Annotated in this window: 97 protein-coding genes, 3 pseudogenes and 2 riboswitches (2 of these 102 running past the window's edge); of the genes and pseudogenes, 43 read left to right on the forward strand and 57 right to left on the reverse strand. The window is 72.8% G+C overall.

All coding sequences use genetic code 11. The annotated features are described in order from the left end of the window. A protein-coding gene (locus IEY78_RS08715; protein WP_189097030.1) for an ROK family protein crosses the window boundary here: on the reverse strand, positions 1–522 show its 5' end (the start). Its footprint begins 699 nt before the window's first position; only the first 522 of its 1,221 coding nucleotides appear in the window; the start codon lies at positions 520–522; its stop codon lies beyond the left edge, outside the window. A gap of 17 nt (positions 523–539) precedes the next feature. On the opposite strand from IEY78_RS08715, the gene IEY78_RS08720 reads away from it, so the two are divergent. Next, entirely contained in the window at positions 540–1,784 is a 1,245-nt protein-coding gene (locus tag IEY78_RS08720) for an MFS transporter (protein WP_229699793.1), read from the forward strand. A 284-nt stretch (positions 1,785–2,068) separates the two neighbouring features. Further along, positions 2,069–2,821 carry a maleylpyruvate isomerase family mycothiol-dependent enzyme gene (locus IEY78_RS08725; protein ID WP_189097031.1) on the forward strand — a complete coding sequence of 251 codons (753 nt, stop codon included), beginning with the start codon at positions 2,069–2,071 and terminating at the stop codon, positions 2,819–2,821. 382 nt (positions 2,822–3,203) lie between these two features. Here IEY78_RS08725 and IEY78_RS08730 read toward each other — a convergent pair whose 3' ends face one another. Beyond that, entirely contained in the window at positions 3,204–4,409 is a 1,206-nt protein-coding gene (locus IEY78_RS08730; protein WP_189097032.1) for a geranylgeranyl reductase family protein, read from the reverse strand. A 178-nt stretch (positions 4,410–4,587) separates the two neighbouring features. Between IEY78_RS08730 and IEY78_RS08735 the strand changes: the two genes are divergently transcribed. Beyond that, positions 4,588–5,949, forward strand: coding sequence for a dipeptidase (locus tag IEY78_RS08735; protein WP_189097033.1), 1,362 nt, complete (start codon positions 4,588–4,590; stop codon positions 5,947–5,949). Between the two features lie 104 nt (positions 5,950–6,053). Here IEY78_RS08735 and IEY78_RS08740 read toward each other — a convergent pair whose 3' ends face one another. After that, positions 6,054–7,088: an NUDIX hydrolase gene (locus tag IEY78_RS08740; protein WP_189097034.1), complete on the reverse strand. Its 1,035-nt coding sequence runs from the start codon at positions 7,086–7,088 to the stop codon at positions 6,054–6,056. A 1,247-nt stretch (positions 7,089–8,335) separates the two neighbouring features. Between IEY78_RS08740 and IEY78_RS08745 the strand changes: the two genes are divergently transcribed. Beyond that, the gene (locus IEY78_RS08745) at positions 8,336–10,399 is read left to right on the forward strand and encodes an NPCBM/NEW2 domain-containing protein (RefSeq protein ID WP_189097035.1); all 2,064 of its coding nucleotides are present in this window, start codon (positions 8,336–8,338) and stop codon (positions 10,397–10,399) included. A 93-nt stretch (positions 10,400–10,492) separates the two neighbouring features. On the opposite strand, the gene IEY78_RS08750 is transcribed toward IEY78_RS08745, so the two are convergent. Continuing rightward, positions 10,493–11,476 carry an ROK family protein gene (locus tag IEY78_RS08750; RefSeq protein WP_189097036.1) on the reverse strand — a complete coding sequence of 328 codons (984 nt, stop codon included), beginning with the start codon at positions 11,474–11,476 and terminating at the stop codon, positions 10,493–10,495. Positions 11,477–11,618: 142 nt separating this feature from the next. Here IEY78_RS08750 and IEY78_RS08755 point away from each other — a divergent pair, with 142 nt between their 5' ends. Next, entirely contained in the window at positions 11,619–12,659 is a 1,041-nt protein-coding gene (locus tag IEY78_RS08755; protein ID WP_189097037.1) for a LacI family DNA-binding transcriptional regulator, read from the forward strand. A gap of 70 nt (positions 12,660–12,729) precedes the next feature. Here IEY78_RS08755 and IEY78_RS08760 read toward each other — a convergent pair whose 3' ends face one another. Next, on the reverse strand, positions 12,730–14,016 hold the full coding sequence (locus IEY78_RS08760; RefSeq protein ID WP_189097038.1) for a DUF6986 family protein: 1,287 nt from the start codon (positions 14,014–14,016) through the stop codon (positions 12,730–12,732). 193 nt (positions 14,017–14,209) lie between these two features. On the opposite strand from IEY78_RS08760, the gene IEY78_RS08765 reads away from it, so the two are divergent. Continuing rightward, a complete protein-coding gene (locus IEY78_RS08765) occupies positions 14,210–14,728 on the forward strand; it encodes a DinB family protein (protein ID WP_189097039.1) in 519 nt (172 codons plus the stop codon). A 101-nt stretch (positions 14,729–14,829) separates the two neighbouring features. Here the strand turns inward: IEY78_RS08765 and IEY78_RS08770 are convergent, their stop codons facing one another. The 4 genes from IEY78_RS08770 to IEY78_RS08785 all read right to left on the reverse strand — a co-directional run bounded on the left by IEY78_RS08770 (position 14,830) and on the right by IEY78_RS08785 (position 17,942). Further along, positions 14,830–15,792: an electron transfer flavoprotein subunit alpha/FixB family protein gene (locus IEY78_RS08770; RefSeq protein WP_189097040.1), complete on the reverse strand. Its 963-nt coding sequence runs from the start codon at positions 15,790–15,792 to the stop codon at positions 14,830–14,832. Positions 15,793–15,841: 49 nt separating this feature from the next. Further along, on the reverse strand, positions 15,842–16,627 hold the full coding sequence (locus IEY78_RS08775; RefSeq protein WP_189097041.1) for an electron transfer flavoprotein subunit beta/FixA family protein: 786 nt from the start codon (positions 16,625–16,627) through the stop codon (positions 15,842–15,844). A gap of 212 nt (positions 16,628–16,839) precedes the next feature. Further along, positions 16,840–17,346 carry a flavin reductase family protein gene (locus tag IEY78_RS08780; protein ID WP_189097042.1) on the reverse strand — a complete coding sequence of 169 codons (507 nt, stop codon included), beginning with the start codon at positions 17,344–17,346 and terminating at the stop codon, positions 16,840–16,842. Positions 17,347–17,570: 224 nt separating this feature from the next. Further along, entirely contained in the window at positions 17,571–17,942 is a 372-nt protein-coding gene (locus IEY78_RS08785; protein WP_189097043.1) for a TlpA family protein disulfide reductase, read from the reverse strand. Between the two features lie 306 nt (positions 17,943–18,248). Here IEY78_RS08785 and IEY78_RS08790 point away from each other — a divergent pair, with 306 nt between their 5' ends. Continuing rightward, positions 18,249–18,965 (forward strand): lysophospholipid acyltransferase family protein, encoded by a 717-nt coding sequence (locus tag IEY78_RS08790; RefSeq protein WP_189097044.1) that lies wholly within the window; start codon positions 18,249–18,251, stop codon positions 18,963–18,965. A 36-nt stretch (positions 18,966–19,001) separates the two neighbouring features. On the opposite strand, the gene IEY78_RS08795 is transcribed toward IEY78_RS08790, so the two are convergent. The 5 genes from IEY78_RS08795 to IEY78_RS08815 form a co-directional block, all read right to left on the reverse strand. Beyond that, positions 19,002–19,733, reverse strand: a complete 732-nt coding sequence (locus IEY78_RS08795; protein ID WP_373294094.1) for a B3/B4 domain-containing protein — start codon at positions 19,731–19,733, stop codon at positions 19,002–19,004. Between the two features lie 12 nt (positions 19,734–19,745). Further along, positions 19,746–20,324, reverse strand: a complete 579-nt coding sequence (locus IEY78_RS08800; protein WP_189097045.1) for a transglutaminase domain-containing protein — start codon at positions 20,322–20,324, stop codon at positions 19,746–19,748. Between the two features lie 84 nt (positions 20,325–20,408). Continuing rightward, a complete protein-coding gene (locus IEY78_RS08805) occupies positions 20,409–21,497 on the reverse strand; it encodes a threonine aldolase family protein (RefSeq protein ID WP_189097046.1) in 1,089 nt (362 codons plus the stop codon). After that, positions 21,476–22,237 carry an SDR family NAD(P)-dependent oxidoreductase gene (locus IEY78_RS08810; RefSeq protein ID WP_189097149.1) on the reverse strand — a complete coding sequence of 254 codons (762 nt, stop codon included), beginning with the start codon at positions 22,235–22,237 and terminating at the stop codon, positions 21,476–21,478. Before IEY78_RS08810 ends, IEY78_RS08805 begins: the two co-directional genes overlap by 22 nt. Before the next feature lie 59 nt (positions 22,238–22,296). Continuing rightward, on the reverse strand, positions 22,297–23,694 hold the full coding sequence (locus tag IEY78_RS08815; RefSeq protein ID WP_189097047.1) for a DUF6421 family protein: 1,398 nt from the start codon (positions 23,692–23,694) through the stop codon (positions 22,297–22,299). Between the two features lie 613 nt (positions 23,695–24,307). Between IEY78_RS08815 and IEY78_RS08820 the strand changes: the two genes are divergently transcribed. From IEY78_RS08820 to IEY78_RS08835, 4 genes are all read left to right on the forward strand, one after another. Continuing rightward, on the forward strand, positions 24,308–24,991 hold the full coding sequence (locus IEY78_RS08820; protein ID WP_189097048.1) for a glycerophosphodiester phosphodiesterase: 684 nt from the start codon (positions 24,308–24,310) through the stop codon (positions 24,989–24,991). A gap of 153 nt (positions 24,992–25,144) precedes the next feature. Further along, on the forward strand, positions 25,145–26,026 hold the full coding sequence (locus tag IEY78_RS08825) for an ABC transporter substrate-binding protein (RefSeq protein ID WP_189097049.1): 882 nt from the start codon (positions 25,145–25,147) through the stop codon (positions 26,024–26,026). Positions 26,027–26,040: 14 nt separating this feature from the next. After that, a complete protein-coding gene (locus IEY78_RS08830; RefSeq protein ID WP_189097050.1) occupies positions 26,041–26,925 on the forward strand; it encodes an amino acid ABC transporter permease in 885 nt (294 codons plus the stop codon). Then, the gene (locus IEY78_RS08835) at positions 26,922–27,734 is read left to right on the forward strand and encodes an amino acid ABC transporter ATP-binding protein (protein WP_189097051.1); all 813 of its coding nucleotides are present in this window, start codon (positions 26,922–26,924) and stop codon (positions 27,732–27,734) included. Before IEY78_RS08830 ends, IEY78_RS08835 begins: the two co-directional genes overlap by 4 nt. A 21-nt stretch (positions 27,735–27,755) precedes the next feature. Here the strand turns inward: IEY78_RS08835 and IEY78_RS08840 are convergent, their stop codons facing one another. Then, complete coding sequence (locus IEY78_RS08840; RefSeq protein ID WP_189097052.1) at positions 27,756–28,289, reverse strand: GNAT family N-acetyltransferase; 534 nt, start codon at positions 28,287–28,289, stop codon at positions 27,756–27,758. 139 nt (positions 28,290–28,428) lie between these two features. On the opposite strand from IEY78_RS08840, the gene IEY78_RS08845 reads away from it, so the two are divergent. Beyond that, on the forward strand, positions 28,429–28,815 hold the full coding sequence (locus IEY78_RS08845) for a VOC family protein (RefSeq protein WP_189097053.1): 387 nt from the start codon (positions 28,429–28,431) through the stop codon (positions 28,813–28,815). Between the two features lie 46 nt (positions 28,816–28,861). Here IEY78_RS08845 and IEY78_RS08850 read toward each other — a convergent pair whose 3' ends face one another. Continuing rightward, positions 28,862–29,227, reverse strand: a complete 366-nt coding sequence (locus IEY78_RS08850; RefSeq protein ID WP_189097054.1) for an iron chaperone — start codon at positions 29,225–29,227, stop codon at positions 28,862–28,864. Between the two features lie 199 nt (positions 29,228–29,426). Between IEY78_RS08850 and IEY78_RS08855 the strand changes: the two genes are divergently transcribed. The 4 genes from IEY78_RS08855 (at position 29,427) to IEY78_RS08870 (ending at position 32,592) form a co-directional block, all read left to right on the forward strand. Next, the gene (locus tag IEY78_RS08855; protein ID WP_189097055.1) at positions 29,427–30,026 is read left to right on the forward strand and encodes a DUF5134 domain-containing protein; all 600 of its coding nucleotides are present in this window, start codon (positions 29,427–29,429) and stop codon (positions 30,024–30,026) included. Between the two features lie 138 nt (positions 30,027–30,164). Then, positions 30,165–31,100, forward strand: coding sequence for a M56 family metallopeptidase (locus IEY78_RS08860; protein WP_189097056.1), 936 nt, complete (start codon positions 30,165–30,167; stop codon positions 31,098–31,100). A 41-nt stretch (positions 31,101–31,141) separates the two neighbouring features. Continuing rightward, positions 31,142–31,891, forward strand: a complete 750-nt coding sequence (locus IEY78_RS08865) for a phosphatase PAP2 family protein (RefSeq protein WP_189097057.1) — start codon at positions 31,142–31,144, stop codon at positions 31,889–31,891. Then, positions 31,888–32,592: an HAD family hydrolase gene (locus IEY78_RS08870; RefSeq protein ID WP_229699795.1), complete on the forward strand. Its 705-nt coding sequence runs from the start codon at positions 31,888–31,890 to the stop codon at positions 32,590–32,592. The genes IEY78_RS08865 and IEY78_RS08870 overlap by 4 nt, the downstream gene beginning before the upstream one ends. Positions 32,593–32,712: 120 nt before the next feature. On the opposite strand, the gene IEY78_RS08875 is transcribed toward IEY78_RS08870, so the two are convergent. After that, on the reverse strand, positions 32,713–34,932 hold the full coding sequence (locus IEY78_RS08875) for an NADP-dependent isocitrate dehydrogenase (RefSeq protein WP_189097059.1): 2,220 nt from the start codon (positions 34,930–34,932) through the stop codon (positions 32,713–32,715). A gap of 262 nt (positions 34,933–35,194) precedes the next feature. Then, a complete protein-coding gene (locus IEY78_RS08880; RefSeq protein WP_189097060.1) occupies positions 35,195–35,755 on the reverse strand; it encodes an Rv1352/Rv1906c domain-containing protein in 561 nt (186 codons plus the stop codon). 385 nt (positions 35,756–36,140) lie between these two features. On the opposite strand from IEY78_RS08880, the gene IEY78_RS08885 reads away from it, so the two are divergent. Beyond that, the gene (locus IEY78_RS08885; RefSeq protein WP_189097061.1) at positions 36,141–36,800 is read left to right on the forward strand and encodes a fasciclin domain-containing protein; all 660 of its coding nucleotides are present in this window, start codon (positions 36,141–36,143) and stop codon (positions 36,798–36,800) included. Between the two features lie 95 nt (positions 36,801–36,895). Here IEY78_RS08885 and IEY78_RS08890 read toward each other — a convergent pair whose 3' ends face one another. From IEY78_RS08890 to IEY78_RS08925, 8 genes are all read right to left on the reverse strand, one after another. Beyond that, positions 36,896–38,080: an amidohydrolase family protein gene (locus IEY78_RS08890; RefSeq protein WP_189097062.1), complete on the reverse strand. Its 1,185-nt coding sequence runs from the start codon at positions 38,078–38,080 to the stop codon at positions 36,896–36,898. Continuing rightward, positions 38,055–39,188: an MAB_1171c family putative transporter gene (locus IEY78_RS08895; protein WP_189097063.1), complete on the reverse strand. Its 1,134-nt coding sequence runs from the start codon at positions 39,186–39,188 to the stop codon at positions 38,055–38,057. Before IEY78_RS08895 ends, IEY78_RS08890 begins: the two co-directional genes overlap by 26 nt. 23 nt (positions 39,189–39,211) lie before the next feature. Further along, positions 39,212–39,748: a hypothetical protein gene (locus IEY78_RS08900; RefSeq protein ID WP_229699796.1), complete on the reverse strand. Its 537-nt coding sequence runs from the start codon at positions 39,746–39,748 to the stop codon at positions 39,212–39,214. After that, positions 39,745–40,215 carry a hypothetical protein gene (locus IEY78_RS08905; protein WP_229699797.1) on the reverse strand — a complete coding sequence of 157 codons (471 nt, stop codon included), beginning with the start codon at positions 40,213–40,215 and terminating at the stop codon, positions 39,745–39,747. Before IEY78_RS08905 ends, IEY78_RS08900 begins: the two co-directional genes overlap by 4 nt. 281 nt (positions 40,216–40,496) lie before the next feature. Next, positions 40,497–42,074, reverse strand: a complete 1,578-nt coding sequence (locus IEY78_RS08910) for a molybdopterin-dependent oxidoreductase (RefSeq protein ID WP_189097064.1) — start codon at positions 42,072–42,074, stop codon at positions 40,497–40,499. Positions 42,075–42,143: 69 nt separating this feature from the next. Beyond that, entirely contained in the window at positions 42,144–42,629 is a 486-nt protein-coding gene (locus IEY78_RS08915) for a peroxiredoxin (protein WP_189097065.1), read from the reverse strand. Between the two features lie 92 nt (positions 42,630–42,721). Next, the gene (locus IEY78_RS08920; protein WP_189097066.1) at positions 42,722–43,219 is read right to left on the reverse strand and encodes a hypothetical protein; all 498 of its coding nucleotides are present in this window, start codon (positions 43,217–43,219) and stop codon (positions 42,722–42,724) included. Further along, positions 43,216–44,646 (reverse strand): molybdopterin-dependent oxidoreductase, encoded by a 1,431-nt coding sequence (locus IEY78_RS08925; protein ID WP_189097067.1) that lies wholly within the window; start codon positions 44,644–44,646, stop codon positions 43,216–43,218. Before IEY78_RS08925 ends, IEY78_RS08920 begins: the two co-directional genes overlap by 4 nt. A gap of 396 nt (positions 44,647–45,042) precedes the next feature. On the opposite strand from IEY78_RS08925, the gene IEY78_RS08930 reads away from it, so the two are divergent. Together IEY78_RS08930 and metE are read left to right on the forward strand one after the other, a co-directional pair. Continuing rightward, a complete protein-coding gene (locus IEY78_RS08930; protein WP_189097068.1) occupies positions 45,043–45,732 on the forward strand; it encodes a DUF4142 domain-containing protein in 690 nt (229 codons plus the stop codon). Positions 45,733–45,866: 134 nt separating this feature from the next. After that, positions 45,867–46,084, forward strand: a riboswitch (cobalamin riboswitch). 161 nt (positions 46,085–46,245) lie between these two features. Further along, positions 46,246–48,570, forward strand: a complete 2,325-nt coding sequence (gene metE, locus IEY78_RS08935) for a 5-methyltetrahydropteroyltriglutamate--homocysteine S-methyltransferase (RefSeq protein ID WP_189097069.1) — start codon at positions 46,246–46,248, stop codon at positions 48,568–48,570. Between the two features lie 116 nt (positions 48,571–48,686). On the opposite strand, the pseudogene IEY78_RS35285 reads toward metE, so the two are convergent. Beyond that, positions 48,687–49,743: pseudogene (locus IEY78_RS35285) on the reverse strand (helix-turn-helix transcriptional regulator). Between the two features lie 92 nt (positions 49,744–49,835). Between IEY78_RS35285 and IEY78_RS08945 the strand changes: the two are divergent. Beyond that, positions 49,836–50,234 carry a VOC family protein gene (locus IEY78_RS08945; protein WP_189097070.1) on the forward strand — a complete coding sequence of 133 codons (399 nt, stop codon included), beginning with the start codon at positions 49,836–49,838 and terminating at the stop codon, positions 50,232–50,234. A 48-nt stretch (positions 50,235–50,282) separates the two neighbouring features. Here the strand turns inward: IEY78_RS08945 and thiI are convergent, their stop codons facing one another. Then, complete coding sequence (gene thiI / locus IEY78_RS08950; protein WP_229699798.1) at positions 50,283–51,599, reverse strand: tRNA uracil 4-sulfurtransferase ThiI; 1,317 nt, start codon at positions 51,597–51,599, stop codon at positions 50,283–50,285. A gap of 366 nt (positions 51,600–51,965) precedes the next feature. Between thiI and tsaD the strand changes: the two genes are divergently transcribed. Then, positions 51,966–53,036 (forward strand): tRNA (adenosine(37)-N6)-threonylcarbamoyltransferase complex transferase subunit TsaD, encoded by a 1,071-nt coding sequence (gene tsaD, locus IEY78_RS08955; RefSeq protein WP_189097072.1) that lies wholly within the window; start codon positions 51,966–51,968, stop codon positions 53,034–53,036. Positions 53,037–53,075: 39 nt separating this feature from the next. On the opposite strand, the gene asnB is transcribed toward tsaD, so the two are convergent. The 3 genes from asnB to IEY78_RS08970 all read right to left on the reverse strand — a co-directional run bounded on the left by asnB (position 53,076) and on the right by IEY78_RS08970 (position 57,623). Next, a complete protein-coding gene (gene asnB / locus IEY78_RS08960) occupies positions 53,076–54,902 on the reverse strand; it encodes an asparagine synthase (glutamine-hydrolyzing) (RefSeq protein WP_189097073.1) in 1,827 nt (608 codons plus the stop codon). 15 nt (positions 54,903–54,917) lie between these two features. After that, a complete protein-coding gene (locus tag IEY78_RS34800) occupies positions 54,918–56,288 on the reverse strand; it encodes an MFS transporter (protein ID WP_268240259.1) in 1,371 nt (456 codons plus the stop codon). A gap of 225 nt (positions 56,289–56,513) precedes the next feature. Next, a complete protein-coding gene (locus IEY78_RS08970; RefSeq protein ID WP_189097075.1) occupies positions 56,514–57,623 on the reverse strand; it encodes a PP2C family protein-serine/threonine phosphatase in 1,110 nt (369 codons plus the stop codon). 295 nt (positions 57,624–57,918) lie between these two features. Here IEY78_RS08970 and IEY78_RS08975 point away from each other — a divergent pair, with 295 nt between their 5' ends. After that, the gene (locus IEY78_RS08975) at positions 57,919–58,554 is read left to right on the forward strand and encodes an HNH endonuclease family protein (RefSeq protein ID WP_189097076.1); all 636 of its coding nucleotides are present in this window, start codon (positions 57,919–57,921) and stop codon (positions 58,552–58,554) included. A 171-nt stretch (positions 58,555–58,725) separates the two neighbouring features. Here IEY78_RS08975 and IEY78_RS08980 read toward each other — a convergent pair whose 3' ends face one another. Beyond that, positions 58,726–59,466, reverse strand: coding sequence for an FG-GAP repeat domain-containing protein (locus tag IEY78_RS08980; RefSeq protein ID WP_189097077.1), 741 nt, complete (start codon positions 59,464–59,466; stop codon positions 58,726–58,728). Between the two features lie 125 nt (positions 59,467–59,591). Further along, complete coding sequence (gene manD / locus IEY78_RS08985; RefSeq protein ID WP_189097078.1) at positions 59,592–60,806, reverse strand: D-mannonate dehydratase ManD; 1,215 nt, start codon at positions 60,804–60,806, stop codon at positions 59,592–59,594. A gap of 192 nt (positions 60,807–60,998) precedes the next feature. Between manD and IEY78_RS08990 the strand changes: the two genes are divergently transcribed. Beyond that, positions 60,999–61,895, forward strand: a complete 897-nt coding sequence (locus IEY78_RS08990) for an IclR family transcriptional regulator (protein WP_189097079.1) — start codon at positions 60,999–61,001, stop codon at positions 61,893–61,895. Between the two features lie 3 nt (positions 61,896–61,898). Here the strand turns inward: IEY78_RS08990 and IEY78_RS08995 are convergent, their stop codons facing one another. Next, on the reverse strand, positions 61,899–62,840 hold the full coding sequence (locus IEY78_RS08995; protein WP_373294097.1) for a LysR family transcriptional regulator: 942 nt from the start codon (positions 62,838–62,840) through the stop codon (positions 61,899–61,901). 54 nt (positions 62,841–62,894) lie between these two features. On the opposite strand from IEY78_RS08995, the gene IEY78_RS09000 reads away from it, so the two are divergent. After that, on the forward strand, positions 62,895–64,337 hold the full coding sequence (locus IEY78_RS09000) for an MFS transporter (protein ID WP_189097081.1): 1,443 nt from the start codon (positions 62,895–62,897) through the stop codon (positions 64,335–64,337). A 217-nt stretch (positions 64,338–64,554) separates the two neighbouring features. After that, entirely contained in the window at positions 64,555–65,736 is a 1,182-nt protein-coding gene (locus IEY78_RS09005) for an FAD-dependent oxidoreductase (protein WP_229699799.1), read from the forward strand. A 496-nt stretch (positions 65,737–66,232) separates the two neighbouring features. On the opposite strand, the gene rph is transcribed toward IEY78_RS09005, so the two are convergent. Together rph and IEY78_RS09015 are read right to left on the reverse strand one after the other, a co-directional pair. Then, complete coding sequence (gene rph, locus IEY78_RS09010; RefSeq protein WP_189097082.1) at positions 66,233–68,857, reverse strand: rifamycin-inactivating phosphotransferase; 2,625 nt, start codon at positions 68,855–68,857, stop codon at positions 66,233–66,235. A gap of 304 nt (positions 68,858–69,161) precedes the next feature. Next, complete coding sequence (locus IEY78_RS09015; RefSeq protein WP_189097083.1) at positions 69,162–70,337, reverse strand: epoxide hydrolase family protein; 1,176 nt, start codon at positions 70,335–70,337, stop codon at positions 69,162–69,164. Positions 70,338–70,425: 88 nt separating this feature from the next. Here IEY78_RS09015 and IEY78_RS09020 point away from each other — a divergent pair, with 88 nt between their 5' ends. Both IEY78_RS09020 and IEY78_RS09025 read left to right on the forward strand, forming a co-directional pair. Continuing rightward, a complete protein-coding gene (locus IEY78_RS09020) occupies positions 70,426–71,001 on the forward strand; it encodes a CGNR zinc finger domain-containing protein (RefSeq protein ID WP_189097153.1) in 576 nt (191 codons plus the stop codon). Between the two features lie 22 nt (positions 71,002–71,023). Beyond that, positions 71,024–71,719 (forward strand): alpha/beta fold hydrolase, encoded by a 696-nt coding sequence (locus IEY78_RS09025; RefSeq protein WP_189097084.1) that lies wholly within the window; start codon positions 71,024–71,026, stop codon positions 71,717–71,719. Between the two features lie 76 nt (positions 71,720–71,795). On the opposite strand, the pseudogene IEY78_RS09030 reads toward IEY78_RS09025, so the two are convergent. Both IEY78_RS09030 and IEY78_RS09035 read right to left on the reverse strand, forming a co-directional pair. After that, positions 71,796–71,984: pseudogene (locus IEY78_RS09030) on the reverse strand (hypothetical protein); the annotation flags it as partial. Positions 71,985–72,028: 44 nt separating this feature from the next. Continuing rightward, positions 72,029–73,354 (reverse strand): erythromycin esterase family protein, encoded by a 1,326-nt coding sequence (locus IEY78_RS09035; RefSeq protein ID WP_189097086.1) that lies wholly within the window; start codon positions 73,352–73,354, stop codon positions 72,029–72,031. Between the two features lie 61 nt (positions 73,355–73,415). On the opposite strand from IEY78_RS09035, the gene IEY78_RS09040 reads away from it, so the two are divergent. The 3 genes from IEY78_RS09040 to IEY78_RS34260 all read left to right on the forward strand — a co-directional run bounded on the left by IEY78_RS09040 (position 73,416) and on the right by IEY78_RS34260 (position 74,937). Then, the gene (locus tag IEY78_RS09040) at positions 73,416–74,000 is read left to right on the forward strand and encodes a helix-turn-helix domain-containing protein (protein WP_189097087.1); all 585 of its coding nucleotides are present in this window, start codon (positions 73,416–73,418) and stop codon (positions 73,998–74,000) included. A gap of 283 nt (positions 74,001–74,283) precedes the next feature. Next, positions 74,284–74,703 carry a hypothetical protein gene (locus tag IEY78_RS34255; RefSeq protein WP_229699800.1) on the forward strand — a complete coding sequence of 140 codons (420 nt, stop codon included), beginning with the start codon at positions 74,284–74,286 and terminating at the stop codon, positions 74,701–74,703. An 18-nt stretch (positions 74,704–74,721) separates the two neighbouring features. After that, on the forward strand, positions 74,722–74,937 hold the full coding sequence (locus IEY78_RS34260) for a hypothetical protein (RefSeq protein WP_229699801.1): 216 nt from the start codon (positions 74,722–74,724) through the stop codon (positions 74,935–74,937). 267 nt (positions 74,938–75,204) lie between these two features. Here the strand turns inward: IEY78_RS34260 and IEY78_RS09050 are convergent, their stop codons facing one another. Further along, positions 75,205–76,602, reverse strand: a complete 1,398-nt coding sequence (locus IEY78_RS09050; protein ID WP_189097088.1) for a C39 family peptidase — start codon at positions 76,600–76,602, stop codon at positions 75,205–75,207. 188 nt (positions 76,603–76,790) lie between these two features. On the opposite strand from IEY78_RS09050, the gene IEY78_RS09055 reads away from it, so the two are divergent. Beyond that, on the forward strand, positions 76,791–77,375 hold the full coding sequence (locus IEY78_RS09055; protein ID WP_189097089.1) for a uridine kinase family protein: 585 nt from the start codon (positions 76,791–76,793) through the stop codon (positions 77,373–77,375). A gap of 474 nt (positions 77,376–77,849) precedes the next feature. Continuing rightward, positions 77,850–79,742, forward strand: a complete 1,893-nt coding sequence (locus IEY78_RS09060) for an AAA family ATPase (RefSeq protein WP_189097090.1) — start codon at positions 77,850–77,852, stop codon at positions 79,740–79,742. Between the two features lie 94 nt (positions 79,743–79,836). Here IEY78_RS09060 and IEY78_RS09065 read toward each other — a convergent pair whose 3' ends face one another. From IEY78_RS09065 to ribD, 10 genes are all read right to left on the reverse strand, one after another. Next, positions 79,837–80,967 (reverse strand): hemolysin family protein, encoded by a 1,131-nt coding sequence (locus tag IEY78_RS09065; RefSeq protein ID WP_189097091.1) that lies wholly within the window; start codon positions 80,965–80,967, stop codon positions 79,837–79,839. Further along, positions 80,964–82,337 carry a hemolysin family protein gene (locus IEY78_RS09070; protein WP_189097092.1) on the reverse strand — a complete coding sequence of 458 codons (1,374 nt, stop codon included), beginning with the start codon at positions 82,335–82,337 and terminating at the stop codon, positions 80,964–80,966. The genes IEY78_RS09065 and IEY78_RS09070 overlap by 4 nt, the downstream gene beginning before the upstream one ends. Positions 82,338–82,511: 174 nt before the next feature. Continuing rightward, positions 82,512–82,964: a PH domain-containing protein gene (locus IEY78_RS09075; RefSeq protein WP_189097093.1), complete on the reverse strand. Its 453-nt coding sequence runs from the start codon at positions 82,962–82,964 to the stop codon at positions 82,512–82,514. A 68-nt stretch (positions 82,965–83,032) separates the two neighbouring features. Next, on the reverse strand, positions 83,033–83,881 hold the full coding sequence (hisG, locus tag IEY78_RS09080) for an ATP phosphoribosyltransferase (protein WP_189097094.1): 849 nt from the start codon (positions 83,879–83,881) through the stop codon (positions 83,033–83,035). A 51-nt stretch (positions 83,882–83,932) separates the two neighbouring features. Then, positions 83,933–84,205 carry a phosphoribosyl-ATP diphosphatase gene (locus tag IEY78_RS09085; RefSeq protein ID WP_189097095.1) on the reverse strand — a complete coding sequence of 91 codons (273 nt, stop codon included), beginning with the start codon at positions 84,203–84,205 and terminating at the stop codon, positions 83,933–83,935. Between the two features lie 72 nt (positions 84,206–84,277). After that, entirely contained in the window at positions 84,278–84,763 is a 486-nt protein-coding gene (gene ribH / locus IEY78_RS09090; RefSeq protein WP_189097096.1) for a 6,7-dimethyl-8-ribityllumazine synthase, read from the reverse strand. Between the two features lie 53 nt (positions 84,764–84,816). Beyond that, on the reverse strand, positions 84,817–86,208 hold the full coding sequence (locus tag IEY78_RS09095; RefSeq protein ID WP_373294098.1) for a bifunctional 3,4-dihydroxy-2-butanone-4-phosphate synthase/GTP cyclohydrolase II: 1,392 nt from the start codon (positions 86,206–86,208) through the stop codon (positions 84,817–84,819). Further along, complete coding sequence (locus tag IEY78_RS09100; protein ID WP_189097097.1) at positions 86,205–86,858, reverse strand: nicotinamide mononucleotide transporter family protein; 654 nt, start codon at positions 86,856–86,858, stop codon at positions 86,205–86,207. Before IEY78_RS09100 ends, IEY78_RS09095 begins: the two co-directional genes overlap by 4 nt. Next, positions 86,855–87,499: a riboflavin synthase gene (locus IEY78_RS09105; protein WP_189097098.1), complete on the reverse strand. Its 645-nt coding sequence runs from the start codon at positions 87,497–87,499 to the stop codon at positions 86,855–86,857. The genes IEY78_RS09100 and IEY78_RS09105 overlap by 4 nt, the downstream gene beginning before the upstream one ends. Position 87,500: 1 nt before the next feature. Further along, positions 87,501–88,646 (reverse strand): bifunctional diaminohydroxyphosphoribosylaminopyrimidine deaminase/5-amino-6-(5-phosphoribosylamino)uracil reductase RibD, encoded by a 1,146-nt coding sequence (ribD, locus tag IEY78_RS09110; protein ID WP_189097099.1) that lies wholly within the window; start codon positions 88,644–88,646, stop codon positions 87,501–87,503. 135 nt (positions 88,647–88,781) lie between these two features. After that, positions 88,782–88,912: riboswitch (FMN riboswitch) on the reverse strand. A 173-nt stretch (positions 88,913–89,085) separates the two neighbouring features. Here ribD and IEY78_RS09115 point away from each other — a divergent pair. Together IEY78_RS09115 and IEY78_RS09120 are read left to right on the forward strand one after the other, a co-directional pair. After that, positions 89,086–89,874, forward strand: coding sequence for an SDR family oxidoreductase (locus IEY78_RS09115; protein ID WP_189097100.1), 789 nt, complete (start codon positions 89,086–89,088; stop codon positions 89,872–89,874). Between the two features lie 52 nt (positions 89,875–89,926). Further along, positions 89,927–91,153, forward strand: a pseudogene (locus tag IEY78_RS09120) (MFS transporter). Positions 91,154–91,234: 81 nt separating this feature from the next. Here IEY78_RS09120 and IEY78_RS09125 read toward each other — a convergent pair. Further along, positions 91,235–91,723, reverse strand: coding sequence for an acyl-CoA thioesterase (locus tag IEY78_RS09125; protein WP_189097101.1), 489 nt, complete (start codon positions 91,721–91,723; stop codon positions 91,235–91,237). A 329-nt stretch (positions 91,724–92,052) separates the two neighbouring features. On the opposite strand from IEY78_RS09125, the gene IEY78_RS09130 reads away from it, so the two are divergent. The 4 genes from IEY78_RS09130 (at position 92,053) to IEY78_RS09145 (ending at position 96,295) form a co-directional block, all read left to right on the forward strand. Then, positions 92,053–92,430 (forward strand): SH3 domain-containing protein, encoded by a 378-nt coding sequence (locus tag IEY78_RS09130; RefSeq protein WP_189097102.1) that lies wholly within the window; start codon positions 92,053–92,055, stop codon positions 92,428–92,430. Between the two features lie 126 nt (positions 92,431–92,556). Beyond that, positions 92,557–93,576, forward strand: coding sequence for a phage baseplate protein (locus IEY78_RS09135; protein WP_189097103.1), 1,020 nt, complete (start codon positions 92,557–92,559; stop codon positions 93,574–93,576). A 155-nt stretch (positions 93,577–93,731) separates the two neighbouring features. Continuing rightward, positions 93,732–94,667 carry a helix-turn-helix domain-containing protein gene (locus tag IEY78_RS09140; RefSeq protein ID WP_189097104.1) on the forward strand — a complete coding sequence of 312 codons (936 nt, stop codon included), beginning with the start codon at positions 93,732–93,734 and terminating at the stop codon, positions 94,665–94,667. A 182-nt stretch (positions 94,668–94,849) separates the two neighbouring features. Then, positions 94,850–96,295 (forward strand): MFS transporter, encoded by a 1,446-nt coding sequence (locus tag IEY78_RS09145; protein ID WP_373294099.1) that lies wholly within the window; start codon positions 94,850–94,852, stop codon positions 96,293–96,295. A 19-nt stretch (positions 96,296–96,314) separates the two neighbouring features. Here IEY78_RS09145 and IEY78_RS09150 read toward each other — a convergent pair whose 3' ends face one another. Then, a complete protein-coding gene (locus tag IEY78_RS09150; protein WP_189097105.1) occupies positions 96,315–99,146 on the reverse strand; it encodes an AAA family ATPase in 2,832 nt (943 codons plus the stop codon). A 167-nt stretch (positions 99,147–99,313) separates the two neighbouring features. On the opposite strand from IEY78_RS09150, the gene IEY78_RS09155 reads away from it, so the two are divergent. From IEY78_RS09155 to IEY78_RS09165, 3 genes are all read left to right on the forward strand, one after another. Further along, positions 99,314–102,220 carry an AAA family ATPase gene (locus tag IEY78_RS09155; protein ID WP_189097106.1) on the forward strand — a complete coding sequence of 969 codons (2,907 nt, stop codon included), beginning with the start codon at positions 99,314–99,316 and terminating at the stop codon, positions 102,218–102,220. Between the two features lie 326 nt (positions 102,221–102,546). Continuing rightward, the gene (locus IEY78_RS09160; protein WP_189097107.1) at positions 102,547–103,188 is read left to right on the forward strand and encodes a helix-turn-helix transcriptional regulator; all 642 of its coding nucleotides are present in this window, start codon (positions 102,547–102,549) and stop codon (positions 103,186–103,188) included. A gap of 200 nt (positions 103,189–103,388) precedes the next feature. Then, positions 103,389–104,375, forward strand: coding sequence for an MBL fold metallo-hydrolase (locus IEY78_RS09165; protein ID WP_189097108.1), 987 nt, complete (start codon positions 103,389–103,391; stop codon positions 104,373–104,375). Here IEY78_RS09165 and IEY78_RS09170 read toward each other — a convergent pair. After that, positions 104,342–105,730: a uracil-xanthine permease family protein gene (locus IEY78_RS09170; RefSeq protein ID WP_189097109.1), complete on the reverse strand. Its 1,389-nt coding sequence runs from the start codon at positions 105,728–105,730 to the stop codon at positions 104,342–104,344. The genes IEY78_RS09165 and IEY78_RS09170 overlap by 34 nt on opposite strands. 375 nt (positions 105,731–106,105) lie before the next feature. Between IEY78_RS09170 and IEY78_RS09175 the strand changes: the two genes are divergently transcribed. Both IEY78_RS09175 and IEY78_RS09180 read left to right on the forward strand, forming a co-directional pair. Further along, positions 106,106–106,741: a DUF5995 family protein gene (locus tag IEY78_RS09175; RefSeq protein ID WP_189097155.1), complete on the forward strand. Its 636-nt coding sequence runs from the start codon at positions 106,106–106,108 to the stop codon at positions 106,739–106,741. Positions 106,742–106,837: 96 nt separating this feature from the next. Further along, entirely contained in the window at positions 106,838–107,767 is a 930-nt protein-coding gene (locus IEY78_RS09180; protein WP_189097110.1) for an LLM class F420-dependent oxidoreductase, read from the forward strand. Between the two features lie 82 nt (positions 107,768–107,849). Here the strand turns inward: IEY78_RS09180 and IEY78_RS09185 are convergent, their stop codons facing one another. The 5 genes from IEY78_RS09185 to IEY78_RS09205 all read right to left on the reverse strand — a co-directional run. Continuing rightward, positions 107,850–109,550 carry a flavin monoamine oxidase family protein gene (locus tag IEY78_RS09185; RefSeq protein ID WP_189097111.1) on the reverse strand — a complete coding sequence of 567 codons (1,701 nt, stop codon included), beginning with the start codon at positions 109,548–109,550 and terminating at the stop codon, positions 107,850–107,852. Between the two features lie 124 nt (positions 109,551–109,674). Next, on the reverse strand, positions 109,675–110,490 hold the full coding sequence (locus IEY78_RS09190; protein ID WP_189097112.1) for a carbon-nitrogen hydrolase family protein: 816 nt from the start codon (positions 110,488–110,490) through the stop codon (positions 109,675–109,677). Between the two features lie 242 nt (positions 110,491–110,732). After that, positions 110,733–111,188, reverse strand: coding sequence for an Lrp/AsnC family transcriptional regulator (locus tag IEY78_RS09195; protein ID WP_189097113.1), 456 nt, complete (start codon positions 111,186–111,188; stop codon positions 110,733–110,735). 10 nt (positions 111,189–111,198) lie between these two features. After that, complete coding sequence (locus IEY78_RS09200; protein ID WP_189097114.1) at positions 111,199–112,674, reverse strand: amino acid permease; 1,476 nt, start codon at positions 112,672–112,674, stop codon at positions 111,199–111,201. A 374-nt stretch (positions 112,675–113,048) separates the two neighbouring features. Further along, positions 113,049–113,658: the end of a GuaB1 family IMP dehydrogenase-related protein gene (locus IEY78_RS09205; protein ID WP_189097115.1), read on the reverse strand. 854 nt of this gene lie beyond the right edge of the window; the window shows 610 of its 1,464 coding nt (coding positions 855–1,464); its start codon lies off the right edge, out of view; the stop codon is at positions 113,049–113,051.

The raw sequence follows: 113,658 nt of genomic DNA on the forward strand, positions 1-113,658 counted from the left end.
GGCGCCCGCGGGCCAGGCGAGGTGCAGCGGGTTGAGGGCCTCGCCGTCCGGTTCGGCGACCGCGGAGGGCACCGCGAGACCGGCGCCGAGGCAGCGCCGTCCGGTCTCGCGCAGCAGCTCCGCACCGGCCCCGACGGCGTCGGCGAGCACGTGCGCCGGGTCGGCGGGGATGGTGCCGCAGCCGGTCGAGGTCGCCACGATGCGGCCCCCGAGGGCGACCAGCGCGACCCGGAACCCGTCGGCGTGGATCTGCGCGGCGAGCACGACGGGTCCGCGCTCGGCGACGAACAGCCGGTGGGAGGGGCGTCCTTGGGAGCCTGCCGAGGCGGTCGGCCGGGAGTCGACGGTGATCAGGCCGAGCGCTTCGAGCTCGGCGGCCACCGCCCCCGCGGTGGCGCGGGTCACGCCGAGTTCGGAGGTCAGGACGGCGCGGGTGGGCGCGCGTCCGGTGTGTACAAGCTCCAGTGCGGGGCCGAGTGCGCCACGGCCCCGCTCCAACCTGGTTGTCCGAGTCTGGGTCACCCCTCTATTCTGACTTTGTGCCGACACTAAACAAAATACGGGCCGCCCTGACCCCGCACCGCGGCCCGTTCCCCACCGATCCGCACCTCACCCCGCTCCGCGTCGCCCTCACCGCGTTCTTCGCCATGGACGGCTTCCTCTTCGCCGGCTGGGTCGTCCGGATCCCCGCGATCAAGGCGCAGACGGGCGCCGGGGCCGGGACCCTCGGACTCGCGCTGCTCGGCGTGTCGGCCGGCGCGGTCGCCTTCATGATGCTCACCGGGCGGCTGTGCCGGCGGTTCGGCAGCCACACCGTGACCACCGCCTCCGCGGCCGCCCTCGCGCTGAGCATCGTGCTGCCGCCGCTGACCCACTCGGCCACCGCGCTGGGCCTGGTCCTGCTGGTCTTCGGCGCCGCCTACGGCTCCCTCAACGTCGCGATGAACAGCGCGGCGGTCGACCTCATCGGCGCCCTGCGGCGCCCGGTGATGCCCAGCTTCCACGCCGCCTTCAGCCTCGGCGGCATGCTCGGCGCCGGGCTCGGCGGGCTGGTCGCGGGCAGCCTGTCCCCCACCGTCCACCTCGTGCTCCTCGCCGTGCTCGGACTGCTGGTGACGGCCGTCGCGGGACGCGCGCTGCACGTCCACCCGGCTCCGGTCGTCCCCGAGCGGCGCCCGGCGGCCGCGGAGAGCCGGCCGTCGGGCGGACGCGCGGGGCTGCGCCTGGTCGTCGTCTTCGGGCTGATCGCCCTGTGCACCGCCTACGGCGAGGGCGCGATGGCCGACTGGGGCGCACTGCACCTCACCCAGGATCTGGCCGCCGGCCCCGGGACGGCCGCCGCCGGCTACGCCGTCTTCGCGCTGGCGATGACCGTCGGACGGCTCTCCGGGACCGCTCTCGTCCAACGCTTCGGCGCGGCCCGGGCGCTGATCGCGGGCGGGGCCACGGCTACCGCGGGCATGCTGCTGGGGGCGCTCGCCCCCACCGTCTGGGCGGCCGGTGCCGGCTTCGCCGTCGCGGGCCTGGGCCTGGCCAACATCTTCCCCATCGCCATCGCCCGGGCCGGCGAGAGCGGCGGCGCGGACGGCGTCGCCGTGGCCTCGACCGTCGGCTACGGCGGCATGCTGCTCGGCCCGCCCGCCATCGGCTTCCTCGCGGAGGCCACGAGCCTGCCCCTCGCCCTGACCACGGTCGCCCTGCTCGCGGCGGTCGCGGCCGGCATCGCCTACCTCACCCGCGGGGCGCACCACGCCGGAACCGGGAGCGGAACCGGAAGCCGGTGAGGCGGGTGGAGGCGCGAGGGGACGCGCTCCGCCGTGCATCGTCGCGTGGCGTGGCGTGCTGCGGCGTGGCGAGGCATGGCTCGTCGTGTGGCGTGCGGGGGGGCGGTGGGGCGCCTCGTCGCACGGTGTCCCGATCCCAGCCGAACTCCGGGTGGTTGAGTCCGCAATGACCGCTTCTGCGCTGGTCAGAGCGGGTGGCGGTGGGTAATGGATCATGGCGCAGGCCGGCCGGGAACGGGACCCGCGCGGGTCCGTTGTCAGTGCCGGCTGGCACACTCTGGGGCATGGAGATCACCGAGTTCGTCGAAACGCTGCGACTGGACGGAGGCCTGCTCGCCGATGCCGCCGAGGAGGCGGGTCCCGATGCCCGGATTCCGGCCTGCCCCGAGTGGCAGATGCGGGATCTGGTCAGTCATATCGGGCGGGTCCACCGCTGGGCGACGGAGTTCGTGACCCAGGGGAAGGACCAGCCGGGCTCCTTCCCGGAGGCCCCCGATCTGCCCGACGGCGAGCTCGTCGGCTGGCTGCGCGAGGGCCATCACCAGCTCGTCCTGGCCCTGCACTCCGCCCCGCAGGACCTGGCGGCCTGGACGTTTCTGCCCGCCCCGTCCCCCCTGGCGTTCTGGGCGCGCCGCCAGGCACACGAGACCTCGGTGCACCGCGCCGACGCCCAGCAGGCGCTCGGCGCGTCCCTCACCCCGCTGCCGTCCGCCTTCGCCGCCGACGGCATCGACGAGATCCTGACGGGCTTTCACGCCGGCGACCGCAGCAAGCTCCGCACGGACCTCCCCCGCTCGCTGCGACTGCGCGCGACGGACTCCCCCGGCGCCGAATGGACCGTCCAGCTCTCCGACGCCCCGCCGCGCACAACGCGCACGATCGAGGGCCCCGAGGCCGCAAAGCCGGTGGACTGCACGATCGAGGGCCCGGCCGAGGAGCTGTACCTCGCCCTGTGGAACCGTCTGCCGTGGGACGCACTGAAGATCACCGGCGACGAGACCCTGCCGCAGCTGTGGCGGGAGCGCGGAAGCATCTGAGGAGGGGGCCCGGGGGGCGGGCGTCCGGGGGCGGGGCGTCCGGTCACGGGAACACGTCCCGCTGCCCGGCTGCCCCACTGGCTCGCCCCTCTCCCCGGGAACGCCGTCCCTCCCGGTCAGCCCGGCCAGCTGGGTCGCACCAAACCCGAACTCACAGGCCAGGACGACCAGTTGGGGCCCACCCTCAGGCGCCCGGCTTCATGCAGGGTGCCGCCGACATGGGCTTGAGTCCACGCGAGAGCATCGCCGCGCCCACGTCGGCCGTGCGTTCCCTACACGGTCGCTCTGGACCACACCCGGCCCTGATGGCGTCAGCCCGGCGCCGCGGACGGCCGTACTCCCGGGGGGGGGTACGGCCCGCCCGAAGGCCCCCGTCCGCCGCTCACCCCCGGTCCATCGCCTCCAGCGCCCGCCGGGCCACCGGGCGGGTGCGGACGATCTCGGCCAGGGTGGTGTTGCCGCGGGTGATCTTCGCGAAGGTGTGCCAGGCGGGGCGGAAGCCCGTGATCGCGGCGTGCAGCAGGCCGGGGCGGCGGGTGAAGACCTGGAGCATCCGGCGCCCCACGCCCATCTCCACACCGAGGCCCGCCTTGATGGCGAAGGCGTAATTGAGGGCCTGGCGGCGGGCGTCCACCGCGTCGTGCGCCTCGGAGACCCGTACCGCCCACTCCCCCGCGAGCCGCCCGGACCGCAGCGCGAAGGAGATGCCCTCGCGGGTCCACGGCTCCAGCAGCCCGGCGGCGTCCCCGCACACCAGCACCCGGCCGCGGGACAGCGGGGAGTCATCGGCGCGGCAGCGCGTCAGATGCCCCGAGGAGATGCTCGGCTCGAAGCCGGCCAGGCCCAGCCGGCCGATGAAGTCCTCCAGATAGCGCTTGGTCGCCGCGCCCTCGCCGCGGGCCGAGATGACACCGACGGTGAGGGTGTCGCCCTTGGGGAACACCCAGCCGTAGCTGCCGGGGATCGGTCCCCAGTCGATGAGCACCCGGCCCGCCCAGTCCTCGGCGACCGGCGGCGGCACCGGAATCTCCGCCTCCAGGCCCAGGTCGACCTCGTCGACCTTGACCCCGACATGGCCTCCTATACGGCCCGCGCTGCCGTCCGCGCCGACCACCGCACGGGCCAGCACCACCTCACCGTCGCCCAGCACCAGCGCGACGGTCCGCCGGTCCGGCACCTCGGCGCCGTGCTGCTCCACCCGGGCGACCGAGACACCGGTGCGGACCGTGGCGCCCGCGTCCTTGGCCGACTCGACGAGCCGGGCGTCGAACTCGGGGCGGTTGATCAGCCCGAAGAGCATGTTCTTGGAACGTCGGGTGCGCGTCAGCCGGCCGTTCAGCGAGAACGTCACCGCGTGCACCCGGTCCCGCAGCGGCAGCTCGAAGCCGGGCGGCAGCGAGTCCCGCGAGGGGCCGATGATGCCGCCGCCACAGGTCTTGTAGCGCGGCAGATCCGCCTTCTCCAGGAGCAGCACCCGGCGTCCCGTGCACGCCGCGGCATGCGCGGCCGAGGCGCCCGCAGGCCCCGCGCCCACCACCACGACGTCCCACACCTGCTCGTTGTCCTCCGTTGTCCGCTCGCTGCTCACCTGTGCTTCTGCTCCCGTTCGATGGCTGGCTGGGCGTACCGCCCGCATCCTACGGGCCCCTGTTGGACGTGGGGCCTGTGGGAAGATCGGGGGCACTGATGTCCGTACGTCCGGTCCGTCCGGCTCACGAGGCCGACACGGCCCGTACGCACAACGCCGCGCCCACAAGGAGCGTTCCATGTCTGACCGTCCGCTCGCACAGACCGTCGCCGCACTGCAGCCGCGCGCCAGGACAGAACTGGCCGAATTGGTGGCCTTCAAGTCGGTCGCGGACCCGGCCCAGTTCCCCCGGAGCGAGTGCGAGGCGGCCGCCCGGTGGATCACCGATGCGCTGCGGGCGGACGGCTTCCAGGACGTGGCGCTGCTGGACACCCCCGACGGGACCCAGTCCGTCTACGGCTTCCTGCCCGGCCCGGCCGGCGCCCCGACGGTCCTGCTGTACGCGCACTACGACGTGCAGCCGCCGCTGGACGAGGACGCCTGGCTCTCCCCGCCGTTCGAGCTGACCGAGCGCGACGGCCGCTGGTACGGCCGCGGCGCCGCCGACTGCAAGGGCGGCCTGATCATGCATCTGACGGCGCTGCGCGCGCTGAAGGAGCACGGCGGGGTGCCGGTCAACGTCAAGGTGATCGTGGAGGGTTCCGAGGAGCAGGGCACCGGCGGTCTGGAGCGCTACGCCGAGGCCCACCCCGAGCTGCTGGCCGCCGACGCCATCGTGATCGGCGACGCCGGCAACTTCCGGGTCGGCCTGCCGACGGTGACCGCCACGCTGCGCGGGATGACCCTGGTGCGCGTCCGGGTCGACACCCTGGAGGGCAATCTGCACTCCGGCCAGTTCGGCGGCGCGGCCCCCGACGCGCTGGCGGCGCTGATCCGGATCCTGGACTCGCTGCGCGCCGAGGACGGTTCGACGACGGTGCAGGGCCTGGCCGCGGACGCCACCTGGGACGGCCTGGAGTACCCGGAAGCCGAATTCCGCAAGGACGCCAAGGTCCTGGACGGCGTCGGGCTGCTCGGCGGCGGCACGGTCGCGGACCGGATCTGGTCCCGCCCGGCCGTCACCGTGCTGGGCATCGACTGCCCGCCCGTGGTCGGCGCCACGCCCTCGGTGCAGGCGGGCGCGCGGGCCCTGGTGAGCCTGCGGGTGCCGCCGGGCACGGACGCGGTCGAGGCGACGAAGCTGCTGACCGCGCATCTGGAGGGCGCCGCCCCGTGGGGTGCGCGGGTCGCCGTCGAACAGGTCGGGCAGGGGCAGGCGTTCCGCGCGGACACCGGCAGCCCGGCGTACGCGTCGATGGCCGCGGCGCTGCGCGAGGCGTACGACGGCGAGGAGATGCAGACCGCCGGAATGGGCGGCTCCATCCCGCTGTGCAACACCCTGGCCGGTCTCTACCCGGACGCGGAGATCCTGCTGATCGGCCTGAGCGAGCCGGAGGCGCAGATCCACGCGGTCAACGAGAGCGTCTCGCCGCAGGAACTGGAGCGGCTCTCCCTGGCGGAGGCGCTGTTCCTGGGGCAATACGCGAAGAGCCGCGGCTGAGGTCCTGATACGCGGCGCCCGTCCCTCCCCGCGGGCTCACCGGGAGGGACGGGCGCCGCGGCCGGCCGGGATGCCCGGTGGCGCCCGGTCGTTGCGGCGGGTGGTCAGCCGACGGGGACGCCCGCCTCCAGGTGGAGCGGACAGCCCTGTTCGCGGGCGCGCAGCGCCCAGCGCAGCCGGTTCCAGCGCACCGGCGGCAGCATCTTCTCGGCCTCGGTCTCGGTGACGAAGCGCCAGTCGCGCAGTTCGGAGCCGGGCAGCAGCAGCTTGCCGATCCGGTCGTCGGTCAGCGTGCCGCCGTCGAAGAGCAGCCGCATTCCGCCGAAACCTGGCGGTTTGGGGGCTTCCCAGTCCAGCACGAGCAGCCGGAGCGCGCCGGGCAGTTCGATGCCGAGTTCCTCGGCGACCTCCCGCACCCCGGCGCGTGCGGGGGCCTCGCCGCGTTCCACGACGCCCCCGGGGAACTCCCAGCCGGCCTTGTAGGTCGGGTCGACGAGCAGCACGCGGTCCTGGTCGTCGAAGAGCAGCACCCCGGCCGCGAGCGTCTCGGCGGTCGGTTCGGGGGTCTGCACGATGTCGCAGGCACCGGCGCCGGTCCGGACGGCCTCGGCGACCTGCTCGGCGGTCTGCCGGGGCGTGAGCCGACCGGTGTCGACGACATGGGCGTCGCCCCGCAGCCAGGGCAGCGCGTCGGCGTAGGGGCCCAGGTGGGCCAGGCTCCACCGGCGCGTCGACGCGGCGGCCCTGGCGTCCTCGGAGGCCTTCTCGCGCTCTGCTATTCGGTCCCGCAGGATCGTTTCCTCCGCGTGCACGAGCACATGCCGTACGGGAATCCGGCGGGCGGCGAGGGCCCCGAAGATCTCGTCGCGATACTCCTGCCGCAGCAGCGTCATCGGCGTGATCAGCGGACCCGGCACTTCGGTGAGCAGTGCCGCGGCGGTGTCCACGACCATGCGCCGCCAGGCCGGCAGATCCTGATAGTCGCTGATCCCCTCGAACCGCTTGGCCGGCAGCATCAACCGCAGTCCGCTGCCCAGGAGTTCGGGGTCGTAGAGCGTGCTTCCGGGAAGCAGGTCGAGCAATTCTTGAGCCGCAGTGGTCTTGCCCGCACCGAACGTGCCGTTCAGCCAGACGATCACGGTTTCCCCTCTTCCCTAGACCCAGGTGAGTTGCCCGGAACACCCTGCCACGGAAAGTCCGGGGACAGGGGCCGCGCACAGGACCGGGAACGTAGCGCATTCGACCAACGGCGCGGCCAGGGAGACTTCGCGCACCCATGGACGAGCCGATCGCGAAATGCATCGCGCGGAGGATACCGGTCACCGATCCCCGCCGCGAAGCCCCCGGCAAACAAGCGCTCCCCAGCCCCTCCAGAACCGAAACCCTCCCCCGCGGACCGGATTCCCGGGCCCCGGCGGCCGACCCGTCCCGCATATGACGGCGGCCCATGGGCGGTCGACGGCCGCTTCCGCACGGTCCGCCGGCACGTGCCCGCCCCGGCCCCGGGCGGGAAAGGGAATGCCTCGGGAGCGGAGCGGAAATTCCGGCTTCAGCGGGAAGGCAATGGGCGTCAGCGCACGGCGATATGAGGTGGTTCCAGGGCGGCTTGGGGGACATTCGGAGGCGATTTGGGGGCGCCATCGGAGGAATAGCGGCCGGTAATGAACTCGGGGCGAAGGAAGCCGCGATTTCGCCAACGCCGTGCAGCGACGGCAGCCACCGGGAGGAATTCACCGTCCTTCCGGAGCAGTTACCGGAAGGCGGTTGGTGGACGCACGGAAGGTATACAGAGGGAGAGTGACCTGCCGGTATTGCATCCGGAACGTCCACTCCGCGGCGGATGCCGAACGCCGGGCATTCCGCGTGTGGAGTGTGCACCACCGTCACCGGAATGCGGACGGGGAGGCGGATACGGGGGGACGGTATGGCGGCGGATATGGAGGTGAGTTCACAGGTGAGCCGCCGGGCAGCGGAACTCCTCCACGCCACCGACCGCGAAAGGCGGCGCGCGGGGGCAGGACCCCGGGAACGGTGCAACGGGCGATCGGGCCGGGCGCAGAATGCCCGGACCGGCGTGGGTGCCGGAGTGAGTGCCGGAGTTGGCGCAGACCTGTCGGCGGCGGGGGAAGGGCGCGCGGGCGGCCCACGAGCCGACCCGGCCCCCACGGACCGAACGCCCCGGGTCACCCTCCGACCAAACCAAACAGAACCAAACGCGAATGGCGCGATCCTGCCCCGAACTCCCCGCAAATGCCGGCGGTTTGCCCATCACAGAGGAAACCCAGCCACCCCTCTTCCAACAGACTCCAACAAGCTCTACCGTAAACACCCCTCAGCGATCGGTCGCGACCCCACCCACCTCTCGCGAAGACGGAGGACGCGAAGCATGCGCGTTCATATCCGCACCACCCACCGGCGAGGTCACCGAAGAATCGTCGGAGCGCTGTCCGCCGCGCTGCTGTGCACGGCAGGGGTGACCGCCCTGCCCGCCGCGGCCCGCACCCCCGACGCCGCGGCCCCCGGCACCGCCTCCACCAGCGACACCCCCGCGCCCCGGCTCCCCGGCGGGCTCGCCAAGACGCCCCCGATGGGCTTCAACAACTGGAACTCCACAGGGTGCCGGGCGGAGTTCAACGAGGAGATGGTCAAGGGCATCGCCGACCTCTTCGTCCGCAAGGGCCTGAAGGACGCCGGCTATCAGTACGTCAATCTCGACGACTGCTGGGCGCTGCCCACCCGCGACGGGAACGGCAAGCTGGTGCCCGACCCGCACCGTTTCCCGCACGGCATCAAGGCGGTGGCCGACTATGTGCACTCCAAGGGCCTGAAGTTCGGCATCTACACGAGCGCCGGCATCAAAACCTGCAACCCGGCCGGATTTCCCGGCGGGCTGGGGCACGAGACCTCCGACGCCCAGCAGTTCGCCGCCTGGGGCGTGGACTACCTCAAGTACGACAACTGCAATAACCTCGGCGTGGACGCCGAGCAGCGGTACCGCACCATGCGCGACGCGCTGAAGGCCACCGGGCGGCCCATCGTCTACAGCATCTGCGAATGGGGCGAGAACAAGCCCTGGGAGTGGGCGTCGGACGTAGGGCATCTGTGGCGCACCACCGGCGACATCAGTGACTCCTGGGCGAGCATGCTCGGGATCGCCAAGCAGAATCTGCCGCTCGCCCCGCACGCCGGGCCCGGGCACTGGAACGACCCGGACATGCTGGAAGTCGGCAACGGCGGGATGACGGACACCGAGTACCGCAGCCACTTCTCGCTGTGGTCGATGATGGCCGCCCCGCTGCTGATCGGCTCCGATCTGCGCAGGGCGACCCCGGAGACGTTCGCGATCCTGTCCAACAACGACGTCATCGCCGTCGACCAGGACGCGCTGGGCGAACCGGCCACGGTGCTGGCGTCGGATTCCGGCCGCTGGACGCTGGTCAGGCAACTCGCCGGCGGGGACCGGGCGGTGGCGCTGTTCAACGAGTCCGACCAGCCGCAGCGGATCTCCACCACCGCCGCGGACGCGGGCCTGCCATCAGCTGCCGGCTACCGGCTGCGCGACCTGTGGCAGCACCGGGACACCCACACCACGGGAACCGTCTCCGCGACCGTGCCGGCACACGGCACCGTCGTCTACCGGGTCTCCGCCGACCCGCGCTGGGCCAACTACCCGCCGGCCGTCGAGACCGGACTCGACCACACCCCGCTGATCGAGGACGGCACCGCCGCCGACCTCCGCTCGACCGTGCGCAATCTGGGCGGCACCCCCGCCACGCAGCTCACCGTGGCGTTCGAGGCCCCGCACGGCTGGCACGTCGAGGCCGTCTCGCCGGCGACGTCGCCTGCGCTGCCCGGCGGGAAGACGCTCACCACCCGCTGGAAGATCACCGCGCCGGCCGGCACCACGCCCGGCGCCTACGAGCTGCCGCTCACCGCCCGCTACCGCTCACCCCGCGGCGAGCGGATCAGCACCACGCTGCCCGGCACCGCCCATGTCGTGGTGCCACCGCCGTCCGGGACCTCGTACGCCGCCGAACTCCCCTGGCTCACCGCGGACAACGGCTGGGGCCCGGTGGAGCGGAACACCAGCGTCGGGGAGCGCGAGGCGGGCGACGGCAGACCGATCAGCGTCGGCGGCACCGGCTTCGCGCACGGCCTGGGCACGCACGCCGCCAGCGCGGTGACCTTCTACACGGGCGGGCGGTGCTCGGCCTTCCACGCCCGGGCCGGTGTCGACGACGAGGCCGGTGACCGGGGCTCGGTGAGCTTCGAGGTCTGGGCCGACGGCAAGCGGGTCGCCCGGACCGCCACGGTGACCGGCGCGCAGGCCGCCACCGACGTCAGCGCCGCGCTCACCGGCGCGCAGACCGTCCGCCTCGTCGTCACGGACGCAGGAGACGGAATCGACTACGACCACGCGGACTGGGCGGACGCCGAGTTCAGCTGCTGACAGGCGAGTTGACGCGGAGGGCGCCCGGCACGGAGCGGGCCCCCACCGTGCGGTCCGGCCCAACAGGCCGGACCCCACGCCCCGTTCGCCCCGTCACCTCTTGGACACTTCGGGGCGCGGTACGGCCGTCGGCGCGAAGGCTTCGAGGCGGGACTGCTGGGCGGCGGCCGCGGCGGCCCCCACCACACCGGCGTCCGTGCCCATCTGGGCGGGGACGACCGTCAGCCCGGAGACGAACGACAACGTCGCGTAGTCGCGCAGGGCCGCCCGCAAGGGAGCGAAGAGGACTTCCCCCGCGCCCGCGACTCCCCCGCCGATGACGGCGATATCGATCTCGACGAGCGTGGCGGTGGCGGCGATCCCGGCGGCCAGCGCCCGGGCGGCCCGCTCGAAGGAACGCACGGCAATGGGGTCCCCGGTGCGCGCGGCGGCGGCGACGGCTGCCGCGCTGGCGTCGCCGCCGGGGCCCGGCATCCAGCCCTGGGCCAGCGCCCGCCGGGCGATGTGGGGGCCGCTGGCGATCCGCTCCACACAGCCCCGGGCGCCGCACGGGCAGGGGTCGCCGTCGAGGTCGACGCTGATGTGGCCGATGTGCCCGGCGTTGCCCGTGGGGCCCGGGTGCAGCCGGCCGTTGAGCACGAGTCCGCCGCCGACCCCGGTGGAGACCACCATGCACAGCGCGTTGGCGTGGCCGCGGGCGGCGCCCTGCCAGTGCTCGGCCGCGGTCATCGCCACGCCGTCGCCGACCAGCACGACCGGACGCTCCCCGACGAGCGCCCGCACCCCGGCGACGAGCGGGAAGTCGCGCCAGCCGGGGATGTTGACCGGGCTGACGGTGCCGGCTGCGGCGTTCACCGGGCCCGCGCTGCCGATGCCGACGGCCGCCACCCGGGCCCAGTCCGGCGCCGCGGCCAGCTCACCGACCACCTCGGCCACCGCACGCATCACGGTGGCCCCGTCCTTGTCGGCGGGGGTGGGCCGGGCGGCCCGTGCGAGCAGCGTGCCGCGGCCGTCCACCAGAGCGCCGGCGATCTTGGTACCGCCAATGTCCAGCGCTGCGCTGAGGTCCGTCTGCATCGGTGATGAATCTCCTGGTGGGCCCGGGAACCGGGGATATCGGCCCGGCGTGAGAACGCCAGTCTTCCGTTGATTGACAACGTTGTCTAGAGGCTATGCTCGACGCCATACCTCGACGCCGAGAGAAACAGGACCGCACACCGTGACCGACACCGCGCGGGGCACGTCCCGCCGCTATGGCACCCGGCCCACGATGAAGGATGTCGCGGCACGCGCCGGCGTCGGCCTCAAGACGGTCTCGCGTGTGGTCAACGGCGAACCCGGCGTCACTCCGGACACCGAACGACGCGTCCAGGAAGCCATCACCTCCCTGGGCTTCCGCCGTAACGACTCCGCCCGGATTCTACGCAAGGGCCGTACGGCCAGCATCGGCCTGGTGCTGGAGGACCTCGCCGACCCGTTCTACGGACCGCTCAACCGCGCCGTCGAGGAGGTCGCGCGCCGCCACGGCGCACTGCTGATCAACGGCTCCAGCGCCGAGGACCCCGCCCGTGAGCAGGAGTTGGTGCTGGCGCTGTGCGCACGGCGGGTGGACGGACTGGTCATCATCCCGGCCGGCGACGACCACCGCTATCTGGAGCCGGAGATCACGGCCGGGATAGCGACGGTGTTCGTGGACCGCCCGGCCGGCCGGATCGAGGCGGACGCCGTGCTCTCCGACAACTTCGGCGGCGCCCGGGACGCGGTCGCCCATCTCATCGCGCACGGCCACCGCCGGATCGGCTTCATCGGCGACCAGCCGCGGATCCACACCGCACGGGAGCGACTGCGCGGCTATCACTCCGCGATGGCCGCGGCCGGACTCCCCGTCGACGATTCCTGGGTGTCGCTCGGCTCCACCGCGCCCGACCGGGTGCGCGCCGCCACCACCACGATGCTGGATGCGCCCACACCGGTCACCGCGGTGTTCGCGGGCAACAACCGGGTCACCGTCACCGCCGTCCGGGTGCTCCGCGAACGCCCGCGCCCGGTGGCGCTGGTGGGCTTCGACGACTTCGAGCTGGCCGATCTCGTCCGGCCCGCGATCACGGTCGTCGCCCAGGACCCGGCACACATGGGCCGCACGGCCGCCGGGCTGCTCTTCCGCCGCCTCGACGGCATCGAGGACCCGCCGCGCAGCACGGAGATCCCGACCCGTCTGATCGCCCGCGGCTCGGGCGAGATCCCGCCGTCGGAGAGCTGAACTCCCGCTTCGCGCCGCGGTCGACGCTCGCCCGGGAAGCCGCCACCGCGAGCGCCGCGCCCGGCTGACGCTACGTCATAGCGGTCGTCGGCCGGCCCGCGAGGGCGTCCAGGTCGGCGCGGGTCAGCCCGGTCAGGCGGGCGACCTCGCCAGGGTCCACCGCGCCGCAGTCCAGGCCGCGCAGCAGATAGCCGCTGAGGGCCTTGGCGGTGGCGGGCTCGTCCATCACGTCGCCGCCCGCCTTGGCGACATACGCCGCCAGCCGGGCCGCGGCCTGCTCCAGGCCCTCGCGGTAGAAGGCGTAGACCGCCGCGTAACGGGTGGGCAGATGGCCGGGGTGCATGTCCCAGCCCTGGTAGTAGGCCCGGGCGAGGGAGCGGCGGACCAGCTTGTAGTGCAGCCGCCAGGCGTCGTGGACCCGCTCCGTCGGGCCGACCGGCAGCACGTTCGTCGAGCCGTCGGAGAGGCGGACGCCGGTGCCCGCGGCGGCGACCTGCATCACGGCCTTGGCGTGGTCGGCCACCGGGTGGTCGAGGGACTGGTGGGCCGCGCTGACCCCGCAGGAGGCGCTGTAGTCGAAGGTGCCGTAGTGGAGCGAGGTGGCACGGCCCTCGGCGGCCTCGATCATGCGGGCGACGGTGGCGCGGCCGTCGGCCCCCAGGATCGACTGGGTGGTCTCGATCTGGATCTCGAAGCCGATCCGGCCGCTCGCCAAACCGTGCGTCTGCTCGAAGGCCTCCAGCAGGCGGACCATGGCGGTGACCTGCTCGGCGTAGGTGACCTTGGGAAGGGTCAGCAGCAGGCCGTCGGGCAGGCCGCCGGCCCGCACGAGGCCGGTGAGGAAGATGTCCAGGGTGCGGATGCCGCGGTCGCGGACGGCGGCCTCCATGCACTTCATCCGGATGCCCGTGTACGGGGGCGCGGTGCCCTCGCGGTGCGCGGCGGAGACCAGGGCGGCGGCGCGGGCCGCGGCCTCGTCCTCCTCGGCGTCCGGGCGGGAGCCGTAGCCGTCCTCGAAGTCGATGCGCAGGTCCTCGACCGGCTCGCGGGTCAGCTTGGCGCGGACCCGGTCGTACACCTCGGCGGCGAGCGTGTCGGGGAGACCGAGGACGGCGGCGAGCGCACCGGCGTCCGGGGCGTGCGCGTCGAGGGCGGCGAGCGCCTGGTCGCCCCAGGAGCGCGCGGTCCCGGCAGTGAGGGCGTCGCCGGGGACATAGACCGTGTGGACCGGCTGCCGGGTGCCGGGGTCGCCCGGGTAGCGCCGTGCCAGATCCGCGTCCACCTCGGCGAGGGCGGCGCCGATGCCCTCCCGTACGGTGTCCGCGAGGCTCGTCGCCACGGTCTCCTGCTGCCCCATTCGGTACCCTCCCGGTGCATCCGCCCGACACGCGAGCGCTTTCCGCTCAATGGAATCAACAATCCGTATAGCGAAGCTATCGGTGCCGGTTCTGCGGGGTCAACACCCCTCGCCCGGGACACCGCAGGCCACGGGCCCCGTGCGGCCCGAAAACCCGTGGCCCCCGGGGGCACGCCCCGACAGAATCGGCGGCATGACGTGGATCGCACCCTCCATCGAGCGCAGAGACTTCCCCGCCGCGGCCGGCGAGCGGGAGATGCTCCAGCGCTGGCTCGACTTCCACCGCGACACCCTGCTCACCAAGTGCGCCGGACTCACCGCCGAACAGCTCGCCGAGGCGAGCAGCCCGCCCTCCAACCTCACGCTGCTCGGGCTGGTACGCCATCTGACCGATGTCGAACGCACCTGGTTCCGCCGGCGCTTCGCCGCTGAGGACATCGGGGACCACTACATGACCGAGGAGAACCCCGACGCCGATTTCGACGACCTCGACCCGGCCACCGCCGAGCGCACCTTCGCCACCTTCCGCGCCGAGACCGAGGCCTGCGACAAGGCCGTGGCGGACCGCGGTCTGGACGAGACCTTCCGGCCCCGCGAGGACCTGACGCTGAATCTGCGCTGGATCTACGTCCACCTGATCGAGGAGTACGCCCGCCACAACGGCCACGCGGATCTGCTGCGGGAGCGGATCGACGGAGCGGCGGGCGGCTGACCCCGCCGGCCCGGCCCGCGATCGCACGAGGCCCCGTACGCATCGCTGCGTACGGGGCCTCGTGCGTGCGCCGAAGCGGGCTCCGGCGCACTGCGAGTGGCTCAGCCCTTGCGGGTCTTGACCTCGTCCGTGAGGGCGGGGACGACCTCGAAGAGGTCGCCGACCACGCCGTAGTCGACCAGCTCGAAGATCGGCGCCTCTTCGTCCTTGTTGATGGCGACGATCGTCTTCGAGGTCTGCATACCGGCGCGGTGCTGGATCGCGCCGGAGATGCCGGCCGCGATGTACAGCTGCGGCGAGACCGACTTGCCGGTCTGGCCGACCTGGTTGGTGTGCGGGTACCAGCCGGCGTCCACCGCGGCGCGCGAGGCACCGACGGCCGCACCGAGCGAGTCGGCGAGCGCCTCGATGACCGGGAAGTTCTCCGCGCCGTTGACGCCACGGCCACCGGACACCACGATCGCGGCCTCGGTCAGCTCCGGGCGGCCGGTCGACTCGCGCGGCGTGCGCGAGACGATCTTCGTGCCCTTGGAGGAGTCGGCGACGGTCACCGCGAGCTGCTCGACCGTACCGGCGGCCGGCGCGGCCTCCGGGGCGGCGGAGTTGGGCTTGACGGTGATGATCGGGGTGCCCTTGGTGATGCGGGACTTGGTGGTGTACGAGGCCGCGAAGACGGACTGCGTGGCCACCGGGCCCTCGGCGCCGGCCTCCAGGTCGACGGCGTCGGTGATGATGCCGGAGCCGATGCGGACCGCGAGGCGGGCACCGATCTCCTTGCCCTCCGCGGAGGACGGCAGCAGCACGGCGGCCGGCGAGACCGCGTCGTAGGCGGCCTGCAGCGCGTCGACCTTGGGGGCGACGAGGTACTCGGCGAACTCGGGAGCGTCGGCGGCCAGCACCTTGACCGCGCCGTACTCGGCGAGGACCTTCGCGGCCTCGTCGGCGTGCGCGCCGAGGTGGACGGCTACCGGCTCGCCGATGCGGCGCGCGAGGGTGAGCAGTTCGAGGGTGGGCTTGCGGACGGCACCGTCCACGTGGTCGACGTAGACAAGGACTTCAGCCATGGGATTGCTCTCCTGCGGGAAGAATGAGGGCGGGGGTAAGGACTGCGGCTCAGATGAACTTCTGGCCCGCGAGGAACTCGGCGAGCTGCTTGCCGCCCTCGCCCTCGTCCTTGACGATCGTGCCCGCGGTGCGGGCCGGACGCTCGGTGGCGTCGTCGACCTTGGTCCAGGCGCCCTCGAGGCCGACCTCGTCCGCCTCGATCTCCAGGTCCTCCAGGTCCAGGGACTCCACCGGCTTCTTCTTGGCGGCCATGATGCCCTTGAAGGAGGGGTAACGCGCCTCACCCGACTGGTCGGTGACCGACACGACGGCGGGCAGCGCGGCCTCCAGCTGCTCGCTGGCGGTGTCACCGTCCCGGCGGCCGGTGACCTTGCCGCCGGCGACGGAGACCTCGGAGAGCTGGGTGACCTGAGGGACGTTCAGGCGCTCGGCGAGCAGCGCGGGCAGCACACCCATCGTGCCGTCGGTGGAGGCCATGCCGCAGACGACGAGGTCGTAGCCGGTCTTCTCGATGGCCTTCGCCAGCACCAGCGAGGTGCCGAGCGCGTCGGTGCCGTGCAGGTCATCGTCCTCGACGTGGACGGCCTTGTCGGCGCCCATCGACAGCGCCTTGCGCAGCGCGTCGTTGGCGTCCTCGGGGCCCACGGTCAGGACCGTGATCTCCGCGTCGTCCGCGGCTTCCTTGATCTGCAGGGCCTGCTCGACGGCGTACTCGTCGAGCTCCGAGAGCAGACCGTCCACATCGTCACGGTCGACGGTCAGATCCTCGGCGAAGTGCCGGTCGCCGGTGGCGTCGGGCACGTACTTCACACAGACAACGATCCTCAAGCTCACGCCGACTCTCCTACCTGCTTCGTCTCTTCAGAACTGCCTGGTGCTGGCAGCATAGGCGTCACTGGGGGCGGCTCCCGGGCGGAAGCGGTTCCCCACGCCGACCGTCATATTACTCGCCAGTACATCCAGTCTCGTGCCCCGAATCAAGGCCGTCGAAATGTGACGTTGCCAACGGCCCCGACCGGGTGGCGAAGAGGCGGAACGGGAACGCGTCAGTCCCGCAGGGCGTTGAAGCGTCCCTGGTGGTAGAGCAGCGGACGGCCGGGCCCCGCGGGGTCGCCGACGACCGGCTGGGCGAGCACGATGCGGTGGTCACCGGCGGGTACCCGCGCCACGACCTTGCACACCAGCCAGGCCAGCACGCCGTCCAGGAGGGGCACCCCCTCGGGGCCCGTGTACCAGGAGGTGGCGGGGCCGAACCGGTCGGCTCCGCTGCGCGCGAACGTGGCGGCCAGTTCCTGCTGGTGCTCGCCGAGTATGTGGACGCCGATGTGCGCGGCCTCCGCGACGGCGGGCCAGCTGGAGGAGCCGGTACCGATACCGAACGAGAGCAGCGGCGGGTCGGCGGCGACGGAGGTGAGGGAGGTGGCGGTGAAACCGACGGGGCGGGAGCCGTGCGCGGTGATCACCGCGACGCCGGCGGCATGCTGCCGGAAGACCGAGCGCAGCAGCTCGGGGGAGGCGGTACGGGGCGTGCCGAGGCCGGGCGAGGCCGTCATGGAGTTGTCCTTCTGCTGTGGTGTACGTGCCCGGGAAGAACCGCCGGCGCCGTGCGGCGGCCGGCGGCTGTGAGGTCGTCGCTGCTCACGTACCCGGACAGCGGGAGCTGGCAGTCCGCAGCAGGTCGACGTGGGCGCGTCCGTAGAGAAGGAATCCTGGCCGCATCACGTCAGAGTGACGACGTGTGACCCACAGCGTCAAGGGGCGCCCGGGATCTGGGAGATCAATCACGGACGGCCGCGCCCAGTGCGGCGATGACATCGGCCTTGCGGGGCTGGCCCGAGGCCCGGCGCACGATCGCGCCCGCCGCGTCGAGGACCAGCACCGTCGGGGTGCGCACCACCTCCAGCTCCCGCACGAGCGCGAGATGGTCCTCCGCGTCGATCTCGATGTGGGCGACGCCCTCGACCATGGCGGCGACCTCGCCGAGGGTGCGCCGGGTGGCCCGGCAGGGCTGGCAGAAGGCGCTGGAGAACTGCAGCAGGGTGGCCCGCTCCCCCAGCTCCGCGCCGATCCGGGCGGCGTCCAGCCGTGTCCCCTCGTCGCGGCCGACCCGGTCGTCCGGCTCCCGCACCGTCAGCCTCCATTGCTGCATTGGTGTCCTTATCGGTGTCCTCGATGCACCGCGTCGGCGGCATCGGCGGTCTCGTCGGAGCCGCTCGCCACCCCGCGCACCGCGCCCCGCGGCGCATGCTCCACCGTTGGGAGGGGCAGCGTTCACCAGGCCGCGGAGATTCCCCTATGGCCCCCACACGTGACGAGGATCTCCCGGCCGCGGGGGCCGGCGCGCTGGCCGCCACGGCAGACTTCGGGCACGATCTCCCGAAAGCCGCAGTTACGGCTGCGTAGGTTTCCGCCGGGAGAACCCTCCCCAGGCGTGGAAAAAGGGGTCCTCCGGACAATGGCAGAGCTCGTCTATCCGCCGGTGATCGGCGCCGCCCGCACCCTCTTCAAGGCGCTCGATCTGAAATTCGACATCGCCGGGACGGACCACATTCCGCGCCGCGGCGGGGCGGTGCTGGTGAGCAATCACATCGGCTATCTGGACTTCGTCTTCGCCGGTCTGACCGCGCGCCCGGCCAAGCGGCTGGTGCGCTTCATGGCCAAGGAGTCGGTCTTCCGGCACAAGGTGTCGGGCCCGCTGATGCGCGCGATGAAGCACATCCCCGTGGACCGGGCGCAGGGCATGGACGCCTACAAGCACGCCCTGACGGCGCTGCGTTCCGGGGAGATCATCGGGGTCTTCCCGGAGGCGACGATCTCCGAGTCCTTCACCCTGAAGACCTTCAAGTCGGGTGCCGCGCGGCTGGCCCAGGAGGCCGGGGTGCCGCTGCTGCCGGTGGCGCTGTGGGGCACCCAGCGGCTGTGGACCAAGGGCCACAAGCGCGACCTGGGCCGCAACCACCTCCCGATAACGGTCCGGGTGGGCGAGCCGATGGAGGCCGATCCGGCCGAGTCGGCGGAGAAGATCACCGACCGGCTGCGGGCCCGGGTCCAGGACCTCCTGGAGGCGGCGCAGCGCGCCTATCCCGTACGCCCCAAGGGCCCCGACGACACCTGGTGGATGCCGGCCCACCTCGGCGGCACCGCACCCGCCCCTCGCGGGAGCGCCGCCTGAGCGGTCCGGCCGTCCGGGTCGGTCCGCTCGTCCGGGTCACTGCGACCAGACCTCACCGATCTCGATACGGGCGTCCGGGCAGGCCGTGCGCAGCGCCTCGGCCAGTTCGGCGCCGGCGGCCGCCAGCGCGTCGGTCGTCATGGGGGCCATCCGCTCCAGCAGGAACAGCGCGCTGACCGAGTCCTCGGTCAGGCGGGTGCGCACGCCCTGCCGCCAGTTCCAGCGGCGGCAGGTGACGCCCTCTTCGTCGCACCAGACCACCTCGCCCGCGTCGGGGTGCTCGATGGTCTCGGCGCCGGCGGCGGCGGTCGCGAACGGCTCGTCGCCGGTGGCCCGCACCAGCCGCATCCCGCCCCGGATGCGGTCCAGGTCCTCACCGCCCACGGGAATGAGGTGGGCGACGCTGATCGCGTTGTAGAGGTCGACCAGGCGGTTGATGCGCGGCAGCCCGCCGTCCGCGAGCGCCCGCCGGGCCAGCGCCTCGGCGGAGTTGCGGGTGCGCGACGGCTTGCTGCCGAAGGCGGTGTAGGCGGCGCGCCAGGCGGCGAGGTGCGGATCGTCCTGCGGGGCGCGCCCGTCGAGGCGCTCGGTCAGCCGGCGGGTGGCCTCGTCCAGGAGCGCGGCCCCGGCCTCGTCGCTGGGCCCGTTGGTCAGGCCGTGGGCCTCCACGGCGAGGTAACCGAAGCCGGGCGCCAGGGCGCGCACCTCGTCGGAGACGTGCAGGGCGCAGGTCAGGGCGGTGGTGGAGGCGTGCGAAGAGTCGGACATCGGGGGCGTTCCTCAGAGATCGGTGGGGAGCGTCTGCCAGAGGTGAGGCCGGTCGACGGCCTCGCGGAGGCATTGGAGCACGACCGGATGTGGTTCAGCAAATAGCACCGGGTAGTCCAGTTCGTTGCACTCGGGCCGCACGGGGAACGCCAGCTGCTCGCGGTCGAGGCGGAACCGCGCATCGACGCCGGGCTTGTTGCCCCGGGGATCCTGTCGGACCCAGCGCTCCATGCCGGGCAGCCGGACGGCCACCAGCCCGTGGACGACCTCGAACCTCTGGTAGCAGAGCGCGGCGGGGATGCCCCGGGCGCGCAGCAGGGCCGCCAGGGCGTGCGCCTTGGCGTGGCAGATGCCGGTGCGCCGGGCGAGGACGTCCGAGGCGCGCCAGGTGACCCGCGGATCGCCGGTGTCCGCGCTGTGCGCGATCGCGTCGCGGACGAAGGTGAAGGCCGCCTCGGCGTATGCGTATGCATCCGGGGCGCCGGCGGCGAGGGTCGCGGCGGCGGCCCGGACGTCCGGATGGTCGTGATCGATGGCCGCACTGACGGCCAAGTAGGCCGAGATGTCCGGGGAGTTCTGGATCAGCCGCATGCCCGGGGAGCGTAGCGATGCGCCCGGCCGAGGGTCAATGACTTTTCGGCCGGGCGCATAGCTATGCGGAGCGGGAGGTCCGGGTCAGCGGCTGATCTCCTCGCGGAGCGCGGCGAGGAAGCCGTCGACGTCCGCCTCGGTGGTGTCGAACGCGCACATCCAGCGCACCTGGCCGGTCTGCTCGTCCCAGAAGTAGAAGCGGTAGCGCTTCTGCAGCCGCTCGCTGACATCGTGCGGCAGCCGGGCGAAGACCGCGTTCGCCTGCACGGGGTAGCAGATCTCCACCCCGTCGATCTCCCGCACCCCGGCGGCCAGCCGCTGCGCCATGGTGTTGGCGTGCCGGGCGTTGCGCAGCCACAGGTCCTTGGCGAGCAGCGCCTCCAACTGGACGGAGACGAAGCGCATCTTGGAGGCCAGCTGCATGGACAGCTTGCGCAGGTGCTTCATCGCGCGCACCCGGTCGGGGTTGAGCACGACCACGGCCTCACCGAAGACGGCGCCGTTCTTGGTGCCGCCGTAGGAGAGGATGTCGACCCCCACGGCGTTGGTGAAGGCCCGCATCGGCACATCGAGCGTCGCCGCCGCGTTGGCGATCCGCGCGCCGTCGAGGTGCACCACCATGCCGCGCTCATGGGCGTGTTCGCAGATCGCCCGGATCTCGTCGGGCGTGTAGACCGTGCCCAGCTCCGTGCTCTGGGTGATCGAGACGACCTGCGGCATGGCGCGGTGCTCGTCGTCCCAGCCGTACGCCTCGCGGTCGATCAGCTCGGGGGTGAGCTTGCCGTCCTCGGTCGGTACGGTCAGCAGCTTCAGCCCGCCGACCCGCTCGGGCGCACCGCACTCGTCGACATGGATGTGTGCGGAGTCGGCGGCGATCACCGCGCCCCAGCGGTCGGTCACGGCCTGCAGCGCGACGACATTGGCGCCGGTGCCGTTGAACACCGGGAACGCCTCGGCGCGCTGACCGAAATGGCTGCGGACGATCCGCTGGAGGTGCTCGGTGTAGTCGTCCTCGCCGTAGGCGACCTGGTGGCCGCCGTTGGCGAGGGCGAGGGCGGCGAGCACCTCCGGGTGGGCGCCGGCGTAGTTGTCGCTGGCGAAGCCGCGTATCTCGGGGTCGTGGTGCGGCCGGGCGTCGGTCTTCGCTCCGGTCACGGCTCGGGGGTCAGCCACAGACGCTGTCCATTCACTTCCTGGGCGGGCCGGCTCCAGACCCCGGCGATGGCCTCTGCCAGCTCCGTGACATCCGTGAAGCCCGCGAACTTGGCGTTCGGGCGCTCGGCGCGCATCTGGTCGTTGACGAGCGCCTTCACGACCAGGATGGCAGCCGCGGCGCGGGGGCCCTGCTCGCCCCCCGACTTGCGGAAGCCGTCGGCCATGGCCAGCGTCCAGGCCTCGGCGGCGGCCTTCGAGGCGGCGTAGGCGGCGTTGCCGCCGGTGGGCTTGCTGGCGCCGGCCGCGCTGGTGAGGAGGAAGCGGCCGTTGCCGCTGCGCTCCAGCGCGTCGCAGAACGCCAGGGAGGTGTGCTGGACGGTGCGGACCAGCAGCTTGTGCAGCGTCTCCCAGTCCGCGAGGTCGGTCTCCGCGAAGCTCGACGAGCCGCGCCAGCCGCCGACCAGGTGCACCAGCCCGTCGATCCGGCCGAACTCCTTCTCCGTACGGGCCGCCCACTCGCGGGCCTGGTCCGGGTCGAGGAGGTCGACCGTCTCCCCGATCACCGTGGCACCCCCATGGGCGTACCGGGCCGCGTCCACGGCCTCCGCCAGCCGCTCGGGGTGGGAGTCCGAGCCGACCACCACCGCGCCCGCCTCGGCCAGTCGCAGCAGCGTCGCCCGCCCGGCCGGTCCGGCCGCGCCCGCCACCGCGATGACCGCGCCCTCCAGCGGCCCCTGGCCGCCCGTCGAAGTCACCATCTCCGTCGCCTCCTCGTCATGCCCCTGGACGGCCTTCGGCCGGGTGTTCCGGTCGTTCGTCACGCCGCCGCCAATTCATCGCTGTGGGCCGTGATGCCCTTGGTGGATGCGATCACAGTCCGCAGCTTCTTGGCGAGCGCCTCGTAGAACATGCTCAGCGGGAACTCGTCGGGGAGCACGTCGTCCACGAGCTTGCGCGGCGGCTGGTCGAGGTCGAGAGCGTCGGGTCCCTTGGCCCAGACCGAGCCCGGGTGCGGGGCCAGGTAGGTCGAGACGAGGTCGTACGCGGCGAACCAGTGCACCAGCTTGGGCCGGTCGATGCCGTCGCGGTAGAGCTTCTCGATCTCGCCGCACAGCTCGTTGGTGACCTTGGGCGCCCGCTCCCAGTCGATGTGCAGTGTGTTGTCCGTCCAGCGTACGACGTCGTGCTTGTGGAGGTAGGCGAAGAGCAGCTGTCCTCCCAGGCCGTCGTAGTTGCGGACGCGGTCGCCGGTGACCGGGAAGCGGAACATCCGGTCGAAGATCACCGCGAACTGCACGTCGCGGGCCTGCGGGTACCCCTCGGCCTCCAGCTTCACGGCCTCCTTGAAGGCGGTGAGGTCGCAGCGCAGCTCCTCCAGGCCGTACATCCAGAACGGCTGGCGCTGCTTGATCATGAAAGGGTCGAACGGCAGGTCGCCGTGGCTGTGGGTGCGGTCGTGGACCATGTCCCACAGGACGAAGGCCTCCTGGCAGCGCTCCTGGTCGGCGAGCATGTCGCGGACGGCCTCGGGGACTTCCAGGCCCAGCGTCTCGACGGCGGCCCGGCTGACCCGGCGGAAGCGGGCGGCCTCGCGGTCGCAGAAGATGCCGCCCCAGCTGAAGCGCTCGGGGGCCTCGCGCACGGCGATGGTCTCCGGGAAGAGCACCGCGGAGTTGGTGTCGTAGCCGGCCGTGAAGTCCTCGAAGGTGATGCCGCAGAAGAGGGCGTTGTCGTAGCGGGTGCGCTCCAGCTCGGCGAGCCACTCCGGCCAGACCATGCGCAGGACGACGGCCTCGAAGTTGCGGTCCGGGTTGCCGTTCTGGGTGTACATGGGGAACAGCACGAGGTGCTGGAGGCCGTCGGCGCGCCCGCGGGCGGGCTGGAAGGCGAGCAGCGAGTCCAGGAAGTCCGGGACCTCGAAGCCGCCGTCGGCCCAGCGGCGCAGGTCGGCGGCGAGGGCCTGGTGGTAGGCGGCGTTGTGCGGCAGCAGCGGGGCCAGCTCCCCCAGGGCCGCTATCACGCGGTCGACCTCCGCGCGGACGGCGTCGGCGCTCGGCGCACCCTCCGCCGCCAGGTCGACCGAGCCGTCCTTGGACTGCCAGGGGCGGATGGTCTCGACCGCGCCCTTGAGCACGGGCCACGCCGGGTGCTCGACCACACTCCCTGCGGTCGTGGTGGCCTCCTGGACACCCACAGGCGAAAAGATTTCCGTCATGACTGCCCTCCGGCGGTAGATCGTGTTGTCAGAACACGGTAACCAGCCAAGGATCGTCCACTCAAGTGGGCTAGCTGAAAATTATCCTGTTGACACCCCGTACACACGCGGATTTTTCCTGCGCGTGCGGACCCGTGCGCCACTTCCTGCCAGCCGCACCCGGCCTTTCGGCGCTTCTTTCAGGGGCCCGGACCCCAGTGACAGAGCCGCGAGGAGGCCCTCGGGCGCCTCCCGGGGGATCCGGCGCGCACCGCCCCGGACGCCCCTCGCGGACACCTGCCCCGGTGGCGTGTGGCATATGCCACAGCGGTCCGCGACAGCTCGCAGCGGGTGGGCGCGTCCGGTGCGGTGATCCCCGCCCCGGGGGACCCGGGACCGCCGCCCGGCTCCGCGGGCCGTCAGCGCGCCGGGGAATCGCCCACATGAGAGTGAAGCGGTCTGAAGCCGGATCTGGCGGGTACCCGTACTGGACACACCACGGTCCGGTTCGGCACCCGTTTTTTCGCCGTCCGGTCCCGTTAGGCTGTGCGCCGTTTCGTACGCCGTGGCCGACGGTCGACGGTCGATTCCCCAGAGCCGACAGCACCACCGAGCCGACAGAAGCGAGGCAGCCTTGTCCTTTCTCACCATCGGACACCGCGGGATGATGGGCGTCGAGCCGGAGAACACCCTGCGCTCCTTCGTGCGCGCCGAGCACGAGGGCCTGGATGTCATCGAACTGGATCTGCATCTGAGCAAGGACGGCTCGCTGGTGGTGATGCACGACGCGGATGTCGACCGGACCACCGACGGCGCCGGGCCGATCTCCGAACGCACCCTCGCCGAGCTGCGTGAACTCGATGCCGGGAAGGGCGAGCGGATCCCCGTGTTCGAGGAGGTCGTGGAGGCGGTCGGCGCACCGCTGCAGGCCGAGATCAAGGATGTGGCCGCCGCGCAGGCGCTGGCCGAGGTGATGCGGGCGCGCGATCTGACCGGCCGGGTCGAGGTGATCTCCTTCCACGACGAGGCGCTGGCGGCGATCCGCACCCTGCTGCCGGGCGTACGCACCGCGCTGGTCGCCAGCCGTTACGGCACCGATGTCGTCGACCGCGCCCAGGCCGTCGGCGCGACGATGCTGTCCCTGAACATCCGGCGGCTCACCCTGGAGCTGGTCGAGCGGGCGCACGCCGCCCAGCTGAGGGTCCTGGGCTGGACGGTCAACACCCACGATCAGCTCCGCCTCGCGCGCGGGCTGGGTCTGGACGGCGTGGTGACCGATCTGCCGGAGATCCGGCGGGCGGTGCGCTTCACGGCGTAAGGCGGCGGCGCCCTCCGGTCGTCGGCCCGGGACCCGGCGACCGTCGGCCGGCGGGGAAATCCGCAGTTCACAGCGGCGCAACGAGATTCCACCATGCGGACTTTTCCCCTGGTGATCTCGACAGATGGCCGTGCGCACTGCCACTCTCCCGCCATGCGCCTCGCCAACCGCCCCCTCCGCCTTGCCGCTTGGACCACCGCCGTGCTGGTCGCGGCGGCCGTCGGCTGTGCCCCGCAGGACGAGTCCCCCGGCGGCCCGGGGGCCGCCGGGCAGGGCCCGCAGCGCTGTGACCGGGGCGCGCTGCCCACCGTCACCCGGGGCACGCTCACGGTCGGCACCGACAAGCCCGCCTACGCGCCGTGGTTCCACGACGACGACCCGGCGAGCGGAAAGGGCTTCGAATCGGCGGTCGCCTACGCCGTCGCCCGCCAACTGGGCTACGCCAAGGGGGCGGTGCGCTGGCGGACCGTGCCGTTCAACAACGCCTTCGCGCCCGGCGCGAAGACCTTCGACTTCGACATCAACCAGGTGTCCATCAGCGCCGCACGCAAGCGGGCCGTCTCCTTCTCGTCCGGCTACTACGACGTGCGGCAGGCGGTCATCGCGCTGAAGGGCTCCAAGGCCGCGCACGCCCGGAGCATCGCTGACCTGCGGCGCCTCAGACTCGGCGCGCAGGTCGGCAGCACCAGCCTGGACGTCGTCCATGACACGGTCCGCCCGACGCGGCCCGCAGCCGTCTTCCAGAAGAACGACCTCGCCAAGTCCGCGCTGAAGAACGGTCAGGTCGACGCCATCCTCACCGATCTGCCGACGGCCTTCTACGTCACCTCCGCCGAGGTGAAGAACGCCGAGGTGGTCGGGCAGTTCGCGGCCACCGGCGCCGCGAAGGAGCAGTTCGGCCTGGTCCTGGACAGGGAGAGCCGGCTCACCGGATGTGTGACGGCCGCCGTGGACGCGCTGCGCAGGAACGGCACGCTCGCCGCGCTGGAGAAGAAGTGGCTGACCGACGCGGTGTCCGTCCCGGTGCTCAAGTGAGGTACGGAAGAGACATGGTGAAGAACTCCACCGGGCAGGACGGGCCGGCGGACGGGTACGTGCCCTCGCAGCGGCGGATCGAGCGGGAGCGCTTCAAGCGGACCCGGACCCGGCGGGCAACCGCCGTCGCCGCGCTGAGCACCCTGGTCACCGGCGCCGTCCTGTTCCTCGTGATCACCCGCTCCCCCGGCTGGCCGCGCACCCGCGAGACCTTCTTCAGTGCCGCCTACGCGCGCAAGGCGCTGCCGGAGGTGCTGGACGGGCTGCTGCTGAATCTGCGGCTGCTGGTGGTGTGCGGGGCGGCGGTGCTGGTGCTGGGGCTGCTGCTGGCGGTGGCCCGGACGCTGCGCGGCCCGGTGTTCTTCCCGCTGCGCGCCCTGGCCACCGCGTACACCGACTTCTTCCGCGGGCTGCCGCTGATCATCTGCCTGCTGATGGTGGTCTTCGGGGTGCCGGCGCTGCGGCTCCAGGGGGTGACCACCGACCCGGTGATGCTAGGCGGGGCCGCGCTGGTGCTCACGTACGCGGCGTATGTGGCCGAGGTCTTCCGGGCGGGCATCGAGTCGGTGCACCCCTCGCAGCGGGCCGCGGCCCGGTCGCTGGGGCTGAGCAGCGGGCAGACCCTGCGCTTCGTGGTGCTCCCGCAGGCGGTGCGGCGGGTGGTGCCGCCGCTGCTCAACGACCTGGTCTCGCTCCAGAAGGACACCGGCCTGGTCTCCATCGCGGGCGCGGTGGACGCGGTCTACGCGGCGCAGATCATCGCCGGCAAGGACTTCAACTTCACGCCATACGTCGTGGCCGGCCTGGTCTTCGTCGCGCTGACCATCCCGATGACGCGCGGCACGGACTGGATCACCGCCCGCATGGACCGCAAGCGCGCCCAGGGAGGCCTGGTATGAGCACCACCGACGACACCCCGCGGCCGGCCGACGGCACCGCCGTGCGGCCCGCGCCCGACGGCGGCCCGGTACTGCGGCTGGAGTCCGTGCGCAAGACGTACGGGCGGGGCACGGTCGTGCTGCGCGATGTGGACCTCGCGGTCCCCCCGCACACCGTGACCGCGCTGATCGGCGCCTCGGGGTCGGGCAAGTCCACGCTGCTGCGCTGCGCGAACCTGCTGGAGGAGATCGACGACGGCGCGATCTTCCTGGACGGCGCGGAGATCACCGATCCCCGGGCGGACGTGGACGCGGTGCGCCGCCGGATCGGGGTGGTCTTCCAGGCCTACAACCTCTTCCCGCACATGACCGTCCTGGACAACATCACGCTGGCGCCCCGCCGGGTGCACGGCGTGCCGCGCGCGGAGGCCGAGGCGCGGGCCCACGAGCTGCTGGAGCGGCTCGGGCTCGGCGGGCGGGCCGGTGAGTACCCGGACCGGCTCAGCGGCGGGCAGCAGCAGCGGGTGGCGATCGTCCGCGCGCTGGCCGGGCGGCCGCGGCTACTCCTGCTGGACGAGATCACCGCGGCGCTCGACCCGGAGCTGGTCGGCGAGGTACTCGGCGTGGTCCGCGATCTGAAGGAGGAGGGCATGACGATGGTCATCGCCACCCACGAGATGGGCTTCGCGCGGGAGGTCGCCGACCAGGTCTGCTTCCTGGACGGCGGGGTGGTGGTCGAACGCGGCACGCCCGAGGAGGTCTTCGGGGAGCCGCGGCAGGACCGCACCCGGCAGTTCCTGCGGCGGATCATCCAGGCGGGACGGCTGTGAGCGCCGGGCCGCCCGCACCCCCTAGTCGAGCGGCTTGAGCAGCAGCTCGAAGGCCAGGTCGGGGCGCTGCGGGATGCCGAAGCGCTCGTCGCCGTACGGGAACGGGGTGAGCTCGCCGGTGCGCCGGTAGCCGCGGCGCTCGTACCAGGCGATCAGCTCGTCGCGCTGGCGGATGACCGTCATCCGCATCTCCCGGGCGCCCCAGGTCTCCCGGGCGGTCCGCTCGGCCTCCGCGATGATCACCTTGCCGAGCCCGCCGCCCTGCAGCTCCGGGCGCACCGCGAACATCCCGAAGTAGGCGTGGTCCCCGCGGTGTTCGAGCTGGCAGCAGGCGATCAGCACGCCGTCCCGCTCGGCGATCAGCAGCCGGCTCGCCTCGTGGTGCACCACGGCCCGCACGCCCTCCGGGTCGGTGCGCTGGCCCTCCAGCAGATCCGCCTCCGTAGTCCAGCCGGCCCGGCTCGTGTCGCCGCGGTACGCCGACTCGATGAGCTCGACGAGCCCGGGGACGTCGGTGTCGAGGGCGGTACGGAAGGTCAGCTCGCTGGTGGGCATGGTGCGCGGAGTCCTCTCGGGGCGGACGAATGGCTGCATGGAGGCTAACAAGAGGTATGCGTCCCTTGTCAGGGCCTTTCGCCAGGGACCTGCGGCGATGTGGACGCCGGCGCGTGGCCGCAGGCCGTAGGGTCCGGGCATGGTGCATGTACTGAGCAGCCGGGTGCTGTTGCGTCCTTCGGACCCCGAGCGGTCGCGGGCGTTCTACGGCGGGGCGCTGGGGCTGGAGATCTACCGGGAGTTCGGTACGGGGCCCGAGCGCGGCACGGTGTACTTCCTGGGCGGCGGCTTCCTGGAGGTCTCCGGCCGCGCGGCGGATCCGGCCACGGACACCCTCCAGCTGTGGCTCCAGGTGGCGGACGTGGCCGCCGCGCACGAGGAACTGCGGGCGCAGGGCGTCCAGGTGCTGCGGCCGCCCGTGCGGGAGCCCTGGGGCCTGATCGAGATGTGGATCGCCGACCCGGACGGCCACCTGATCGTCCTGACGCAGGTCCCGGCGGACCATCCGCTGCGATACCGCCCGTAGGGACGCGGCGTGCGGTTGGCCCCGGGTCGGCGCCGCCCCGGGGCCGTCAGCAGACCGTGCCCGTACCGGCCGCCGTGGCCCGCAGCAGGTCCCTGACCAGGTCGAAGTCGACGCGGTCCGGCTGCCGGAACCGCAGGCAGCCCTTGCCCATGTCCTGCCCGGCCAGCCGCTCCGCGAACGCCTCGCGGACGTCACTGCGCAGGAGGTAGAAGGAGAGATACCGCTGCTGGCTCGCGAAGGCGATCTCGGTGACGCCGTCCCGCTGGTAGGCGGGCATCCCGTAGGCCATGACCTCGTCGAAGCCGGTCAGCTCGGCGCGGCACGACCGCCGCAGCCGGACCAGGGCCTCCCGGCGGTCCTCCGGCACCCCGGCCAGATAGCCGTCCACGTCCGCCGCCTCGCTCCGCACCATGCGCCCGAGGGTAGGCCGGGCCCGCTCGGCGTGCTTTCCCCACGCCGCCCGCGGCGACATCCCGCGGCCCCGGGCGCCCGGGGCCCGGACCGCCTGCCCCGGCGCCCGCGCTCCCCCCGTGCGTCCGTGCGCTCCCGTGTGCGGGCCGCCGGACGGGAAGCCTGCCCCCGTCGCGTACGGGTGCGAGGGGAGGTGCTCGGTGCACGGACCGGCGTGGGTCGGCTGGCTGCTGGTGCTGCTGTGTGCCGCTGCCGGTGCGTACTGCCTGGTGCGCGCGCATACCGGCCCGCCGGCGGAGCGGGATGCCGCGCGCGGTGAGGGGCTGATGGCGCTGGGGATGGCGGCGATGGCCTGTCCGGCGTCCGCCGCGGCGTCCGCGGCGTGGTCGCCGTGGCTGTTCACCGTGGTGTTCGGGACGGCCGGGCTGTGGGCGCTGGCGCGGCGGCATCTGCATCACGCGGTGGGCGCGGGGGCCATGGTGTACATGGCGCTCACGATGGTGCTGCCCCCGGAGTGGTGGGGCGTTTCCGGGCCCCCGGAACGGATGGGTCATATGGCCGGGACGGTCCCGATGGGGCATTCGGCACCGGGCGGAGTGCCGCTGCTGACCGGGCTGTTGCTCGCGTACTTCACGGTGTACGTGATCGCCGCGGGGGTCCGGCTGGTGCCGGCGGCGGAAACGGTCGCGAGGACCGCGGCGGCGGGCGGGCCTGCGGCGCCGGCCGGGCCGCCCGGGGTGCTGCGGGCCTGCCGGGTCGCGATGGGGATCGGCATGCTGGCGATGCTGCTGGCGCTGTGAGCTGCGGCGATGCCCGGTCGCACGGTGGTGCGCCGCCGGCGCGCGAGGCTGCGGCGCACGCCCGTTGCCCGGGTGGCATACGTCACTTCCAGCCCCTGCCCGTACCAACGGGTAGAGGCCCACTCATAGGCTGACGCCATGATGGTCCCCCTCGCGCTGATGATTCTCGGCGTGCTGGCCGCGGCAATGGCGCCGCGGCTGATGGCCCGTTCCGACTGGCCCGACCGCGAGCCGGTGCTCGCCCTGTGGGTGTGGCAGTGCGTGGTCGCCGGTGTCCTGCTGTGCTGTGTGCTCGCGATGTCGCTGAGCGCGGCCGCCGCCTGGGAGGCCGTCCGCGGCCCGGTGTTCGGATTCGCCCCGCGGGTGGTCGTCGAGGCGTACGCGCTCCAGGGCCACGGGCCGTGGGCGGGCGTACTGGCCGTTCTGTTGGCGGGCGGCGGCGCCTGGACCGCCGTGACGCTGACCCGTGAGGTGCGGGCGGCACGTGCCCGCCGCCGGCAGCGCCGCGCCGAACTCCTGCGCCGTGCGCCGCTGCTGCCCGGGGAGGAGCCCGCCGGGGAGCGCCTGGTCGTCCTGGAGGGCGACCGCCCGGAGGCCTGGTGGTTGCAGCACTCCTCGCCCCAACTGGTCATCACCACCTCGGCGTTGCGGCGGCTGAAGGGCCGTCAGCTCGATGCGCTGATCGCTCACGAGCAGGGCCACGCGCGGGCCCGGCACGACCTCCTGCTGCACTGCGCGGCGGCACTGGCCGTCGGGTTCCCGCAGATCCCGGTGTTCGCCGCGTTCCGCGATCAGGTGCACCGGCTGGTCGAGCTGGCCGCCGACGATGTGGCCTCGCGCCGCTTCGGCCGGCTGACGATCGCCCTGGCGCTGGTCGAGCTGAACGAGGACCGCGGGGTGTTCGGCCCCTGCCCGTCCCAACTGGCCCAGGTGCCGCAGCGGGTGGACCGGCTGCTGTCCCCCGCGCCCCGTTTCACCCCCGGCCGGCGGCTGCGGATGACGGCGGTGGCCGCGCTGGTGCCGGCGGTGCCGCTGCTGGTGACCTTCATTCCCGGACTGCGCGCACTGACGTAGCCGGCTCGCCTCCGATAGCCCCTAGGGGCGAGGATCGCCCCATGCCCACCACGCCGCATCCCGCCGCCCGGACCTCCGCCGTGGACGCCGCACGCCGCCCCGCACCGGCCCCGCCGCGCACCGGCGCCCTCGCCCTGCTGTGCGGCACCCTCCTCGGCTTCTTCGGCCTGCTGCTCACCCTCGTCGTGCTGCGCTGGGGCCCGCTGCTCTCCCTGGACACGGCCCTGGCGCAGCGGCTGCACCGCACTGCCGTCACCGCGCCCGCCTGGACCCACCGCAACCGGGTGCTCAGCGACTGGGTGTGGGACCCGTGGACGATGCGGGCCCTGCTGGCGGTCGCGGTCGGCCTGCTGCTGCGGCGCGGGGAGCGGCTGCTCGCCGTCTGGGTGGCGGCCACCGCGCTGCTGGGAACCGGCCTGCAGCAGGCGGTCAAGGCACTGGTCGGCCGGGCGCGCCCGGTCTGGCCTGACCCGGTGGACTCCGCGAGCTTCGCCGCGTTCCCCTCGGGGCACGCGCTGAGCGCCATGGTCGCGGGCGCCCTGATTCTGTGGCTGCTGCGGCTGCGAGGCATCCCGGCGCGGTGGCGGTGGGCGGCCGGGGCGGTGGTCGCGGTCTCGGTCGTCGGCGTCGGCTTCACCCGGGTGTTCCTGGGGGTGCACTGGCCGTCGGACGTCGTCGGGGGCTGGCTGCTGGGCGGCGCGCTGGTGGCGGGGTCGGTGGCGGCGTACCACGCGTACGGGGCGACAGGAGTTCGACCCGGCGGCGCGCAGCGGACAGGATGGCGGTCATGACGACGATCGAGGGTGTGCTTTTCGACTTCTCCGGGACGCTGCTGCACATCGAGCCCGCCGAGCGGTGGCTGCGCGCGGCGCTGGCGGCGGGCGGCACGGACATGGCCGACGACGAGATCGTGCGGCGGGCGGCCGCGCTGGAGCGGGCCGGCGCGCTGCCCGGCGGCGCCCCGCCCGCCGAACTCCCGGACGCGCTGGCCGGCGAGTGGGAGATCCGCGACCGCGACGCCCGCCGCCACCGTGCGGTGTACACCGGCCTGGCCCGCCAAGTACCGCTGCCCGCACCGGAGTTGTACGACCTGCTCTATGACCGCCACCGGACCGCGGACGCCTGGCAGCCCTATCCCGACGCCGCCGAGGTGTTGGCGGAGCTGCACCGGCGCGGCATCCGGATCGGCGTCCTGAGCAACATCGGCTGGGACCTGCGGCCGGTGCTGCGCGCCCACGGCCTGGAGCGCTATGTCGACACCTGCGTGCTGTCCTACGAGCACGGCCTCCAGAAGCCCGATCCGCAGCTCTTCGCCGTCGCCTGCCGGGAGTTGGGGCTCGCGCCGTCCGCCGTTCTGATGGTGGGCGACGACCGCACGGCGGACGGCGGCGCCACGGCCCTGGGCTGCGCCTTCCTGCCGGTGGACCCGCTGCCCGCGGACGGCCGCCCGGACGGTCTGCGGCCGGTGCTGGACCTGGTGGGCCGAGGGTAGGTACGGCGGGTCCGGTCCGCCGTGCGCCGGGCCCCCGCCGGTAACAAAAACCACCCCGGGTAACGGAAAACCGCCCCGGCCGGGGGTACCGGCCGGGGCGGAAGGGCTTTCCCGCGAGGGTCAGCTCAGGGTGTCGAGGGCCTGGTTGAGGGTGGCCGACGGGCGCATGACCGCCGAGGCCTTCGCGACGGTGGGCTGGTAGTAGCCGCCGATGTCGGCCGGCGTGCCCTGCACCGCGGCCAGCTCGCCGACGATGGCCTGCTCCTGCTCGGACAGCGTCTTGGCGAGCGCCGCGAACGCCTTGGCGAGCGGGGCGTCCTCGGTCTGCCGGGCCAGCTCCTGCGCCCAGTAGAGGGCGAGGTAGAAGTGGCTGCCGCGGTTGTCGATGCCGCCGAGCTTGCGGCTGGGCGACTTGTTCTCGTTGAGGAACGTGCCGGTGGCGCGGTCGAGGGTGTCGGCGAGCACCTGGGCGCGCGCGTTGCCCGTCTTCTGCGCGAGGTGCTCGAAGCTGACCGCGAGCGCCAGGAACTCACCCAGGCTGTCCCAGCGCAGGTAGTTCTCCTTGACCAGCTGCTGGACGTGCTTGGGCGCGGAGCCGCCGGCGCCGGTCTCGAACAGTCCGCCGCCGTTCATCAGCGGGACGACGGAGAGCATCTTGGCGCTGGTGCCCAGCTCCAGGATCGGGAAGAGGTCGGTCAGGTAGTCGCGCAGCACGTTGCCGGTGACCGAGATCGTGTCCTCGCCGCGGCGGATGCGGTCGAGCGAGAACTTGATCGCGTGGACCGGCGCCATGATCTCGATCTGCAGGCCGTCCGTGTCGTGCTCGGGGAGGTAGGCCTTGACCTTCTGGATCAGCTGGGCGTCGTGGGCGCGCTCCTCGTCGAGCCAGAACACGGCCGGGTTGCCGGTCGCGCGGGCGCGGGTGACGGCGAGCTTGACCCAGTCGCGGATCGGCAGGTCCTTGGTCTGGCACATCCGGAAGATGTCGCCGGCGCCCACGGCCTGCTCCAGCACGACGGTGCCGGCCTCGTCGAGGACCCGCACGGTGCCCGTGGTGGGGATCTCGAAGGTCTTGTCGTGGCTGCCGTACTCCTCGGCCTTCTGCGCCATCAGACCGACGTTCGGCACCGAGCCCATCGTCGACGGGTCGTAGGCGCCGTTGGCCCGGCAGTCGTCGATGACGACCTGGTAGATGCCGGCGTAGCTGCTGTCGGGCAGGACCGCGAGGGTGTCGGCCTCGGCGCCGTCCGGGCCCCACATGTGGCCGGAGGTGCGGATCATGGCCGGCATGGAGGCGTCGACGATGACGTCGCTGGGCACGTGCAGGTTGCTGATGCCGCGGTCGGAGTCGACCATGGCCAGCTCGGGGCCCTCGGCCAGCTCGGCGTCGAAGGACGCCTTGATCTCGGCGCCGTCGGTCAGCGACTCCAGGCCCTTGTAGATGCCGCCGAGGCCGTCGTTCGGGGTCAGGCCGGCGGTGGCGAGCGCCTCGCCGTACCGCGCGAAGGTCTTCGGGAAGAAGGCGCGGACCACATGGCCGAAGATGATCGGGTCGGAGACCTTCATCATGGTGGCCTTGAGGTGCACCGAGAACAGCACGCCCTCGGCCTTGGCACGGGCGACCTGCGCGGTGAGGAACTCGCGCAGCGCGGCCACCCGCATCACGGACGCGTCGACGACCTCGCCCGCGAGGACCGGTACCGACTCGCGCAGCACGGTGGTGCTGCCGTCGTCGCCGGACAGCTCGATGCGCAGGGTGCCGGCGTCGGCGATGACCGCGGACTTCTCGGTGGAGCGGAAGTCGTCGGTGTCCATGTGCACGACGTTGGTCTTCGAACCGGAGGACCAGGCGCCCATCCGGTGCGGGTGCGCCTTGGCGTAGTTCTTCACCGAGGCGGGGGCGCGGCGGTCGGAGTTGCCCTCGCGCAGGACCGGGTTGACGGCGCTGCCCTTGACCTTGTCGTAGCGGGCGCGGATGTCGCGCTCCTCGTCGGTCTTCGGGTCGTCCGGGTAGTCCGGGAGCGCGTAGCCCTGCTCCTGCAGCTCGGCGACGGCCGCCTTGAGCTGCGGAATCGACGCCGAGATGTTCGGCAGCTTGATGATGTTCGCCCCGGGAGTCTTCGCCAGCTCACCGAGCTCGGCGAGGGCGTCGTCGATCCGCTGGCCCTCCTCCAGGCGCTCGGGGAAGCTTGCGATGATGCGCCCGGCCAGGGAGATGTCACGGGTCTCCACGCTGACGCCGGCCGTCGACGCGTATGCCTGGACCACAGGCAAGAACGAATACGTCGCCAGGGCCGGGGCCTCGTCAGTGTGGGTGTAGATGATGGTCGAGTCAGTCACCGGGTGCTCCGCTCCACGTCTGCAACATTGCTCGACATCAAGATATCTCGTGGGTGGCTCCCACTCGACATGACCCCGCCCCGGGCAAATCCGGAGGAATCCATTCCGAACGGTTTCGGCCGGTCCATTTCGTTTCGTGTTCCGGACCGCAGGACGCCCGGCGGGCCGAACGCTACGCGGGACGGGCGCGAGCGCGGCGCTGGACGGGCCCGAGCGTCGGCCGGTGGGCGGCTCGCGCGCCGCCCACCGGTACCCCTAGGGGTCAGCCCACCTTCTTCCACTGCTTGCAGCCGTTGGTCTCGAACGTCTCCCCCTTGTTGACCGTGACACGGGAGGGCCCCTCGGGGGTGCCGTTGGCGATGATGCTGCCCACCTCGCCGCTGGAGTCCTTGGCGCGCGCCCAGTAGCACAGGGGTATGTCGGAGGCGGTGGGGCCGGCGGTCTTGTACGTGCCGGCCGCGATGTCCTCCCCCACCAGATAGCTGCCCTGGCCGACCGCGGTCTCGGGCCCCTCGGCGGGCGCCTTCTCGGCGGGCGCCTTCTCGGCGGGCGCGGCCGCCTTCCCCGGCTTGTCCGCCGAGGCCGGGACCGGCTTGGCGGTGTAGGTGACCGTCACCGTCGGGGCGGGCTTCGCCTCGGCCTTCTTGCCGTCGGCCCCGCCGCCGCCGACGGCCGCGCCGAGTCCGAAGACGGTGCAGGCGCACACCGCCCCCACGGTGATCTTGAGCCCGGTGCGCTTCTTCCGCGGCGGCTGCGCGACCGGCGGCATGACGAAGGGGTACGGCTGCTGACCGAACGCCGGCTGCTGTTGTGAGTGCGACATGACCAATCCCCCAGCATCTGTGATGGTGTGGTGAAGACCGCCTAATGCCGTTGAAGGTTGTACGGAATCTCCGGACGGCGGTCGTCGAGCCGTCGGGGCGCGCCCCCTGCCGCGGCGGAACGGAGAGTTCCGGCGCCCCGGGGCCCTGCCGAGGGCGCCCCTTCCCCTCCCGCGGGACGCCGCAGCGCGCCGTGGAACGCCGCAGCACGACACGGAATCACGCACCGCCGGAAAAATTTCACCGCCCGGCCAATCCGCCGCGGGACCCGCGCCGAATACAGGTCATGAGCCCGGGCCGGACGACACGCGACCGCGTCGAGCCGACCGCACCCGGCCCCATGCACCGCATGACCACCACAGCATCCACACCACCTCTGGAGAACCCGTGAGCACCCTGCGTTTCCGTCGTGCCGCCCTCGCCGTGACCGCCGCGGCGGTCCTGCCGCTCGCGCTGTCCGCCTGCTCGAACGACATGGACGGCAAGGACAAGGACAAGGCGTCCGACAAGGCCTCGTCGTCCGAGGCGAAGCCGTCGAAGGACAGCGCCGGCGGCGGCATGGACGCCATGGCCAAGCCGTTCGGCCCGGCCTGTGCCACGGTGCCCAAGGGCGGCAAGGGCAGCTTCGACGGCATGGCCAAGGACCCGGTCGCCACTGCCGCCTCGCACAACCCGGCGCTGTCGACGCTCGTGACGGCGGTGAAGAAGGCGGGTCTGGTGGACACCCTCAACGGTGCCAAGGACATCACGGTGTTCGCGCCGACCAACGACGCCTTCGGCAAGATTCCGAAGGCCCAGCTGGACAAGGTCCTCGCCGACAAGACGATGCTGACCAAGATCCTCACCGGGCATGTGGTGGGCGAGAAGATCTCGCCGGACAAGCTGGCCGACGGCTCGTTCGACACCCTGGCGAAGAACAAGCTCACCACGTCCGGCTCCGGCGAGTCCTACATGGTCGACGGCTCCGCCAACGTCGTGTGCGGCAACGTCCAGACCGCCAACGCCACCGTCCACATCATCGACACGGTGCTGCTGCCCAAGAAGTGAGCGGTATACGGGGCGGCATACGCGATGGCCCCGTCCCGGCCCGGCGTGAACCGGGACGGGACGGGGCCACCTCGTGACATGCGCCGGGGCGGCCCTCAGAGCGCCTTGTGGCGGCCGTTCGCGACGACGTGCCGGACGCGGCGCAGGGCGTCCAGCTCGTGCAGCGGGTCGCCGTCGACAACGAGGAGGTCGGCGCGCATGCCGGGGCGGAGGGTGCCGGTGTCGGTCAGCCCCAGGGCGCGGGCGGCGTTGACGGTGGCCATGTCGAGGATCTCGGTGTGGGTGAAGCCGAGGGAGGCGAAGAACTCGAGCATGCCCACGTAGTCACCGAACCGCGCGCCCGGCACACCGGCGTCGGTACCGGCGATGAACCGGACACCGGCCTGCCGCATGTCGCGGATGACCCGGGCCATCGACTCGGCGCGCTCGGGGCCGAGTTGTTGGAGGAACAGCTGCCAGTCGCCGGACACGCAGCGGCAGACGGAGACGTCGTTCTCGATGATGCGGCGGGTGATCTCCGGGTCGTAGGTGACACCGTCGGCGGTGCGCCAGGAGCAGTGTTCAAGGGTGCGCACGCCGGCGTCCACGCAGTCGGCGATGGCGTCCGTGCCGTGCGCGTGCGCCGCCACCTCCAGGCCGTGGGCGGCGGCCTCCTCGACGATCAGGCGCAGTTGGGCGCGGGTGAACTGCGACTCCCACATCCGCGGGCCGCCCGGGGTGAGGGCGCCGCCGGAGGCCATCACCTTGATCAGGTCGGCACCGGCCGCCGCGTTGCGGGCGATCTGCTTGCGGATGTCGTCGTCGGTGGCGACCTCGCCGCCCAGGAATCCGCAGTGCCCGCCGGGCGGGGTCAGCGGTGCGGCCGCGGCGAGCACGCGCGGCCCGGGCGCCGCCCCGGACGCGATGGCTTCGCGCAGCGCGAGGGCGAGGGCGTCGCGGTCGCCGAGATCCCGCACGGTCGTCACTCCGGCGTCCAGGAACTGCGCGGCGCGGTCCGCCATGGCGGCGGCGAGCGCGTCCGGGGCCGCCCGGGCCACCGCCCCGACCGGGTCCGGGCCCGCGTCGAAGGCGAGATGGACATGGCAGTCGATCAGCCCGGGCAGCACGGTGGCCCCCGGGCACCGCAGGCGTCGTACGGCCGGCTCCACGATCGCCGCCATTTCGGCTTCGGTGCCGACGGCGGTGATCACGTCGGCCTCCACGAGCACGGCGCCGTCGCGGATCGTCCGGCCTCCGGGTCCGGTGAGGACGCGGTCAGCGGATATCAGTACCTTGTTCACGATGTCCTTTCGCATAGGCACGGGATATGGCGGCGAGTTCACGGGCCTCGGCGTTCAGGTCGTTGCCGGAAGGCGAGGCGATACGGGTGGCGGTAAAGGCCGTCTCGGGATCCTCGGTGGCCGGTTTCAGCGCGAGGGCCTCGGAAATGTGCCGGGCGAGCTGCTCGGCCGGGCCCCGGGCGAGATCCGCTTCCGGCGCGACCCGGGCCAGATAGGGGCTCAGCCGTACCAGTCCGTCGCGGCATTCGATGAGCCGGCGGTAGAACCGCTCGTGGGTGCGGCGCAATCGGGGACGACGCCATCGGGGACTCTGCGGCTCGGCGTTCAGAACGAGTTCCGGATAAGCGGCGGCCAGGGCGGTCCACAGCGGGGTGAGTTCGCGGTACATACGGCGGTGGTGGATCACCGACCGTACGTGCGCGGCCAATTGGCGGCCCGCGGAATAGGTCAGCCCGATCAGGACCAGGCCCAGCGCCCAGTCGTTCATCGACCAGTTCACCGTGTTGAACGTCTCGTGCCCGCCGGGCGCGTCGATACGCAGGCACACCCAGATGACCCGGTTCACAGAGGTGACGGCCAGGACGAACAGGCCGAGCGCCATCACGCGCAGGCCGATGGCCAGATGGCGGGTCGCCAGGCGCGCATAGCGCACCGCCCAGAGCGCCGGGGTGAGATAGGCGCAGACGAAATAGGCATTGCCGATGAGGTAGAACGCGGCGATGGCCGGCTGCCTCATGTCCGCGGTGGTCAGGGTGTGGCCGCGCAGCGCCGGGGGCGTCGCGATCATGTCGATGACCAGGGCGGTCACCACACCGGCGAGCAGCCCGGCGTGGCGCCGGACCCGGCGCCGGAAGGCGTCCTCGGGGCCCGGCACGGCGGAGAGGAACACCAGCAGGAGGGCGCCGAGGCCGGACATGTGGACGGCGTTGAACACGACCTTGGCGACGCCGGCGGCCGTGGCGGAATCGAGGGCGAGGGAGACCTCGGGAAAGCTGAGGATCTGCCCGGAAGCCAGCAGGATCAGACAGGCGACCAATGTGCGCAATACCCGGTCGTGCGGTGCGCGGGTCAGGTCGATGAGCTTCCAGACGGCCCCGACGATCAGCATGAGGGTCAGTGGCTGCTGGAAGATTACGTCCACCCCCAGCGGGGGTTCAGCGCGGAACGCAGCGGGCCGAGGGTGGAATCCTCGGGGAGGTGGGGAACGGCGTGGTCGATGACCATCGCCCATTCCTGAATGATGGTCGCGACGAGTTCGGCCTCGCGCTCGTAATCCTCGGTGTAGCAGGTGCGGCGGAATCCCCGGGGAGTCACATCGCGGGGGTGGTCCGGGCCGAAGTCCGGCAGTTCTCCGGCGGATTGACCGTCGTCCTGATGGTCGGCGAGGATATGGCCGACCTCGTGCAGGATGATGTGATCCTGATGCACCCGGGTCGTTTCCTCCTGGTAGAAAATGCATTCCTCGTGCGGCCGGGACATCCATACCCCGAAGGGGCCGGGTATCGGCAGCGCCCAGGGAATCAACCGTATGGGTTTTCCGCGGAGTTCACCGAGCCTGCGGCATAACTCGTGCACCTCCAGCGGGGGCCGGATGTCGAGTCGGCGCAGCAAGCGCTTGCAGGAGCGGCGAAGTTCGCGTTCGCGTACGGCCACGGCGTCCTTTCTCATGCCCCCGCGCCGGGGCCGGGGGGTGTGTCCTGATCGAATGTCTCGATCATCTTGAGCAGTTGCTCGCGCATCGCCGGCGTCATCGCGCCGGCCCGCATCGCGATCTTCCGCACCTGATGACCGGCCAGCTGTTCGCGCAACAGCGCGTCCTCGGGGTCCTCCTGGGCGACCAGGCACCGCACCGTGATCGGGGGCGACTCCGGCGCGCGGTGGTCGTCGAAGAACTTCGCGAGCCCCTCCAGCACGCTCAGCGTGGGGTTGGTGTGCGAACCGTTGCGCAACATGGCCAGATAGCTCCGCGACAGCGTGGCCGGGTGCGAGGGATCGGCGGTCACCGCCTTGGCCACCTCGGCGGTCGAGTACTCCCGCTGCCGGCCGTGGGAGTCGGCCCAACGCACCCTCGCGAAGAGCGCGTTCAGCCGCTCGGCCAGTGATCTCCCGTTGCCCTGGTCAGCTTCCGCCACCATGTCCACACTCCCCGGCCGGACCGCCGTCATCCCCTGTGTCAGCCACTGTGTAGTAGCTCGCCGGCCAGTACACAAGACTTCTTGACCCTTCACTGCACAGGGTGCCAATATATTGGACGCCTCGCGCACGGCACCGACTGGTCTCATCAGGTGGAACACGGCTTCTCCGGAGGCGTGTTGACGACCGTGCGCCGGACACCGCGATCCGGTGGAGGACAGGGTCCGGGCCGTCACAGGGGAACGGCTCGCGCTCACATCCCTCCGCCGGATCCCTGCTGCCGTCAGGGCACGGTGACCACCACGGAGTGCCACCCGGAGGCGCCGTCGGGGATCGGGCGGGCCCGTTTGTCCGTCTGGGTGTAGCCGGTGCGGTCGGTGGCGCGGACTTCGAGGGTGTGGGTGCCGGAGGTGGCCCGCCAGCGCCATGACCACTGCCGCCAGGTGTCCACCGGCCCCTCGGCGGCGAGTTCGGCCCGCTGCCAGTCACCGCCGTCGACCCGGACCTCGACCCGGTCGATGCCCTTGTGCTGGGCCCAGGCCACGCCGGCGACCGTGGCGGTGCCCGCCGTGACGCGTGCGAACGGCTTGGGGGTGTCGATGCGGGACTCGGTCTTGACCGGCGCCTTCGCCGCCCAGTCCCGCCGGACCCAGTAGGGGTCGTACGCGTCGAAGGTGGTCAGTTCGATGTCCCGGATCCATTTGCAGGCCGAGACATAGCCGAACAGGCCGGGCACCAGCATCCGCACCGGGAAGCCGTGCTCCAGGGGCAGCGGTTCGCCGTTCATGCCGACCGCGAGCAGCGCGTCCCGCCCGTCCAGCACGGTCTCGACGGGGGTGCCGAGCGTCATGCCGTCCACGGACCGGGCGACCAGTTGATCCGCCGGGCCGCCCTGCGACGGCGGCCGGACCCCGGCCTCGTGGAGCAGATCGGCGAGCCGGACGCCGAGCCAGCGTGCCGTGCCGACGTAGGAGCCGCCGACCTCGTTGGACACGCACGTCATGGTGATGTCGCGTTCGATCAGCGGCCGGCGCAGCAGGTCCTGGAAGCTCAGGGTCAGCGGCTTGCCGACGCCCTTGCCGTGCAGGCGCAGCGTCCAGGTGCGGACGTCCACCCGTGGCACGGTCAGAGCGGTGTCCACGCGGTAGAAGTCGCGGGTGGGAGTGGTGAAGGGGCTCAGCCCCGGGAGCTTGAGGTCCACCCCGCGCGGCAGCCGGGGCGCGGGAGAGGCGGGCGCCGGCAGCCTGACCGTGGCCCGGGAGGCCGCGGCCGCCTCGGCACCGGCCGCGTTCAGCCGCAGACCGAGGAACCCGGCGCCGGTGGACCCCGCCGCCACCCCGGCCACCCCGAGGACGAAGCCTCTGCGGTCCACCCCGGGGGCGGACGCCGGTGCGGGCGCTGCCGGTCGGGGGCGGGTCAGCCGGCCGGCGAGCAGCGCGAGCACCGCGGTGGCCGCCACGGCCCCCACGACCGAGGGGACGGCGTCCGGCACCCCGGTCGAGTCGGGCCGTCCGGTCGCCGCCAGCGCCCCCACGACGCCGAAGACCAGCGCCCCGGCGGAGGCCGTCTTCCGGAAGCGGAGCGCCAGTACCCCCAGCGTCATGGCGAACAGCCCGAGCACGAGGAGGATGCCCAGCTGGAGGACGATTTTGTCGTGCGTGCCGAAGTGGCGGATGGCCCAGTCCTTGACGGCCGCGGGCGTCCGGTCGATGGCCGCGCCGCCGACCGCCGTCACCGGACCGGCCTCGGGGCGCACCGCGACCGCGGCCAACTCCGCGACGGCCAGCGCCGCGTACCCGGCGACCAGGCCGCTCAGGGCGCCCATGGCCGCCTGCAGAAGGGTGTTCCGTCGCACGCTCATACCCGGTATTCGGGGTGGCGGTGCCCCGCGGATTGGTCCGGCGGTGGCATTCCGCCGGACGGGAGCGGGTCAGACGGTCGGCAGGTCGGCCAGTCGCCGGGTGAGGGTGTCCAGGGACTGGAAGGTGGCGCCGAGCAGCGCGACGTGCTTCCAGTGCAGGGTGCCGTCCGGGCCGAGGAGGAAGACCGCCCGGCGCACGCCGATGCCGGGGGCGGCGATGCCGAAGGCGCGGGCGACCTGGCGATCGGTGTCGGCGAGCAGCGGCATCCGCAGGTCGTGCTTGCGCGCGAACCGCTCGTGGCTGTCGACGTCCTGCGGGCTGATGCCCCAGACCTCCGCCTCCTGGTCCTGGAACCGCTCCAGTCCGCTGGAGTAGGAGCACAGCTGCTTGGTGCACACGCTGGTGTCGTCGCCCGGGTAGAACGCCAGGACCAGCGGGCGGCCCCGCCGCGCGGACAGGGTGTAGTCGCGGCGCTCGAAGCGGTCGCCGGTCAGCACACCGCCGGGCAGGGTGAAGTCGGGTACCGGCGTGCCGGTCTGCGGTGCCGATGCCATCGGGTCGTCCAATCCAGAGGGGTCCGTGCGGAGGATTCTCGCGTGCCGCGTCCGGTACCCCGATCGGGGGTCCGGTACTCCGGTCGGGGGCCCTAGGGGGTGTCGTCGGCGGACCGCGGGCGGGACCGGTGGGTGCGCCACACGGCGGCCAGCAGGCACAGGGCGGAGAGCGCGAAGAGGCCGGCGGTGAGCAGCAGCCAGCGGGACCAGAACACCCCGGCGGGAAGGGCCGTGTAGTGGGTGTAGCCCGGCACCCGGTTCAGGATGAGGGGGTACCAGACCACGAGCAGCAGCAGCGACACGAAGGCGGGGACCCGGAGGTAGTTGATCCGCTCGGCGACGGTGCCGCCGGGCCGCCGGGCGGCCCTCGGGCCGCCGCGGAGGAGGAGTTGCAGCAGCCGGTCGGTGAGCGTGTACAGCGGGAGCAGGACCAGATCGTGCAGGAGCGCGGCGCCGACGAACCAGAGGGCGACGCCCAGGGTGTCGCCCTGGAGGAGCCGGACCCCCGCGTACCCGGCCAGCGCGAACGAGCACAGCACCAGGAGGAGGTGCACGGCGGAGGCGCCGTAGCGTGCGCGGAACGCGTTCACGAGGCCGCTCCGGGGGCGTCGGGGGCTGCGGCCTCGGGCAATCGGGCGGCCCCGGGCATCCCGGCGGCCTCGGCAGCCCCCGCCGCCCCGGGCGCCCCGAAGGTGAGACGCGTGACCCACTTGGTGTTGTGCACCCCGGGGTTGGCGGGAACGATGACGCGCGCGGGGTAGCCGTGGTCGCGGGAGAGCTCCGCGCCGTTGACCCGCAGCGCGAGCAGCGACCGGGGGTCGCGGACCTGGTTGTCGCGCAGATGGGCCGAGCGGAAGGAGCCGGCGCGCTGCGCGGACTCCACGAACACACCGGGCGGGCTCCCCTGCAGGCCGACCAGGGCGGCCAGCTCGGACAGCCGCACACCGCTCCAGTGCTGGTCCTCCGTCGACCAGCCCTCGACGCAGGCGATGGGCAGCGCCGCGGAGTGCTGCGGCAGCGCCAGCAGTTGCGCGCGGGTGAGGACCCGCTCCCGGCCACCGCCCCGTACGACGAGCCGCCAGCCGGGGCCGGTGTCGGCGGCGCGGATGCCCACGGCGGCGGCGGTCTTGTTGATCTGGAAGCCGTTGGGGCCGCTGCCGGGCTCCTGGCCGTGCGGCGCGAGGAGGGCGGTCCGGCGCAGCGGCCCGCCGATACTCTGACCTGCCGTCACCAGCAGCAGCGCCAGCGACCCCGCCCCGACCGTGCCGAGCGCGCCGCGCCGCGACATCGTCGGCGGCGCGGGGTCGGGGCTCACCAGCCCGGTGTCGTCGGGCGGTTCGCTCTCCGTGCGGGCGGCCGGGGTACGGAGTTCGGCGCGCCAGCCGCGGCTGCCCAGCGCCCCGGCCATGGTGGTGAGGCGAAAGGCGATGTGCACGACGAAGGCGCCGATGAACACCCAGGCACCGTAGAAGTGCAGGGTGTAGAAGGAGCCGGGGAAAATGTAATGCAGCTGGATGTTGAGCACACCGGTGACGAATTCGAAGAGCGCGCCGCCGACCAGGAGCAGCAGCGAAATCCGCTCCAGTGCCTGGCTCACCGAACGCACCGGCGGCCAGGAGAACAGCTTCGGGACCACCGACCAGAGCTTCGCGAGCAGCACCGGGATCAGCACCACGCCCAGCGTGACGTGGACGCCCTGGGTGAGGCGGTAGAGCCAGTAGGGGTGGGTCGGCCAGGAGAAGAGGTAGAAGCCCAGCCAGCCCTTCTGCGGGGTCTGGTCGTTGCCCGGGGCGAGATCGGGGTTGTAGGAGGCGTAGGACAGCAGCCCGGTCACGAACAGCACGGTGATGCCGACGAGCAGGATCAGCCCGAACACCGATGTCAGCCACGGCCCCCGCAGCGGACTGCGCCAGAACCCGGGACGCGACGGACCGGGCGGCGGTTCGCTCGGCAACAACGGGCGGCGCCGGCCGCCCCTGGTACGGGGTGGCTCCCCTCGGTGGCTGCTGGACTCCATACCGATCCCTTCGCCGTGTCCCCGGCCGCTCGGCCCCTCGCTCGATCCGTCGCTCGGCATATCGCTTGGCGTATCGCTCGACGTATCGCTCGACGTATCGCTCGACGTATCGCTCGACGTATCGCTCGACGATCACGGTATGCGGCAATGCGCGCACAACGCGTCAGACATGACGGGTCGGGAAGAGAGTCATATAGGGCGGTTTTCCACGCCACACGGAAGCCGGCAGGCTCGAAGGGGGCGGGATCGTATCCGATGCCCGTCGGGCGCCACCCGCTTTTGCGCACCATCGCTGAATCAATTCATTTGCCTGATGCAATGATTAGCGTGGCTCATGCCCCAGCATTTCGTTGCGCCGCAGCGCCCGCAGGCGAATTGTCGCGCACTCCAGGAGGCATGATGAAGTCTCACGCCCGAAATTCCCGGCAGCAGTCGCCCGTCAGCGGGCGTGGCCGGGTGCTTGCCCTGACGGTCGCCCTCGTGGCGGTCATCGCCGGTGTGTCCGTGTGGTTCTCCCAGCGCAACAGCTCCGCCGACGAGTCGGTGTCCGCCAACCTCCCGGCGGCGAAGTCCGGTCCGGCGGCCGCCGACGGCACCGGCGGCGACACGGGCCAGCTCACGGCGCTGGACAAGGTCTTCCTCACCAAGGTCCGGCAGGCCGGGCTGTGGGAGATGCCGGCCGGCCGGCTCGCCCAGACCCATGCGTCGAGCGAGGCCATCAAGCGCGCCGGCATGCATCTGCTGGAGGGGCACAGCAAACTCGACGAACTCGACCGCGAGGACTCCGCGGCGCTGAACGTGCCGATCCCCGACCAGGCCAGCGCGGAGCAGCAGGGCTGGGTCGCCCAGCTGAAGAAGGCACAGGGCCGCGACTTCGACCAGCTCTTCGTGGACCTGCTGCGGGCCTCCCACGGAAAGATCTTCATCACCATCGGCGAGGTCCGCGCCACCACCAAGAACACCCTGATCCGGCGCCTGGCCACGCAGGCCAACAACACGGTCCAGGACCACATGGACGTCCTGGAGGACACCGGTCTGGTCAAGGACTCCACACTCGACGACGTCGCCTCGACAGTTCCCAAGTAAGCCGTCACTCCTCGGCAGCGCCCGGCTCCCCCGCTGCCACGGGCGTCGCGCCGGGCCGCCCGGCCGCGAGACGCGCCGTCCCCTCGCACCGTCCGCCATCCGGTCGGGGGTGTGCGCCCGCGGGTTGTCCCTCTAGGGTGACGGGTGCAGCTGGTTCGCCCCGTCCGCCAGGCGGGAGCGTCGTAAGAGGGAACCCGGTGGGAATCCGGGACTGCCCCGCAGCGGTGAGTGGGAACGAACGCCGTCATACGCACTGGGCCCGGCCGGGTCTGGGAAGCGACGGCCAGTAGGTGTCTCGTCCGTACGAGACGCGCCCGCGAGTCCGAAGACCTGCCCGTTGCCCGCACGCGACCGATCGTGTGCGGCCATCCCGGTGACCTCGTGGGCGGGTCGGCGTACCTTTCGAGCGGCACCCGCGGCGACCCCGCGGCGTGGTCCGTCCGGTCGGTCGTTCCTTCGCGCTCTCGTTCCGTCTCCGGGACGCCAACGAGACATCTCGCGAAGGAGAGTTCCGTGACAGCGAAGTCCGCAGCCGCGGCAGCACGGGGCACCGTGTACGGCTACCCCCGCCAGGGACAGCACCGGGAACTGAAGAAGGCCATCGAGGGCTACTGGAAGGGCAGGGTCACCGCCGACGCCCTGGAGGAGACCGCCCGCGGCCTGCGCCGTGCGCACTGGCAGCAGCTGGCCGACGCCGGGCTCCACGAACTGCCGACCGGTGATTTCTCGTACTACGACCACGTCCTGGACACCAGTGTCATGGTCGGCGCGGTCCCCGAGCGGCACCGCGCGGCGGTCGGCGCCGACGCCCTGGACGGCTACTTCGCCATGGCCCGGGGCACCCAGGACGTCGCCCCGCTGGAGATGACCAAGTGGTTCGACACCAACTACCACTACCTGGTGCCCGAACTCGGCCCGGACACCGTCTTCACCGCCGACTCCGCCAAGCAGGTCGCGGAGCTGACGGAGGCCCTCGCGCTCGGGCACACCGCCCGCCCGGTCCTCGTCGGGCCGGTCACCTACCTCCTGCTGGCCAAGCCCGCGCCGGGGGTGGCCGCGGACTTCGAGCCGCTGACCCTGCTCGACCGGCTGCTGCCGGTGTACGCCGAGGTCCTCGCCGACCTGCGGGCCGCGGGCGCCGAGTGGGTGCAGCTCGACGAACCGGCCCTGGTCCAGGACCGCACACCGGCCGAGCTGAACGCCGCCGCCCGCGCATGCCGTGAGCTGGGGAGCGCCACGGACCGGCCGAAGCTCCTGGTCGCCTCGTACTTCGGCCGGCTCGGCGACGCGCTGGGCGTGCTGGCCAAGGCGCCGGTGGAGGGCCTGGCCGTGGACTTCACCGAATCGGGCGCGGCCAACCTCCAGGACCTCGCCGCGGCCGGCGGGCTGCCGGGCAAGCGGCTGGTCGCGGGCGTCGTCAACGGCCGCAACGTCTGGATCAACGACTACGAGAAGTCGCTGTCCACCCTGGGCACGCTCCTCGGGCTCGCCGACCGCGTCGATGTCGCGGCCTCCTGCTCGCTGGTGCACGTACCGCTGGACGCCACCGCCGAGCGCGACATCGACCCGCAGATCGCCCGCTGGCTGGCCTTCGCCCGGCAGAAGACCCGGGAGATCGCCGTCCTGGCGCGCGGCCTGGCGCGGGGCACCGAGGCCATCGCCGGTGAACTCGCCGCGAACCGCGCCGACCTGGCCTCCCGGGCCGGGTCCGCGCTGACCCACGACCCCGCGGTACGGGCCCGCACCGCGGCCGTCACCGACGCCGACGGGCGCCGCTCCCAGCCGTACGCCGACCGGACAGCGGCCCAGCGCGCGCACCTGGGCCTGCCGCTGCTGCCCACGACGACGATCGGCTCGTTCCCGCAGACCACCGAGCTGCGCACGGCACGGGCCGATCTGCGGGCCGGGCGGCTCGACACGGCCGGCTACGAGGACCGGATCAAGGACGAGATCCGCGAGGTCCTCTCCTTCCAGGAGAAGGCCGGGATCGACGTCCTGGTGCACGGCGAGCCCGAACGCAACGACATGGTGCAGTACTTCGCCGAGCAGCTCACCGGCTACCTCGCCACCCAGCACGGCTGGGTGCAGTCCTACGGCACCCGCTACGTCCGCCCGCCGGTGCTGGCCGGGGACATCTCCCGTCCCGAGCCGATGACGGTGCGCTGGACGACGTACGCCCAGTCGCTCACCGAGCGGCCCGTCAAGGGCATGCTCACCGGCCCGGTCACCATGCTCGCCTGGTCCTTCGTCCGCGACGACCAGCCGCTGGGCGACACCGCCCGCCAGGTGGCGCTCGCCCTGCGCGACGAGGTGCACGACCTGGAGGAGGCCGGGACCTCCGTCATCCAGGTCGACGAGCCCGCACTGCGCGAGACGCTGCCGCTGCGCGCCGCCGAGCACACCGCCTACCTGGACTGGGCGACCGAGGCGTTCCGCCTCACCACCGGCGGGGTACGGCCGGACACCCAGATCCACACGCACATGTGCTACGCGGAGTTCGGCGACATCGTCCAGGCCATCGACGCCCTCGACGCCGACGTCATCAGCCTGGAGGCCGCCCGCTCCCACATGCAGGTGGCCCGCGAACTGGCCGGCCACGGCTACCCCCGCGAGGCCGGACCCGGCGTCTACGACATCCACTCCCCCCGCGTCCCGAGCGCCGAGGAGGCCGCGGCCCTGCTCCGCAAGGGGCTGGAAGCCATCCCCGCCGAACGCCTCTGGGTCAACCCCGACTGCGGACTGAAGACCCGCGCCTGGCCCGAGACCCGGGCCTCCCTGGAAAACCTGGTCACCGCCGCCCGCCGACTCCGCGAGGAGCTGGCCAACGGGGCTTCCTGACCCGTGAGTTGATCCCGTGATGGTTCCGGGCCGGGCACCGCGGTGTCCGGCCCGGGCCGTGCGGGGGGGTGTCGGGGCGGGGGTGCACCGCGGGTGCGCACCGCGGGTGTACCCGGTCAGGGCACGGGTGCGTCGCTGTCGGATGCGTCGTTGTCGGGTGGGGCGGCGGCGTGGGACGCGAGGCGGTCGGCGAGCGCGACCACGAGGTGGCGCAGTTCCTCGGGCCGCTCGATGACGAAGGGCCGGTCGAGGGCGGCGAGCACCGGAGGCAGCCAGTCGAGCCGCTCGGCCCGTATGTCCACGCGCAGCCAGCGCCCGGCCCTCCTCGGCGGTCCGGCCCTCGTCCGCCTCCCGGCCCTCGTCCGCCACCGGCTCGTCCTCCGTCAGGCGTGCGACGGCGGCGGGGAGATGGGCGCGGATCTGCTCCACCGTTCCCTGGATCCGCAGGGTCACCTCGTGCCGGTACGCCGCCGTGGCGAACCCGGAGAGCACGCGCTGCGCCGGGTCCGGGCCCGCGGGCTCCTCGAACGCGCCGGGCAGGGCCCTCGCGTCCGCGATGCGGTCGAGCCGGAACGTGCGGTCCTCGCCGATTGCGGTGTCCCGGCCCGTGACGTACCACCGGCCGGAATGGGCGACGAGCCCGTAGGCGTGCAGGGTGCGTGCGGTGCGCCGGCCGTCGCGGTCGGTGTACCGCAGGGCGAGCGGCCGGCGGTGGCGTACCGCGTCGGCGACGGTGAGCAGGACCCCGGAGTCCGGGGCGGCGGCCCCACCGGGCTGCTCCGTGAAGGCGAGCGTGTCCAGGAGCGTGCCGAGTCGGTGCGCGAGGTGCGGGGGCAGCACCCGCCGGATCTTGGCCGATGCCGTCTCGCTCGCCGTGTGCCCGGTCGTGCCGAGCCCCGCCCGGCGGCCGGCGACCAGGCCGAGCAGCACCGCCAGCGCCTCGTCGTCGCTGAGCATGAGCGGCGGCAGGCGGTACCCGGGGGCGAGCCGGTAGCCGCCGTAGCGGCCGCGCACCGACTCCACGGGCACGTCGAGGTCGAGCAGATGGTCCACATAGCGCCGCACGGTCCGGCCGTCGACGCCGAGGCGGTCGGCGAGTTCGGCCACCGTGCGGGTGCCGCCCGACTGCAGCAGCTCCAGGAGGGTCAGCACGCGGCCGGCGGGTCGGGACATGTCCCCAGCCTAGGACGAATAGCGGACCGATTCTGTCCGCTATTCCTCCTACTCTGCGCAGCACAGCGACTTCAGCAGCCCAGGAGAGCACCATGAACTTCGTCTCGATCCGCATCATCACCGGCGACGTCCCGCGTCTCGTCGCGTTCTACGAGCGCGCCACCGGGGTGCGGGCGGTGTGGGCCACCGAGGACTTCGCCGAGATCGCGACGCCCCGCGCCACCCTCGCGATCGCCGGCACCCGCACCGTCCCGCTGTTCGCCCCGGGCTCCGCCCGCCCGGCGGAGAACCGCAGTGTGATCACCGAGTTCCTCGTCGACGATGTGGACCGCGTCCACCGCGAACTGTCCGACTTCGTCGAGGACTTCGTCACCGAGCCCACCACGATGCCCTGGGGCAACCGGTCGCTGCTGTTCCGCGACCCTGACGGCAACCTGCTCAACTTCTTCACGCCCAAGAGCCCGGCGGCCGTCGAGAAGTTCGCGAGCTGACGCCGAGCACCGGCCGGTCGCGCTGACCTCGCGGCGGAAGCCGGGAGGTCAGGGAGCCGGACACCGGAGGGGCTCGCGCGGTGCGGGGAGCCCGGCGGTGGCCGGCGGGCCGTCGTCCGCGTCCTCCGTGTCCTCTGCGTCCTCCGCGCCGGGGCGCATGCACTGGGCCTTGCTGACCAGCTCCGCCATGAGCTCGTCCATCTCAAGTCGCCGCTCCACGCGCTCCATTTGGGGCACGTGGGCGGCGGTGGAGACCCGCTCGGGGGCGAGCAGTTGGCAGCAGTCCTCGTCGGGCAGGACGGAGATCTCCGCGGTGCCTATCCGGTGGGCCTCGTCGATGATCTCCTGCTTGTCCCAGCCCACCAGCGGGCGCAGCACGGGCAGCGCGGCCGCCTCGTCGACGGTGGCCATATTGGTCAGCGTCTGGCTCGCGACCTGCCCGAGGCTGTCCCCCGTCACCAGCGCGGCGGCGCCGACCTCGCCCGCCAGCACCCCGGCGGCACGGACCATCAACCGCCGCTGGGCCACGACCTGGAGCCGTCCCGCGCCCGCGACGGCGAGCTGCTTCTGGGCGTGGCCGAGGGCGATGACGTGCAGCCGTCCGGCGGGCTGGTAGCGGTTCAGCTCCCGGGCGAGCGCGTATGCCTTGTAGACGGAGGAGGCGTTGGTGTACGGCGCGCCGGTGAAGTGGACGAAGTCGCAGGCCAGGCCGCGGCGCATGGCCCGGTACGCCGCCACCGGGGAGTCGTAGCCCCCGGAGAGCAGCACCAGCGCGCGCCCGCTGGACCCGACGGGCAGGCCACCCTGGCCGGGGTGGCGGACCCAGGTGAGATAGGTGCCCGGGCGGTCGATCTCGATGTGGAGTGCGACGTCCGGGGCGGTGAGGTTCACCGGCAGGCCGAGCGCTCGCCGGATGTGCGCGCCGACCTCCGCCTCGAACCGGGAGGACGTCAACGGGAAGCTCTTGTCGCGCCGGCGCACCCGCACGGCGAAGCTGACGCCCGGGCGCTCGGCCGCGACGGCGCCCAGCGCCTCCACCGCCGCGGACGTGATGGCCTCGGCGGTGCTCGGGACCCGGACGGCGGGCTGCACCGAGTTGAACCCGAACACCCGGCGGGCGCGCTCCACCAGCTCCGCCACGGGAACCTCGCCCCCGAGGACCGTGACGCTCCGGGCGTCCTGAATCCAGGTGGAGCCCCCGATGCCGCGCAGCGCGCCGCGCAGATTGTTCCGCAGCAGCTGCTCGAACCGGTCCCGGTTCCGTCCGCGCAGGAAGACCTCGCCGTGCTTGAGCAGGACGCACGGCAGGTGGGCGGAGGGCACCGGCGTGCCCTCCGGCGCGGCGGTGTCCGGGTGGTGGGGCACAGGGCTCTCCTTCGTCGGGTCGCGGCACGGTCCGCGGCACGGGGTGGTCCGCGGTACGGGACGGTCCGCGGCGGGCACGACGGGCGGCGGCCGCACGATCATGCCCGGTGGAGCAGCGGCGCGTGCGGCCGGGTCCGCTCCGGGCTCCCCCGGGTGCCCTCTCGCGCGGCCCCCTCCGGCGGACGGGGCGCACCCACTGCCCGTCCAGGGTAGGCAGGGCCCGCCCCCGCCCCGCTCCCGGGGTTCACCCGGCCCCGGAACGACCTCCGCCCCTAGCCCAAACTTCCTTATTGCATACTCTTTGCAAGAACAACTTCTGGGCAATTGGGCAAGGAGCCCGGTCGCAGCGCGCGAGGAGGGAACGCCATGCGGGGAACGCCGGTGGTGCTGGGCATCGAGTCGTCCTGTGACGAGACGGGCGCGGGGCTGGTGCGGGACGGCCGGCTGCTGGGGCACGCGGTGGCGTCGAGCATGGACGAGCACGCCCGGTTCGGCGGGGTGGTGCCGGAGATCGCGGCCCGCGCCCATGTCCACGCGTTCACCCCGGTCGTGCACCGGGCGCTGGCGGAGGCCGGGCTGCGGATGTCCGACATCGGGGCGGTCGCGGTGACCACCGGGCCGGGGCTCTCCGGCGCGCTCCAGGTCGGGCTGGCCGGCGCGAAGAGCCTGGCCTACACGCTGGACGTCCCGCTGTACGGAGTGCACCACCTGGCGGGGCATGTCGCCGCCGACACCCTGGCGCACGGCCCGCTGCCCGATCCCTGTGTGGTGCTGATCGTCTCCGGCGGCCACACCTCGCTGCTGCTCGTCCGCGATCTGGCCCGCGACCCGCTCGTGCACCTCGGGGACACCCTGGACGACGCGGCGGGCGAGTGCTTCGACAAGGTCGCCCGGGTCTTCGGCCTGCCGTACCCCGGCGGGCCGGCCGTCGACCGGGCGGCGCGCGGAGGCGACGCCCGCGCCGTCACCTTCCCAAGGCCGCTCACCGGCCCGCGCGATGACCCGTACGCCTTCTCCTTCTCCGGGCTGAAGACGGCCGCGGCGCGGTGGGCGGAGCGGCATCGGGGCGAGGTGCTGCCGGTGGCCGACGGCGCCGCCGCGCTCCAGGAGGCGATCGCCGACGTCCTGACCCGCAAGGCGGTCGCCGCCTGCACCGCACACGGTGTCGGCACCCTCGTCGTGGTCGGCGGGGTGGCCGCCAACTCCCGGGTCCGGGCGCTGGCGGAGGAGCGGTGCGCGGCGGCCGGCCTCGCCCTGCGCGTCCCGCCGCTGAAGCTGTGCACCGACAACGGCGCGATGATCGCCGCCATCGGGGACCTCCTGGCCCGGTCGGGCGCCGAGCCCGCGCCGCTCGATGTCTCGATCGACCCCTCGGCCCCGCTGGAGTACGCGGCGCTGCACCCGGCCGCCCGCCCCCTCGCGGCGCGGACCGCCTGACGGGCGACCCGCCCAGGGTGGCCCGGGCAACGAGGCTCCTCAGAGAACGAGTTCGGGCCGGTAATGGTCCAGCCACAGCGCCAGGTCGACGACGCGTTCCAGGCGGAGGCGGTGGCCCCACTCCAGGCGGTCCGGCGGGGTGTCGAGGCAGGGCTTGAGACGGGACTCGTCGGCCAGCGAACGGACCTGGCCGACGGTCAGGGCGTCGCGGGCCAGGTCCTGGAGGCCGCGGTTGTAGTCGGGGTGGTGGGTGGCCGGGTAGTGGTTCTTCGGCCGGTGCAGCACGGAGTGGGGCGCCAGTCCGGTGCCGGCGGCGCGCAGCAGGCTCTTCTCCCGGCCGTCGAAGCTCTTGTGCGCCCAGGGCGTGGCGAAGGCGTACTCGACGAGGCGGTGGTCGCAGTAGGGGACGCGGACCTCCAGGCCCTGGGCCATGCTCAGCCGGTCCTTGCGGTGCAGCAGCTGGCGCAGCCAGCGGGTCAGGGACAGGTGCTGCATCTCGCGCTGCCGGTGCTCGACGGGGCTCTCGTCGTCCCGGTGCGGTACGGCGGCCAGCGCGCTGTCATAGGTATCCCGGCGGAACTCCTCCATGCGCAGCCCGAGTTCCGGGTTCAGCGGCATCGCCGCCTCGTCGCCGGTGACCAGCAGCCAGGGGAAGGTGGCCGCGCCCAGCGCCTTCGGGGAGTGGAACCAGGGGTAGCCGCCGAAGACCTCGTCCGCCGCCTCCCCGGACAGCGCCACGGTGGAGTGCGCGCGGATCTCGCCGAAGAGCAGGTAGAGGGAGGTGTCCATGTCGCCGACGCCGATCGGTGAGTCCCGCGCCGCGACGACCGCCCTGCGGTGTTCCAGGTCGAGGAGGGCGCGCGGGTCCAGGACGACCGTGTCGTGGTCGGTGCCGAGGAAGGCGCCGGCCTCGGTGGCGAACGGGGTGTCGTGGCCGGTGCGCAGCACATCGCCGGTGAACCGCTCGGCCTGGTCGCTGTAGTCGACGGCGTAGGAGCGGATGCGGGCGTCCGGGCCTTCGCGCAGCCGGAGTTCGTCGGCGAGCAGCCCGGTCAGGACCGTGGAGTCGATGCCGCCGGAGAGCAGGCTGCACAGCGGGACATCGGCCTCCAGCTGGCTGCGGGCGGCCGCGCCGACCAGCCCGCGGATCCGCTCGACGGCCGTGTCCCGGTCGTCGTCGTGCATCCCGTCCGCCAGCTGCCAGTAGCGGCGTTCACGGATGCCGTCGCGGTCCAGGACGAGCAGGCCGCCGGGCTCCACCTCCCGCACCCCGGACCACACCGTCGGCCCGGTGTTGAAGAGCAGGCTGTAGGCCTCCCGGAGCCCGTCGGCGTCCACCCGCGGCCGTATCTCCGGGTGGGCGAAGAGGGCCTTCGGCTCGGAGGCGAAGGCCAGGCCGCCGTCGACGGCTGCCCAGTACAGCGGCTTGACCCCGAGCCGGTCACGTACCAGCAGCAGCCGCTGTTCCCCCTCGTCCCACACCGCGAGGGCGAACATGCCGTCCAGGTGGTCGGCGAGGTCCTCGCCCCACTCGGCGTAGGCGCGCAGCACCACCTCGGTGTCACTGCGCGTGCGGAAGGTGTGCCCCCGGCTGCGGAGTTCGGCCCGCAGCGCGTGGTGGTTGTAGACCTCGCCGCTGTAGCTGAGGACGATTGCCGGCCGGTCGGGGCGGTCGGTCATCGGCTGCGCGCCGCCGGCTGGGTCGATGACGGCCAGGCGGCGGTGGCCGAGCGCGGCGTGCGCGCCGAGCCACACGCCGCCCGCGTCGGGGCCGCGCGGGGTGAGCGTGGCGGTCATCGCCTCGATGACCGCCCGCCGGGTGCGGGCGTCGTGCGGGAAGGACGCCCAGCCGGTGATTCCGCACATGCGGGTGACTCCTGGTCAGTCGTGCGCGGCGGGCGCCGCGTCGGTGGTCTTCGTGGACAGCGGTGCGCGCCTACCGCCGGTCAGCGCGAGCAGCGGGACGGCGAGCGCGGCGGCCGCCGCGGCCAGCACGAGCCCGGCCCGTACGCCCTCGCCGGGTCCGCTCAGCCCCCATGCGGCGGTGGCCAGGGCGGGGCCGAGGGTGAAGCCGAGACTGCGGGCGCACTGCACGGTGGCCCCGACGGTCGCGGCCCGGTCCGGTGGGGCGGCGCCCATCACCAGGGCCTGCGTGGGGCCGCCGTTCAGGCCCAGCCCGACGCCCGCCAGCGCCAGCCGCCAGGCCACGTCCGGCGGGGACCAGCCGTCGCCCAGCGGGATCAGCAGGAGCAGGCCGGCCGTGGTGAGGGCGGCGCCGGTGACCGCGACCGGGCGGGCGCCGTACCGGTCGGCGATCCGTCCGCCGAGCGGCCCGGCCAGCCCCATACCGAGCGGGAAGGCGAGCACGGTCAGCCCGGTCGTCGTGGCGCTGGCCCCGTCGTCCCGCTGGAGGTGCAGCGCGACCACGTAGTGCATGGCGGCGAACCCGGCGGCGAGCGCCAGCACCGCGCCATGGGCCCGGAACAGCCCCGCGGCCCGCAGGACACCGGCCACCGGACGGCCGCCGGGTCCGCGCAGCCACCACCAGAGCGCCGGGGCGGCCGCCGGGGCGAGCGCCAGCCATGCCGGGCGGTCCGCCGCCAGGGTCAGCGCCAGCAGCAGGACCGCCACCCCCGAGGCCACCAGCAGCGCGTCCACCACCGACCGCCGGTCGGGCCGGCGCAGCCCGCCGTCCCGCGGCATCGCCCGCCAGGCCAGGAAGAGCGCGAGCAGGCAGAACGGGATCTTCACCAGGAAGACCCACCGCCAGCCCAGGTGGTCGAGCAGCAGACCGCCCACGGCGGGCCCGGCCACCGCCCCCAGCGGACCCAGCGTGGCCGGCACGCTCATCGCCCGTCCCCGCAGCTCCGGCCGCACGGACCGCATCGCGAGCACCGGCATCAGCACGAACAGCACCGCCCCGCACGCGCCCTGCAGCAGCCGCGCGGCGATCAGCCAGCCCATCCAGGGGGCCGCGGCCGCCAGCGCGCTGCACAACCCGAAGCCGCAGGTCGCGGTGAGCACGGCGGTCCGCAGCCCCACCCCGTCGAGCCACCGCCCGACCGGCAACAGCAGTGCTACCACCGGAAGTTGATATCCCAGCACCGCCCACTGGGCCGTGGCGACGGACACCCGCAGGCCGTCGGCGATCTCCGCCAGCGCCACATTGACGATGTTCATGTCGAGCATCGCCACGAACGCCAGCAGCCCCGCCACGGCGACCAGCGACCAGCGGTCCGCACCGGCGGCCACGGATATGTGACCGGGCCGCCCCCCGCGAGCCCCGCGGTCGCTCCCCTTCCCTCGCACCCTCGCCCTCCCCCTCACCGTCACGAGCCGGCTGCCGGACGGCAACCTCGCCTCATGAGTCGAGGGGAGGCCTCGGTGAGTTCCCGCCCGTACCCGGAAAGGTTCGCCGCGGGCGGCCGCGTCGACGGCCGCCCCGGCCCGGACGGTGGTGCGCGCCGCCCCGCCGGATCACCGGGGCGTCCTGCCCGGCACCCCGCGATCGGCGGACCGGGTCAGCGCCAGGATCGCCATGTCGTCGTCGCGCGGACCGCCGGTCCACCGTTCGACGTCCCGCACCAATGCCGTGATCGCCTCGGCGGGTTGCGCAAAGGGGCCTTTCCCGCGGAGCCGGGTCCCCGGGTCGTAGAAAGTCCCCGCATGATTGCGGGCTTCGGTCACTCCGTCGGTGACGAGCAGGAGCGTGCCGCCGACCGGGAACGGCCATTCCTGAAGCGTCGCCTCCGGACCGCCCAGGACGCTCATTCCCAACGGGAGTCCCGGATCTTTCGTCTCCAGCGCCACCACCGCGTTCCCGTCGAGCAGATACGGCGCGGGATGACCGCAATTCAGCAGTCGCACGCAAGCGGAGTCCGGCGGGATTTCCCCGACCACCGCGGTGACGAATCCCTCCAGCCGCACGGTCTCGTCACGCAGTGAAGCCTCCTTGATCAGGGCCCGCTCCAGGCGCGCGGTCAATGCCACCAGGTCGGGTTCCTGATCGGCCGCCTCCCGGAACGCGCCCAGCAGCACGGACACCGCGCTGACGGCGTCGAGTCCTTTCCCCCGCACATCGCCGATCAGGAATCTGGCGCCCCGGGGAGTGTCCCGCACCGCATAGGCATCCCCACCGATCAACGCCTCGACCTGCGCGGCGTTGTAGACGGCGGCGATGGCCAGGGCGCCGATCCGGGCCGGTGGCGGGGGCAGTACGGCACGTTGGGAGACCTCCGCGACCGAACGCACCAATTCCAGTCGGCGGCCGTGGTGCGCGAGCACCCGATTCACCCAGATGCCGACCAGGGCGGCGAAGAAGGTGTTGAACACCAGCAGCGGGCCGATCGTGTGGTCCAGATATCCGGCCGCGTACAGCAGTGGCACATCGACCAGAATGAGGGCCGCCGCGATGGCGATCGTGTGCCGGAGCGAGAGCAGCGCCCCCGCCACGACGACGGCGGCGCCCAGGACATTGTCGCCCCAGAAGTCGTCCGGATAGTAGACGTTCCACACAGTCCCGATGGCCACCAGCGCGCTGGGGACGAGGGGAACGTACCAGGGCAACTTCGTGGAGACCGGGTCCATCTGCGTTTTGACTCCGCATCCGACCGATAACAGTGATTCCTCACTGTAGGTCTCCCCCGCGGAGCAGGACCGAGGTGCCGCACCCGCGCCCGATCCACGGTGGCCCGGACGGACGCATATCCCCCGCGATTCCGCTAACGCCGGGACAACGCAATCCCTCTGACGGCCCAACATCCCCACGTCCGGGTAATGGACAGGGAATGTTGTTGTCATGTTCCATCCACGCGCGTAGCGCCCGCGTGATCCCTGCGGTTTCCTGAAGTGTCTCTCCACCCCCCACACTTCTGGAGACCTCATGCGCCATGCCGTTCTCGGCCTGTCCGCCGCCTCGCTCGCCTTCCTCGGCTTCACCGCCGCGCCCGCCCTCGCCGACCCGCCGGCTCCGCCCGGCAAGTCGACCGCGCAGACCGAACTCGCCGCTCTCAAGATCGCCACCCCGGGCTCCATGGACGGCTACGCCCGCGACAAGTTCGACATCTGGGCCAAGCAGTCCGACGGCTGCACCACCCGCCAGGACGTGCTGGCCCGCGACGGCAAGGACGTCGTCGACGAGTCCGCCAAGAAGTGCCAGCCGGCCAGCGGAAAGTGGTACTCCGCCTACGACAACACCACGGTGACCTCGGTGGCCCAGGCGACCATCGACCACATGGTCCCGCTCGCCGAGGCCTGGCGCTCGGGCGCCGCCAAGTGGACCGCCGACCAGCGCAAAGCGTTCGGCAACGACCTGAAGGACCCCCAGCTCCTGATCGCCTCCGAGTCCTCCAACAGCTCCAAGAGCGACAGCGGCCCAGCCGACTGGAAGCCCACCAACCACGCCTTCTGGTGCACCTACGCCGAGGACTACACCCACGTGAAGTCCATCTGGAAGCTGACCACCACCGCCAAGGAGAAGTCCGCCCTGACGTCGATGCTCAACACCTGCACCAAGTAACCGGGCAGGAAATCCGGCGCCCGGGGTTTCCCTCCCGGATCCGCGGGCACCCGCACTACAGTCCCCGGCTGGTCTCCCCCGTCCAGCCGGGGACTTCTGCCGTCCGGCACGACTCCGGACCGCCGACGGCTCCGGGCGCGGGCCCGGAGGACCGCCGGCGCCCGGTCGTGGTCAGGAGCAGGGCTTGTAGAAGTGCTTCCAGCCGTCGCCGGGCATGGCCGGCGGCTCGGACGTGGAGCCGAACGCCCCGTACTTCACCTGGAGTTCGTAGCTGTGGGCACCCGGGCCGCTGCCCGGCTTCGTCAGGCGCACATCCCGGTCCAGCTGCCCGTCACCGGCGTTGTCGAGGATCGCGAGGTCCGGGTAGGCATCGCCGCCGTAGTTGGCGATCCGCAGCTGCCGCGCCTCGCCACGGTCGCCGATGTCGGAGTGCCGGGCCGTGGCGGAGCCGAGGTCCGCCCGCTTGAGGGGGCCGGGACGGTACTGCGCGATGCGGGCCGTGGCGGCGTCGTCCCCGTCGGCCGGCTTGACCACGTTGACTACCATGTCCAGGGTGCCGTCCCGCTGGAAGTCGGCGACCGCGGCGGTCGTGACCTCCCCCTTCTTCGCGCCGAGCAGGGTGCTCACGGCGTACGTGGGGCCGAACGTCCCGTTCTTGGCACCCCATTGGACGGTCACCTTGGTGCCGGTGAGGCCGGGGTTGCTGATCCTGTCGGGGTGGCCGTCACCGTCGAGGTCGCCGACCAGCGTGGTGGCATCGGCCAGGCACGGGGCCGCTGCCTTCTTGCCCGCCACTGCCGCGCCGCCCGGGGCCGGTGCGGTGGCCGCGCCGGCCTGGGCCCCGGCGATCGTCAGGGGCAGCGCGAGGGCCGCGACGGGCACGGCGATCAGGCGTAAGGACTTACGGAACATCTCCCACTCCTCATGTAGTTGCTGCGAAGTGAGAGGCCGTCAGCACCCGGCGCGTTGGCGCCCGAATCGCCGTATTACACAACCGTGACGTGCGCCCGGGCGCGCACGGCCGGTCGCCGCCCCGTTCACCAGTCGTGGACCGAACCGTCCGCGAGGGTGTTCACCGGAAGGTACTTCGGGTCGTACGCGAAGCGGGCGGCGGCCTCCTCGTCGTACTCGACGCCGATCCCCGGGGCGTCGCCGGGGTGCATCAGGCCGTCCTCGAAGCTCCAGGTGGTCTTGAAGACCTCCTGGCACGGGGGCAGGTACTCCATGTACTCCTGCATCCCGAAGTTCTGCACGGACAGGTCGACATGCAGGGCGGCGGCGAAGGAGACCGGCGACACATCGCCCGCGCCGTGCGCGCCGGAGCGGACGCCGTAGAGCTCCGCCAGCGAGAGGATCTTGCGGAGGTGGCTGATACCGCCCGCGTGCGAGACGGACGTGCGGATGTAGTCGATGAGCCGTTCGGTGATCAGGTACTGGCAGTCCCAGATGGAGTTGAAGACCTCGCCGACCGCCAGCGGCGCGGTGGTGTGCTGCCGGATGAGCCGGAAGGCCTCCTGGTCCTCGGCCGGGGTCGGGTCCTCGATCCAGAACATCCGGAACAGCTCCAGGGATTTGCCCAGGTGGGCGGCCTCGATGGGGGTGAGCCGGTGGTGGACGTCGTGCAGGAGGTGGAAGCCGTGGCCGAACTCCTGGCGCACCATCGCCATGTACCGCGGCACCCAGTTGAGGTACCGGCCGGTGTCCCAGCCCTCCACGAGAGGCCGCTCGACGGCGGCCGGCTCACCGGCGTTCCGCTGGCCCTCGGGCACGCCGTGGACCGTCCCGACGCCGGGGACGGCGGCCTGCGCGCGCACCGCCCGGAAGCCGCGGTCCAGGAGGCGGCCGACCTCGTCGAGGAGCCCGGGGATGTCCTCGCCGCTGGCGTGGCCGTAGACGGTGACCCCGTCGCGGGAGGCGCCGCCGAGCAGTTGGTAGACGGGCAGACCCGCCCGCTTGCCCTTGATGTCCCACAGGGCGACATCGACCGCCGCGATGGCCGTCATGGTGACCGGCCCGCGCCGCCAGTAGGCACCTTTGTAGAGGTACTGCCAGATGCGCTCGATGCAGGACGGATCCTTGCCGATCAGCAGCGGGCACACATGGTCGCGCAGGTAGGAGGCGACGGAGAGTTCGCGGCCGTTGAGCGTGGCGTCGCCGATGCCCGTGACGCCGTCGGACGTGGCGATCTTGAGGGTGACGTAGTTGCGTCCCGGGCAGGTGATCAGGACCTTGGCCTCGGTGATCGTCGTCATGATGCGCAGCCTCCTTGCTGCACGGAGGGGGGTGGGGGCGTGGAGCAGGAAGGGGCGGGCGAGCGGGCAGCGCCCGACGGAGCCGGCGAAGGCGGCTCGGGGAAGGAAAGCTCGTCCCCTGTTCCACGTAGTGAAACGATGTATCGTGTAGCAGAACTTTGTGACGCCACCGTAAGCAAACGGGGGTATCCCGTGCCAAGGGAACAAAGACCCGAATCGCACGATCCGCACCACGCGGAGGACGCGGAGGACGCAGCCGAGGCAGTCGGCGCGGATGGCACAGTCGGTCCGGACGACGCGGGCAGCGCGCCCGAGCAGCCCGGGGCGACCGCACGCCGCGGCCGGACCTCGGCGGCCGGTTCCGCACTGGAGAAGTCGCTGCGCATCCTGGAAGCGGTGGCCGCCCCGGGCGGTCCGCACCGCCTGACGGGCATCACCGAGGCCGCCGCCGTCCCGAAGTCGAGCACCTACCGGATCCTGGCCTCGCTGAGCGCGCAGGGCTTCGTACGCCAGGAGGCCGGCGGCCGCTATGGCGTCGGCCCACGGCTGCGCGGGCTGTCCGCGCAGGTCATCGGCGGTGCGGAGCCGGCGAGCATCGGGCACATCCTGGACGAGCTCCAGCACACCACCGGGCTGACCGTCCACCTGGCGCTGCACAGCGGCGAGACCATCACCTGCATCCGCAAACTGGAGGGCGACCAGCCCTTCCGCACGGCCTCACGCATCGGCCTGCGGATGCCCCTGCACACGACCGCGATCGGGAAGAGCATCCTGGCCCACCTCCCCGCCGAGGAGGTCCGGGCGCTGATCACCGGCGGCGGCCTGCCGGCCCGCACCCCGCAGACGCTGACCACGCCCGAGGCGCTGGAGGCCGACCTGGAATCCGTCCGGGCCCGCGGCTTCGCCATCGACGAGGAGGAGAACGAACCCGGCGTCCGCTGCATCGGCGCGGCCGTCCTGGACCACGCGGGCCGCCCGGTCGCCGGCGTCTCCCTCACCACCGTGACCTTCCTGGTGCCGCGCGACCAACTCACGTCCTACGCACCGGACTTGCGCGCCGCCACCCAGGCCCTGACACCCCTGCTCTGACGTTCAGCCGGACGCCTTCTCCGGCGGCAGCTCCCGCAGGACGTCGCGCACCGTCTCGCGTACCAGTCCGCGCAGCCAGCGGTGCCCGGCGTCGGCCTCCTGGCGCGGATGCCAGGCCATCTCCAGCGTCATCGGCGGCAGTTCGAGCGGGACGGCCAGGGTGCGCAGGCCCAGCCGGCGGACGGTCGGGGCCGCGGCCCGGGCGTTCGCCAGGCCGACGGCGTCGCTGTCCTGGACCATCATCAGCGAAGCGGCGAAGGTCGGAACGGTGGCGATCACCCGCCGCCGCAGCCCGAGTGCGGCGAGCGCCGCGTCGACCGGGCCGGTCAGCCGGCCGCGGCGGGAGTAGTTGAGGTGCTGCGCGGCGGCGAAGCGGGCCGGGGTGAGCTCTCCGCGGGTCAGCGGGTGACCGTCCCGCACCACCGCGACGCTGTGGTCGACGAACAGCTCCTCCCTGCGGATCTCCGGCTCCAGGCTGTCGATGACCCCGAGTTCGAGGTCCGCGGAGCCGTCCCGCAGCAGGGGAACGTCGACCGAACCCTCGCCGAGGAAGCGCAGCACGACCTGCGGAGCCTGTTCGGCGGCACGGGCGAGCAGGGCCGGGCCCAGGACCGTGACGAAGACATCGTTGGCGTGGAGGGTGAAGACGCGGGCCAGCGCCGCCGGGTCGGCCGGTGCGGACGGGGCCAGCACGCCGTGGGCCGCCTCCACCAGCCTTCGCACCTCGGCCCTGATCTCCAGCGCCCGCGGCGTGGGGACCATGTGGCGGCCGGCGCGGACCAGCACGGGGTCGCCGGTCGTGCGGCGGATCCGGCCGAGCGCCCGGCTCATGGCCGGCCCGGAGAGCCCCAGCCGGTCGGCGGCCGCCGTCACGCTCTGCTCTTCGAGCAGGGCGTCCAGCGCCGTCAGCAGGTTGAGGTCGATGTTTGCGTTTCGCGCAATCATGGAGTGCATACCTTGCATTTGAAGTTAATTAGAGCGAAATCTAACGTGCCGGCCATGACCACGACCGCTTCCCCTCCCGTTCCCGCCGCCGGTGTCCGCCACGGGCGGCGTGCGGTGACCGCCGCGATGTGCGCCTGCGTCCTGGTCGCACAGTCCCTGGTGGCCGCGATGAATCTCGCGATACCCAAGATCACCGCGAGTGCGCTGCACCCCTCCCACACCCAGATGCTGTGGATCGTCGACATCTATGTGCTGGTCTTCGCCGGACTGCTGATCCCGGCCGGGGCACTCGGCGACCGCTTCGGCCGCAAGGGCACCCTCCTGACCGGGCTGGGCGCGTTCGGCGCGGGCGCCCTGCTGTGCGCCCTGGCCCCGGCGCTGCCGGTACTGATGGCGGGCCGCGCCCTCTCGGGTGCCGGAGCCGCGCTGCTGGTGCCGGCGACCATGTCCGTGCTGCTGCACGCCTCCCCGCCCGACCGCAGGGCCGGGGCGGTCGCCGCCTGGAGCACCGCAATGGGGGCCGGCGGCCTGGTCGGCAACGCGGGCGGCGGACTGCTCGTGCAGTACCTCCCCTGGCAGGGGCTGTTCCTCGGCTACGTGCCGCTCGCCCTGGCCCTGTTCGTCTGGGTCGCCCGGTCCGCGCCCCGGGTCCCGACGCAGACCGCGGCGCTCGACCTGCCGGGTTCGGCACTGCTGGCCCTCGGCGCCGGGACGCTGCTCTTCGGCATCATCGAGGGCCCGGACCGAGGCTGGCTCTCGGCCCCGGTGACCGGCGCCTTCGCCCTGGCGCTGGTGCTGCTCGCGGTGTTCGTCCGGCACGGTCTGCGCGCCGCGCACCCGATCCTGGATCCCCGGCTGTTCCGGCTGCCGCGGCTGCGCGCCGGCAGCGTCGGCATCGCCACCGCCTTCTTCGGGATGTTCGCGCTGTTCTACGTCAACGGGCAGTTCCTGCAGTACGTGAAGGGGTACTCACCGGTGCAGACGGGTGCCGCGATCGTGCCGCTGGCCGTGGGAATGATGGTGTGCACGAAGTTCGGCGTGCGCGGCGCCGAGCGGCTCGGCGAGGCCCGCACGGCCGGCGCCGGACTGGTCCTGATCGGGACCGGTCTGCTGCTGCTCTCCACCGCCGATGCCCACACCTCCTACCTCCGCTACCTGGTGTTCCTGCTGGTGCTGTCGGCCGGTGCGGGGCTGGCGATGCCGACCCTGTCGCATGCGATCGTGGCCTCCGTACCGGCGAGCCGCTCCGGCATGGGATCCGGACTCCAGGGCGCGGCACGGGAGTTGGGCGCGGCCCTGGGTATCGCCGTGACGGGCACCGCACTGTCCACCCACCTCGCCCCGGTAGCGGGACACGGCACCGCGGCGGCCACCGCGTTCACCGAGGCGACGGCGCTGGGCTACCGGATCGCCGCAGGAGTGGTGCTGGTGGCGAGCGTCGCCGTGGTGACCGGCCTGCGCACCCGCACCCGGTCCGGCACTCCCGCCCGCGCCTGAACCCGGGCGCGCCCGCGAGGGCCCCGACCGCACCAGCACCGGTCGCGGCCGACGACGCGCCCTTGACCCGGGAGACCACTGGGGCTCAAGAGGCCTGATGCGCAGCGTAGTTACGGGTCGGTCGCCCCTTGCGTACTACGCCCCGTCGCACACCACGGCCGGGTGCATCATGGATCCGGACGCCCGAGGGGACCGACACAACAGAGCGGACCGGTACGTGACACGCATTCTGGTCATCGGTGGTGGGATCGCGGGTTCGGCGACCGCGCTGGCCCTGCACAAGGCAGGTCTCGATGTCACCGTGCACGAGGCGCATCCCGGCACGGCCGAGGACATCGGGGCGTTCCTGACCCTGGCGAGCAACGGGATGCGCGCACTGGCGCAGCTCGACGCCTCGCAGGTGGTCACCTCGCGCGGCTTCCCGCTGCGCACCATGCGGGTGCTCGACGACCGGGGCGGCGAGATGGCCCATGTGCCGCTGGGCGAGGCCGACGACACCCTGCTGCGGTACCGGTGCCTGCGCCGCGGGGAGTTGAACGCCGCCCTCCAGGCCGAGGCGGTCCGCCGGGGCATCGGGGTGTCGCACGGCGCGCGGCTGGTGTCCGTGGAGAACGGCCCCGACGGCGTGAGCGCGCGGTTCGCCGACGGCAGCGTCGCGACCGGCGACCTGCTCATCGGCGCGGACGGCCTGAACTCGGCCGTCCGGCGATCGGTCGCCCCCGGCGTGGCGCCCGTCTACGCGGGGCAGAGCGTCTACTACGGCTACACGCGCACCGCCCCGGTAGCGGAGGACACCGGTCACCTCACCATGGTGCGGGGCAGCGCCGCCGCCTTCGGCTACGCGGTCTCGCCGGACGGGGAGGTGTACTGGTTCGCCCGCGTCGGCGGCGACCCCGTGCCCGCCGAGGAGCTTGCGGCCCCCACGCCGTCCCGCTGGCGCGCACACCTCGTCGCGCTGCTGGGCAAGGACGCCACCCCCGCCGCGGGCATCGTCGCGGCCTCCACCGACGACCTCATGGCCACCCACGCCACCGAGATCCCACCCGGCACCCCCTGGCACTCCGGACGCACGCTGCTCATCGGCGACGCGGCGCACGCGGCCTCACCGGCGACCGGCCAGGGCGCCTCGATGGCGTTGGAGGACGCCGTCATCCTCGCCAAGTCCCTGCGGGACACCCCCGACCTGGACAGCGCCCTCACCCTCTACGAGGCCTGCCGCCGCCCCCGCGTGGAGCACAACATCACCGTCAGCGGAGAGATCTCCCGCGGCACCCGCCCCCCGGCCCGCGCCGCCGGAGGCCCGCCCCCGCAGCGCCCCGGCGACGACACCCTCACCGCCCAGCTGGACTGGCACCGCGCTCTGCACGCCGACGCCGGCGACGCGGGACAAGTCGAGTAGGCACCGGCTGGCGAGGGGCCAGGACAACCGGTTCAGCACGCACCGCACCGGCCCGTCACTGCACCGGTCTTTCACCGCACCGGCCTTTTCGCATAAGAAACCACGTGCGCCAAAGAAACCACATTCGCAGCAGAAATCACGCGAAATCACGCTCACCCGAATGGCCGACCCGTTTCGCGGCGAACTTGCGGGGTTCCTCCATTCAGCTGACGCTGAAATGACCTACGCCTTCGCATCGCATTCGTGATCACACCTTCGTCGGGAGGCCCCGTGGTCGTGATGGGTCTGCTTGTGCCGTGGATACTTCTGCTCGTGATGATCGGGCTGGACATTTTCGAGGACCGTCTCTTTCCTCCGTCGACGACAACGCCGCCGCCGGAGGAGAACCAGCCCGAGCCCGAGGACCGGGAATAGCGGTGCCCCCTGCCGGGAGGCGGGGCCCGGTCGTCCCGCACCGTGGCCGGTGCGAGCGCCGGGCCCGGCCCGTCCCGACCGGTCAGGACAGGATCTCGACGTACCCGTCGACTCCGTGCACCCGGATCCGCTGCCCGTCGCGGATCAGCCGGGTGGCCTGCTCCACGCCCACGACGGCGGGCAGGCCGTACTCGCGGGCGATCACCGCGCCATGGGTCATCAGGCCGCCCACCTCCGTGACCAGGCCCGCGATGCCGACGAACAGCGGCGACCAGCTGGGGTCCGTGAAGGTCGTGACCAGGATGTCGCCCGCTTCGAGATCGGCCTTGGCCATGTCCAGGATGACGCGGGCCCGCCCCTCGACGATCCCGGCGGAGACCGGCAGGCCGGTCAGGGCGCCGGCCGGTACGTCGTCGCGCCGGTACGCACCGGTGAGCGCCTCGCCGTCCGAGGTGAGCACCCGGGGCGGGGTGAGCGCGTGGTACGACCGGAAGGCGTCCTTGCGCTGCCGGATGAGCCGGCCGTCCACCTCCTGTGCGCGCACGGCGTCCCGGAATTCCTGGAAGGTGAGGTAGAAGACGTCCTCCTTCTCCGGAAGCGCACCGGTCTGCACGAGGCGCTCGGCCTCCGCCAGCAGGGCCTGCTTGTAGACGAAGTAGCGGCTGACGATGCCGTACTTCGGGTACTCCCGGTACCCGATGAAGGTTCTGACCCGGTCGATCATCCGCTTGGTCTCGGCGGCCTTGCGGTCCCCGTCCGGCAGGGCCCGCAGGCGTGCCAGCACGTCCTGTTCCTTCTGCTGCGCCTTCTCCCGCCCGTGCGCGAAGCGCCGTTCGGCGGCCCCCGGCGCGAAGTTCCTGACGTGGTCGAGGATCACGGGCACCAGCGCGCCGGGACGCTCGCGCCACCGCGGCCGCGTGATGTCGATCTCGCCGACGCAGCGCATACCGTACCGGTCGAGGTAGTCCTCGATGGCGTCGCGCGCTGCGGCCCCGCCCGCGCGCTTCGCCAACTCGCCCAGGAAGGCGGCGTTTTCGGCGTCCTCGGCATCGTCGACGCACTCGACGCCCCGCAGGTACTCCACCACCTCCGGATGCGGGCGGATCACGTCCGCCACGTCGAGCAGCGCCAGCCCCATCTCCGACGTGACGTTGCCGGGGGCGGACAGCGTGAGCGTGTCGGCCGCGTTCTTCTCGCCGAGCCACTCCCCCAGCTTGTCGTTGAGCCACCAGGTGGCCTCCATCCCCGCCATGATCGCCTGAAGGTTCAGCGGATCACCGAGGACCCGCTTGTGCTCCTCGAAGGCCTCCAGCAGGAAGTCGAACAGCGCCGGCCCGGACTTCGTGCGGATGTCGCGCTCCAGGGCGGCGATGGACTCCCGGCTGCGCTCGATCAGCCCGGTGACGACGGCGGGATCGGTCTCCACCGGGGCGGACGCCCCGCCCACCGGCGGCCCGCCGGGGCCCGCGTCCGGCAGCGACGGGACGAAGCCGTCGCGGTTGAGGACGGTCTCCAGCGCGTCCCTGGTCAGCGGATCTCCCCTCCCCATGACGTCCAGGAGGCCGGCGCGGCTCGCGGGCGCGGCCAGACGCCGGGTGACATCGACGAACAGCCTCCCGCCGGCCTCGTGCATCGGCACCATGGCCGTCAGCCGCCACAGGGAGAGTCCCAGGGGCTTCATGGGGTCGGTCATCATCTGCCCGTGACCGACGGAGACATAGACGTGATTGTCCTGGTCGCCGCTCTCCGGAAGGGGGAACAGCGTCGTGATCGGCCGGCTCTGCACGATCCGGAAGCCGTCGTCGACCAGGCACCATTCGATGTCCTGCGGGCGGCCGAAGTGCGCCTCGATCCGCCGCCCGAGCTGCACGAGCCGCACGACCTGCGCATCCGTCAGCGCCGGCTGCTCCTGCCGCTCCGCGTCGATCGCCACTTCCCGCGTCCCGCCGCCCGGCAGGGCCTGCACGGCACACCGCTTGGCCGCGATCGTCCTGGCGACGACCTCGCCGTGCCGCACCGTGAAGACGTCCGGATTCACCAGGCCGGAGACCAGGGCCTCGCCCAGGCCGAATCCGGCGTCCACGGTCGCCACCGTCCGGTTGCCGGTGACCGGGTCGGCCGTGAACAGCACGCCGGCCGCCTGCGGGACGACCATCCGCTGCACGACCACCGCCATGTGGACCGCACGGTGGTCGATGCCGTTGCCCCGGCGGTAGGCCACGGCCCGCTCGGTGAACAGCGAGGCCCAGCACCGGCTGACGTGCCGGAGGACCGCCGTCGGGCCCACGACGTTCAGGTAGGTGTCCTGCTGACCGGCGAAGGACGCCGTCGGCAGGTCCTCCGCCGTCGCGCTGGACCGGACGGCAAAGGCGGCCCGCTCGCCGAACCGGGCGAGCCCGCGGGTGATCGCCGCCGCGAGATCCTCCGGGATGGCGGTGTCTTCGATGATCCGGCGGATCCGCGCGCCGAGCGTGCGGATCGCCTCCCGGTCGTCCGGGTCCACGCGCGACAGCCGATCGAGCAGATCGCCGGTCGACGGCGCCTCTGCCATGATCCGCCGGAAGGCATCCGTCGTCACACAGAAGCCATCCGGCACACGGAGGCCTTCGATCCGAGACAGCCCGCCCAGCTGCGCCCCCTTGCCGCCGACGACCGCGACATCCGTCTCGTCGGCCTCGTGGAGGTCCCACACATACTGCTCGGTCATCGCGACACCTCCGGGACGGCCGCGCTCCGGGGCTCCGCGTCCGCCGACCGCATCACCGGCGCCTGCCCCCGCAACGCCGGTCCGCCCACCGTCCCCACGTCACCGCGGACCCCGTACACCGACAACAACACACGCACGTCGTGCCCTCATTTCCGCAGGTTGTGGCATCGGCCGACGATTCTGCGGCACGACCCGGGCCTTGCCGCAAGCCCCCCAACCCGCTATAAATTGAGAGTGGCAAGGAGAGTTCTCTCCTTGCCTTTGTCGTTGTGGCGGTGAGCGAGTCCGAGTCGCCGATCCGCGTTCACCGACCGGCGGCCGCCAGCACTGCCGTGAGGCCCTCTCGCAGATCCTTGACGAAATACTCGGGGACCTCCAGCGACGGGAAATGTCCCCCGCTTTCGGGCGAACTCCACCGGACGATCTGCCGGTACCGCTCCTGCGCCCAGGGGCGCGGACACTTCTCGATGTCGCGGGGGTACATGGTGATCGCCGACGGGACGTCGACCCGGAGTTCGGGGTCCAGCGAGTTGTGGCTTTCGTAGTAGATGCGGGCCGCCGATGCGCCGCTCCGCGTCAGCCAATACAGGGTGACGTCATCGAGAATCCGGTCCCGGGAAATCGTCTCGAACGGGCTGTCTTCGGTATCCGTCCACTCGGCGAACTTGTCCAGGATCCAGGCGAGCAGCCCGACCGGTGAGTCGACGAGCGAGTACCCGATGGTCTGCGGCCGGGTCGCCTGCTGCTTCGCGTATGCCGCGCGGTGGCGCCAGAAATGGCGGGTGTCCTCGGCCCACGTGCGCTCGACCGCCGTCAGCCCGTCCATGGTCAGCCCGGGCGGCCCCTCCGCGAACGTGGTGTGGATACCGAGAACGTGCGCCGGGAACCTGCCGCCGAGCACCGTGGTGATATTGCCTCCCCAGTCACCGCCGTGGGCGGCGAACCTGCTGTAGCCGAGCCTCCCCATCAGTTCCACCCAGGCGGCCGCGGTCTTTTCGGTTCCCCATCCGGTGGTGGCCGGCTTGTCGCTGTAACCAAAGCCCGGCAGCGACGGAGCCACGACGTGAAATGCCGGCGCGTCCACATCGTCCGGATCCGCCAACTCGTCGACCACATCGATGAATTCCGCGATGCTTCCCGGCCAGCCGTGCGTCAAGATCAGCGGAGTGGCGTCCTCGCGCGCAGAGCGGCGGTGCAGGAAATGGATTCCCAGATCATCAATGGTCGTACGGAACTGCCCGATGCGATTAAGGCGCTCTTCAAACGACCGCCAGTTGTACCCGGTGCGCCAGTAGTTCACGACCTCGACGAGGTCGGCGAGAGGAACACCCTGCTCCCATCGGCGGGGGCCGGGCGCGGCGGGATGGACCGTCTCGGCCTCCGGTAGCCGCGCCGCGGCCAATCGCGCGCGCAGATCATCGAGGTCGGCGTCGGGTGCATGGGCTTCGAAAGCTTGCACATCGCTGGCGGGACGGGACATGGGACCTCCTGGGCATCGTGGAACCGGCCAAGGCGGTTCTAACAGCTCCCCGCGCCGCACTGCAACCGTCTAAGGTGGTTCCATGCGTGTGCGTCCCGGCTTCCCCGACTTCCGCCTCGGCAATGTCCTGGCGACCAGCTTCACGGGGACTCTCTCCGAGCGGCATGGCAACGCGGTGGAGCGCATCCCCACGCCGCAGCGACTCATCGACTGGCTTGCGGTGAACGGCCTCGCCGTGGACTCCTGCACCACCGCCCAGCTCGACCTCGCCCGGGAACTGCGGGAGTCGATTCACGCCGCCGCGACCGCGGCCGCGCTCCAGGACGCTCTCCCCGCGTCTGCCGTCAAGGTCATCAATGACCGCAGCGCTCAGGGGCGGGCCTCGGCGATCCTCACCCCCGAGGGCAAGCGGCGATGGCAGCTCAGCTCGTCTTCTCTCGTGGAAGATGCCCTCAGCGTGATCGCCGCCGACGCGATCAGCATCATCGCGGGCGAACGAGACGGAAAACTGGCCTTGTGCGCCTCACCGACCTGCCGAGCCGCCTTCTTCGACACCAGCCAGAGCCGCACCCGCAAATGGTGCGACATGAACACGTGCGGGAATCGCCAGAAGAAGGCGCGCTTCCACGCCAATCAGCGCAAGGACCCCGGTTCAGGGGAGTGATCGTCACCCATCTGGAGGTGCGATGAGAGTCGTGTTCGTGCACGGTGCGTGTGTGCGGGACGGGTCGTGGTGGTGGCACCGCACCGCCGAGCTGCTGCGGGAGCGGGGAGTGCCGAGCGTGGCCCCGGCGCTGCCGAGCTGCGGCGAGGCGGGCCTGCCCGGCGGCGACAGCGGTCCGGGGCTGCCCGAGGATGTCGCCGCGGTGCGGCAGGTGCTACAGGCCGGCGACGAGCCGACCGTGGTGGTCGCCCACAGCTACGGCGGGATCGTCACGGCGGAGGCCGCCGCGGGGATCGGGGCGGTGCGCCACCTCGTGCTGGTCTCCAGCTACCTGCCCGAAGTCGGCCAGAGCCTTTCGGAGTTCGGGGACGGCGGCCCCGCCCCGTTCCTCGACGTGGACCCCGACGCCGGCACGTTCGGGGTCCGCCCCGAGCTGCTCGTGGACACCTTCCTTCAGGACTGCGCCCCCGAGGTCCAGGCGGAGGCGGCGGACCACCTCGCCCGGCAGAGCGTGCGGGTGACCGGGCAGCCGGTCGGGGCGGCCGCATGGCAGCAGGTGCCCTCGACCTACCTCGTCTGCGCCCAGGACCGGGGCACGCCGCCGCGACGGCAACGCGAGTTCGCCCGCCGCGCCGACCGGATCGTTGAACTCGACGCCGGCCACCACCCGTTCCTGTCTCACCCCGCAGCCGTCCGGGACCTGCTGCTGAGCCTGTGACGACAGCCGCGAACGAGGTGTCGGGGCGGGAATCCTTGGCCTCGTCGACAACCGAACGCGCCTGCAACAGAATTCGTCAACGCCGGCTTGCCGCGAGCAGCCGCAGTGCTGTGTCGTCCTCGCCGCCGGGCCGTGGAAAGTACACATACAGCACATGCCCCTCGGGGCCGGCGAGCGCGAACGTCTCGTAGTCGAGGCAGAGAACGCCGACGCCTTCGACCGCGAGCTGCACGGACCACCCGAAGGGAAGCCCCGGTGGCCGGGCCGTCCAGAAGCGCGTTGGTTACGTCGGCTCCCGCTGGAGCAGGGTCATCGCGGCTTCCACTGGGAGAATGCCTTCTGTACGTCGTGAGGCGAGTCGGCGAGGGCGGTGTCGTCGGGTTCGGCTGCGGTGACGTGGGGGAGGTGAACGATGACGTCATAGGCGTCCAGGGGGCTCACATCGCAGTAGAGAGTGCCGACACGCTGCCGGGAGATGGCCCGAACGGCCTCGGTGTCGGCCGGTGACAGCCGCCGCAGGTCGGTGGCGAAGGGGCCGTCACCGCTGGCGGCCATGAGCGCGTCGAGGCTGCCGGGCTGGGGAGGCTCCAGGTCGGTGAAGAGCTTGCCGGCGTAGAAGTCGGCTCCGCTATTGAGGGTTTGGCCTGTGCCGTTGGTGGTGCCGATGACCAGGTAGCCCTCGCCGATCCGGTCAGCAAGGTGCATGCCCATGGTCGACGCAGGAGGCATGCCCGGCCAGTGGGCGGGCCAGCGCTGGATGTGGCCGTTATGGGCGGCCAGAACGATCCGGTCCTCCCGGTGCAGGATCCATTCGACGGTGTCCGCGATCGCGGCGTCGCGGTTGAAGAGCACGCTGCCGTGGTCACCACGGGCCATCGCGCGGGCAATCGCATCGGTGGTGACGGTCAGGTGCAGCGCGCGCAGTGCGCGCTCGTAGGTGTCGGCAGTCGTGCGCTGCCGGTAGTCCAGGCGTCGCCCCTCCATCTGTGCGGTGAGGTCGGCGAGTCCTGCTGTCAGTGCATCGCGTTGCTCAGGTGCGAGCTGTCCGTAGGCGGCGACGGACTGGGAAAGGGAGAATGCGGACGGCGCCGCGAAGGCCGAGGCCGTCTCGCGAATCCTGGGATCCATCTCGAACTCAGGGTCTGCGTGTGCGAGGTAGGCGATGACGGTGTCCAGGCCGGGTAGCAGGGAGACGTTCGAGCCGGACAGGTCGATGCCGTAGAAGCCAACTGGGTCGGCGGATTCGAGATTGTGCTGCCGCATCCACTCCAGATGGGTCCGCAATTCGGTCCACAGTCCCATCAGCGAGGTCATGCCGTTCGCCATGACGTTGCCGGGCTGGCCCTGGCCGCCGCGGATCCATTCGTCGGTGAGTCTTCCCTCGACGAATCCGGACTCCATCGCGTAGGCGCCGAACCCGTGCCGCTCGACCAGGTACCGCGTCAGGCGGTGGCGCAGCTGGTAGGACTCGCGGTTGTAGTGCGCGTTCTCGCCGATCGCCACCACCCTCGCGTCGCCGATCGCCTCATCCAGCCATGCCAGATCCTCTTGCGGCCCGTCCGGGTCCAGCGTTCGCAGTGGCCGTAACGCCTCGGTGCTCAGCCGAGCCGGAGCCGGTGAGTTGTTCGTGGTCACTTCTCTCCCCCTTCATTGTTCCCAACTTTGGGAACGTTACCAGATATGGGATCATTGCGGGGTGGACACTCTCGACTTGCTGCTGCACCCGGTGCGGCTACGCATCACCTACGCCATGTCCGGTGAGCGGACGCGCACTACCGCCGAGTTGTGTGCGGCGCTGCCCGATGTCCCCAAGACCACCGTGTACCGGCACGTCGGCCTGCTGGCCGAGGGGGGAGTCCTGGAGGTGGTGGACGAGCAGCGGGTGCGCGGTGCGGTGGAACGGCGTTACCGACTGCGCCGGGACCGGATGGCGATCGGCCCCGAGGCGGGGGCGTCGATGTCCCTGGACGACCACAGCCGCGGTTTCGCCGCCGCCATGGCCGCCCTGCTCGCCGAGTTCAACGCCTACCTCGACCGGCCGGGAGCCGACCCGTTCGCCGACTCCGTGGGCTACCGGCAGGGCACCCTCTGGCTCAGCCCCGACGAACTCACCGAGATGATCAGCGAGTTGCGTCATTCCTTCGCGTCACGCGCGGGCAACGGGCCCGCACCGGGCCGCAAGCCCCACCTGGTGAGTTCCATCTTCTTCCCGACTGAGGAGCCACTACCGCGACACGAAGACCCCCCGACGGCCACCAGCAGTGAAACCGACAGGCAGTGACGCCGCAACAGACCTACCCCTGCAGCGTCAGCTACCTCGCCCGGCCGTACGACGATGCACCAGAACCCGCTGGAGATCACGCGTCGCGTTCACCAGTGAAACGCTCCACTGCCAGTCGGCCATGCGGAGCGTTCCCGGTTCTCATGAGGTACCGACTCGCCGTCACAGACATGTAGTCCATGAATCTTTGCAGTTCAGAGTCGACGCCCGAGCTCCTGCGGTCGGTAAAGTGGAGTACAAGAAGGGCGCCGATAGCGGGGTGTTGTCGTAGGCCGCCTCCTACATGTCCTGGCTGGATTCGGCGCACCACGAGTTCGAGGCGCTTGTCCGGAGGGGGCTGGGCGTGGAGGTTGCCGAGTCGATCGACTGGAGTCGACCGCGGATGGTCTGCATCGCGGCCGGCTTCTCCCATCACGACCGTGTGGCCGTGCAGCGGCTGCCCGAGCAGATCGACCTGGTGCACTACCGCGTCCTCGAGGGGGACTTGCTGAGCCTGCTGCTCGTGGACTCTTCGCCTGGGTCGCCGAGCGCCGCTTCGTCTCGGCGGAACCGGGAGCGGGACGCGGCGATCGACAGCACGCCGGCGGCACCGGTTCTGGTGGCTCCTGGTCTCGTCCCTGAGTGCCTGCGGGACCTGTACGCGGAGCCGGACGACGCTCTGACGGCGTGGGACGAGGTCGAGGTGGCGCCTCTGCGGCACTAGATCGCCTACCGGCGGCTGGTGAACGTGGCATCGGTGATCTTCCGTTCGAAGCACGCGGCGACCCTGGTCTCTCTCAGACTCGACCCGGACACCGTCACACTGGAGGAGGGCTTCACCCGGGACATGCGCGGCATCGGGCACCTCGGGACCGGGGACCTGGAGGTGCGCCTCGCCTCGGCAGCCGACCCGGAGAAGGCCGTGCCGCTGATCAGGTGGGCGTGGGAGGGGGCGTGAGCCACGCGGAGGGGTGGCACTTCAATCTCCCTTGCCGCGCCACCCCGTCGGCGATGTCCGAGCATCGTGCTCCCCCGCTACAAACCCCACGACCTGCGGTACAAGTGGGCCACCATGACCCTGAGCAACGGCGTGCCCATCCACGAGGCGTCCCGTTGGATGGGCCACAGCTCCATCAAGCACGGTGGACCGGTGCGGCCACCTCACCCTCGACGGCAGGAGCGCTGCCGTCAGGTCACATCGAGGCCACCTTCGGGGTGCACATGCTCAGCGGACCCCCAGCTCCGCCAGCACCTGCCGCTGGGACGCGGTCGGGTGGGCCGGGAAGTAGAGGTAGCAGACTCCTCCTGAACCGCTCTTGACCTGGCCGTTTGCGTCCTTTCGCTTCGTTCTCAACCAGATGGTTTCGAACTGCGAGCGCTTGTAGACGTGTCGGACGGCGGCGTCGTCGGGAGAGGCCGGGTCGTTGGCGATGACGTCGCCGGTCTTCGTGAAGCCGATGACGGTCATCAGGTGGCCGGCGGTGCCGTAGCCCGCTCCGTCGAGTTCGGTCTTGAGGAAGGACTGGGAGGTGATGACGGGGATGCCGACGTGGATGAGGCGTTCGGCGTCCGTGAGGGAGGTGAGGCGGGTGACGACGGACTGGAGGTCGCGGTAGGTGGCGGCGTAGGCGGCGTTGAAGGGCCAGTTCCCGCAGCCGTCGTACTGGTAGTCGAAGGTGTAGCGGGCGGCGTGGCAGACCTGGGGGTCGGCGTAGTCGGGGTTGACCCAGGACAGTTGCTGCTGGGTGGGCTTGCGGCCCCAGAATTCGATGATCATCTGGGACGAGGTGGGGCTGCACCAGGCCTCGCCGCCGTTGTCGTACTGCGGGTACTGGCCCTTGTGGATCTCCTGCGAATAGCGCGGGACTACCAGCTCGCGGCCGACCCGGCCGGGCGCGGACGGTGGCACCTCGAAGCGGTCGGGGAGGTCCGAGCCCATCGCGCCCAGCCGCCAGACGGTGGGGGTGAGCCGGGTGCCGGGCCTGCGGTGGAGGGTGGCGCGGAGTTCGTACGAGGCCAGCCGGAGGCCGCTCGCGGGGGTGTCGATGGCGAAGGTGTCGGTGGAGATGCTGCTGCGGCCGTCCTTCTGGCCGTCGAGCGAGGTGCGCCGGATGTCGGCGTCGCCGTCGCCGGAGGTCCAGCGGCCCATGACGTACCAGGGGGTGTGGCCGCCGTCGGAGTAGCCGCCGCGCAGTTCGACGGCGATCCAGGTGCCGGGAGGGGTGTGCGCGTTCCAGGAGGCGACGGCCTCGGTGGCCGGGGCGGTGAGGGTGTGCACCGGGGAGGTCCAGGTGGCGTACTCCCAGGCGGCGGACCTGCCGGTGTGCGGGTCGCGGTAGTCGACGGTGCCGGCCGGGTGCACGAGGCGGATGCCGGGGCGGGCACCGGGCGCAAGGCCGGTGCCCCGGGCGTGGCCCCTGGCCCAGTCGGCTGCGGTGGTCCAGGCGTGATAGTCCACGAGGCTCTTCCGGGGCGCGGCGGTGTCCGGGGCGGTGGGCGCGGCGGCCGTGCCCGCTGCGGGCGCGCGGGAGGCGCCGGCGGCCTGCGCCGAAGGGGTGGCGGCACCCGCCGCGGCGGCGAGCGCGGCGGCCAGGACGGTGCGCCGGGGCGCGGAGCTGGTCATGGTGGTTCCCCCAGTCGGATGCGTGCGAGCGGGCAGGAGAGAACGGGCAGGCCGGGGCGGATCAGCCGTGGCTCAACTATTGCCCTTGCGAGCCCGCTGCGGAAGGCGGTGCGGGGCGCGTCGCGGCGGCAATATTGGTGTGGACCACTGGCGGGCGGTGGTGCGGGCCCGCCCCGTACGCTGGCGCGATGGATCATGATCTGGCTTCGCTCGCCACCCGGCTGCACGCCCTGCCGCCGTCCTGCGGGCCGGTGCGGCTGATCGCGGTGGACGGGCACGCGGGGTCGGGCAAGACCACCTTCGCCGCGGACCTGGCCGGGGCGCTCGGCGGGGCACCCGTGGTGCACACCGACGACCTCGCCACCCATGAGGAGCTGTTCGCCTGGAGCGACCGCTTCGGTGCGCAGGTCCTCGAACCGCTCGCACGGGGCGAGACGGCACGGTACGGGGTCTACGACTGGGTGCGCGGCGAGTTCACCGGACAGCGGGAGCTGGCACCGGCGCCGCTGGTGCTGGTCGAGGGCGTGGGCGCGGGGCGGCGGGCGTTGCGGCCGTATCTGGCGTGCCTGCTGTGGATGGAACTGGCGAGCGAACACTCCTGGGAAAGGGGTCAACTCCGGGACGGGCCGGGTCTCTCCGCGTTCTGGAGTGGCTGGATTCCATCGGAGCGCGCGCACTTCACAGCGGACCCCTCCCGTCCGTATGCGGATTTCCTGGTGCATCAGGGGGAGACGGGGTACGAGGTACTTGTGGGACCGTCCGCGGCGTCATGAACGGCCCCACATTTAACGCTGCGTAACGAACGACGGGCGACGCGCCCGGGGGCGCCGACAGGGTCCCGCCGAGTGCCTCAACTCGGCTTGACCTAACGGGCGTACAGGACTTACGTTCTCAATGTGCGGTTCTACGGACCGCCCGCAGATGCGAAGCCCCCGGTTGTTCCCCCGTGATCGGGGGCTTCGTTCTGCGCAAATCCCCCTTTGCCGCCCGTCGGGCGCCGCTCTTCCCTCACCCTGGGTCACCGCATTCTTCGCGCCGTCGCGACGTACCCAACGGTCAGTTCTCGCCCCGTGCCGCCCTCTACGGCCTGCACCGATCCCGCGGGTACCATGCGAGTCCGGGCCGCCGCAGGCCAGGGACCGAGGTGTGCGCGATGACGGTCAACTCCCGTCCCCCGCACGCCGGTTCGACAGATCGCGGCCCGCACTCGCCCGGCGGCACGGGGTTTTGTTTTGTGGGGGGACGGGATGGACGTCGGCACTCAGGGTTCGCCCGCCCCGGCCGAGCTGGCATGGCTGCGGGCGGTCGATGCCTACACGGTGGGCGCGTATCCGCAGGCGGAGGAGGAGTTCCGGGCCGCGGTGCGGATCGATCCGACGATGGCCGACGCCTGGCTCGGGCTGCACGCCCTGCGCGCCGACACCTCCATCGCCCTGCTGCGGATGCACCGGCACCGCGACCGCTTCGGCGAGATGCGCGCCCGCCACCGCCGCACCCTCAACTCCTGGTACTGGCTGGGCTGGTGGGTGCAGCCGGTGCTGGAGACCGGCCGCGATCTGCTGCTCGCGCACGCCTCCCACTGGCTCGACGGCCGGCATGTCGCGGAGCTGGACCAGGCGCTGGCCGGCTGCCCGCCCGTGGACACCGACCCGCAGGTGCGCTTTCTGCACGCCTGCCGCGCCTATCTCGTCAAGGACTGGGACCAGCTCGTGCGGCACACCGAGCCGCTGCTGGGCGACCCGGTGCTGGGCATCGAGGCGGGGCTGTTCGGCGGGATGGCCCGGGTGCGGCTGGAGATGTACGGGCAGGCCGAGCCCCTGCTGTCCGCCGCGCTGATGCGCTGCCGCAGCGAGCAGCCGCAGCGCAAGGAGCTGCGCTACTGGCTCGCCCGCGCCCACGAGGGCACCGGCCGCAGCGCCGCCGCCCTCCCCCTCTACCGTGCGGTGCACCGCGTCGACCCGGCGTTCATGGACACCGCGGCGCGGCTCGCGGCCATCGCCGCGGGCGACGGGCTGGACGAGGGCTCCGACCTCGCGACGGTCCCCGCGTCCGGGCTGGGCCAGGAGGCCGGCGGCGATCCGGATCCGATGGCCCCGCTCGACCCCGCCGACGGCCGTGAGCTGCTGGTGGGCGGTGAGGCGGACGCACCGGACGCCGGAGTGGGCGGCGCGCCGGCCGGGGGCGGGGCCGCGGCCCGGGCCAAGTCGGCGGCACCGGTGCCGCGCGGCGCCGAGCGGCTGCCCGCCGGGCCCGCGGACCCGGTGCTGCTGGAGAAGGCGCTGGCCGAGCTGGAGCGGATGGTCGGCATGGAGCCGGTCAAGCGGCAGGTGCGGGCGCTGTCGGCGCAGTTGCGGATGGCGCGGCTGCGGGCGAGCCAGGGGCTGCCGGTGCAGCCGCCGAAGCGGCACTTCGTCTTCTCCGGCCCGTCCGGCACCGGCAAGACGACCGTGGCCCGGATACTCGGGCGGGTCTTCTACGCCCTGGGGCTGCTGGGCGGCGACCACCTCGTGGAGGCCCAGCGGTCGGATCTCGTCGGCGAGTTCCTCGGGCAGACCGCGGTGAAGGCCAATGAGCTGATCGACTCGGCGCTGGGCGGGGTGCTGTTCGTCGACGAGGCCTACAGCCTGTCCAACTCCGGCTACAGCAAGGGCGACGCCTACGGCGACGAGGCGCTCCAGGTGCTGCTCAAGCGCGCCGAGGACAACCGCGACCGGCTCGTCGTCATCCTGGCGGGCTATCCGGAGGGCATGGACCGGCTGCTGGCCGCCAACCCCGGGCTGTCCTCGCGCTTCACCAGCCGGGTCGACTTCCCCAGCTACCGGCCGGCGGAGCTGACCGCCATCGGCGAGGTGCTGGCCGCCGAGAACGGCGACCACTGGGACGAGGAGGCCCGCGACGAGCTGGGCAGCATCAGCGGCCATGTCGTCGACCAGGGCTGGATCGACGAGCTGGGCAACGGCCGCTTTCTGCGCACCCTGTACGAGAAGAGCTGCGCCTACCGCGATCTGCGGCTGTCGCAGTGGCGCGGCGCCCCGAGCCGCGACGACCTCGCCACCCTGCGGCTGCCGGATCTGATGCAGGCGTACGGCGAGGTCCTCTCGGGCCGCGGCCCGGAGACGCCGCGGCGGCCGGAGTTCTGACCACGGCGGCGACACGAGCCGGAGCGGCGGCGCACGGCGGCGGGGCGGCCGTGCCGCGGTGTTCCGGCCGGTGCCCGGGCACCGGCCGGAGACATCAGCCCGCCAGCGCCCGGTCCTCCGCGGGCAGCGGTGCCTCCTCGCGGGGTTCGGTGACCCGCTCCCCCGCGCCCCGCCGGCCGGCGCGGGCGGCCGGGGCCCGGCGGTGGGCCGGGTCGCGGACCTCGCCGACCAGCATTTCCAGCACGTCCTCCAGCGCGACCAGGCCGAGCACCCGGCCGGTCGCGTCGGCGACCGCCGCCAGATGGGAGGCGGCCCGGCGCATCGCGGTCAGCGCGTCGTCCAGGGGCAGTTCGGCGCGCAGGGTGGTCATCGGGTGCCAGACCCGCTGGGGCACCGCGCGGTCCCGTTCCTCCAGGTCGAGGACGTCCTTGACGTGCAGATAGCCCATGTAGGCGCCGCCGGCCGCGCACACCGGGAAGCGGGAGTAGCCGGTCCGTACGGTCAGCTCCTCCACCTGGCGGGGGGTCACGGTCGGTTCGACGGTCACCAGCGCCGCCCGGTCGAGGAGGACGTCCGTGACGGGGCGGCTGCCGAGCTCCAGGACGTCGGAGAGCTGCTCCTGCTCCGCCGGGTCGAGCAGGCCCGCCTGGCCGGAATCCTCCACCAGGTGGGTCAGCTGCTCGCTGGTGAAGACCGCCTCGACCTCGTCCTTCGGCTCCACCCGGAAGAGCCGCAGCACCCCGCGGGCGCAGGCGCCGAGCAGTGCGGTGACCGGGCGGCACAGCCGGGCGAAGGCGACGAGCCCGGGGCTGAACCACAGGGCGGTCCGCTCGGGCGCCGCCATCGCCAGGTTCTTGGGGACCATCTCGCCGATGACCAGGTGGAGGAAGACCACCAGGGCCAACGCGATGACATAGCCGAGCGGGTGGATCAGCGCCGCCGGGAGGTGGACGGCCTCGAAGAGCGGCTCCAGGAGGCGGGCGACGGTCGGCTCGGCGACCGCACCGAGCGTCAGGGAGCAGACCGTGATGCCGAACTGGGCGGCGGCCATCATCTGCGGCAGGTTCTCCAGGCCGTGCAGCACCTGCCGGGCGCGGGTGGAGCCCTCGGTCGCCAGCGGTTCGATCTGGCTGCGGCGTACCGAGACCAGCGCGAACTCGGCGCCGACGAAGAAGCCGTTGGCGAGCACGAGCAGGAGCGCGAAGAACAGCTGGGCCAGCGTCATCGGGCCACCTCCAGGCCGGCGGTGACCGGCTCGCGGGGTGCCTCGGGGGCGGCCGGCGGGATGACGGTCGCGGTCCGCACGATCCTTATCCGCTCGGCGCGGTGGTGCGACACCAGCCGCACCCGCAGCCGCCAGCCGTCGAGCTCCGCGATGTCGCCCGGGGCCGGGATCCGGCCGAGTATGTGCGCCACCAGTCCTGCCACCGTCTCGTACGGTCCTTCCGGGGCGTCCAGGCCGATCCGCCGCAGGGTGTCCACCCGGCAGCCGCCGTCGGCGTCCCAGGCGGGGCGGCCCTCCTCCGGCGGGGCCTGACCGAGTTCGGGCAGGTCCACGCGGTCGTGCTCGTCGCGGACCTCGCCGACCAGCTCCTCGATGATGTCCTCCAGGGTGACCACGCCGGCCGTGCCGCCGTACTCGTCGACGACCACCGCGATCGGCTGCTCGCTGCGCAGCCGCTCCAGCAGCGGCTGCACCGGGAGCGTCTCGGGCACCAGCAGCGGCGGCACCGCGATCCGGCCGGCCGGTATGCGCAGCCGGTCGTGGGTGGGGACGGCCAGGGCGTCCTTGAGGTGCACCATGCCGACGACCTCGTCGAGGCGGGTGCGGTAGACGGGGAAGCGGGAGAGTCCGGTGGCGCGGGTGAGGTTCACCACGTCCTCGGCGGTCGCGGACGCCTGGAGGGCGCTCACCCGTACGCGGGGGGTCATGACGTTCTCCGCCGTCAGATCACCCAGCGACAGGGTCCGGACGAACAGATCCGCGGTGTCCTGCTCGATCGCTCCCGCGCGGGCGGAGTGGCGGGCGAGCGAGACCAGTTCGCCGGGGGTGCGGGCGGAGGCCAGCTCGTCGGTCGGCTCCACGCCCAGCGCGCGCACCAGGCGGTTGGCGACGGTGTTCAGCAGGGTGATCACCGGGCGGAAGAAGCGGGAGAAGGCCCGCTGCGGGCCGGCGACGACCCGGGCGACGGGCAGCGGCTTGGAGACCGCCCAGTTCTTGGGCACCAGCTCGCCGACGACCATCTGGACGGCGGACGCCAGCAGCATGCCGACGACGACGGCGGTACCGGGGACCGCGCCCCGGGGCAGGCCGGTGGCGAGCAGCGGTCCGGCCAGCAGCTGGGCCAGCGCGGGCTCGGCGAGCATGCCGACCACCAAGGAGGTGATCGTGATGCCCAGTTGGGTGCCGGACAGCTGGAAGGAGAGTTCCCGCAGGGCGGAGACCACGGTGCGGGCGCGGCGGTCGCCGTCGGCGGCGGCGCGCTCGGCGTCCGCCTTCTCGACGGTGACGAGTCCGAACTCGGCGGCGACGAAGAAACCGTTGGCCAGGATCAGGACGAGGGCCGCGGCGAGCAGCAGCACGGGGCCGGTCATGCCGCCTCCTCCGCGGTGTGCGGGGGTTGGGGAGGGGCGGCGCAGGTACTACAGGACGATCCGTCCATTGCCGGAGGGAGTCACTCCTCGGGTCGTATTGAGCCCACCAGGGGGCAGGGCGCGGGGTGCGCCCCGGAGAACAGAGTAAACAGCGGGACCCCGATTAGGGCAGGCTCACCCGGCCGTGTGGCCGACAGCACCGTGCTTCTCGGCGAGGTCGCGCAGCGCACGGGCGTCGCGAATGGCCTGATCCCTGGCGATGCCCGGCTGGATGCCCATGGCGGGCAGGCTGGTGCCGTCGGCGAGGTCGAGATGGACCCAGGGGTCGCCGGCCCGGAGGTTGACCCGCAGGACCTGGGCCCAGGCCAGTTCGCGCTTGGTGGTGAGGTTGACGACCGTGACGCCCTCCTGCCGCGCCACCACCTTGGGGCGGGCGAGCAGCAGGAGGACGGCCAGCACCAGCAGTGCGGTGACCACGAAGCTCAGCCGCTCGCCGCCGGTCAGCTTCGGCAGCGCCAGCGCGATCGCCGTGAGGGCGGCCAGCTGGGCGATGCCGACGGTGTACAGGACGGCCCGGGTGCGGGTCGGCCGGAAGGTCACCGGGAGGCCGGTCGGGGGCGCGGACACGTCGTGGGTCTTCCGTCGGGGTGAGGTGGGGCGGAGCGGGTCGTCGGGGGGGGATCAGTGGCCGCGGGTCACAGCCGGCAGGCGTGGATGCCGGTGGTCAGGATCGCGCGGGCGCCGAGGTCGTAGAGCTCGTCCATGATCCGCTGGGCGTCCTTGGACGGGACCATGGAGCGGACCGCGACCCAGCCCTCGTGGTGCAGCGGGGAGACGGTCGGCGACTCCAGGCCGGGGGTGAGCGCGACGGCCTTCTCGACGTGCTCGACACGGATGTCGTAATCCATCATCACGTACCGGCGGGCCACCAGGACGCCCTGCATGCGGCGCAGGAACTGGCGGACCTTCGGGTCGTCGTCCGGCGCTCCGGTACCGCGGATGACCACGGCCTCGGACTTCAGGATCGGCTCGCCGATGATCTCCAGTCCGGCGTTGCGCAGGGTGGTGCCGGTCTCCACGACATCCGCGATGATCTCGGCGACCCCGAGCTGGATGGCGGTCTCCACGGCGCCGTCGAGGTGGACGACGGAGGCGTCCACACCGTTCTCCGCGAGGTGCTGGGTGACCAGGCCGGAGAACGAGGTGGCGACGGTCATGCCGCCGAACTCGCTGACGTCCTTGGCGGTCCCGGGGCGGGTGGCGTAGCGGAACGTCGAGCCGGCGAAGCCGAGCTGGAGGATCTCCTCGGCCGGCGAGCCGGAGTCCAGCAGCAGATCACGGCCGGTGATGCCGATGTCGAGCTTGCCGGAGCCGACGTAGACGGCGATGTCGCGGGGCCGCAGGAAGAAGAACTCGACCTCGTTCTCCGCGTCGACCAGGACCAGTTCCCTGCGGTCCTTGCGCTGGCGGTAGCCGGCCTCATGGAGCATCGCCGACGCAGGCTCGGACAGTGAACCCTTGTTGGGGACAGCGATGCGCAGCATGAGAGCGAGTTCCTTTACAGCTGGGGGTGCGGGGAGAAGCGGGGGGCTTGATCAGAGGTGGGAGTAGACGTCGTCCAGGGAGATGCCCCGGGCGACCATCATGACCTGGAGGTGGTAGAGGAGCTGGGAGATCTCCTCGGCGGCGGCCTCGTCGGATTCGTACTCGGCGGCCATCCAGACCTCGGCGGCCTCCTCGACGACCTTCTTGCCGATCGTATGGACACCGGCCTGGACCAGCTCGGCGGTGCGGGAGGTGGCGGGGTCGCCCGTGGCGGCCTTCTGCTGGAGCTCGGCGAAGAGCTCCTCGAACGTCTTCTTGGACATGATGGTGACTACCCTACGCGGTTGAGATGCAGCGGCGCGCAGCGCCTCGGCCGGCGGTCGCGGGCGGGCGCCTCAGCGCCAGGGCTCGGACACCGTGCGCAGGGTCGCGGCGGTGGCGACCGCGGCGGTGACCGCTTCGTGGCCCTTGTCCTCGACGGATCCCTCGAGGCCGGCCCGGTCCAGCGCCTGCTGCTCGGTGTCGCAGGTCAGCACGCCGAAGCCGACCGGTACGCCGGTGTCCACCGCGACCTGGGTCAGGCCCTGGGTGACGCCCTGGCAGACGTAGTCGAAGTGCGGGGTGCCGCCCTTGATGACGACGCCGAGGGCGACCACCGCGTCATAGCCCCGGCCGGCCAGGACCTTGGCGACGACCGGCAGCTCGAAGGCGCCCGGCACCCGCAGCAGCGTCGGCTCGTCGATGCCCAGCTCGGTCAGGGCCCGCAGCGCGCCGTCGACCAGGCCGTCCATGATCCGCTCGTGCCATTGCGCCGCGATGACGGCCACCCGCAGGTCGCCACAGTTCTTCACGGTCAGTTCGGGTGCGCCCTTGCCGCTCACGGTTCTCCTCGTACGGGTGATGGGGTGGGTGGGGGTGGTGTGGTGCTGGGTGGTCAGTGGTTGTCGCAGGTGGTGGCGGTCACCGGGGGTGTGCCGTCGGGCGTGCCGGGGGCCGGGGCGTCGTGCGCGTCGCGGGGGCCCTGCCGGGAGGAGTCCGAGGACTCCGGCGGGGACGGGGCCGCACCGCGCTCCAGCCAGGGCAGGTCGTGGCCCATCCGGTCCCGCTTGGTGCGCAGGTACCGCAGGTTGTGCTCGCCGGCCTGGACGGGCATCGGCTCGCGGCCGGTGACCCGCAGGCCGTGCCGCACCAGGGCGGCGGTCTTCTCGGGGTTGTTGGTCATCAGCCGCAGCGAGCGCACGCCCAGGTCCTGGAGCATCTGCGCGCCGGCGGCGTAGTCGCGGGAGTCGGCGGGCAGCCCCAGTTCGAGGTTGGCGTCGAGGGTGTCGCGGCCGCGCTCCTGGAGTTCGTAGGCGCGCAGCTTGGACAACAGGCCGATGCCGCGGCCCTCGTGGCCGCGGAGGTAGATCACCACGCCGCGTCCGACCTCGCTGACCCGCTGGAGCGAGGCCTCCAGCTGGGGGCCGCAGTCGCAGCGCAGCGAGTGGAAGACATCGCCGGTCAGGCACTCGGAGTGGACCCGGACCAGCACGTCCTCGCCCTCGCCGAGATCGCCGGCGACCAGCGCGATGTGCTCGACGCCGTCGACGGTGGAACGGTAGCCGTGCGCGGTGAACTCGCCGTGCGCGGTGGGCAGCCGGGTGGTGGCCTCGCGGCGCACGGTGGGCTCGGCGGACCGCCGGTAGGCGATCAGGTCCTCGATGGAGATGATCGACAGGCCGTGCTTGCGGGCGAACGGCACGAGTTCGGGCAGCCGCAGCATCGTGCCGTCCTCGCCCGCGATCTCCACGATCGCGGCGGCCGGGCGCAGTCCGGCCAGCCGGGCGAGGTCGACGCCGGCCTCGGTGTGGCCGTCGCGGACCAGCACGCCGCCGGGCCGGGCGCGCAGCGGGAAGATGTGGCCGGGCCGGACGAAGTCGCCGGCCGCGGACTCGCCGGAGGCCAGCAGCCGCAGGGTGGTGGCGCGGTCGGCGGCGGAGATGCCGGTGGTCACGCCGTGCGCGGCGGTGGCGTCGACGGAGACGGTGAAGGCGGTCCGCATCGACTCGGTGTTGTGCTCGACCATCTGCGGGAGTTCGAGGCGGTCCAGCTCCGGGCCCTCCATGGGGGCGCAGATCAGTCCGCGGCACTCGCTCATCATGAAGGCGACGATCTCGGGGGTGGCCTTCTCCGCGGCGAGCACGAGGTCGCCCTCGTTCTCGCGGTTCTCGTCGTCCACGACGACCACGGGCCGGCCGGCGGCGATATCGGCGACGGCCTGCTCGACGGGGTCGAGGGCCAGTGCCTCGCCGTCCTCGGTGTCGTACCAGCTCTGCAGTGCGGTCATGCCGCTGCTCCTTCCAGGACGGTGCGATCGGCGGCGCGCGAGCGCAGCCACCAGTCGCGCATGCCCCACCCGACGAGGGCGAGATAGACGACGTAGACGAGGCCGGAGAAGGCGAGGCCGCTGCTGAAGGCGAGCGGGACGCCGACGACGTCGACCAGCAGCCAGGCGAACCAGAACTCGACCAGGCCGCGTGCCTGGGCGACCATCGCGGCGAGCGTGCCGACGAAGATGTAGGCGTCCGGCCAGGGGTTCCAGGACAGCTGCGGGATCAGGGTGAACAGGGTGCCGACGGCGGCGGTGCCCAGGGCGGTGCCGGCGAGCAGCACGGCGCGCTCGCGGCGGCCGGCGAAGCGCACGGCCACCGAGCCGTCCTGGGCCTGCCGGCGGCCGCGCTGCCACTGCCGCCAGCCCCACAACGCCACCCCGATGACCAGGAGTTGCTTGCCGACGCCGCCGCTGAGGTGGGCGGAGGCGTAGGCGGCGACGAGGATGAGGCCGGAGAGGAACTGGGCGGGCCAGGTCCAGATCGAGCGCCGCCAGCCGAGCGCCAGGGCGGCCAGGCCGATGGTGTTGCCGATCATGTCCGACCAGATGACGTGCTGGCCGAAGGCGGTGAAGGCCTCGCCGTTCAGCGCGTCCAGGGCGCTCACCGGTCCATCTCCTTGATCTCGTCGAGGTCGGTGCGGTCGCCGGCGGCCACGGCGCCGCGGCCCAGCAGCCGCTCGACGTACTTGGCCAGGACGTCGACCTCCAGGTTGACGGGGTCGCCGGCCTTCTTCAGGCCCAGGGTCGTCAGGGCGAGGGTGGTGGGGATGAGGCTGATGGTGAAGTAGTCGTCCGCGGCGTCGACCACGGTCAGGCTGACGCCGTCGACGGTGATGGAGCCCTTCTCGACGACATAGCGGGACAGCGCGGCGGGCAGCGCGACCTTGACGATCTCCCAGTGTTCGCCGGGGATGCGCTCGACGAGGGTGCCGGTGCCGTCGACATGGCCCTGGACGAGGTGGCCGCCGAGCCGTCCGCCGAGCGCCATGGGGCGCTCCAGGTTGACCCGCGAGCCGGCGGCCAGCGCGCCGAGGCTGGAGCGGTTGAGCGTCTCGGCCATCACATCGGCGGTGAATTCGCCGTCGGCGGTGTCCACGACGGTCAGGCAGACGCCGTTGACGGCGATCGAGTCGCCGTGCTTGGCGCCCTCGGTGACGAGGGGGCCGCGCAGTCGGAAGCGGGAGGCGTCGCCGAGGTCTTCCACGGCGACGACCTCGCCCAGCTCTTCGACAATTCCGGTGAACACGTCAGTTCTCCTCGTGGAGGGCGGGGTGGACGGGCGCGGCGGTGACGCGCAGATCGGGGCCGAGCCGTTCGGTGCCGGTCACATCGAGCCGCAACGCCTGGGTGAGAGTGGTGATTCCGGCGTCCCCGAGGACGGCCGGTCCGGCGCCGAGCAGCACCGGTGCCAGATAGCCGACGACCTTGTCGACGGCCCGGGCGGCGAGGAAGGCCCCGGCGAGGGTGGGCCCGCCCTCCAGCAGGACGGAGCGCACCTCGCGTGCGTACAGGGCCTGGAGCAGGGCGGGGAGGTGCAGTCCGCGGCCGTCGGCGGCGCGCGGCAGCCGGAGGATCGGGGCGAGGCCGTCGAGGTGGCCGGTGTCGGCGTCCTCGGCGACCGCGATGAGGGTGGGGGCGGTGCCGTCCAGGACGCGGGCGCCGGCCTTGACGGCGGTGGCGCCGGAGTCGACGACGACCCGCAGCGGCTGGCTGATCTCGTCGTCGGCGAGCCCGCTGATCCGCGCGCCGAGCTGCGGGTCGTCGACGCGGGCGGTGCCGGAGCCGACGATCACGGCGTCGGCGGCGGCGCGCAGCCGGTGCACATCGGCGCGCGACTCGGGCGAGGTGATCCAGCGGCTGGTGCCGTCGGCGGCGGCCACCCGGCCGTCGAGGGTGGCGGCGTACTTCCACAGCACGAAGGGGCGGCGGCGCAGCACGGCGGTCAGCCAGGCCTCGTTGCCGGCGGCGGCCTCGTCGGCGAGCAGTCCGCCCTCGACGTCGAGGCCGGCCGCGGCCAGGGTGGCGGCGCCGCCGGTGGCGGTCGGGTCGGGGTCGGCGACGGCGTAGACGACGCGGGCGATCCCGGCGTCGATCAGCGCCCGGGCGCAGGGGCCGGTGCGGCCGGTGTGGTTGCAGGGTTCGAGGGTGACCAGTGCGGTGCCGCCCCGGGCCCGCTCGCCCGCGGCGCGCAGGGCGTGGACCTCGGCGTGCGGCCCGCCGGCCCGGCGGTGCCAGCCCTCGCCCGCCGTACGGCCCGCGGAGTCCAGGACGACGCAGCCGACCACGGGGTTGGGGCTGGTGTGCCCGAGTCCGCGCGCGGCGAGCTCGATGGCTCGGCGCATCGCCGCGGTCTCGACGGGGGCTGCGGTGGCCACCGGGTCCTCCTGCCTCATCGGGCACGGACTCCGGGGCTGTCTGGACGACAGAAGCGGAAACGACGCCACGGCGACACCGCGCCGGATATGCACGACCGTCCGGGAAAAAATGACCGGACGCGCCGTCGACGGCGGTGTACCGAAACTCGCCCGCCGCGCACTGCCTCCCATCCGGACTTTCACCGTCGGTGCAGGAATTTCACCTGCTCAACCGGCCGCTGGCTGCGGACGGGTCGCGGACTGTTACCGCCGGTTCGGAATTACACCGACCCCGGAGTGCGCTGCTGCTCTTATGTCAGTACAGCTTCAGTCTGCCATGCCCCGTCGTCGCCCATGCGGGCGAAGCCCTGTGGGCTGCCTCACAACGCTCGGCGCGCCGCCTGTCACGGAGCGCACTCGTGTTCCGTCATAACGGGACAGCACATGTCCCCTTCTCTCCTGCGAGGACTGATCCGCGATGGCGACAATTCTGGTGACCGGCGGCACGGGCACACTCGGGCAGGTCCTGGTCGACCGGCTGCTCGGCGACGGGCACGACGTCCGGTCGCTGAGCAGGCGGCCGCACACCGGCGCGGGGCGGCCGCGGCCGCGCTCGCACGCGGTCGATCTGCGCGACGGCACGGGGCTGGCCGACGCGGTGGCGGGCGCGGACACCATCGTGCACTGCGCCTCGTCGCCGGCCGGCGGGGACACGGAGGCGGCCGGGCGGCTCGTCCGGGCCGCGCGGGCGGCGGGGGTCGGGCATCTGGTGTACATCTCGATCGTCGGGGTGGACCGCGTCCCGTTCGGCTACTACCGCACCAAGCTGGCCGTCGAGCGGCTGATCGAGGACTCCGGCCTCGGCTGGACGGTGCTGCGGACGACGCAGTTCCACCATCTCGTGCTCGGGGTGATCAAGGCGGGCGCCCGGTCGCCGGTGCTGCCGGTGCCGACGGGCGTGCGGGTGCAGCCGGTCGAGGTGCGCGAAGTGGCGGACCGGCTGGCCGGGTTGGCGGCCGGCGCACCGGCGGGCCGGGTCACGGACCTGGGCGGGCCGGAGGTGCTGGAAGCCGGGGACCTGGTGCGGACCACGCTGCGGGCGGGCGGGCGCCGCCGGCTGCTGGTGCCGCTGTGGCTGCCGGGCGCCAGTGGTGCGGCGCTGCGGCGGGGCGAGAACCTCACCCCGCAACACGCCGACGGGCGGCGGACCTACGCCGAGTTCCTCGCGGCACGCACGGGCGGGGGTGCCGTCCGGAACGGCGGGTGACGGTCCGTCCGGCGGGTGACGGTCCGTCCGGGGCGCGGATACCTTACCGTCCATGGCCGCCACCCCTCCGCCCGAGCACGGCCGCCCGCCCGGCGGACCGCGCCGCGCGCGCCGGGCCGTCGCGCTGGTGTTCCTCGTCCACGGCGCGGTCACCGGCAGCTTCGCCACCCGTATCCCCTGGATCCAGGAGCACACCGGTCTCGCTCCCGGGCGGCTCGGCCTGGCCCTCGCCTTCCCCGCGATCGGCGCCGCCCTGGCGATGCCGCTGGCCGGCCGGATCAGCCACCGCTTCGGGGCCCGTACGGCGCTGCGCGGTCTGCTCGCGCTGTGGACGCTGTCGGTGGCGCTGCCCGCCCTCGCCCCCGGCCCGTCCGCGCTGTGCCCGGCGCTGCTGGTGTACGGCGCGGCCTCGGGGATGGCGGACGTGGCGATGAACGCCCTGGGGGTGGAGACCGAGGACCTGCTCGGCCGGCCGATCATGTCGGGGCTGCACGGCATGTGGAGCGTCGGCGCGCTGCTCGGTTCGGCGGCCGGCACCGTCGCCGCGCACGCCGGGTGGGACGCCCGGCTCCATCTGACCGGTGCCGCAGTCGTCCTGACCGCCTCCGGCGCGCTCGCCTGCCGGGGAGTACTGGATCCGCGCAGCTCCCCCGGTGCGCATCCGCCGCCGCGCTTCGCGCTGCCGCCGCGCTCGGCGCTGGCCATCGGGGCCATCGGGTTCTGCGCGGTGTTCGCGGAGGGCGTCGGGCTGGACTAGTCGGCGGTCTACCTGCGCGACCGGCTGGGCACCAACGCCGGGTTGGCGGCCGCCTCGACCACCGCCTTCGCCTGCACGATGGCCGCCGCGCGGCTGGTGGGCGACAGGGTGGTGGCCCGCTTCGGTCCGGTGCGGACGGTGCGGGCCGGCGGGGTGCTGGCGTCGGCCGGCGGTCTGCTGATCGTCGCGGCCGGGCATCCGGCCCTGGCGCTGGGCGGTTTCGGGCTGCTGGGCCTGGGCATCGCGGTGGTGGTGCCGCTGGCGTTCGCGGCCGCCGGGCGCAGCGGTCCCGCGCCCGGCCAGGCCATCGCGGGCGTCGCCACCCTCACCTACACCTCCGGACTGATCGCCCCGTCCGCGATCGGCGGCATCGCCCAGGCGACCTCGCTGACGATGTCGTTCGTGCTGGTCACGGCGCTGGCCTGTGGGCTGGTGCCGGGGGCGCGGGTGCTGCGGGTGCCGCGCCGGGCGGCGTCCGGCAGCAGCCCCCGCGCGGTGGCCGGCGGGCGGGAGCGGCCCTGAGCGCCGGGCCGCCACGCCACCGCTGCGGCCGGTGGCGCGAGGCCGTCCCGGCCGGGTGACGCGGGGCCCGCCGCGGCCGGTTCAGGCCGCGTCCGCCTCCGCGTCCTCCGCCGCCTCCGCCGGCCGGAGCAGGTCGGCGGCGACCGCGCGGGCCCGGTCGGACCAGGGGGTGGGCCGCAGCGTCTGCGCGTCGACGCGGACCAGGACGCGGTGGCCCCGGGCGTGGGTCTCGGCACCGTCGGCCGAGCAGAGCCGGAAGCCGTAGGTGAGGCCGGTGCGGCCGAGGCGTTCGACCCACAGATGCGCCGCATAGCGGCCGGGCCGGGTGACCGGGCGCTCGTAGGAGACCCGCATCTCCTTGATGACGTTGCACATGTCCCCCGCGGCGGCCCAGTCGCCGTCGAAGCCGAAGCCCCGGCCGTGCCAGTACTCCGCCCAGGCGCGCTCGACCAGCAGCGGGTAGCGGGAGTTGTGGAGCATGCCGAGCGCGTCGAGGTCGTCGAAGTGGACGGTGACGGGGACCAGTTCGCCGTACGGGACGGTGGGGACCTGGAGGGGTTCGACGCTCACGGGTGGTGCTCCTGGGTGTTGGCGCGCTTGCCGGCGCTGTAGAGGTGGAGGGTTCTGTAGGGCCCGTTGGGGCCAGTGGGGCCCTTGGGCTCAGTGGGTTCCTCGGTGAGGGACCGCAGCCATCGTAAGCGGACGCTTAGCACACGCGACGCGCCGGGCCCCCGGTGCTCGGCGGCCACGGCACACCGCCCCCGCACCGCCCGGGGAACGGGCGGGCGTTCCACTTCCTCCCTGGGACGGCTGGGACACATCATCGTGTGCGCGGTCGGAAACGCTGAGTGACGCAGGGGCACGCTCCGGTGCACCGCACGTCACTCGAGGAGAATCCGATGAACCGACGCATGCTGCGCAACGCCGTCGTCACCGCGGTCGCCGCCTTCGCCATGGTCCCGGCGGTGGCGGTCGCCGACTCCTGTCCGCACCCCGCGTACCTCGGCACGGCGGCGACGAGTCATTCCCATGTGCACGGCCGCGCGGTGACCCCGAACGGGATGGCGCTGAACGTCCGTTCCGGCCCGGGCATGGGATACCGCGTGGTCGGCACGGTGCGCAACGGCAGCGTCCGGGGCCTGGTGTGCAAGACCAACGGCAGCCGGGTGCAGGGCACCACGCGCTGGTACAAGCTCCGGCACCACCGCGGCTATGTCTCCGCGCACTACGTCCGCGCCTTCCGCGCCCTGCCGTGGTGCCGGGTGACCAACGGCTGACACCGCCGTCCGCAGTGACCCCGGGATGAGGTGACCCGGGAACGACCCGTGGCTGCCCGCCCGTTCGGCATCGCGAGCGGGCGGGCAGCCGGTCCGAACCTCTTGGAGCGCTTGATGGTCACACACATGCAGGGACCGCGACCGGGACGCCGGGCGGTGCTCGCGCTCGGCGCGGGCGCGGTGGCCGCCGCCCTCGCACCGGCGCAGTGGGCGGGGGCGGCGCAGTGGGCGGGGGCCGCGCGGGCGCCGGACCGGAGGCTGCCCGCGCTGTCGGCGCCGGGCCGGCAGTTCTTCGCCGGGCGGCTGCGGCACAGCACGGTGATCCAGTCCTTCGCGATCGACGAACGGCACGGCCACCTCTACGCGCTGCAGGTGGTGGCGGGCGGCGTCCGGCTGCCGGGCGAGACGGCGGCGCTCTCGCACGCGGAGCGCGCGCGGCGCGGCGATCTGTGCCTGAACCGGCTCACCCTGGGCGGCGCCGACGCCGGTCACATGTATCTGAAGGGGTTCGGCCACGGCGGCTCGATCGGGCTGGAGGAGTCCGCGGGCGCCGTCACGGTGTGGACGGAGTGGGACGCCCACCCGTCGTCCGGCTACGGGCGCGGGGTGTGCCGCTTCCGCTTCGCCTCCGGCCAGGTGCTGGAGCGCGGCAGCCACGCGCTCGGCACGTACCGCCCCGTCCCCGGCTCCACCAGCAATTTCCCGGCCCTGGACGTGGCCCACCGCCAACTGCTGCTGCGCTACAAGCGGGAGGGCATACCCCGCTTCGCCCTGTACGGCCTGGACGAGTTCCGCAACGGCTGGTTCGCCCCGCTGGCCGACTTCGCGCAGCCCGGCGCCGGACTGGGACTGCCCTTCCAGGGCATGGCCCTGTACGGCGACTACGCCTACCAGATCCTCGGCAGCGGGTACGGCGCGGGCAATCCGGCGTCCGCGGGCGGCAACACCCGGCTGTACCGCATGGATCTGCGGTCCGGGCTGGTGGTGTGGCAGCAGCTGGACCGCACGGCGCCGGGTCTCACACCGCGGGAGCCGGAGGGACTGGCGGTGCTGGCGGGCAGCGGCGCGCCGCGGCTGTGCCTGGGGTTCACCGAGGGTCCGGCCGGCAAGCGCACCTTCCGCTTGTATGACAAAGCGTTGAGCTGACATGTGGTGTTCGGTGTGTAGGGGGTGTCACCCGCCGCAACGCGTGGGTACACATTCCGCCATCCGGGAGGAAACAGACACCGCCCCGGGCCGCCGGACCGGGCCGCCGAAGCGACCACCCCCGAGCGGAGGCGGGGTGGTGAGGGGAGGCGTCCATGGTGTCCCGCTGGCGGCCACTGCCCGACACGCTCGATACCGACGCGCAGCTCCTGGCGCAGGAGCTGCGCGCGCTCAAGGAGCAGACCGGGCTGAGCCTGGACGGCCTGTCCAGGAAGACCCCGTACAGCAAGTCCGCCTGGCACCGCTATCTCAACGGGGAGAAGCTGCCGCCGCGCGGCGCGGTCGTGGCGCTGGGTCAGGTGGCCGGCGTGGATCAGGGGCCCCTGCTGCTGCTCCATGACGCCGCGTTCCACGCCCGTACCGCGCCGCTGGCCGGGCCGCCCGGGCCGGGTCCGGCTCCCGGGCCGGCTCCTGCCCCTGTGCCGACTTCGGCCTATCTGCCGACCGCGGCCCCCGACCCGGAGGAACGGCCCGGGCGCCTGCGGGGGCTGCCGCGCGGCGCCCGGAGGCTGCGGAACGTCGGCGCGCTGGTGGCACTGGCGGCGCTGGTGGCGACCATGGGCGCGGCGGCCTCGATGGTGCAGATTCCCGCGCACGGCCCGCGCTCGGTGTGGGGCCCGTCCGACGCGTGCCACGGGCACCGGTGCCAGGGGCGGTATCCGAGGAGGTACGGCTGCAGTCACGACGCGCGTGCGGAGAGCACCATCGTGGACACCACGTACACCGTGCGGCTCCGGTTCAGCCCGCTGTGCGGCACCGTCTGGTCGGAGGTGGAGCCGCGCTCCGGCAGTGCGCAGAAGGTCTCGATCTGGGTCGGCCGGGACGCCCGGCTCACCTCCCACCCCGAGGGCCGCGAGGGGCTGGCGGTCAGTCCCATGCTCGCCACGACGGATCTGCGCGACGCGGTGGCGTGCGCGAAGGTGACGGACCGGGTGGCGTGCACCGGTGCCGTCGAGCTGAAGAGTCCCGCCCGCCCGGGCGGCGGTGAGGACTTCCCCGCGCCCAACTTCCTGGAACAGGTGATGCGGTGAGCCCACGGGCCCGGGCACGCCTGCGCCGCACACCGCGCTGAGCGGGCGGACCGCGCCACGCCACCGCTGCCGCCCCCGGGCCGCGTTACCGCGCTGCGCGGCCGGTCCGCCGTACTGTCCTTACCGGCCCCTTCGGTGCACGTCCTGCGCTGTTCGGCGGGGTGCGCTGCGAACGGGACGGAGTGGGCGACGTGGAGTGCGCGCAGACGGCCGGCGGTGGTGCGTCCGAGCCCCCGCCGGACGCGGGCCCGGAGCCCGGGCGGCGCTCGCTGGCGCCGCTGCTGGCGGTGTGCGCCGGGTATTTCATGGTGATCCTGGACGTGACGATCATCAATGTCGCGGTGCCGGTGATCGGCCGGGACCTCGCCGCCTCGCTCACCGGCATCCAGTGGATCACCGACGGGTACACCCTGGTCTTCGCCGGGTTCCTGCTGACCGGCGGGGCGCTCGGCGACCGGCTGGGCAACCGGCGGGTGTTCTGCGCGGGCGTGGCCGTGTTCACGGTGTCCTCGGCCGCGTGCGCGCTGGCGCCGAGCGCCCCGTTCCTGGTGGTGGCGCGGCTGGTGGAGGGGCTCGGCGCGGCGCTGATCGTGCCCGGTTCCCTGGCGCTGCTCCAGCAGTCCTACCCGGCGCCCGCCGCGCGTTCGCGGGCCTTCGGGCTGTGGGGGTCGATGGCGGGCATCGCGGCCTCCGCCGGGCCGCTGCTGGGCGGGCTGCTGGTGTCGACCGCGGGGTGGCGGTGGGTGTTCCTCATCAACCTGCCCGTCGGCGCGGCCTGCCTGGTGCTGACGCTGCGGCGGGTGGCGCCCTCGCCGCGGCGGTCCGGCCGGGCGCTGGACTGGCCGGCGCAGTGCCTGGTGGTGGCGGCGGTGGCGCTGCTGACGGCCGCGCTCAACGAGGCCGGGCGCCGGGGGTGGTCGGCGCCGGCCGTGGTCGGCGGGCTGGGCCTGTGCGTCGTGGCGGTAGCGGGGCTGGCGGTGCGTGAGCGGCTGGCCCGCTCCCCCGCCCTCCCGTCGGAGCTGCTGCGCAGCCGTGCGCTGAGCGGCGGCGCCGTGATCGGTCTGCTGTTCAACTTCGGCTTCTACGGCATGGTGTTCACCGCCAGCCTCGACTTCCAGCACCAGCGCGGGTTCAGCGCCCTCGCCACGGGGGCGGCGCTGTTCCCGGCGGTGGCGATGACCATGTTCGCCTCCGTGCTGTCCGGGCGGCTGAGCCGCCGCACCGGCGACCGTCCGCTGGTGGTCTGCGGCATGCTGCTGGCCGCCCTGGGGCTGGCGGGCTGGGCCGCCGCGGGGGCCGACCCGGCCTACCCGCTGCTGGTCGCCCCGATGATGGCCGCGGGGTTCGGCACCTCGTTCGCCCTGACCGGTGCGACCTCCACCGTGATGGGCGCGGCCCCCGCGGCGTACGCGGGGACCGCCTCCGCCGTGTTCAACACCACCCGCCAGGTCGGCAGCGCGACCGGCGTCGCCCTGGGCGGCACCCTGCTGGCCACCGCCACCGACTACCAGGCGGGCACCCGCCTCAGCATGGCCGTCGGCGCGCTCGGCTACCTGCTCGCCGCGGGCCTCGCGTGGCGGTGCGTACCGGCGCGGCCGGGGAGGGCGCGGCGCGGCGGCGGTTCCTGAGCGGTGCGGACCCGCGCGGTCAGCCGCCGGCCGGGCCGGACCAGGTGCCCGGCCCGGCCGGACCGCCCGGCGCGGCGTCCCCTCCGGGGCCGGGTGCGGCCAGGCTGCCGTCCAGCCAGGCCGCCGCCAGCTCCACCCGCGAGCGCTTGCCGGTGCGCTGGAACAGCCGGGCCAGCCGCTGCTCGACCGTCTTCTCGCTGCACGCCAGACGGGCCGCGATCTGCCGGTTGGTCCCGCCCTCGGCGACCATGCCGATCAGCCGCACCTCCGCCTCGCTCAGGCCCTCGCGGGCCGAACGGCCCCTGGGAAGCGGCACGTTGCGGCGCTGGGCAGAGCGGCCGAGCAGGACCCGCCCGGGGCGCCCGAGGGAGAGCAGATGGGTGTCGCGCGCGGCCTCGGCCAGCCACGGCTGGGGCTCCTCGGCGACCTCGGCGAGGATCTGGCAGCAGTACAGCCTCATGTGCCGGTCGCCCCGCCGCTCGGCCGACCGGTAGGCCTCGTGCGCGCCCTCGGCGTCACGGAGCAGCACCCCGCGGGCGACGAGCAGCGCCTCGCGGGTCATGGCCGTGTCGGCCTCCGCGTGCACGGCCGCCAGCTGCTCCAGGGCCTGCCGCGCCTGCTCGGGCCGGGTCTCCTCGGCGAACTCCAGGATGCGCACCAGCACCCTCTCGACCCCCGTGAGCAGGCCGCTGTCGCGCGCCCGCCGCACGTCGCGCCAGGCCTCCTCCAGTGCCGCGTCCTGCTGCCCCGACCAGTACCGCACGCCCAGCCGGGCGCGGGCCACCAGCGGATGGACGACCGTGGCGGGGATGAGGTCGAGCCACTCGCGGGCGCGGCCGAGGTCGCCGCGGAAGCAGTGGATCTCGGCCGCCAGCGCCCGGGCCAGCTGGCCGGTGTCCGGCCCGCCGCGAGCGCGGCCGCGCCGCTCGATGCCGCGGGCCGCCGCCAGGGCGTCGTCCCAGCGTCCGGCCAGGTAGTCGCGGACCATGGCGTGGTAGCCGCCGGCGGCGCTGTGGCCGGCGGGTACGCAGCGTTCGCCCAGTACGGCGTCGAGGGCGCCCACCAGGTCGCCGTAGGCCGCGGCGTCCCGCAGCCGCCCGAGGGCCGGCTCGCCGCCCTCCGCCGTCCGTAAGTCGTGGACGGCCCGGGCCAGTTCCTCGTGGCTGCCGACGGCCGCGGCCAGGGTCCGTAGCTCGGCCCGGGTGGGCAGCGGGCCGCCGCCGCGCCGTCCGCCGTCCGGGCCCGGTTCCGCCGAGGCCGGGAGCGGGGTGGCCGGCCAGGGGGTGAGCGGGCCGATGCCGTACCGGCCGCCGAGCGCGGCCAGCATCGCCGCGCGCGGCATCCGCGCGTAAACGGCCCGGGGCACGGCGCCGTCGCAGGGCACGCGGTGCTCGTAGAGCGAGGACAGCCCCCAGGCGTGGGTGGCGAACTCCAGTCCGCCGCCGTCGGAGGGGCCGGGGTCCTCCAGTCCGGCGAGGATCGGCTCGCCCAGCGCGAGGACGCCGGCGTGGTCGCCGGACCCCAGCCCCAGTTCGGCGGCCTCGCGCAGCACGCCCAGCGTCGCGGGGTAGTTGGGCGGCAGGCGGCGCAGCGCGGACAGGTAGGCCCGCGCGGCCCGCGGGTGGTAGGACCGGGCGTCCTTGGCGGCGGCCGCCAGCAGCAGCGGCACCGCGACCCCGTCGTGCAGTGCCGATCCCGCGGCGGCGACATGGTCGGCCAGCGGCGGATGGCAGGCGCCGGTGGTGGCCGGGCCCAGCCGCTCGGTCACCGTCCGCACCACGGCGGCGTGCGTCGAGCGGACGTCGCGGCCGGGCGCCAGCGTGCGCAGCGCCGCCGCCACCGCGGGGACGGCGAAGGCCAGCAGGCCGTCCCTGTCGAGGGTCAGCACCCGCTCCCGCACCAGTCGGTCGACCGTCCGGCCGAGGTCCGCGGCGAGCGCCCCGCAGGCCGGATCCAGGCCGTACAGGTCCGTCGGGCGCAGCTCGGCGCGGTGCAGCAGGCCGGCCAGGACGACGGCGGTGTCCGTGCCGCCGGCCGTGACCCGGCGCAGCGGTTCCGCGTCCGCGGTGAGCCGCAGGTCGTCCTCCGCCCCGGCCAGGCCGGTACAGCCGTCGAGGTCGACCAGGCCGCCGTCGGCGTGCAGCGCGGCGAGCACCGACAGCACGGCCGCGGGGTTGCCGGCCAGCGGGCCGAGGGAGCGCCGCACCGCCGCGAGGAGCGCGGGTTCGGCGGGGCGGCCCAGGCGCTGTCCGACGAGTTCACCGACGTCGTCGGGCCGCAGCGGCGGCAGGTCGAGCACCTGGTCGGCCGCCGCCGCCAGGTCGGGCGCGCCGGCCGGGCCCCCGGACGCGGGACGCCCGGCCAGCACCACGGGCACGCCGGCGGGCCGGAACGCCCGCAGCATCAGCTGGAGCGCGGACACGGTCGGCGCGGGCAGCCGCTCGGCGCCGTCGAGGACCAGCGCGAACGGCACCTGGCACGCCGCGTCCGCGAGGGTCTCGCCCAGGGTGGCCAGCAGGGTCAACTCGCCGCCGTCGCCGCGCGACTGCGCCCGGCGCACGGCGGTGAGGTGGGCCGGGAGCCGGTCGTGGTGGACCGTGGCGAGCACCTCGCAGACGGCGTCGGCCAGGGCGGCGGCCCCGGTCGGCCCGGTGCCGCTCTCCCCATCCAGCCGCAGCACCCTGGCTCCCTCCTGGGCCACCGTGTGCCGCGCCTCGTCCAGCACGGCGGTCTTGCCGGCGCCGGCCTCGCCGGTCACGAGCAGGGTCCGCGCCGCGGCGGCCGGACGCAGGGCGTCGGCGACCACACCGACCTGGTGGTCCCTGCCGACGAGGGGTGCACGGCGTTCCACTGGTCTCCTCACTCGACTTCGGCCCGCGTCGACCGCGGGCGGTCCCGCCGATCGTGACGTCGTCGCGGGAGACGGCCATAATGCAGGCTCCGACGGGGCCGGCGCACCGGCCCTGTCGTGGACACCGGGCGGAGCGGCCGCCGGTGACACGTCGTCGAGGAGGTTCCGTGGACAGTGGCCGGCCGGCGGAAGCCGAGGCGGTGCGCGGTACCACGGGGGCGTGGGCGGACGGCGCGGGTACGCATGTGGTGGGCCGTGAGCGGGAGTTACGGGAGGTCGAGCACTGCCTGGACGACCCGGACGGGCCCGGCCTGCTGTTCGTGCACGGGGAACGGGGCGTGGGGCGCAGCACGTTCGCGCACGCGGTCGCGGCCCGGCTGCGGGCGCGGGCCCGTCCGGTCGTCGCCCTGGCCTGCGTGCGCGGTGACCAGGACCGTCCGCTGCTGCTGGCGCTGCGGGTGGTCGGCGCGCTGCGGGAGCACCGGTCGGACGCCGGGAAGCAGGGGGCGGCGGGCCGGGCGGAGCCGGACGCCGAGGTGCTGCCCGCAGTGGAGCGCGGGGACCGGGCCGCGGTCGCCGACGCGCTGCTGTCGGCGCTGACGCAGGCGGCACCGGTGGCCGTGGTGGTGGACGACACGCAGTACGCCGACGCGGCCTCGCTCGGCGTCCTGGGGGCCGTCGCCGCCCGGCGCCTGGCGGGGGTGCTGCTGGTGCTCACGTCGGTGTGGCACGGCGGCGGCGACGCGGCCCGCCGGGGCCCCGCCGTCCGGTGGCCGGCGGAGGCGGGCGCGGCGCGGGCGATCCCCCTGCCGCGGCTGACCCGGCCGCAGCTCGCCGATCTGGTCGCGCGGCGGTCGCAGGCGGTGCCCGAACCGGCCCTGGTCGAGCGGCTCCTCGCACTGAGCCGCGGGGTCCCGGCCGCCGCCGACGCGCTGCTGACCGGATGGGCGCGGCGGGACGCGGTGCGGATCGCCGACGGGCACGCCTTCCTCGCCGCGAGCGCGCCGGTGCCGGTGCTGCCCGACGACGACCGGTTCCTGCGGGCACTGCACGAACTCGGCGAGCCGTGCCGGACGACGGCGGCGGCACTGAGCGTGCTGTGGCCGCTCGGCCGGACGGCGGTGGCGCTGGCGGCCGGGTCCACCGGCCTGTCCGAACGGGAGGTCGGCTACGGCGTGCGCCGTCTGATCGCCGCCGGGCTCCTCGACGAACTGCCCGGCGAGGACGGCGGCGGCCCCCGGGGCTGGGTGTTCCGCTCACCGCTGATGGAGCACGCCGTCCGGGAACGGCTCGGGCCCCTGGAGCGCGGCCGGCTGTCCGCCGCCGCGGTGCAGGCGCTCTGGGCGGCGCGGGACGGCGCGGACACCGCGACGTGCCCCGAGCCGCCGGCCGTACTCCTGGCGGAGGCGGACGCCGTGACGTATCTGCCCGACCGGATCGCCGACGCGGGCGTGCTGCTCGGCCGGGAGCGCGCGGCGGCGGAACTCATCGCCGCCGGCGAGGCGTTGCACCCCGACCCCGGGGACCGCGGCATGCTGCGGTGGTTCCGGGCGGCGCTGCATCTGATCGAGGAGCCGGCGGCCCGCGAACTGGCGCTGCTGCGGTGTGTGAAGGCGGCCTGGATCGTGGGCGACCACCCGGCCGCGGGCCGGGCGGCGGAGACCATCCTGCGCGACCCCTCGGACGTCGTCAGCGCCCCGGACCTCCAGGAACTCGCCATCCTCCAGGTCGTCGCGGCCACCTCCGTGAAGGACTGGCCGCAGCTGTCCCGGCTGGGCACGGCCGAGTGGTGGGGCCGGCTGCCGCTGCCCCCGGAGGCCGCGATGCCGGCGCGGGCGCTGGCGCTGTGCATGAGCGACCGGTGGGCGGAGGGGCTGGACCTGTTCTCGCGGACGGAGTCGGTGTGGCGCCCGCACCCGCACCTGCGGCTGATCCCCGAACTGGCGCAGGCCACCGGACACCTGGTGCACGGCCGGACCGAGCCGCTGGCCCGCGCCCTTCGGACGCCGCCGGATCCCGGCATTCCCCCGGAGTCGCTGTACTCGATCACGGCCGGGTACACCCTCCAGCTGCTCGGCAACGCCGACCTGTGCGGCGCCATGGGCCTGCTGACGGACCGCGGGATGCCGCCCGAGGCGCTACCCCCCACCACCCATTTCCTGCTGCTCCTGCTCCGGGGCCGGTGGGACGACGCGCTGGCGCTGGCGCGCGGGATGGTCGCGAAGGACCAGACGTTCGTCGCGGCGCCCCAGCACCATCTGCTCACGGCGGGGACCGCCACGATCCTGCTGGCCCGGGGCAAGCCGGCCGGTGCCGCCCGGCTGATCGCCGGTGAGCGCGGGACCCACGAGGGTCATGTGGAGACCTTCCTGGACGTCGCCGAGGCCGCGGTGCTGCGGACCATGGGGCAACCGGACACGGCCGACCGGGTGTTGCGGCGCGGGCTGCGGGAGGCCGACGCGCGCGGCTATGTCTACGGAACCGACGAGCTGGCCGCCGCCCTCGCCACGCTCCGGGCGGCGGAGGGCCGGGCCGAGGAGGCGGCGGCCTGCCTGTGGCGCCTGGAGGAGCTCGCCGGGCGCACCGGCAGCGGACGTACCCGGCTGCTGTACCTGACCGCGTCGGCGCGGGCGCGGGCGCCGGGCTCGGACGCCGCACGCGAGTTGCTGCACGAGGCGGTGGACCTGGCCCGTTCGCGGGGCCAGCCGTTCGAGACGGCGCGCACGCTGGCGGCGGCGGCCGCGGGCGCGGGCTCCTCGGAGCTGCTGCACGAGGCGTACGAACTGTACGGGGAGACGGGCTCGTTGCTGAGCCGCTTCCACACCCGGGCGGCGCTGCGCGAGGCCGGGCTGGCCGTGCCCGGCCGCAAGCAGGCCACCGCCGAGAACGAGCAGCTGCTGGCCACCTTGATCACCGAGGGGCTCACCAACCGTCAGATCGCCACCGTGCTGCGGCTGAGCGAGGACGCCGTCGCCAACCGCCTCTCCCGGCTGTTCGCCCGCAGCGGCCTGCGGTCGCGTACCGAGGTCGTCTCGGCCATGCTCACCGGCAACCCCCTGACCGCCAAGGGCTGAGCCGCCGGATCCGCGTCCGTCCCGCCCCGCCGCGACCGTCGGCGGGGCGGGGCATCGGCCGTGCGCGGATCCGGCGACCGTCGCCCCTGAGGGGGAAAACACCAGGCAGAGGTGGGTACCTGACGACTTCATGATCCGGGGCGGGGCGGTCGGCGGCAAGCCCCGCCGGCCATCTTTGCCCGTTTGTCCGCGCTCCGGAGCCCTGCGTCCGTTACTCGTGCCAGGTTTCCCTGTCCTTAAGGGATCCGGGCGCGCCCCGAGCCGGGGGCCAAAAACTACGTGGCACGATCATCTACCTCATGGGCGATTTCCGACGGGGAGGCGCAATGCCCCAGCAGATATCCACCGGCACCGTGTGTGTGGCGGTCCATTCACCCGACGCCGTCGTCCACGCGGGACTCGTCAGCTCACTGAAGCACGACCACCGCGTGCAGGAGGTGCCACCGGAGAGAATCCACGAGGCCGACGCCGTGGTCGCGGCCTTCGACACCGTCGACGCCACCGCCTTGGAGCAGCTGCGCACCCTGTCCGACCGGCCCGACACGCGCTTCCTGCTCATCGCCGGGCGGCACTGGCGGGCGGACGTCTCGGCGGCCATCGACCGGGGGGTGCGGGCCGTGCTGTGGCGCGACGCGTTCACTCCGGCCGCCTTCGTCCGCACCCTGCTCACCGTCGCGGACGGCGGCGGCAGCTTCCCGCCCACCCTCCAGGGCACGCTGATGGAACAGGTCCGGTGGACCCACCGGGAGGTCCTCGCCCCGCGCGGCCTCACCGCCTCGGGCGTCAGCCCCCGCGAACTCGACGTCCTGCGCCTGGTCTCGGAGGGCCGGGAACTCTCCGAGATCGCCACCAAGCTGTGCTATTCGGAGCGCACGGTGAAGTACATCCTCTACGGCCTGATGAAGCGCTTACAGCTGCGCAACCGCGCCCACGCCGTCTCCTACGCCATCCGCGCCGGACTCATCTGACCCGCCCGCACGCCCGGGACAGGACAGGCGCGAACCCGGAACCCTTAACGCACAATCATTGCCTTTAGGCTTCCGTGCACCTAGACTCACTAACGCGAAGCATTCGCCTTAGTCGCCGCGGGCAAGCGCGGCGTCCCGCTGCCGGCGGACTCCACCGGACAGCACCCCGCACACCTGACAGCGAAGAGACCCCGAACGACATGACGGACACGCAGACTCCACCGGCATCCGCCGCCCCCTCCTGGACCGTGGGCGACGTCACCGTGCACCGCATCGACGAAGTCCTGCTGCCGCCCGCCACCGGCGCCTGGCTGCTGCCCGACGCCACCCCGCAGGTCACGTCACGGCACGACTGGCTGCGCCCCGACTTCACCGACGACAACGGTGTCCTGCGGATCGCCAGCCACACCTTCGCCTTCCGGACGGGCGGGCTGCGGGTCCTGGTCGACACCGGCATCGGCAACGGCAAGACCCGCGCCAACCCGGCCTGGCACCAGCTGCGGACCGGCTACCTCGACGACCTCGCCGCCGCCGGATTCCCCCCGGACTCCGTCGACCTGGTGCTCCTCACCCATCTGCACACCGACCACGTCGGCTGGAACACCCGCGAGGTGAACGGCTCCTGGGTCCCCACGTTTCCCCACGCCCGGTACGTCACCTCCCGCGCCGAGCGGGAATTCTGGGCCGGCTACGCCATGGACGCCCCGCGCGCGCAGATGTTCCGGGACTCCGTCACGCCCGTCGAGGAGGCCGGGCTGCTCGACACGGTCGACGTCCCGGACGGGGGCGCGGAGATCGCCCCCGGGCTCCGCCTGCTGCCCACCCCCGGGCACACCCCCGGCCATGTCGCCGTCGAACTCAGCAGCGCGGGCGCGACGGCGCTGATCACCGGCGACTGCGTCCACCACCCCGTGCAGTTCGCCCACCCCGCGATCGGCTCCTGCGTCGACATCGACCCCGAACGGTCCGAGGCCTCACGCCGCCGCCTGCTCGGCTCGCTCGCCGACACGGACACCCTGCTGCTGGGCACCCACTTCCCCCCGCCCACGGCGGGCCGGGTGATCACCGAAGGAGACGCCTACCGGCTGCTGCCGGTCCCCGCCTCCGCCTCCGACCCGGCCCCAGCCCCTGCCGCTCGACCGTCCCGCCGGCCTCAGCCGGACGACGGGCCCTCGGCATCGCCGTAGGTCGTCGTTCCGCCGCCCAGCAGGGGCTCGTGCCGCCGTCCGGCCGCCCGGGAGAGCCACCGCAGGCCGTGGTAGCCCGTGAGCACGATGAGGGTGCCGAGCGCGATGCCGTTCAGCTCGAAGGTGTCCGTGAACTTCAGCGAGACCCCGCCGATGGCGACGATGATGCCCGCGGCGGCCGGGATGAGGTTCAGCGGCACGGTGAAGTCGACCTTGTTCCGCACCCAGATCTGCGCGCCGAGCAGGCCGATCATGCCGTAGAGGATGACGGTGATGCCGCCGAGCACCCCGCCGGGGATCGCGGCCACCACCGCGCCGAACTTCGGGCACAGGCCGAAGAGCAGCGCGAAGCCGGCGGCCGCCCAGTAGGCCGCGGTGGAGTAGACGCGGGTCGCGGCCATCACGCCGATGTTCTCGGCGTACGTCGTGGTGGCCGGGCCGCCGACCGCGGTGGAGAGCACCGTGGCCGTGCCGTCGGCCAGGATGGCCGTGCCCAGCTTGTCGTCCAGGGGGTCGCCGGTCATCTCCCCCACCGCCTTGACGTGCCCGGCGTTCTCCGCGATCAGCGCGACCAGGACGGGCAGCGCGACGAGGATCGCGGAGGCCGAGAAGTTCGGCGCGTGGAAGGTGGGAGCGCCGATCCAGTCGGCCTTCACGACGCCGGAGAAGTCAATGCGCCAGTGGTCCGTGAGCTTGCCCGCGCCGTTGACCGAGTGGATCTGCCCCGCCGTCCGGTCGAGGACCCAGGACAGCACATAGCCGAAGACCAGCCCCAGGAAGATCGCGATGCGCGACCAGAATCCCCGCAGCACGACGAGCGCGAGGCCGGTGAAGACCATCGTGGCGAGCGCCACCCACTGGTCCTGCGGCCAGTACGTACGGGCCGTCACCGGCGCCAGGTTGAAGCCGATGAGCATGACCACCGCGCCGGTCACCGTGGGCGGCAGCACCGCGTGCACGACCCGCGCCCCGAGGATCTGGACCGCGATCCCGCAGCCGGCCAGGCAGGCGCCCACCACGAGCATCGCGCCCGTCAGGGTGCCCGCGTCGCCCCCTTGGCCGGCGATCACCGCGGCCACCCCGACGAAGGACAGCGAGGAGCCCAGGTAGCTGGGCACCCGCCCGCGCGTCATCAGCAGGAACAGCACGGTCGCCACACCGGACGCCATCAGGGCGAGGTTGGGGTCCAGGCCCATCAGCACCGGCGCCACGAAGCACGCGCCGATCATCGAGACCACGTGCTGGGCGCCGAGCCCGATCGTCCGGCCCCACGTCAGCCGCTCCCCGGGTTTGACCACCTCGCCCGGCCCCAGGTGCTTGCCGTCCCCGTGCAGCTTCCACCCGAAGCTCGCCATGATCACGCTCCATCTCTGCGACGCCCTGCACGTCACAGAGCCGATTGAGTAATAGCCGAACACTTCCCCGCGGACAAAACCGGGGGCGGCACCCCGCCTCCACCCGGCCGCGGACCGCGGGAGCCGCCTTCGGTTTTGTCCCGCTGCGCCCCACAAGAGGGCGCGCCGTCCGTTACCCCGAACCGGTCAACGGCCGCCGGGGCCCTGCCCGATCCGTCACCGCGCTGTCACGCTGAGTGGATGACGACGACTCCGCGCCCCGCCCCGCAGCATGACGTCCACCGCCGGTCGGCCCCGGACCGGGTGCCCGCCGCGAGACCGCCCACCGGCGCGGGAGCCGCGGCGGCCGCGGACCTGGCGCAGGTGCTGGCCCGGATGCGGGCGCTGGCCGCGGCACTGCCCGACGGGGACGGGGTGGCCGTCTTCAACGGCGTCTATCTGGCCGTCACCGAGGAAGTGGCGGGGCGCATCGGGGACGGCACGTTCCAGGACCCGTCGGCCGCCGGCGAGCTGGACCGCTGCTTCGCCCGCCGCTACTTCGCCGCGGTGGACGCCGCGACCGCCGGACTGCGGCCGCCGGCCTGCTGGCGTCCGCTCTTCCAGCTGCGCCGGCACCCGGGGGTACGGCCGCTGCAGTTCGCGCTGGCCGGGATCAACGCCCACATCGGCCACGATCTGGCCCTGGCGGTGCTGGACACCTGCCGGGTGCTGGACTGCGAACCGGACGCGCTGGAATGCGACTTCGAGCGCGTCGGCGGGGTACTGACCAGCCTGGAGGAGCGGATCCGGGAGCGGCTGATGCCCGGACCGGACGTACTGGAGGTGGCCGATCCGCTGACCCATCTGATCGGGTCGTGGAGCCTGGACAAGGCCAGGGACGCCGCCTGGGTGGCGGCCCGCGCGCTGTGGGGCGTCCGCCGGCTGCCGGAGGTCGCCGAGGAACTCACCGAACGCCTCGACGCCGGCGTCGGACTGGTCGGGCGGATGCTGCTGACTCCGCTGCCCGGCTGATTCCGGCCACCGCGGCGCCCGCCCTGCCGCCGCCGTCCACGGAACGCCGCCGCGCCGGCGCTACGTTGGCCGGGGGCCGACACGAAGGAGCGCACGATGGCCGTTCGACTCGGGCTGGGCCTGCCGCAGATGCGGCAGTACGACCTCGGACGCGATGTGCCCGACGTGGCGCGGGCCGCCGAGCGGACCGGCTACGAGAGCCTGTGGGTCTTCGAGCGGATCCTCTTCCCCGAGCCCGCCACCCAGGGGCTGTACGGCATCCCGGGCCTCCCCTGGCCCGACGCCTACCGCTCGGTGGCCGACCCGCTGGTGACGCTCACCCTGGCCGCGGCCGCCACCGAACGGGCCCGGCTCGGCACCAGCGTCCTCATCGCCCCGCTGCACCTCCCCTTCCAACTGGCCCGCGCCCTCGCCTCACTGGACGCGGCCAGCGGCGGCCGGGTGCTCGCGGGCTTCGGCACCGGCTGGTCGCTGGACGAGTACGCGGCCGCCGGGGTCGCCCCGTTCGCGCACCGCGGCGCCGTCCTCGACGAACTGCTCGACGTCTGCCACGCGGTGTGGGGCCCGGACCCGGTGGCGTACGAGGGGGCGCTGACCACCGTCGCCCCGTCCGTGGTCGGCCCCAAGCCGAAGCGGCCGATCCCGGTCCTGCTGCCCGCGAACAGCGCGCGTGCACGGCGCCGCCTGGTGGACCGGGCGGACGGCTGGATGCCGCTGGGCACCGGCGCCGAGGCCTTCGCCGCCCAGTGGCGCGAACTGCACGAACTGGCCGCGGAACGGGGGCGCACGGCGCCGGTGTACACCGTGCTGCGGGTCAACACCCGGATCACCGCCGGACCGTACGACCGCCCGAACCGCCGCGCCTTCCAGGGCAGCGTCGAGCAGATCGTGGCCGATCTGGCCGCCCACGCCGCGGTGGGCCCGCAGGAGATCCTGCTCGATCTCCAGGGCGACGCCCGGGACGCCGAGGAACTGAAGGACCGCGCCGCGGAGGTGTACACGGCGGCCCGGGCGGCCGGGATCTAGGGCCTGTGGTTCGGATCAGGCCCTAGATCCCGGCCTGATCCGAACCACAGGCCCCAGGGGTACCCGCGTCCTACATCTGGCGCTAGTCCTCCGGCAGTTCGACCGGCGCGATCTCGTCGTAGACATCGCCCGGACCCGGGTTCGTCGCGTCCGTGGTGCCGCCGAAGTGGTGCATCACGCCCCACACCGCGTTGAGCGCGGTCTGCACCGCGCCCTCGGCCCAGCCCGCCGTCCAGGAGATGTCGTCGCCGGCGAGGAACAGGCCACGCTTGTCCTCGGGGAGCCGGTCCTGCATGAAGTGCGTGAACAGGCGCCGCTGGTAGCGGTAGTGGCCGGGCAGGTTCGCCTTGAAGGCGCCCATGAAGTAGGGCTCGTTCTCCCAGGAGACGGTGACCGGGTTGCCGATGATGTGCTTGCGGATGTCGACCTTCGGATAGATCTCCGACAGCGACTTCAGCATGACCTCCATCCGCTCGTTCGCCCCCAGCGGCAGCCACTTGAGGCTGTCGTCGCACCAGGTGTAGGAGAGGCAGATGACGGCGGGCTCGTCCGGGCCGTTGTCGAGCAGATACGTGCCGCGGGTCATCCGGTCGGTCAGCGTCATCGACATGGTGTCGCGGCCGGTGTCCTCGTCCTTGTCGAGCCAGAACGGCCGGTCGACGGGCACGAAGAGCTTGCTCGACTCCATGTAGTGGGTGCGCTCCATCGCCGTCCAGTGGTCGATGGGGAACAGCGCGTCGTCGCAGTCGATCTTGCTCAGCAGCATCCAGGACTGCGCGGTGAAGACGGCGGCCTCGTAGGTGCGGATGTCGCCGTCGGCGTCGGTGACCGTGATGCGGTTGCCGGCCGTGCGGTTCAGCCGGGTCACCGCGGGCCGCGGGTCGCCCTCGTGCAGCGACGACAGCGAGGTGCCCGGCGCCCAGTGCACGATCTTGGCGGGCTCGCGCTCCCACAGCCGCAGCGGCAGCTGCTGGCTGCCGCCGACGATGCCGCGGTGGTGGTCGTCGGCCTCGGTGTAGACGACCCGCAGGATCTCCAGGATGGAGTTGGGGAAGTCGGTGTCCCAGCCGCCGGTGCCGAAGCCGACCTGGCCGAAGATCTCGCGGTGGCGGAAGGACTTGAAGGCCGTCGAGTCGCAGAGGTAGCCGTAGAAGGTCTGGTTGTCGAGCTTCTCGACGAGGCGGGACCAGATCTCGCGGATGCGCGGGACGTCGCGCTCGCGGATCGCCTGGTTCATGTCGGAGAAGTCCGCGCCCTCTTCCAGGCAGGCGTTCCAGGCGTCCATGACCTGGTGGTAGACCTCGGGGAGGTCGTCGACCGTGCGCGCGTAGTGGGACTCGCCCTTGAGGTCGACGACGGTCGAGGGGGTGTCCGGTGCCAGCGGGTTGGGGAACGGCGTGGTCGTGAGGCCGACCAGGTCGATGTAGTGCTGGAGCGCCGTCGAGGACGGCGGGAAGCGCATCGCGCCCATCTCGGCGGTCAGGCCGGCCGCCTCGGACGGGGTGCCCTCGAAGCCGACGGTGCGCAGCCGGCCGCCTATTCGGTCGGCCTCGTAGACGACGGGCCGCAGCCCCATCTTCATCAGCTCGTAGGCGGTGATGATGCCCGAGAGGCCGCCGCCGATGACCGCGACCTCCTTGCCCAGCTCGGTCGCGGGGACCTGGCCGAGGCCCGCCGGGTGGGCGAGGAAGTCGTCATAGGCGTACGGGAAGTCCGGGCCGAACATGGTGATCGGGGGCTGGGCATCCGCGTGGTGGGCGGCGGTGGGCACCGTGGACGTCATCGGCGGCGTACTCCTTGCAGACAGGGCGCAGCAGGCAGGTCGGTGGGGGCCGACGGGACCGGCCTGCGGCAGTTCAGGCGAGCGTGGGGGAACGAGGGGGTGCGGGGGGGGGAGGCGGGTCGGGTCAGGTCAGCGGGCCGTACAACTCCGGCCGCCGGTCGTGCAGATAGGGGTTGTCCGCCCGGGATTCCTTCAGGAACGCGGGGTCGGCCTCGGCGTGCACCAGCTGCTCGGTGCGGCCGGCGCGGGTGCGTACGACACCGTCGGGGCCGGCCAGGCAGCTGAGCCCGACGAACTCGAACTCGCCCTCCGTGCCGACCCGGTTGACGTACGCCACGTACATCTGGTTCTCGAAGGCGCGGACCGGGATGACGGACTCGGCGACGAACTGGAAGGGGTGCATCTGCGCGGTGGGCACCAGCAGCAGATCGGTGCCGGCCAGCGCATGGGCCCGGACGTTCTCCGGGAACTCCACGTCGTAGCAGATCATGACGCCGATGCGGAGGCCGGCCAGGTCGGCCTGGACCACGGCCCGCTCGCCCGGCGTGAACCACTCGCGCTCGAAGCAGCCGAAGAGATGGGTCTTGCGGTAGTTCGCGAGGCGCTCGCCCGCCGGGCCGATGAGCTGCGCGGAGTTGTAGACGGCGGCGCTGTCCCGCTCGTCGTCCGCGGCACGCTCGGGGTAGCCGTAGAGCACCGCGACGCCGTGGGCGGCGGCGATCTCGGCGACGGCCCGGGCGCTGTCGCCGTCGGCGGTCTCGGCGAGGCGGTGGACCTCGGCGCCGATGGCGTAGCCGGTCAGGAAGAGCTCCGGGCAGGCCAGCAGTCCGGCGCCGGTCGCGGCCGCCGCGCGGGCCGCGTCGTCGAGGATCCGCAGGTTGTGCGCGACGTCACCGGGCCGTCCCGAACTCTGGAGCAGGGCGGTGTGCAGCGACGTCATGGGATCCCTCGGCGAGGTGGTGCGGGTGGACGCCTTGACGGTACGGTCCGCCGGTGATCCGGGACAAGGCGCCACCGTTGCGTCCCGCCGAGCGATTCATTGCGCGTTCAAGGGAGTGTGCGGTGATTCGTTGCGCCCGCCGGGGCCGCGGCGGCCGGTCCGCCTCACCCGGACGCGGAAAGCCCCGCCGCGCGGGACCGGAGGTCCGCACGGCGGGGCTCGGCGAGGTCAGGGGCCCGGGCTCAGCCCGGCGCGCCCGAGCCGTAGCGGCGCAGCAGCGGCGAGAGCACCAGCACGGACTTGGTCCGCTCCACGAACGGCTCGCCGGCGATCCGCTCCAGGACCCGCTCGAAGTGCCGCATGTCGGCGGCGAAGACCTGGACGATGGCGTCCGCCTCACCAGTGACGGTGGAGGCGGACGCCACTTCCGGGTAGCGCGACAGGCCGCGGTGGATCGCCTCGGGCGAGGTGTTGCGGCGGCAGTAGAGCTCGATGACGCCTTCGGTCTCCCAGCCGAGCGCGGCCGGGTCGACGCGCACCGTGAAGCCGGTGATCGCGCCGTCCGCCCGCAGCCGGTCCACCCGGCGCTTGACGGCCGGCGCGGACAGCCCGACCTCCTGGCCGATGTCGGCGTAGCTGCGGCGGGCGTCCTCGGCGAGGGCGTGGACGATGCGTTCGTCGAGATCGTTCAGTCGCACTGCGGGTGGATCACTTCTCTGCGGTGGCCAATCGGGAGCGGCGCAAGCCGTATCCGAAGTAGACCACAAGGCCGACGGCCATCCAGACACCGAAGACCACCCAGGTCACGACGTCGAGGCTGCCCATCATGTAGAGGCACAGCAGGAAGCCGATCGCGGGGAAGAGCGGCGAGAGCGGCGTACGGAAGCTGCGCGGCATGTCGGGCCGGGTGCGGCGCAGCACGATCACCGCGACATTGACCAGCGCGAAGGCGAACAGGGTGCCGATGCTGGTGGCGTCGGCCAGCTGGCCCAGCGGCACCGCCGCGGCGAGCACGCCGCAGAACAGCGACACGATCACGGTGTTGACCCGCGGGGCACCGCTCTTGGCGTGCACCTTGGAGAACACCTTGGGCACCAGCCCGTCCCGGGACATCGCGAACAGGATGCGGGTCTGGCCGTAGAGCACGGTCAGCACGACGCTGGCGATGGCGACCACCGCGCCGAGCGCGAGCAGCACCGCCCAGAAGCTCTGCCCGGTGACCGACTTCATGATCCCGGCCAGCGCGGCCTCCGAGCCCTTGAACTTCTGCCAGGGCATGGCACCCACGGCGATGGCCGCGACCAGGCAGTACAGCGCGGTGACGATCACCAGCGAGAGCATGATCGCGCGCGGCAGGTCGCGCTGCGGGTTCTTGGCCTCCTCACCGGCGGTGGAGGCGGCGTCGAAGCCGATGTACGAGAAGAACAGGGTGGCGCCGGCGGCGCTGACGCCCGCCATGCCCATCGGCATGAAGTTCGCGTAGTTGCCGGAGCGCACGCCCTGCAGGGCGACGCCGCAGAACAGCAGCAGCGCGACGATCTTGACGGCGACCATGATCGTGTTGGCCCGGGCGCTCTCCTTGGCCCCGCCCAGCAGGAACACCATCGCCAGCAGCACGACCACCAGCGCCGGCAGGTTGAAGATCCCGCCGTCGCCGGGCGGCTGGGACAGCGCGGCCGGGATGGTCACGCCGAAGACGCCGTTGAGCAGCTCGTTCAGATACTGGCCCCAGCCGACGGCGACGGCCGCGACCGAGACGCCGTACTCCAGGATCAGGCACCAGCCGCACACCCAGGCGATCAGCTCGCCGAGGGTGGCGTAGGCGTAGGAATAGGACGACCCGGATACCGGGATGGAGCCGGCCAGCTCCGCGTAGGACAGCGCGGAGAACAGCGCGGTGATCCCGGCGATGACGAAGGAGAGGATCACCGCGGGCCCGGCGTCCGGCACGGCCTCGCCGAGGACGACGAAGATGCCGGTGCCGAGCGTGGCACCGATGCTGATCATGGTCAGCTGCCACATGCCCATGGAGCGGCGGAGCTCGCCGCCGTCGCCCTTGCCGCCCTCGGAGACCAGGCGCTCGACGGGCTTGCGCCGCATCAGCCGGGTGCCGAGTCCTGCCGGGGAGGAGGGCGGTCGGGGGTCGCTGGCCCCTGCGGGCGGGGCTGCGCCGTGCTCCAACACTGGGGTGGCTCCTTTTCGCTGCCGATCGATGAACGTACGGAAGGCGACGACCGGCAGCGGTCGGTACAAGGGCATGCCGAAACACGCCGCAGCAGGAGACCGCCGAGCAGGCGGTCCCCGCCACTCCACGTACAGCGCTTGACCTTACGGGCCGCCGCTGACCTGCCGTAATGCAGGTTCCTTGCGTAACCGCGGATGATCGTTGCGCACCGGCGCGGCGGACGATGGATCGTTGCGCGCCAGGATCCGATCGTAACGGCCGCTTCCGGTTGTCCCGCCCTCCGGGGCCGCGGAGTCCACATACCGGAACGGCCCCGCACCGGATGGGTGCGGGGCCGTTCGGCGGCGTGCGGGGCGGCGCGGCCCCCGCGCGGTCAGTTCCAGCTGTCGTGCAGCGGCTTGCCCTCGGCGTATCCGGCGGCGCTCTGCACCCCGATCACGGCCTTGTCGGCGAACTCCGCGAGCGAGCCGGCGCCCGCGTAGGTGCAGGAGCTGCGGACGCCCGCGATGATCGTGTCGATGAGGTCCTCGACACCGGGGCGTGCCTGGTCGACGAACATCCGGGAGGTGGAGATGCCCTCCTCGAAGAGTCCCTTGCGGGCCCGGTCGTAGGCCGACTCGTCGCTGGTGCGGTTGCGCACCGCACGCGCGGAGGCCATGCCGAAGCTCTCCTTGTACGGCCGGCCGTCGGCGGTGTGCTGGAGGTCACCGGGCGACTCCAGGGTCCCGGCGAACCACGAGCCGATCATGACGTTGGACGCGCCGGCGGCCAGCGCCATCGCGACATCGCGGGGGTGGCGCACCCCGCCGTCGGCCCAGACGTGCTTGCCGAACTTGCGGGCCTCGGTGGCGCACTCCAGCACCGCGGAGAACTGCGGCCGGCCGACGCCGGTCATCATCCGGGTGGTGCACATCGCGCCCGGTCCGACCCCGACCTTGATGATGTCGGCGCCGGCCTCGATCAGATCCCGGACGCCCTCGGCG

This window comes from Streptomyces kronopolitis (assembly GCF_014646275.1).
GTDB classification, from domain to species: domain Bacteria; phylum Actinomycetota; class Actinomycetes; order Streptomycetales; family Streptomycetaceae; genus Streptomyces; species Streptomyces kronopolitis.

Bases quoted from the DNA above. Each gene is read 5' to 3' on its own strand.
- IEY78_RS08810 (WP_189097149.1), bottom strand. From the start codon at position 22,237: ATGGTGACTTCGACGGGCGGCCAGGGGCCGCTGGAGGGCGCGGTCATC.
- IEY78_RS09165 (WP_189097108.1), top strand. From the start codon at position 103,389: ATGACGGACACGCAGACTCCACCGGCATCCGCCGCCCCCTCCTGGACC.
- IEY78_RS08760 (WP_189097038.1), bottom strand. From the start codon at position 14,016: ATGGGGCAGCAGGAGACCGTGGCGACGAGCCTCGCGGACACCGTACGG.
- IEY78_RS08980 (WP_189097077.1), bottom strand. From the start codon at position 59,466: ATGTTCCGTAAGTCCTTACGCCTGATCGCCGTGCCCGTCGCGGCCCTC.
- IEY78_RS09000 (WP_189097081.1), top strand. From the start codon at position 62,895: ATGACCACGACCGCTTCCCCTCCCGTTCCCGCCGCCGGTGTCCGCCAC.
- IEY78_RS08900 (WP_229699796.1), bottom strand. From the start codon at position 39,748: ATGAGAAAGGACGCCGTGGCCGTACGCGAACGCGAACTTCGCCGCTCC.
- IEY78_RS08970 (WP_189097075.1), bottom strand. From the start codon at position 57,623: ATGGACCCGGTCTCCACGAAGTTGCCCTGGTACGTTCCCCTCGTCCCC.
- IEY78_RS08765 (WP_189097039.1), top strand. From the start codon at position 14,210: ATGACGTGGATCGCACCCTCCATCGAGCGCAGAGACTTCCCCGCCGCG.
- hisG (WP_189097094.1), bottom strand. From the start codon at position 83,881: ATGCTGCGCATCGCTGTCCCCAACAAGGGTTCACTGTCCGAGCCTGCG.
- rph (WP_189097082.1), bottom strand. From the start codon at position 68,857: ATGACCGAGCAGTATGTGTGGGACCTCCACGAGGCCGACGAGACGGAT.
- IEY78_RS09065 (WP_189097091.1), bottom strand. From the start codon at position 80,967: ATGACGCTGGCCCAGCTGTTCTTCGCGCTCCTGCTCGTGCTCGCCAAC.
- IEY78_RS08840 (WP_189097052.1), bottom strand. From the start codon at position 28,289: ATGCCCACCAGCGAGCTGACCTTCCGTACCGCCCTCGACACCGACGTC.
- IEY78_RS09115 (WP_189097100.1), top strand. From the start codon at position 89,086: ATGGCGACAATTCTGGTGACCGGCGGCACGGGCACACTCGGGCAGGTC.
- IEY78_RS08735 (WP_189097033.1), top strand. From the start codon at position 4,588: ATGTCTGACCGTCCGCTCGCACAGACCGTCGCCGCACTGCAGCCGCGC.
- IEY78_RS08770 (WP_189097040.1), bottom strand. From the start codon at position 15,792: ATGGCTGAAGTCCTTGTCTACGTCGACCACGTGGACGGTGCCGTCCGC.
- IEY78_RS09070 (WP_189097092.1), bottom strand. From the start codon at position 82,337: ATGACCGGCCCCGTGCTGCTGCTCGCCGCGGCCCTCGTCCTGATCCTG.
- IEY78_RS09060 (WP_189097090.1), top strand. From the start codon at position 77,850: ATGGACGTCGGCACTCAGGGTTCGCCCGCCCCGGCCGAGCTGGCATGG.
- IEY78_RS08860 (WP_189097056.1), top strand. From the start codon at position 30,165: ATGATGGTCCCCCTCGCGCTGATGATTCTCGGCGTGCTGGCCGCGGCA.
- IEY78_RS09135 (WP_189097103.1), top strand. From the start codon at position 92,557: ATGCAGGGACCGCGACCGGGACGCCGGGCGGTGCTCGCGCTCGGCGCG.
- IEY78_RS08750 (WP_189097036.1), bottom strand. From the start codon at position 11,476: ATGCAGACGGACCTCAGCGCAGCGCTGGACATTGGCGGTACCAAGATC.
- IEY78_RS08880 (WP_189097060.1), bottom strand. From the start codon at position 35,755: ATGTCGCACTCACAACAGCAGCCGGCGTTCGGTCAGCAGCCGTACCCC.
- asnB (WP_189097073.1), bottom strand. From the start codon at position 54,902: ATGTGCGGAATCACCGGCTGGGCGTCCTTCCCGCACGACGCCCGCACC.
- IEY78_RS09185 (WP_189097111.1), bottom strand. From the start codon at position 109,550: ATGACGTCCACGGTGCCCACCGCCGCCCACCACGCGGATGCCCAGCCC.
- IEY78_RS08905 (WP_229699797.1), bottom strand. From the start codon at position 40,215: ATGGTGGCGGAAGCTGACCAGGGCAACGGGAGATCACTGGCCGAGCGG.
- IEY78_RS09160 (WP_189097107.1), top strand. From the start codon at position 102,547: ATGCCCCAGCAGATATCCACCGGCACCGTGTGTGTGGCGGTCCATTCA.
- IEY78_RS08785 (WP_189097043.1), bottom strand. From the start codon at position 17,942: ATGCAGCAATGGAGGCTGACGGTGCGGGAGCCGGACGACCGGGTCGGC.
- IEY78_RS09015 (WP_189097083.1), bottom strand. From the start codon at position 70,337: ATGTCCCGTCCCGCCAGCGATGTGCAAGCTTTCGAAGCCCATGCACCC.
- IEY78_RS08825 (WP_189097049.1), top strand. From the start codon at position 25,145: ATGCGCCTCGCCAACCGCCCCCTCCGCCTTGCCGCTTGGACCACCGCC.
- IEY78_RS08815 (WP_189097047.1), bottom strand. From the start codon at position 23,694: ATGACGGAAATCTTTTCGCCTGTGGGTGTCCAGGAGGCCACCACGACC.
- IEY78_RS08895 (WP_189097063.1), bottom strand. From the start codon at position 39,188: ATGCTGATCGTCGGGGCCGTCTGGAAGCTCATCGACCTGACCCGCGCA.
- IEY78_RS08795 (WP_373294094.1), bottom strand. From the start codon at position 19,733: ATGTCCGACTCTTCGCACGCCTCCACCACCGCCCTGACCTGCGCCCTG.
- IEY78_RS08830 (WP_189097050.1), top strand. From the start codon at position 26,041: ATGGTGAAGAACTCCACCGGGCAGGACGGGCCGGCGGACGGGTACGTG.
- IEY78_RS08930 (WP_189097068.1), top strand. From the start codon at position 45,043: ATGATGAAGTCTCACGCCCGAAATTCCCGGCAGCAGTCGCCCGTCAGC.
- IEY78_RS09140 (WP_189097104.1), top strand. From the start codon at position 93,732: ATGGTGTCCCGCTGGCGGCCACTGCCCGACACGCTCGATACCGACGCG.
- IEY78_RS08745 (WP_189097035.1), top strand. From the start codon at position 8,336: ATGCGCGTTCATATCCGCACCACCCACCGGCGAGGTCACCGAAGAATC.
- IEY78_RS08975 (WP_189097076.1), top strand. From the start codon at position 57,919: ATGCGCCATGCCGTTCTCGGCCTGTCCGCCGCCTCGCTCGCCTTCCTC.
- IEY78_RS09050 (WP_189097088.1), bottom strand. From the start codon at position 76,602: ATGACCAGCTCCGCGCCCCGGCGCACCGTCCTGGCCGCCGCGCTCGCC.
- IEY78_RS08780 (WP_189097042.1), bottom strand. From the start codon at position 17,346: ATGACGGCCTCGCCCGGCCTCGGCACGCCCCGTACCGCCTCCCCCGAG.
- IEY78_RS09170 (WP_189097109.1), bottom strand. From the start codon at position 105,730: ATGGCGAGCTTCGGGTGGAAGCTGCACGGGGACGGCAAGCACCTGGGG.
- IEY78_RS08910 (WP_189097064.1), bottom strand. From the start codon at position 42,074: ATGAGCGTGCGACGGAACACCCTTCTGCAGGCGGCCATGGGCGCCCTG.
- IEY78_RS08915 (WP_189097065.1), bottom strand. From the start codon at position 42,629: ATGGCATCGGCACCGCAGACCGGCACGCCGGTACCCGACTTCACCCTG.
- IEY78_RS34255 (WP_229699800.1), top strand. From the start codon at position 74,284: ATGTCCTGGCTGGATTCGGCGCACCACGAGTTCGAGGCGCTTGTCCGG.
- IEY78_RS09175 (WP_189097155.1), top strand. From the start codon at position 106,106: ATGCGGGCGCTGGCCGCGGCACTGCCCGACGGGGACGGGGTGGCCGTC.
- tsaD (WP_189097072.1), top strand. From the start codon at position 51,966: ATGCGGGGAACGCCGGTGGTGCTGGGCATCGAGTCGTCCTGTGACGAG.
- IEY78_RS08790 (WP_189097044.1), top strand. From the start codon at position 18,249: ATGGCAGAGCTCGTCTATCCGCCGGTGATCGGCGCCGCCCGCACCCTC.
- IEY78_RS08865 (WP_189097057.1), top strand. From the start codon at position 31,142: ATGCCCACCACGCCGCATCCCGCCGCCCGGACCTCCGCCGTGGACGCC.
- IEY78_RS08925 (WP_189097067.1), bottom strand. From the start codon at position 44,646: ATGGAGTCCAGCAGCCACCGAGGGGAGCCACCCCGTACCAGGGGCGGC.
- IEY78_RS08945 (WP_189097070.1), top strand. From the start codon at position 49,836: ATGAACTTCGTCTCGATCCGCATCATCACCGGCGACGTCCCGCGTCTC.
- IEY78_RS08835 (WP_189097051.1), top strand. From the start codon at position 26,922: ATGAGCACCACCGACGACACCCCGCGGCCGGCCGACGGCACCGCCGTG.
- IEY78_RS09190 (WP_189097112.1), bottom strand. From the start codon at position 110,490: ATGACGTCGCTGCACACCGCCCTGCTCCAGAGTTCGGGACGGCCCGGT.
- IEY78_RS08845 (WP_189097053.1), top strand. From the start codon at position 28,429: ATGGTGCATGTACTGAGCAGCCGGGTGCTGTTGCGTCCTTCGGACCCC.
- IEY78_RS08870 (WP_229699795.1), top strand. From the start codon at position 31,888: ATGACGACGATCGAGGGTGTGCTTTTCGACTTCTCCGGGACGCTGCTG.
- IEY78_RS08725 (WP_189097031.1), top strand. From the start codon at position 2,069: ATGGAGATCACCGAGTTCGTCGAAACGCTGCGACTGGACGGAGGCCTG.
- IEY78_RS09130 (WP_189097102.1), top strand. From the start codon at position 92,053: ATGAACCGACGCATGCTGCGCAACGCCGTCGTCACCGCGGTCGCCGCC.
- IEY78_RS09085 (WP_189097095.1), bottom strand. From the start codon at position 84,205: ATGTCCAAGAAGACGTTCGAGGAGCTCTTCGCCGAGCTCCAGCAGAAG.
- IEY78_RS09055 (WP_189097089.1), top strand. From the start codon at position 76,791: ATGGATCATGATCTGGCTTCGCTCGCCACCCGGCTGCACGCCCTGCCG.
- IEY78_RS09025 (WP_189097084.1), top strand. From the start codon at position 71,024: ATGAGAGTCGTGTTCGTGCACGGTGCGTGTGTGCGGGACGGGTCGTGG.
- IEY78_RS09095 (WP_373294098.1), bottom strand. From the start codon at position 86,208: ATGACCGCACTGCAGAGCTGGTACGACACCGAGGACGGCGAGGCACTG.
- manD (WP_189097078.1), bottom strand. From the start codon at position 60,806: ATGACGACGATCACCGAGGCCAAGGTCCTGATCACCTGCCCGGGACGC.
- ribD (WP_189097099.1), bottom strand. From the start codon at position 88,646: ATGAGGCAGGAGGACCCGGTGGCCACCGCAGCCCCCGTCGAGACCGCG.
- IEY78_RS08995 (WP_373294097.1), bottom strand. From the start codon at position 62,840: ATGATTGCGCGAAACGCAAACATCGACCTCAACCTGCTGACGGCGCTG.
- IEY78_RS08800 (WP_189097045.1), bottom strand. From the start codon at position 20,324: ATGCGGCTGATCCAGAACTCCCCGGACATCTCGGCCTACTTGGCCGTC.
- IEY78_RS09180 (WP_189097110.1), top strand. From the start codon at position 106,838: ATGGCCGTTCGACTCGGGCTGGGCCTGCCGCAGATGCGGCAGTACGAC.
- IEY78_RS08850 (WP_189097054.1), bottom strand. From the start codon at position 29,227: ATGGTGCGGAGCGAGGCGGCGGACGTGGACGGCTATCTGGCCGGGGTG.